The 115343-nt window shown below is 68.1% G+C and carries 97 protein-coding genes and 1 tRNA gene (2 of these 98 cut by a window edge); 60 read left to right on the top strand and 38 right to left on the bottom strand.

Annotated features, from left to right (window positions below):
- A protein-coding gene (locus tag CGUA_RS05170) for a DUF1003 domain-containing protein (protein WP_290198018.1) crosses the window boundary here: on the bottom strand, nt 1-42 show its start. The gene continues 558 nt to the left of window position 1, outside the view; 42 of the gene's 600 nt are visible here — the first part of the coding sequence; the start codon lies at nt 40-42; the stop codon falls past the left edge of the window.
- Complete coding sequence (locus CGUA_RS05175; protein ID WP_290198019.1) at nt 35-1366, bottom strand: magnesium transporter MgtE N-terminal domain-containing protein; 1332 nt, start codon at nt 1364-1366, stop codon at nt 35-37. The genes CGUA_RS05170 and CGUA_RS05175 overlap by 8 nt, the downstream gene beginning before the upstream one ends.
- A 121-nt stretch (nt 1367-1487) precedes the next feature.
- Between CGUA_RS05175 and CGUA_RS05180 the strand changes: the two genes are divergently transcribed.
- Nucleotides 1488-2018 carry a general stress protein gene (locus tag CGUA_RS05180; RefSeq protein WP_290198020.1) on the top strand — a complete coding sequence of 177 codons (531 nt, stop codon included), beginning with the start codon at nt 1488-1490 and terminating at the stop codon, nt 2016-2018.
- An 81-nt stretch (nt 2019-2099) separates the two neighbouring features.
- Complete coding sequence (locus CGUA_RS05185; protein WP_290198021.1) at nt 2100-2846, top strand: type 2 periplasmic-binding domain-containing protein; 747 nt, start codon at nt 2100-2102, stop codon at nt 2844-2846.
- Nucleotides 2847-3020: 174 nt separating this feature from the next.
- Here CGUA_RS05185 and CGUA_RS05190 read toward each other — a convergent pair whose 3' ends face one another.
- From CGUA_RS05190 to CGUA_RS05200, 3 genes are all read right to left on the bottom strand, one after another.
- Nucleotides 3021-6731 carry a multifunctional oxoglutarate decarboxylase/oxoglutarate dehydrogenase thiamine pyrophosphate-binding subunit/dihydrolipoyllysine-residue succinyltransferase subunit gene (locus CGUA_RS05190; RefSeq protein WP_290198022.1) on the bottom strand — a complete coding sequence of 1237 codons (3711 nt, stop codon included), beginning with the start codon at nt 6729-6731 and terminating at the stop codon, nt 3021-3023.
- A gap of 134 nt (nt 6732-6865) precedes the next feature.
- Nucleotides 6866-10549: an ABC transporter ATP-binding protein gene (locus tag CGUA_RS05195; RefSeq protein WP_290198023.1), complete on the bottom strand. Its 3684-nt coding sequence runs from the start codon at nt 10547-10549 to the stop codon at nt 6866-6868.
- Between the two features lie 28 nt (nt 10550-10577).
- The gene (locus CGUA_RS05200; RefSeq protein WP_290198024.1) at nt 10578-11504 is read right to left on the bottom strand and encodes a hypothetical protein; all 927 of its coding nucleotides are present in this window, start codon (nt 11502-11504) and stop codon (nt 10578-10580) included.
- Nucleotides 11505-11649: 145 nt separating this feature from the next.
- On the opposite strand from CGUA_RS05200, the gene CGUA_RS05205 reads away from it, so the two are divergent.
- Nucleotides 11650-13482, top strand: a complete 1833-nt coding sequence (locus CGUA_RS05205; protein WP_290198025.1) for a carboxylesterase/lipase family protein — start codon at nt 11650-11652, stop codon at nt 13480-13482.
- A 155-nt stretch (nt 13483-13637) separates the two neighbouring features.
- The gene (locus CGUA_RS05210; protein ID WP_290198026.1) at nt 13638-14540 is read left to right on the top strand and encodes a hypothetical protein; all 903 of its coding nucleotides are present in this window, start codon (nt 13638-13640) and stop codon (nt 14538-14540) included.
- On the opposite strand, the gene CGUA_RS05215 is transcribed toward CGUA_RS05210, so the two are convergent.
- Nucleotides 14537-15025: a hypothetical protein gene (locus CGUA_RS05215; RefSeq protein ID WP_290198027.1), complete on the bottom strand. Its 489-nt coding sequence runs from the start codon at nt 15023-15025 to the stop codon at nt 14537-14539. The genes CGUA_RS05210 and CGUA_RS05215 overlap by 4 nt on opposite strands.
- A 252-nt stretch (nt 15026-15277) precedes the next feature.
- Between CGUA_RS05215 and CGUA_RS05220 the strand changes: the two genes are divergently transcribed.
- The 7 genes from CGUA_RS05220 (at nt 15278) to CGUA_RS05250 (ending at nt 22401) form a co-directional block, all read left to right on the top strand.
- Nucleotides 15278-16513, top strand: coding sequence for an MFS transporter (locus tag CGUA_RS05220; protein ID WP_374725065.1), 1236 nt, complete (start codon nt 15278-15280; stop codon nt 16511-16513).
- A gap of 53 nt (nt 16514-16566) precedes the next feature.
- The gene (locus CGUA_RS05225) at nt 16567-17982 is read left to right on the top strand and encodes a DHA2 family efflux MFS transporter permease subunit (protein WP_290198028.1); all 1416 of its coding nucleotides are present in this window, start codon (nt 16567-16569) and stop codon (nt 17980-17982) included.
- A 40-nt stretch (nt 17983-18022) separates the two neighbouring features.
- The gene (locus CGUA_RS05230; RefSeq protein ID WP_290198029.1) at nt 18023-18733 is read left to right on the top strand and encodes a DedA family protein; all 711 of its coding nucleotides are present in this window, start codon (nt 18023-18025) and stop codon (nt 18731-18733) included.
- 54 nt (nt 18734-18787) lie between these two features.
- Nucleotides 18788-19768 (top strand): nucleoside hydrolase, encoded by a 981-nt coding sequence (locus tag CGUA_RS05235; RefSeq protein ID WP_290198030.1) that lies wholly within the window; start codon nt 18788-18790, stop codon nt 19766-19768.
- Nucleotides 19769-19836: 68 nt separating this feature from the next.
- Complete coding sequence (locus tag CGUA_RS05240) at nt 19837-20598, top strand: ECF transporter S component (RefSeq protein WP_290198031.1); 762 nt, start codon at nt 19837-19839, stop codon at nt 20596-20598.
- Complete coding sequence (locus CGUA_RS05245; RefSeq protein ID WP_290198032.1) at nt 20588-21265, top strand: energy-coupling factor transporter transmembrane component T family protein; 678 nt, start codon at nt 20588-20590, stop codon at nt 21263-21265. Before CGUA_RS05240 ends, CGUA_RS05245 begins: the two co-directional genes overlap by 11 nt.
- Nucleotides 21256-22401, top strand: coding sequence for an ATP-binding cassette domain-containing protein (locus CGUA_RS05250; protein WP_290198033.1), 1146 nt, complete (start codon nt 21256-21258; stop codon nt 22399-22401). Before CGUA_RS05245 ends, CGUA_RS05250 begins: the two co-directional genes overlap by 10 nt.
- A gap of 172 nt (nt 22402-22573) precedes the next feature.
- Here CGUA_RS05250 and CGUA_RS05255 read toward each other — a convergent pair whose 3' ends face one another.
- Together CGUA_RS05255 and CGUA_RS05260 are read right to left on the bottom strand one after the other, a co-directional pair.
- The gene (locus CGUA_RS05255; protein ID WP_290198034.1) at nt 22574-25516 is read right to left on the bottom strand and encodes a DUF3427 domain-containing protein; all 2943 of its coding nucleotides are present in this window, start codon (nt 25514-25516) and stop codon (nt 22574-22576) included.
- Entirely contained in the window at nt 25513-25917 is a 405-nt protein-coding gene (locus CGUA_RS05260) for a (deoxy)nucleoside triphosphate pyrophosphohydrolase (RefSeq protein WP_290198035.1), read from the bottom strand. The genes CGUA_RS05255 and CGUA_RS05260 overlap by 4 nt, the downstream gene beginning before the upstream one ends.
- Nucleotides 25918-25986: 69 nt before the next feature.
- Between CGUA_RS05260 and CGUA_RS05265 the strand changes: the two genes are divergently transcribed.
- From CGUA_RS05265 to CGUA_RS05275, 3 genes are all read left to right on the top strand, one after another.
- The gene (locus CGUA_RS05265; protein ID WP_290198036.1) at nt 25987-26859 is read left to right on the top strand and encodes a sulfurtransferase; all 873 of its coding nucleotides are present in this window, start codon (nt 25987-25989) and stop codon (nt 26857-26859) included.
- Between the two features lie 11 nt (nt 26860-26870).
- Nucleotides 26871-27395, top strand: coding sequence for a VOC family protein (locus CGUA_RS05270; RefSeq protein ID WP_290198037.1), 525 nt, complete (start codon nt 26871-26873; stop codon nt 27393-27395).
- A gap of 133 nt (nt 27396-27528) precedes the next feature.
- Nucleotides 27529-28047 (top strand): VOC family protein, encoded by a 519-nt coding sequence (locus CGUA_RS05275; RefSeq protein WP_290198038.1) that lies wholly within the window; start codon nt 27529-27531, stop codon nt 28045-28047.
- Nucleotides 28048-28101: 54 nt separating this feature from the next.
- On the opposite strand, the gene CGUA_RS05280 is transcribed toward CGUA_RS05275, so the two are convergent.
- Nucleotides 28102-29517 (bottom strand): amino acid permease, encoded by a 1416-nt coding sequence (locus CGUA_RS05280; RefSeq protein WP_290198319.1) that lies wholly within the window; start codon nt 29515-29517, stop codon nt 28102-28104.
- A gap of 284 nt (nt 29518-29801) precedes the next feature.
- On the opposite strand from CGUA_RS05280, the gene CGUA_RS05285 reads away from it, so the two are divergent.
- Complete coding sequence (locus tag CGUA_RS05285) at nt 29802-32159, top strand: DEAD/DEAH box helicase (protein WP_290198039.1); 2358 nt, start codon at nt 29802-29804, stop codon at nt 32157-32159.
- Nucleotides 32160-32292: 133 nt separating this feature from the next.
- Here the strand turns inward: CGUA_RS05285 and CGUA_RS05290 are convergent, their stop codons facing one another.
- Together CGUA_RS05290 and CGUA_RS05295 are read right to left on the bottom strand one after the other, a co-directional pair.
- Complete coding sequence (locus CGUA_RS05290; RefSeq protein ID WP_290198040.1) at nt 32293-32739, bottom strand: DUF2269 domain-containing protein; 447 nt, start codon at nt 32737-32739, stop codon at nt 32293-32295.
- A gap of 101 nt (nt 32740-32840) precedes the next feature.
- The gene (locus tag CGUA_RS05295; protein WP_290198041.1) at nt 32841-33464 is read right to left on the bottom strand and encodes an HNH endonuclease family protein; all 624 of its coding nucleotides are present in this window, start codon (nt 33462-33464) and stop codon (nt 32841-32843) included.
- A gap of 122 nt (nt 33465-33586) precedes the next feature.
- Here CGUA_RS05295 and CGUA_RS05300 point away from each other — a divergent pair, with 122 nt between their 5' ends.
- A complete protein-coding gene (locus CGUA_RS05300) occupies nt 33587-34375 on the top strand; it encodes a metal-dependent hydrolase (RefSeq protein ID WP_290198042.1) in 789 nt (262 codons plus the stop codon).
- A 72-nt stretch (nt 34376-34447) separates the two neighbouring features.
- Here CGUA_RS05300 and putP read toward each other — a convergent pair whose 3' ends face one another.
- Nucleotides 34448-36052 (bottom strand): sodium/proline symporter PutP, encoded by a 1605-nt coding sequence (gene putP, locus CGUA_RS05305; protein WP_290198320.1) that lies wholly within the window; start codon nt 36050-36052, stop codon nt 34448-34450.
- Nucleotides 36053-36373: 321 nt separating this feature from the next.
- On the opposite strand from putP, the gene CGUA_RS05310 reads away from it, so the two are divergent.
- The 4 genes from CGUA_RS05310 (at nt 36374) to CGUA_RS05325 (ending at nt 44220) form a co-directional block, all read left to right on the top strand.
- On the top strand, nt 36374-39523 hold the full coding sequence (locus CGUA_RS05310; RefSeq protein WP_290198043.1) for a DEAD/DEAH box helicase: 3150 nt from the start codon (nt 36374-36376) through the stop codon (nt 39521-39523).
- Nucleotides 39524-39528: 5 nt separating this feature from the next.
- Nucleotides 39529-40329, top strand: coding sequence for a hypothetical protein (locus CGUA_RS05315; protein WP_290198044.1), 801 nt, complete (start codon nt 39529-39531; stop codon nt 40327-40329).
- Nucleotides 40330-40402: 73 nt separating this feature from the next.
- Complete coding sequence (locus tag CGUA_RS05320) at nt 40403-41554, top strand: metallophosphoesterase family protein (protein ID WP_290198045.1); 1152 nt, start codon at nt 40403-40405, stop codon at nt 41552-41554.
- A 2-nt stretch (nt 41555-41556) separates the two neighbouring features.
- The gene (locus CGUA_RS05325) at nt 41557-44220 is read left to right on the top strand and encodes an AAA family ATPase (protein ID WP_290198046.1); all 2664 of its coding nucleotides are present in this window, start codon (nt 41557-41559) and stop codon (nt 44218-44220) included.
- Nucleotides 44221-44327: 107 nt separating this feature from the next.
- Here CGUA_RS05325 and CGUA_RS05330 read toward each other — a convergent pair whose 3' ends face one another.
- Nucleotides 44328-44864, bottom strand: a complete 537-nt coding sequence (locus CGUA_RS05330; RefSeq protein WP_374725066.1) for a YceI family protein — start codon at nt 44862-44864, stop codon at nt 44328-44330.
- Between the two features lie 301 nt (nt 44865-45165).
- On the opposite strand from CGUA_RS05330, the gene CGUA_RS05335 reads away from it, so the two are divergent.
- Nucleotides 45166-45690: a MarR family winged helix-turn-helix transcriptional regulator gene (locus CGUA_RS05335; RefSeq protein ID WP_290198048.1), complete on the top strand. Its 525-nt coding sequence runs from the start codon at nt 45166-45168 to the stop codon at nt 45688-45690.
- Nucleotides 45691-45995: 305 nt separating this feature from the next.
- Complete coding sequence (locus tag CGUA_RS05340) at nt 45996-46181, top strand: PspC domain-containing protein (RefSeq protein ID WP_290198321.1); 186 nt, start codon at nt 45996-45998, stop codon at nt 46179-46181.
- Between the two features lie 182 nt (nt 46182-46363).
- On the opposite strand, the gene CGUA_RS05345 is transcribed toward CGUA_RS05340, so the two are convergent.
- Together CGUA_RS05345 and CGUA_RS05350 are read right to left on the bottom strand one after the other, a co-directional pair.
- Nucleotides 46364-46437, bottom strand: a tRNA-Arg gene (locus CGUA_RS05345).
- 74 nt (nt 46438-46511) lie between these two features.
- Nucleotides 46512-48113 (bottom strand): alpha/beta hydrolase, encoded by a 1602-nt coding sequence (locus CGUA_RS05350; protein WP_290198049.1) that lies wholly within the window; start codon nt 48111-48113, stop codon nt 46512-46514.
- 151 nt (nt 48114-48264) lie between these two features.
- Here CGUA_RS05350 and argS point away from each other — a divergent pair, with 151 nt between their 5' ends.
- Nucleotides 48265-49920 carry an arginine--tRNA ligase gene (argS, locus tag CGUA_RS05355; RefSeq protein WP_290198050.1) on the top strand — a complete coding sequence of 552 codons (1656 nt, stop codon included), beginning with the start codon at nt 48265-48267 and terminating at the stop codon, nt 49918-49920.
- Nucleotides 49921-49950: 30 nt separating this feature from the next.
- Nucleotides 49951-51285, top strand: coding sequence for a diaminopimelate decarboxylase (lysA, locus tag CGUA_RS05360; protein WP_290198051.1), 1335 nt, complete (start codon nt 49951-49953; stop codon nt 51283-51285).
- Here the strand turns inward: lysA and CGUA_RS05365 are convergent.
- From CGUA_RS05365 to CGUA_RS05375, 3 genes are all read right to left on the bottom strand, one after another.
- A complete protein-coding gene (locus tag CGUA_RS05365; protein WP_290198052.1) occupies nt 51282-51854 on the bottom strand; it encodes a TetR/AcrR family transcriptional regulator in 573 nt (190 codons plus the stop codon). The genes lysA and CGUA_RS05365 overlap by 4 nt on opposite strands.
- Before the next feature lie 103 nt (nt 51855-51957).
- On the bottom strand, nt 51958-52272 hold the full coding sequence (locus CGUA_RS05370) for a CBU_0592 family membrane protein (protein WP_290198053.1): 315 nt from the start codon (nt 52270-52272) through the stop codon (nt 51958-51960).
- A 28-nt stretch (nt 52273-52300) separates the two neighbouring features.
- On the bottom strand, nt 52301-52585 hold the full coding sequence (locus CGUA_RS05375; RefSeq protein WP_290198054.1) for a CBU_0592 family membrane protein: 285 nt from the start codon (nt 52583-52585) through the stop codon (nt 52301-52303).
- A 434-nt stretch (nt 52586-53019) separates the two neighbouring features.
- Here CGUA_RS05375 and CGUA_RS05380 point away from each other — a divergent pair, with 434 nt between their 5' ends.
- From CGUA_RS05380 to thrB, 5 genes are all read left to right on the top strand, one after another.
- Nucleotides 53020-53517: a hypothetical protein gene (locus CGUA_RS05380; protein WP_290198055.1), complete on the top strand. Its 498-nt coding sequence runs from the start codon at nt 53020-53022 to the stop codon at nt 53515-53517.
- Between the two features lie 34 nt (nt 53518-53551).
- On the top strand, nt 53552-55054 hold the full coding sequence (locus tag CGUA_RS05385; RefSeq protein ID WP_290198056.1) for a molybdopterin-dependent oxidoreductase: 1503 nt from the start codon (nt 53552-53554) through the stop codon (nt 55052-55054).
- A 19-nt stretch (nt 55055-55073) separates the two neighbouring features.
- Nucleotides 55074-55766: a hypothetical protein gene (locus CGUA_RS05390; RefSeq protein ID WP_290198057.1), complete on the top strand. Its 693-nt coding sequence runs from the start codon at nt 55074-55076 to the stop codon at nt 55764-55766.
- Between the two features lie 361 nt (nt 55767-56127).
- Nucleotides 56128-57465, top strand: a complete 1338-nt coding sequence (locus CGUA_RS05395) for a homoserine dehydrogenase (RefSeq protein ID WP_290198058.1) — start codon at nt 56128-56130, stop codon at nt 57463-57465.
- 23 nt (nt 57466-57488) lie between these two features.
- A complete protein-coding gene (gene thrB, locus CGUA_RS05400; protein ID WP_290198059.1) occupies nt 57489-58418 on the top strand; it encodes a homoserine kinase in 930 nt (309 codons plus the stop codon).
- A gap of 60 nt (nt 58419-58478) precedes the next feature.
- Here thrB and CGUA_RS05405 read toward each other — a convergent pair whose 3' ends face one another.
- The 8 genes from CGUA_RS05405 to CGUA_RS05440 all read right to left on the bottom strand — a co-directional run bounded on the left by CGUA_RS05405 (nt 58479) and on the right by CGUA_RS05440 (nt 70364).
- Nucleotides 58479-59195, bottom strand: coding sequence for a helix-turn-helix transcriptional regulator (locus CGUA_RS05405; RefSeq protein ID WP_290198060.1), 717 nt, complete (start codon nt 59193-59195; stop codon nt 58479-58481).
- 29 nt (nt 59196-59224) lie between these two features.
- Entirely contained in the window at nt 59225-61153 is a 1929-nt protein-coding gene (locus CGUA_RS05410) for an ATP-binding cassette domain-containing protein (protein WP_290198061.1), read from the bottom strand.
- A gap of 20 nt (nt 61154-61173) precedes the next feature.
- Entirely contained in the window at nt 61174-61959 is a 786-nt protein-coding gene (gene modA / locus CGUA_RS05415) for a molybdate ABC transporter substrate-binding protein (RefSeq protein WP_290198062.1), read from the bottom strand.
- A gap of 107 nt (nt 61960-62066) precedes the next feature.
- On the bottom strand, nt 62067-62849 hold the full coding sequence (gene narI / locus CGUA_RS05420; protein WP_290198063.1) for a respiratory nitrate reductase subunit gamma: 783 nt from the start codon (nt 62847-62849) through the stop codon (nt 62067-62069).
- A gap of 29 nt (nt 62850-62878) precedes the next feature.
- Nucleotides 62879-63592, bottom strand: a complete 714-nt coding sequence (gene narJ / locus CGUA_RS05425) for a nitrate reductase molybdenum cofactor assembly chaperone (protein WP_290198064.1) — start codon at nt 63590-63592, stop codon at nt 62879-62881.
- A gap of 2 nt (nt 63593-63594) precedes the next feature.
- Complete coding sequence (gene narH, locus CGUA_RS05430; RefSeq protein WP_290198065.1) at nt 63595-65208, bottom strand: nitrate reductase subunit beta; 1614 nt, start codon at nt 65206-65208, stop codon at nt 63595-63597.
- Complete coding sequence (locus CGUA_RS05435; RefSeq protein WP_290198322.1) at nt 65208-68984, bottom strand: nitrate reductase subunit alpha; 3777 nt, start codon at nt 68982-68984, stop codon at nt 65208-65210. Before CGUA_RS05435 ends, narH begins: the two co-directional genes overlap by 1 nt.
- A gap of 42 nt (nt 68985-69026) precedes the next feature.
- On the bottom strand, nt 69027-70364 hold the full coding sequence (locus CGUA_RS05440; RefSeq protein ID WP_290198066.1) for a nitrate/nitrite transporter: 1338 nt from the start codon (nt 70362-70364) through the stop codon (nt 69027-69029).
- 302 nt (nt 70365-70666) lie between these two features.
- On the opposite strand from CGUA_RS05440, the gene CGUA_RS05445 reads away from it, so the two are divergent.
- Entirely contained in the window at nt 70667-71137 is a 471-nt protein-coding gene (locus CGUA_RS05445) for a molybdopterin-binding protein (RefSeq protein ID WP_290198067.1), read from the top strand.
- A 288-nt stretch (nt 71138-71425) separates the two neighbouring features.
- On the top strand, nt 71426-72343 hold the full coding sequence (locus CGUA_RS05450) for a potassium channel family protein (RefSeq protein ID WP_290198068.1): 918 nt from the start codon (nt 71426-71428) through the stop codon (nt 72341-72343).
- Here the strand turns inward: CGUA_RS05450 and CGUA_RS05455 are convergent.
- Nucleotides 72327-72587 (bottom strand): DUF2249 domain-containing protein, encoded by a 261-nt coding sequence (locus CGUA_RS05455; RefSeq protein WP_290198069.1) that lies wholly within the window; start codon nt 72585-72587, stop codon nt 72327-72329. The two genes, CGUA_RS05450 and CGUA_RS05455, sit on opposite strands and share 17 nt — an antisense overlap.
- 89 nt (nt 72588-72676) lie before the next feature.
- On the opposite strand from CGUA_RS05455, the gene CGUA_RS05460 reads away from it, so the two are divergent.
- From CGUA_RS05460 to CGUA_RS05470, 3 genes are read left to right on the top strand one after another with little or no spacing between them, the layout of a single operon-like run.
- On the top strand, nt 72677-73837 hold the full coding sequence (locus tag CGUA_RS05460) for a DUF8744 domain-containing protein (RefSeq protein WP_290198323.1): 1161 nt from the start codon (nt 72677-72679) through the stop codon (nt 73835-73837).
- Nucleotides 73834-75072, top strand: a complete 1239-nt coding sequence (locus tag CGUA_RS05465) for a beta-carotene 15,15'-monooxygenase (RefSeq protein ID WP_310169104.1) — start codon at nt 73834-73836, stop codon at nt 75070-75072. The genes CGUA_RS05460 and CGUA_RS05465 overlap by 4 nt, the downstream gene beginning before the upstream one ends.
- Nucleotides 75069-76574 (top strand): multicopper oxidase domain-containing protein, encoded by a 1506-nt coding sequence (locus CGUA_RS05470; protein WP_290198070.1) that lies wholly within the window; start codon nt 75069-75071, stop codon nt 76572-76574. The genes CGUA_RS05465 and CGUA_RS05470 overlap by 4 nt, the downstream gene beginning before the upstream one ends.
- Before the next feature lie 63 nt (nt 76575-76637).
- Here the strand turns inward: CGUA_RS05470 and mobA are convergent, their stop codons facing one another.
- Genes mobA through CGUA_RS05495 form a run of 5 tightly spaced genes read right to left on the bottom strand, consistent with a single transcriptional unit; the run spans nt 76638 to nt 82098 of the window.
- A complete protein-coding gene (gene mobA, locus CGUA_RS05475) occupies nt 76638-77252 on the bottom strand; it encodes a molybdenum cofactor guanylyltransferase (RefSeq protein ID WP_290198071.1) in 615 nt (204 codons plus the stop codon).
- Nucleotides 77253-77254: 2 nt separating this feature from the next.
- The gene (gene moaC, locus CGUA_RS05480) at nt 77255-77758 is read right to left on the bottom strand and encodes a cyclic pyranopterin monophosphate synthase MoaC (protein ID WP_290198072.1); all 504 of its coding nucleotides are present in this window, start codon (nt 77756-77758) and stop codon (nt 77255-77257) included.
- A 36-nt stretch (nt 77759-77794) separates the two neighbouring features.
- Nucleotides 77795-79084: a molybdopterin molybdotransferase MoeA gene (locus CGUA_RS05485; protein WP_290198073.1), complete on the bottom strand. Its 1290-nt coding sequence runs from the start codon at nt 79082-79084 to the stop codon at nt 77795-77797.
- A gap of 47 nt (nt 79085-79131) precedes the next feature.
- The gene (moaA, locus tag CGUA_RS05490; protein WP_290198074.1) at nt 79132-80265 is read right to left on the bottom strand and encodes a GTP 3',8-cyclase MoaA; all 1134 of its coding nucleotides are present in this window, start codon (nt 80263-80265) and stop codon (nt 79132-79134) included.
- 51 nt (nt 80266-80316) lie between these two features.
- Complete coding sequence (locus CGUA_RS05495) at nt 80317-82098, bottom strand: long-chain fatty-acid--CoA ligase (RefSeq protein ID WP_290198075.1); 1782 nt, start codon at nt 82096-82098, stop codon at nt 80317-80319.
- Nucleotides 82099-82638: 540 nt separating this feature from the next.
- Between CGUA_RS05495 and rho the strand changes: the two genes are divergently transcribed.
- From rho to CGUA_RS05590, 19 genes are all read left to right on the top strand, one after another.
- On the top strand, nt 82639-84705 hold the full coding sequence (rho, locus tag CGUA_RS05500) for a transcription termination factor Rho (protein WP_290198076.1): 2067 nt from the start codon (nt 82639-82641) through the stop codon (nt 84703-84705).
- Complete coding sequence (gene prfA / locus CGUA_RS05505) at nt 84705-85778, top strand: peptide chain release factor 1 (RefSeq protein WP_290198077.1); 1074 nt, start codon at nt 84705-84707, stop codon at nt 85776-85778. Before rho ends, prfA begins: the two co-directional genes overlap by 1 nt.
- A gap of 1 nt (nt 85779) precedes the next feature.
- Nucleotides 85780-86604, top strand: a complete 825-nt coding sequence (gene prmC / locus CGUA_RS05510; protein WP_290198078.1) for a peptide chain release factor N(5)-glutamine methyltransferase — start codon at nt 85780-85782, stop codon at nt 86602-86604.
- Nucleotides 86605-86662: 58 nt separating this feature from the next.
- On the top strand, nt 86663-87349 hold the full coding sequence (locus tag CGUA_RS05515) for an L-threonylcarbamoyladenylate synthase (RefSeq protein ID WP_290198079.1): 687 nt from the start codon (nt 86663-86665) through the stop codon (nt 87347-87349).
- On the top strand, nt 87350-88501 hold the full coding sequence (locus tag CGUA_RS05520) for an MraY family glycosyltransferase (protein WP_290198080.1): 1152 nt from the start codon (nt 87350-87352) through the stop codon (nt 88499-88501).
- Nucleotides 88502-88535: 34 nt separating this feature from the next.
- On the top strand, nt 88536-89009 hold the full coding sequence (locus CGUA_RS05525; protein WP_290198081.1) for a Cg1360 family ATP-synthase-associated protein: 474 nt from the start codon (nt 88536-88538) through the stop codon (nt 89007-89009).
- Nucleotides 89010-89507: 498 nt separating this feature from the next.
- Complete coding sequence (atpB, locus tag CGUA_RS05530; protein ID WP_290198082.1) at nt 89508-90314, top strand: F0F1 ATP synthase subunit A; 807 nt, start codon at nt 89508-89510, stop codon at nt 90312-90314.
- A gap of 117 nt (nt 90315-90431) precedes the next feature.
- Nucleotides 90432-90683: an ATP synthase F0 subunit C gene (locus tag CGUA_RS05535; protein ID WP_290198083.1), complete on the top strand. Its 252-nt coding sequence runs from the start codon at nt 90432-90434 to the stop codon at nt 90681-90683.
- Between the two features lie 52 nt (nt 90684-90735).
- Nucleotides 90736-91311 carry a F0F1 ATP synthase subunit B gene (locus CGUA_RS05540; RefSeq protein ID WP_290198084.1) on the top strand — a complete coding sequence of 192 codons (576 nt, stop codon included), beginning with the start codon at nt 90736-90738 and terminating at the stop codon, nt 91309-91311.
- Between the two features lie 5 nt (nt 91312-91316).
- Nucleotides 91317-92135: a F0F1 ATP synthase subunit delta gene (locus tag CGUA_RS05545; protein ID WP_290198085.1), complete on the top strand. Its 819-nt coding sequence runs from the start codon at nt 91317-91319 to the stop codon at nt 92133-92135.
- Nucleotides 92136-92165: 30 nt separating this feature from the next.
- Nucleotides 92166-93836 carry a F0F1 ATP synthase subunit alpha gene (atpA, locus tag CGUA_RS05550; protein WP_290198086.1) on the top strand — a complete coding sequence of 557 codons (1671 nt, stop codon included), beginning with the start codon at nt 92166-92168 and terminating at the stop codon, nt 93834-93836.
- Between the two features lie 67 nt (nt 93837-93903).
- The gene (locus CGUA_RS05555) at nt 93904-94878 is read left to right on the top strand and encodes a F0F1 ATP synthase subunit gamma (RefSeq protein ID WP_290198087.1); all 975 of its coding nucleotides are present in this window, start codon (nt 93904-93906) and stop codon (nt 94876-94878) included.
- Nucleotides 94879-94881: 3 nt separating this feature from the next.
- Nucleotides 94882-96327, top strand: coding sequence for a F0F1 ATP synthase subunit beta (gene atpD, locus CGUA_RS05560; protein ID WP_290198088.1), 1446 nt, complete (start codon nt 94882-94884; stop codon nt 96325-96327).
- Nucleotides 96328-96340: 13 nt separating this feature from the next.
- On the top strand, nt 96341-96718 hold the full coding sequence (locus CGUA_RS05565; protein ID WP_290198089.1) for a F0F1 ATP synthase subunit epsilon: 378 nt from the start codon (nt 96341-96343) through the stop codon (nt 96716-96718).
- A 173-nt stretch (nt 96719-96891) separates the two neighbouring features.
- Complete coding sequence (locus CGUA_RS05570; protein WP_290198090.1) at nt 96892-97353, top strand: DUF2550 domain-containing protein; 462 nt, start codon at nt 96892-96894, stop codon at nt 97351-97353.
- Nucleotides 97354-97377: 24 nt separating this feature from the next.
- On the top strand, nt 97378-98070 hold the full coding sequence (gene nucS / locus CGUA_RS05575) for an endonuclease NucS (protein WP_290198091.1): 693 nt from the start codon (nt 97378-97380) through the stop codon (nt 98068-98070).
- The gene (locus CGUA_RS05580) at nt 98071-98355 is read left to right on the top strand and encodes an Rv1322 family protein (RefSeq protein WP_290198092.1); all 285 of its coding nucleotides are present in this window, start codon (nt 98071-98073) and stop codon (nt 98353-98355) included. It abuts the gene before it with no gap.
- Nucleotides 98356-98371: 16 nt separating this feature from the next.
- On the top strand, nt 98372-98680 hold the full coding sequence (locus CGUA_RS05585; protein WP_290198093.1) for a thiamine-binding protein: 309 nt from the start codon (nt 98372-98374) through the stop codon (nt 98678-98680).
- A 3-nt stretch (nt 98681-98683) separates the two neighbouring features.
- Entirely contained in the window at nt 98684-99595 is a 912-nt protein-coding gene (locus tag CGUA_RS05590; RefSeq protein ID WP_290198094.1) for a tetratricopeptide repeat protein, read from the top strand.
- Here the strand turns inward: CGUA_RS05590 and CGUA_RS05595 are convergent.
- Nucleotides 99592-100788 carry a metallophosphoesterase family protein gene (locus CGUA_RS05595; protein WP_290198095.1) on the bottom strand — a complete coding sequence of 399 codons (1197 nt, stop codon included), beginning with the start codon at nt 100786-100788 and terminating at the stop codon, nt 99592-99594. The two genes, CGUA_RS05590 and CGUA_RS05595, sit on opposite strands and share 4 nt — an antisense overlap.
- 198 nt (nt 100789-100986) lie before the next feature.
- Here CGUA_RS05595 and CGUA_RS05600 point away from each other — a divergent pair, with 198 nt between their 5' ends.
- Entirely contained in the window at nt 100987-102105 is a 1119-nt protein-coding gene (locus CGUA_RS05600; protein ID WP_290198096.1) for an HNH endonuclease signature motif containing protein, read from the top strand.
- Here the strand turns inward: CGUA_RS05600 and glgB are convergent.
- On the bottom strand, nt 102102-104306 hold the full coding sequence (gene glgB / locus CGUA_RS05605; RefSeq protein WP_290198097.1) for a 1,4-alpha-glucan branching protein GlgB: 2205 nt from the start codon (nt 104304-104306) through the stop codon (nt 102102-102104). The genes CGUA_RS05600 and glgB overlap by 4 nt on opposite strands.
- Before the next feature lie 66 nt (nt 104307-104372).
- Nucleotides 104373-106394, bottom strand: coding sequence for an alpha-1,4-glucan--maltose-1-phosphate maltosyltransferase (locus CGUA_RS05610; protein ID WP_290198098.1), 2022 nt, complete (start codon nt 106392-106394; stop codon nt 104373-104375).
- Nucleotides 106395-106516: 122 nt separating this feature from the next.
- On the opposite strand from CGUA_RS05610, the gene CGUA_RS05615 reads away from it, so the two are divergent.
- From CGUA_RS05615 to CGUA_RS05625, 3 genes are read left to right on the top strand one after another with little or no spacing between them, the layout of a single operon-like run.
- Nucleotides 106517-107383 carry an ABC transporter ATP-binding protein gene (locus tag CGUA_RS05615; RefSeq protein WP_290198099.1) on the top strand — a complete coding sequence of 289 codons (867 nt, stop codon included), beginning with the start codon at nt 106517-106519 and terminating at the stop codon, nt 107381-107383.
- 39 nt (nt 107384-107422) lie between these two features.
- Nucleotides 107423-108286 carry an NUDIX hydrolase gene (locus CGUA_RS05620; RefSeq protein ID WP_290198100.1) on the top strand — a complete coding sequence of 288 codons (864 nt, stop codon included), beginning with the start codon at nt 107423-107425 and terminating at the stop codon, nt 108284-108286.
- Nucleotides 108270-109382 (top strand): THUMP-like domain-containing protein, encoded by a 1113-nt coding sequence (locus CGUA_RS05625; RefSeq protein ID WP_290198101.1) that lies wholly within the window; start codon nt 108270-108272, stop codon nt 109380-109382. Before CGUA_RS05620 ends, CGUA_RS05625 begins: the two co-directional genes overlap by 17 nt.
- Here CGUA_RS05625 and pflA read toward each other — a convergent pair.
- From pflA to CGUA_RS05640, 3 genes are read right to left on the bottom strand one after another with little or no spacing between them, the layout of a single operon-like run.
- Nucleotides 109379-110266: a pyruvate formate-lyase-activating protein gene (gene pflA, locus CGUA_RS05630; protein WP_290198102.1), complete on the bottom strand. Its 888-nt coding sequence runs from the start codon at nt 110264-110266 to the stop codon at nt 109379-109381. The two genes, CGUA_RS05625 and pflA, sit on opposite strands and share 4 nt — an antisense overlap.
- Before the next feature lie 4 nt (nt 110267-110270).
- Nucleotides 110271-110522, bottom strand: a complete 252-nt coding sequence (gene grcA2 / locus CGUA_RS05635; RefSeq protein ID WP_290198103.1) for an autonomous glycyl radical cofactor GrcA2 — start codon at nt 110520-110522, stop codon at nt 110271-110273.
- Between the two features lie 14 nt (nt 110523-110536).
- A complete protein-coding gene (locus tag CGUA_RS05640; RefSeq protein WP_290198104.1) occupies nt 110537-112630 on the bottom strand; it encodes a pyruvate formate lyase family protein in 2094 nt (697 codons plus the stop codon).
- A 372-nt stretch (nt 112631-113002) separates the two neighbouring features.
- Between CGUA_RS05640 and CGUA_RS05645 the strand changes: the two genes are divergently transcribed.
- The 3 genes in view from CGUA_RS05645 to CGUA_RS05655 are tightly spaced (at most 33 nt apart) and all read left to right on the top strand, a layout consistent with a single transcriptional unit that may run on beyond the window.
- Nucleotides 113003-113800 (top strand): electron transfer flavoprotein subunit beta/FixA family protein, encoded by a 798-nt coding sequence (locus tag CGUA_RS05645; RefSeq protein ID WP_290198105.1) that lies wholly within the window; start codon nt 113003-113005, stop codon nt 113798-113800.
- A gap of 20 nt (nt 113801-113820) precedes the next feature.
- Nucleotides 113821-114774, top strand: a complete 954-nt coding sequence (locus tag CGUA_RS05650) for an electron transfer flavoprotein subunit alpha/FixB family protein (RefSeq protein WP_290198106.1) — start codon at nt 113821-113823, stop codon at nt 114772-114774.
- Between the two features lie 33 nt (nt 114775-114807).
- Nucleotides 114808-115343, top strand: the start of a protein-coding gene (locus CGUA_RS05655; RefSeq protein WP_290198107.1) for a cysteine desulfurase family protein. The gene runs 589 nt beyond the window's last position; only the first 536 of its 1125 coding nucleotides appear in the window; the start codon lies at nt 114808-114810; the stop codon falls past the right edge of the window.

Below are 115343 nucleotides of genomic sequence, written 5' to 3' on the forward strand. Positions count from 1 at the left end.
GCCGGTGGGCATCGACAGGTCGTCGCGGGCGAACTCAGCCACGGCGCTTCACCTCCCTCCTCCGGCGCGCGGGCGGGAAGGGACGCGGGGTCGGGTCGTCGGGCCGGATCCCGTCCTCGCGCCAGTTCTCCGGAAGCAGGTGATCGAGCAGGTCGTCGACGGCGACCGCACCCAGCAGGTGGTTGTTCTCGTCGAGGACGGGGCCGCAGACCAGGTTGTAGGTGGCGAAGTAGCGCGCGGCGGTGGCGTGATCGTCGTCGACGCGCAGGGCCGGCAGCTCCGGGTCGAGGATGCCGCCGATCAGCATGCTCGGGGGCTCGCGCAGCAGCCGCTGCAGGTGGATGCAGCCGAGGTAGGAGCCGGTCGGGGTGGCGGTGGGGGCGCGGGTGACGAAGATCAGGGAGGACAGCGACACCGGCAGATCCGGGTTGCGTACGTGGGCCAGCGCCTCGGCGACGGTCGTCTGCGGCGAGAGGATGACCGGTTCCGGGGTCATCAACGCGCCGACGGTGTCCTCGGAGAAGCCCATCATGCGGCGCACCGGGGCGGACTCGTCCGGGTCCATGAGCTCGAGGAGGACCTCCGCCTTGGACTCGTCGAGGTCCTGGAGGATGTCGGCGGCGTCGTCCGGGTCCATCTCCTCGAGGATGTCGGCGGCCCGCTCGATGTCGAGGGCCTCAATCATCTCCGCCTGGTCGTCCTCGGGCAGCTCGGCGACGATGTCGGCCAGGCGCTCGTCGTTGAGCTGGTAGGCGAGCTTGTTGCGCTCGGCGTCGGTGAGCTCGTTGATGTAGCTGGCGACGTCGGCCGGGCGCATGTCGTCGAGCGCGGCGATGGTCTCGACCATGGAGGAGTCGGCGGCCTGCGCGGGCGCCGAGAGGCCGTGGACGTGGCGCCAGTCGACGATGTTGAGCTCGGAGGTGCGCCCGAAGGTGCCGCGCTTGCCGATGACGGCCACCCGGGAGATGACCCAGTCGCGGGTGCGGGTGCGCTCCAGCTCGATGTCCGCGATCTCGACGGCGGAGCCGTGCAGCTGCGGCTCGTCCGGGTCGTCGGTGTGCACACGGGTGCCGATGATGTCGCCGATGACGGTCTGCTCGCCGACGCGCGGCCGGAACTGGCGCATCGAGACCTGCCCCGAGACCAGGGTGATGTCACCCGGCTCAATGGCGGCGATGCGCAGCATCGGCAGGAAGATCCGCTGTTTGGTGGTCAGCTCCACGACCAGGCCCACGGCCCGGGAGTCGCGGGGATAGGCGCGCAACGCGATCACGACGTCGCGCACCCGGCCGATCACCTCGAAGTCGGGGCCACGGACCTGCAGGCCGGCCAGGCGGCCGGCGTAGACGCGTGTCAGGGTACTCATGAGGGCCAAGTTTAGACCCCCGCCGCCCGGAACAAATTACCCGGGAAAACCGTTGAATCCGTGCGGGAGAATTTATTCCCCACTTTGACGATTATGAACGTATTCGAAAGGTAAACACGATATGGCAACCAGGAATCCGGTCCCCTCACCCATGGAACGCCCCGCCGGCTGGCCGGTCGGCTCCTTCAACACCTACGCCGAAGCCCAGGCCGCGGTCGACAACCTCTCCGACCGCTCCTTCCCGGTGGAGAACCTCTCCATCGTCGGTGTCGACCTCATCCAGGTCGAGAAAGTCACCGGCCGCCTGACCTGGGGCAAAGTCCTCGGCGGCGGCGCCCTCTCCGGCGCCTGGATGGGCCTGTTCTTCGGCGTCCTCTTCGCCGTGTTCAGCCCCACGGTCTGGGGCCCGATCCTCTTCGGCCTGATCATCGGCGCGATCTTCGGCATGGTCTTCGCCGGCGTCAGCTACGCCCTGACGGGCGGTGACCGCGACTTCACCTCCATGACCCAGATCGTGGCCGGCCGCTACGACGTCATCTCCGCGCCGGAGCACGCCACCCGCGCCCGCGACATGATCGCCGAGATGGGCGTCGGCCCTCGCCGCAGCCCGCAGGAGAACCCCTACGAGGCGCCGCGGGACCCGCAGAACTAGTCCGGTCCACATCCTCGGGCAGCCACCGGATACACTCGCTCGGGAGAAACGCCCGACCGCTTCCGCACCCCCAGGAGAACCATGATCCGCCGCCGTCAGACCAGCCGCCGCCTTGGTGCACTGACCGCGGCGGTCGTGATTTCCCTGGGGGCCCTGACCGCCTGCGCTGAGCACGAGCCCCGCCGCGACCACCAGCTGGACCGCGAGCGGGCCGTGACCATCTCGGTCAACGCCAACTCCCTGGAGCAGCTCGTCCTGGGCGAGGTCTACCAGCGCATCCTGGCCCACGAGGGCCGCCAGACGGTGCTGGTCATGGAGGATGACATCACCGTCTCCGGGCGCATGGACCGCCTGGCGGAGGGCCGGGCCGACTTCATCATCGGCTGCACCGGCGACCTGCTCGGCGTGGTCAACCCCACCACCGCCGAGGAGCTCGTCGAGTCCCTCGAGTCCGCCGACACCCCCGCCGAGGAGGCGTCAGCGGCGGACGAGGTCTACCGGGCCTTCGTCGGCTCCCTGCCGACCTACACCACCACGACCGACCCCTCGCCGGCTCAGGGCTGCACGGCCGGCCAGGAGGCGGATCTGCCGCAGAACATCGTCCCGGTCTTCCGCGCCGCCATGCTCGACGGCTCCGAGGTCGCGGCGGTTCAGGGGGTGACCAAGCTGATGACCACCGCGGACGTCAGCGACATGCTGGAGTACGCGCGGGGCACTGACGACGTCACCAAGGCGGTCGACTGGTGGATCAACGCCAACAACGTCCTGCCCGCCGAGGCTGACGACGAACGCGAGGAGGAGTCACCGAACTACCTCTACCAGCCCTGATTTGGCCCACCTCCGGCCGCCCCCGGCACCGTCGGTGCCGGGGGTCAACTGTGTCAGGCCCCGGCCGAGGCGTCCCCTCTGGTGATTCCGGGCAGTCGGCGAACGCCGCCGTGCGGAAAACCGCGAACGCCCCGTCCGGATGGACGGGGCGTTCGGGCGTCGGCAAGCTCCGGACTACTTGCGGAAGGCGGCCTCCAGGAGGGCCTTCTGCTCGATCTGGTGGACCTTGGCGATACCGGTCGCGGTCGAGGACTGCGCACGGCGGGAGATGCGCTTCATGCGCGGCATCTCGGGGATGAGCTCATGCAGGTGCTCGTTGTAGAACGGCCAGGCACCCTGGTTGGCCGGCTCGTCCTGGACCCAGCGGATGTCGTTGACGTTCGGGTAGAAGGCCAGCGCGTCGCGGATGCGGTTGAACGGGATCGGGTGCAGCATCTCGATGCGGACGATCGCGACGTCCTCGCGGCCCTCCTCCTGACGCTTGGCCTCGAGCTCGTAGTAGATCTTGCCCGTGCAGAACATCAGGTGGGTGATCTTGTCGGTGTCGCCGACCTTGTTGCCCTCGCGGTCGACCAGGCGCGGGTCGTTGATGACCGACTGGAACTTCTTGACGTCGGTGAAGTCGGCGACCTCGGAGGCGGCGGCCTTGTTGCGCAGCATCGACTTCGGGGTGAAGACGACCAGCGGACGGGACATGGTGCCCATCGCGTGGCGGCGCAGCAGGTGGAAGTGGTTGGCCGCGGTGGACGGCTGCGCGACGGTCATGGAACCCTCGGCGGTCATCTGCAGGAAGCGCTCGATGCGCGCGGAGGAGTGGTCCGGGCCCTGGCCCTCGTAGCCGTGCGGCAGGAGGAGGATGAGCTTGGACAGCTGGCCCCACTTGGCCTCGCCGGAGGAGACGTACTCGTCGATGATGGTCTGGGCGCCGTTGGCGAAGTCACCGAACTGGGCCTCCCAGGCGACGACGGCGTCAAGGTTGCCGACGGAGTAGCCGTACTCGAAGCCCATGCCGGCGAACTCGGTCAGCGCCGAGTTGTAGACCAGGAACTTGCCGCCCTTGCCGGAATCCTGCGCGACGGCGTCCATCGGGTTGTACTCGGCGCCGGTCTCCGGGTCGACGGCGACGGCGTGACGCTGGGTGAAGGTGCCGCGGCGGGAGTCCTCTCCGGCGAGACGAACGAGCTTGCCGTCGCCGGCCAGGGAACCGAATGCGAGGAGCTCGCCCCAGCCCCAGTCGATGCCGCCCTTCTCGAAGGAGGCGGCGCGGGCCTTGGCCACGCGCTCGACGCGCTTGTGGTAGTTAAAGCCCTCCGGCGGGTTGCCGTAGGCCTCGGCCAGCTTCTGGAACTGCTCACGGGTGATGGAGGTGTCCAGGTCACGGGACAGCGCCTGGGAGGAGGTGATGCCGTACTGCTCGGCCGGGGTACCCTCCTCGCCCTGCTTGACCTCGTTGAAGACGGACTCCATCTGGTCGTTGAAGTCGCGGGCGGCGGCCTCGATCTCGTCCTCGGTCAGGTCGCCGCGGCCGATGAGCTGGTCGGTGTACTTGGCGCGGACGGTCGGACGGTTGTCGATGAGCTCGTAGAGCTGCGGCTGGGTCATCGACGGGTCATCGGCCTCGTTGTGGCCGCGGCGGCGGTAGCAGATGAGGTCGATGAAGACGTCCTTGCCGAAGCGACGGCGGTACTCCGTGGCCAGGCGGGCGACCCAGACGACGGCCTCCGGGTCATCGCCGTTGACGTGGAAGACCGGGGTGTCGAAGCCCTTGGCCAGGTCGGTGGCGTAGTAGGTGGAGCGGGAGGAGTCCGGGGTGGTGGTGAAGCCGACCTGGTTGTTGACGATGACGTGGACGGTGCCGCCGACGTCGTAGCCGCGCAGCTTGGAGATGTTGATGGTCTCCTGGACCACGCCGAGGCCGGCGAAGGAGGCGTCGCCGTGCAGCATCAGCGGAACGACGGTGTAGCCCTCCTCGGTGTCGCCCTTGTCCAGGATGTCCTGCTTGGCGCGGGCCAGGCCGACGAGGACCGGGTCCACGGCCTCGAGGTGGGAGGGGTTCGCGGTCAGGGAGACGTCGATCTCGCCGTCGCCGAACATCTGCACGTACTCGCCCTCGGAGCCGAGGTGGTACTTCACGTCGCCGGAGCCGCCGTCCTGGCCGCCGGTCATCTTGCCCTCGAACTCGTGGAAGATGTTGGCCAGCGGCTTGCCGACGATGTTGAACAGGACGTTGAGGCGGCCGCGGTGCGGCATGCCGATGACGACCTCGTCGAGGCCCTGGCCGGCGGCGGTGTCGATGACGGCGTCCATCAGCGGGATGAGCGCCTCGGCGCCCTCGAGGGAGAAGCGCTTCTGGCCGACGTACTTGGTCTGCAGGAAGTTCTCGAACGCCTCCGCGGAGTTCAGCTTCTGCAGGATGTACTTCTTCTCCGCGGTGGTCGGGGTCGGCATGCCGGCCTCGAGACGCTCCTGCAGCCACTCGCGCTCGTCGCGGTCGAGGATGTGGGTGTACTCGGTGCCGACCTTGAGGGTGTAGGCCTCACGCAGGGTGGTGAGGACCTCACGCAGGGTCATGCGCTCGCGGCCGACGAAGCCGCCGACGTTGAACTGGCGGTCCAGATCCCAGATGGACAGGCCGTGGGTGCGCATGTCCAGATCGCGGTGATCCGGAATGGCCAGGCCCGGCTGCTGCCAGCTGAGCGGGTTGGAGTCGGCGATGAGGTGGCCGCGGGCGCGGTAGGCCTCGATCAGCTGCTGGACGCGGGTGTTCTTGTCGATGCCGTGGTCCGGGACGTCCTGGGACCAGCGCAGCGGGGCGAAGGGGACGCCCATCGACTCGAAGATGTGGTCCCAGAACTTGTCGTCGATGAGCAGCTGGGAAATGGTGCGCAGGAACTCGCCGGACTCCGCACCCTGGATGACTCGGTGGTCGTAGGTGGAGGTCAGGGTGACGAGCTTGCCGATGCCCAGCTCGGCCAGACGGTCCTCGGAGGAGCCGGCGAACTCGGCCGGGTAGTCCATGGCGCCGACGCCGACGATGGTGCCCTGGCCCTTGGTCAGGCGCGGGATGGAGTGGCGGGTGCCGATGCCGCCCGGGTTGGTCAGGGAGATGGTCACACCCTGGTAGTCGTCGAGCTTGAGACCGCCGGTCTGGGAGCGCTTGACGATGTCGTCATAGCCCTCGACGAACTCCGCGAAGGACATCTTCTCGGTTTCCTTGATGGCGGCGACCACGAGCGCGCGGGAGCCGTCCTTCTGCGGAAGGTCGATGGCCAGGCCCAGGTTGATGTGCTCCGGGTTGACGACGGTGGGCTTGCCGGCCTCGTCGACCTCGTAGCGGACGTTCATGTCCGGGTGGTTCATGGTGGCGCGAACCAGCGCGTAACCGATGACGTGCGTGAAGGAGATCTTGCCGCCGCCGACGCGCTTGAGATGACCGTTGACCAGCGCGCGGTTCTCGAACATGAGCTTGACCGGCATGTCGCGGACCGTGGTGGCGGTCGGCAGCTCGAGGGACTCGTCCATGTTCTTGGCGATGGCCTTGAACATGCCCTTCAGCGCCTTGGCGCCGGCCTCGGGAGCGTCCTTGGCCTTGTCCATCGGCGAAGGCTTCTCCTTCTTGGCGGGCTTGACCGGCTTGGACGCCTCCTGCTTGGCGGCCTTCTCGGACTGCTTGTCGGCGCCGGTGCCCTCCGGAGCCGGAGTGGCCTGGGGACGCTGAGCGGAAGCGGATGCGCCGGCGGAAGACTGCTCTGCGGTCTTCGGGGCACCGTTCTTCTCGAACAGCTCCTTCCATTCGGCGCCGACCGAGTTCGGGTCCTGCTTAAACTGCTGGTACATCTCATCAACCAGCCACTGATTCTGGCCGAAAGTGCTAGCACTGCTCACGGCAGAGGGTCTCCTCTTGGTTTGGTTCGCTTGTGGGGACATAGATGGGCTAAATCCCCACTCTAGATCTCCCCACGACCCTAATGCTTCACCCCCCTGGGCAACCATGATCCACCCACCTGGGACTACCCCCGTTAGGAGTGGATTGCCCACATTCCGGCGTAAATCCCACCTTGGGCAAGCAGCTCGGTGTGAGATCCGTCCTCGGCCACTGCACCCTTGACGATCACCACAATCCGGTCCGCCCGTGCCGCCGTCGCCAGTCGGTGGGCGACAACGACAGAGGTCCGGCCACGTGTCGCGCGCGCCGAGGCGTCGAGGAAGGCGGCCTCGGTCGCCGGATCGAGGGTGGCCGTGGCTTCATCGAGCAACAGCACCTCGGGCCCTAGCAGTTCGGCGCGGGCGAGGGCCACGATCTGGCGCTGCCCGGCCGACAGGCCGCGCCCGCGTTCACCGACGGGGGCGCGGAAGCCCCCCGGGATCGCGGCGACGACGTCCAGCGCCCCGATGGCGCGGACCGCCGCCTCGACGGCCTCGTCCGACGCCCCGGGCAGGCCGTAGCGGATGTTGTCGGCGATGGTGCCGATGAACAGGTGCGCCTCCTGGGGGACCTGGACGATCTGGCGTCGCCAGGCGGCCAGCTCGAACTCCCGGACGTCGACGCCGTCGGCGGTGACCCGGCCGGCGACCGGGTCGTAGAAGCGCGCCAGCAGCTTGACCACCGTCGACTTGCCCGCGCCGGTCGGCCCGACCAGCGCGACCGTGGAGCCGGGCTCGATGCGCAGATCAAGGTCCCGGGCGACGAGGGCGGGGGAGGGCTTGTCGACGCCCGCGTCATCGTCCCGGACGTCGGCCCGGTCATCCTCCTCATCCAGGTTGTCCGCCGGCGTGTAGGCGAAGTCGACGTGCTCCAGGGCGAGCGGGCCACGGGCGGCCCGGGCCGCCTCCGTCGTGCCGCGGGTGCCGGCGTCGGCGACCCCCGGCTCGGTGGCCAGGAGGTCGGTGATGCGCGTGAAGCTCACGGTGGCCTGCTGCCAGGAGTCGAAGATGTTGCCCAGCGACTGGATGGGGCCGAAGAGCTGGGCCAGGTACATGAGGAAGGCGATGAGCACCCCGGCGGTCAGGGTGTCCTCCGCGACGCGCCCGGCGCCCACGCCGAGGACGACCGCCGAGGTGATCTGGGTGACGGCCTGCATGCCGGCGAAGTAGGTGGCCACCACCAGGGTGGCGCGGGTGCGCAGCCGACGGTAGAGGTCGGAGCCCTCGGCGAAGCTGGCGAGGGCGGGCCCGGTCATGGCGTGCATCTGGGCGATGCGCAGCCCGGAGATGTTCTCCTGGAACTGGGCGTTGACGCCGGAGACCTGCTGGCGCGCGGCGGTGTAGAGGCGCTTGGACACGCGCCGGAAGACGACCGTGGCCACGACGACGACCGGTACCGCGGCCAGCGCGATCAGCGAGAGCGACAGGTCGGTGCCCAGCAGCAGCGCGAGCACGCCGACGAGCGTGCCGACGGAGACCACGGCCTCGGCCAGGGCGGTCTGGAGGAAGCGCGAAAGGGTGTCGATGTCGGTGGTCATGCGGGTCAGGACGCGCCCGGCCATGGTGGTCTCATAAAAGTCCATCGACAGTCGCTGCAGGTGGGTGTAGCTGCGCAGCCGCAGCCCGTAGAGCAGACGTTCGCCGGAGCGGGAGGTGATGACCGTGGTCGCGGCGGCGGCGGCCCAGGCGGCCAGGACGATGAGCACGCCGATCGCGGCGACGGCCCACAGCGTCCGCCCGCTCCGGTCGCTCACCCCGCGGTCGACGGCGACGCGCATCAGCGCCGGGAAGGCGAGGTCGGCGAGCACGCCGACGACCATCAGGGCGATGGCGGCGGCGATGAGCCACCGGACCGCGGCGAAGAGTTCGCGGACGCGGAAGGTGCCGCGCTTGTCGCGCAGGGCCGCCGAATCAAGCCCGGGGGTTTCCTCGGCAGGGGGAAGCCGGTCGATGTCGCGGGCCAGGTCCTCGCCGGGCAGTGAGAGCGGGCTGGCGCCCGCCGGGGGATCGGCGGGCCACAGACGGGCGTGCTCCGGTTCGGCGGGCTGGGCGGATCGCTCGGGCAGGATCTCGGCGTCGGGGTTGACCGCGCCCTCCTCGACCACGATGACCCGCTCGGTCAGGGCGAGGGTGGAACGGCGGTGGGCGACTGCGATGACGGTGACGTCCTCGAGTTCGGCGCGCAGCCCGTCGAGGATGGCCTTCTCGGTGGCGGCGTCGATCGCGGAGGTGGCGTCGTCGAGGATGAGGATCCGGGGCCGGGCCAGCAGCGCCCGGGCTAGGGCGATGCGCTGGCGCTGCCCGCCCGACAGCGTCAGGCCGCGTTCGCCGACGACGGTGTCGTAGCCCTCCTCGAGGTCGGTGATGAATTCGTCGGCCTGGGCGAGCTCGGCCGCCCGGCGGACCTGTTCGTCGCTGTAGTCGTGACCCATGGCGATGTTCTCGCGCACGGAGGCGGAGAAGAGGAAGGCCTCGTCGAAGACGACGGTGACGGCGGTGCGGAGGTCGGCGTTGTCGAGGCGGGCGTAGGGGTGACGGTTGCCCTCGGCGTCGATCAGCGAGATGGCGCCGGCGTCGGGGCGGTAGAAGCCCCCGGCCAGCTGCACGGCCATGGACTTTCCCGCGCCCGGCGGGCCGACCACCGACAGCGAGGAGTTCGGTGCGACGGAGAAGGACAGCCCGTCGAGGACGCGGTGGCCGTCGGTGCTGAAGACGACGCCGTCGAACTCGAGGCCGAGGGGACCGTCCGGCAGGCGCCCGGCGTCGCGCGGGTGGTCGTAGTCCGGGTGCTCGGGGGCCATGCCGAGGATGTCGTCGATGCGCTCGAGGGAGGAGGCGGCGAGCTGGTAGTTGACCCACGTGTTGGACAGCATCGACACGTTCTGCGTCAGCGAGGTCAGGTAGGTCGAGAAGATGAAGAAGACGCCGACGGTGATCTCGCCGCGCATGGCCATCATCCCGCCCAGGACGATGGTGGCCACCAGCGCCAGGCGCGGGACCTGGCCCATGACCGGCTGGAAGCGGGCGGTGAGCTTCGCCGAGCGCATCTTCACCGCGTAGAGGGTGCGGCCGAGCCGGTCCAGCGCGTCGATCTCGCGGGACTCCTGCGCGAAGGCCTTGACCACGCGCACGCCCGTGACCGTCTGCTCCACGTGCGTCGCCAGGTCGGCGGTGGCCTGCTGGTTGACCCAGGTGGCGGCGTAGAGCCGGCGCTTGGAGGCGACGGCCGTGGCCGCCAGGATCGGGATCATCACCAGGGCCACCAGCGTCAGGCGCGGGGAGATGCCGAGCATGATGACCAGCGTCATGGTCAGCTGGATCAGGCGACTGAGCGCGATGGGAAACATCGTCACCACGTGCTGGACCTGGCCCAGGTCGCTGATCGCGCGGGAGGCGATCTGCCCGGTGACGATGCGGTCCTGGCCGGGCCCGTCGAGGCGCTGGAGCGTGGCCAGCAGGCGTACGCGCACGTCGTGCTGGGTGTCCAGCGAGAGCCGGCCCTGCGCCCAGCGGCGCACCACGTTGAAGAGGTACTGCGCCAGCGCCACGACGACGAGCGCGACGACGGTGGCGGTGACGGGGCTGAGGGAATCGAGAAGCCTGGTCGCGGGTGTCTCGCTGGCGGCGGCCGGGTTGGTCGCGATGTCGATGGCCGAGCCCGTCAGCAGGGGAGTGACCACCTGCATGATCACGGCGAGAACGGCGAAGACGATCGCCACGGCCGTTATTCCGGGCCGGGCCCGCAGCGCGTCGACGATGAGTCGGAGGCTCCTGCTCATGGTGCTCGTGCCTCCTTCTCAATGGTGTCTAGTCGGAATCCTTCGCGTCGCGATCCCAGAATTTCCAGCGCGGGGCCTCGTCCCGGTCCTCGCCGACCTCGGTGGCTGCGTCTGCGTCAGAGTCAGAGTCGGCGTCCTCGTCGAGGGCGTCGATGGCCTCGGCCTGGTCCTCGGGGACCTCCGGCAGCTCCGCCATCGAGGTGAGGAACTGCGCCGGCGGGGCGCCCAGGGAGACCGCGGTGTTGCTGATGAGATCGCCCGCCAGCTTACGGTTGGCCAGGGTGCCGGCGATCGCGCCGATGCCCAGAGGCATGATCTTACCCAGCCAGCCGCGGGTGAGGCGTCGGCTGATGCGCTTGACGGCGCTGCGCAGGAGGCGGCTGTTGAGGGAGGCCAGCGTCGGCAGGCTGAAGCGGTTGAGCAGCTGCGTGGTCGGCAGCTTGGCCGCCTGGTCCTTGGCGGCGGCCTCGCCGACGAAGGTGTCGACGATGGCGGAGCCCTTCGCGCCCAGCAGCACGACGAGGATGAGCGCGCGACGGCGCTCCGGATCGGAGACGTCCGCGCCGCGCAGGTGTGCCGAGGCCATCGTGTGGAAGGCCGCCGCGTCGAGGAAGACCAGCGACTCCGCTCCCACCGCGGCAGTGGCGGCGATGAACCCGACGCCCGGGACCGCGGCGGTCGCGCCCACGCCTGCGCCGGAGGCCGTCGACAGGCGCATGAAGTGCCTGTCGATGCGTCGCTGCAGCTGGGCCGGCGACTCCTCCGGGTGACGGCGCCGCAGGCGGGCGACGTAGTTGGTGATCAGTGACGTCTGCATGCCCACGGCGCGGTCGAGCGCCTTGATGAGCACGCGGCCGGCGGGGCCGACGTTGTTCTCCAGCGCCTTGGCGTCGGAGTGCAGGGCGTCGGTGACGGCGTCGTCGGCGCGTGCGGTGCGGAGCTTGGACGGGGACAAAAGGACGGCCTCCTCGGGGCTGAACCAATGGGGTTCGTGGGGATCGAAGTTAACTGAGACCAGCCTAAACAACGGGGCAGGCATCCTCGTCAGACTCAGGCAATTGCTAGGTGACTGTTCACTAAAACCCACTAGCCTGGAGAATGTGAGTCCCGACAAGTCCCCGCCCGACCCTGTGCCGCACTCAGCCGGACGACCCGCCTGGGCGGGGGAACCCGGCGACAGGCCGGTCGTGCGCACCAGGGCCGGTCTCCTGCGCGGCCGCATCATGCACGCCGACCAGCCGGAGGGGGTGCTCGCCAAGGTCCGCCCCGTCAACCCGCCGCGCAGCGACGTCATCGCCACCTGGCGCGGCGTCCACTACGGCGCCTCCACCGCCGGCGCGGGACGCTTCCGCACCCCTGCCCCGGTCCAGCCCTGGGAAGGGGTGCGCGACGCGCTCAACTTCCGACCCCCGGCCGCCCAGCCCAACTCCCAGATTTCCTCCATGGCCGCACTGGCGACGCTGGGGGAGAAGATCATCGGCACCGAGGACTGTCTCCACCTCGACATCGTGCGCCCGGCCACCGAGGAGGTCCTGCCGGTCGTCGTCTACTTCCACGGCGGCTCCTTCGTCAGCGGCGCCAGCCACCAGCGCGTGCTGCGCGGGCACCGCCTGGCCCCGGCCATCGACGTCGTCTACGTCGCCATCAATTTCCGCCTCGGGGTGATGGGCTACCTCGACGTCCACGCCCGCGAGAACGACGAGGGCGGGCTCGTCGACTTCGACGTGGACTCCTCCGAGGGCTCCCGCGCCCACGACGCCGACGGGCTCAACCGGCGCGAGACCGCGAACCCGGCCATCGCGGACCAGATCCAGGCGCTGCGCTGGGTGCACGCCAACATCGCCGCGTTCGGGGGCGATCCGGGCAACGTCACCCTCATGGGAGAATCCGCCGGCGCCAACGCCGTCATCACCCTGATGGCCGCGCCCCTGGCGCACCATCTCTTTCACAAGGCGATCGCCCAGTCGCCGCCGATCGCCAGCGTCCACACCGAGGTGCAGGCGCGCATGTGGGGCAAGCAGCTGCGGGAACAGCTGGGGCTGCGGCCCCAGGCCACCGTCGATGAACTGCGCGAGCTGCCCATGGCCGACCTGGTGCGCGCCGGGCAGTCGATGAGCCGGCAGGCCAAGGAGGCCCGCTACCTCAATTCCTGCTACTCGCCCATGGTCGACGGGGATCTGCTGCCCGAGCACCCGCTCGACGCCTTCGCCAACGGCCGCCAGGCCAAGGTGCCGCTGATCATCGGCACCAACAAGGACGAGGCGAGCTTCTCCAAGTTCATCTACCAGCGTGAGAGCAAGCGTTCGGCGGTGGCGGACAAGGTCACCCGGATCTTCGATCCCGCCGCGGCGCCGAAGGTGCTCGCCGCCTACGACGGGGCGGGCAGCCGGGAGGACTTCGCCGCCTTCTTCGGCGACGCCGTGTTCTGGGCGCCGGCGATCCAGGTGGCCGAGAACCACAGCGCGGTCGCCAAGACCTGGATGTACCGCTTCGTCTTCGCCCCGGCGGCGCTGCGCTGGCTGGGCCTGGGCGCGGTCCACTCCCTCGACCTGGCGGTGATGTTCGGCGATCCCGACTCCCACCGCGTCACCGCGGCCGCGAAATTCGGCGGCATGCCGGGATTCAACCGGGTGGTGGAGACCATGCAGCGGGCCTGGAGCAACTTCTGCCATCACGGCGTCCCCGGCGCCGACTGGCCGGTCTACCGTGTCGACGACCGCGTCGACGGCGACGGCCAGGGCGCCCGGGGAACCATGCTCTTCGACAAGGATTCCCGGGTGGTCAACGACCACAAGCGCACCCAGCGGGTGGCCTGGATGGACTACAACCTCACCCGCTGGGGCACGGGCCGTCCGGAACTGCTCAGCGAACTCGGCTTCGAGCTGGCCGGCTTCGAGATCCTCGACGATCCGACCGACGACTCCCAGCGGTAGCCGTCCCACGGACGGGCGCGTGCCGGGCGCGGGGCCGGCCCGGGGTGCGGGGTCCGGGGGACGCAGAAGTCGCGCGGGATGACTACTGTGGTCGGCAGGCGCGTCGGCTTCCTGGCGTCCGCCCCACCCCTACGACCCTGGACAGGTAGGAGACCATGACTTTCTTCGAGGACATCGCTCAAGGACTGGACCGCGACGGAATCGAGTCTCGGGTCAACGACGACACCATGTTCGTCCCGATCACCTCGGACCTGGAGATTCAGTTCGCCGAGATTGACCCGCTGCTGCCGGCCGCCAACGTCTACATCGCCGCGGCGGACGTGGACGAGGACGACGAGAACTTCGAGGCGATGCTCGTCTCCGTCGTCTTCTCCGTCGAGGACGCCGTCGCCACCGTGGGCCGCTACGTCGCCACCGACCAGGTGGTCACCGTGCTGCGGGATCTGCTGGAGGGTACCGACGAGCGGATCGGGGACCTGGAGTTCTTCCAGGACGCGGTGGACCCGAACCTGGTGCGCGCCGAGGTCGGGGACAACTCCGAGCTGCAGGTGCAGGTGGAGGTCCTCGAGGGGGTGCCCACCGCCGTCGTGCAGTTCATCGCGCTGGGTGCGACCTACGACGACCTGGTCGACCAGGCCATTGACGAACTGTGGGAGTCCGACGGGGAGGCGACGCTGAGCCCGGAGGACCGTCACCGTCTCTTCGCCGACCTCCAGAACGAGGCGATCGACAACGACGAGGTCCTGGATCTCGGGGCGTTCTCCGACTTCGACCGTCTCTTCGACGTGCTGAGCCTGGCCGCCGACCACGCCGCCGACTGGGAGGAGCAGCTGGCCCCCTTCGACGACGACCTGGACGAGGAACCGGACGTCTACGACATCTACGGCGAGGATGACGGGGACGACGACGAGCGGGATGAGGACGATCTCGACGACGACTTCGACGAGGACGACGACTTCGAGGACGAGGACGACGATCTGGACGAGGACGATGAGGACTTCGACGACCTCGAGGATGAGGAGTTCGAGGACGAGGAGGTCGATTCCCTCAAGAGCTAGGCGGCGTCGCTGGCCGTGCTGAACAGGGACGCCGGCGAGGGCACGGGGGAGTAGTGCCCGTCGACGAGCCAGGCGAACGTGGGTGCGTGGCCGGCGCCGATCTCGTGGACCGACTGCACGTCCCGCTTGCCGACGATCGCGCGCACCCATGCCTCGGCGACCTCCGTGGGCACGTCGCGGCCGGTGGGGTCGGTGACCCGGACCAGCACGAGGTAGGCCGGCTCGCGGTCGCCGGTGTAGCCGAGGATGCGGGCGCGCGCCCGCGTCCCGACCCGGTGCCGGGTGACGGTGAGGGAGAGCATGTGGCGGGTGCCGGTGCCGTCGACCAACGGCACCTTCTTGCTGGGCGGGCGCCAGGAGGCCATCGGCCGGGCGAGTGAGCGCGGGTGGTGGATGATCGAGTGGATGTCAGCGAGCGTGACCGGTTCGCGCTCGCGGATGAGGCCGGCGAGGTCCCATGCGGTGATTCCGGGTGTCGATGTCATGAGGCCTACGTTAGAACACATGTCCGACAGATTCGCACATTTGGTCGAACGTGTTTGCGAAAATCGGGAAAGGTGTCGGCCCCCGCTCGCACTGATAGCCTTAAGCGAGACATGACAACATCATCGAACGGTCCCGTGCATAATCCGGTTGACCCAGCCCAGGAGCCCGTCGCCGCCACAGGACGTGACCCCGACGGCGCCTCCGCGACGGCCCGCCGGCGCAGGACCCGCCGGGCGAGCACTCGGGTGCCGATGCCCCGGGAGATCTGGATCCTGGTCGCCGCGGCCTTCCTCATCGCCGTCGGCTACGGACTCATCGCCCCGATCCTGCCGCAGTTCGTCGTCACCTTCGACGTTTCCGTCACCGCGGCGGCCGCGGTGGTCTCGGTGTTCTCCTTCTCCCGCCTGATCACGGCGCCGGCGGCGGGCACCATCGGCGACCGGATCGGCAGCCGCAAGGTCTACCTCGCGGGACTGATCATCGTCGCGGTGACCACGGGTCTGGTGGCCGTGGCGCAGGCCTACTGGCACATCCTGGCGCTGCGGGCGCTGGCCGGTTTCGGCTCCTCCATGTTCTCGATCTCGGCGATGGGGCTGATCGTCAAGCTGGCCCCGCCGGGCGCTCGTGGCCGGGCCTCGGCGCTCTACGGCACGGCTTTTCTGCTGGGCAACGTCATCGGCCCGCTGGCGGGCGCGGCGATGAGCTTCCTGGGCATGCGCTGGCCCTTCGTCATCTACGGCACGGGCGTGCTGCTGGCGGCGCTGGTCGTCTGGTGGCTGATGCCGAACAAGAAGATCGACCGCCTCGAGGGCAAGGACGAGGGTCCAGCCGAGGGCCAGGACGAGGGGGCGGCGGGGGACAAGCCCGACACCAGCCCCCTGACCCTGGCGGAGGCGTGGCGCAGCTCCGCGTTCCGGGCCCTGCTGGTGTCCAACTTCGCTCACGGCTGGATCAACATGGGCGTACGGGTGGCGACGATTCCGCTGTTCGCCGCCGCGGTCTTCGACCAGGGCGTGGCGATGGCCGGTTTCGCCATGGCCGCCTACGCCGCCGGCAACGCCGTCATCCTCCAGTTCTCCGGGCGCATGGCCGACCGCATCGGGCGCCGGCCGCTCATCCTGGCCGGCCTGGTCGGCTCGGGCGTCTTAGCCGGCTTCATGGGCTTCGCTGATCAGCCCTGGTCGCTCCTTCTCTTCTCCATCCTCGCGGGCGCGGCCGCCGGCCTGCTCAACCCGGCGCAGCAGGCGGTGCTCGCCGACGTCATCGGCAACGAACGCTCCGGCGGCAGGGTGCTCTCGACGTACCAGATGTTCATGGACGCGGGCCAGATTCTCGGCCCGATCATGGTGGGCCTGCTTGTCGACGGCTTCGGCTACCGCCTCGGTTTCGCCATCTGCGGGCTGGTCGCCGCGGTCGCCGCCGGCGCGTGGATCTTCGGCAAGGAGACCCTGCACCTGACGCACGCGGGCGCGCAGACCGCGCGCTGAAACAGTAGGCTGCGCTCGGTGGAGCGCCGAGACTCAAAGGGAGTGTGATGCGGGTGGCTCAGCAGGCACCGGCCCACGCCGCCGACGCCGCGGGGCGGCCGATCACGAAGCGCCGCGCGTGGCGGGCGCTGTTCGCGCTGTGCGTGGGGCTCTTCCTCACGCTGATGGACCAGTCGCTGGTGGCGGTGTCGCTGCCGCGCATCGCCGAGGATCTGGGCGGCGACCTCAACCAGACGATCTGGGTCTCGGCCGTCTACCTGCTCACCTTCGCGGTGCCGCTGCTGGTCACCGGCCGCCTCGGGGACCACTTCGGGCAGCGCACCGTCTACCTGGTCGGCATGATCGTCTTCGTGCTCGCCGCCCTGGCCTGCGCGCTGGCGCCGTCCATGGAATGGCTCATCGTCTTCCGCGCCCTCCAGGGTTTCGGCGGCGCGCTCATCAACCCCCAGCCGCTGGCGATCATCAACCGCGTCTTCCCCTACCACCGCCGCGGCGCGGCGATGGGGGTGTGGTCAGCCGTCGCCGGTTCCGCCGGTCTCTTCGGCCCGGTCCTGGGCGGTCTCCTCGTCGGCTACGCCGAGTGGCGCTGGGTTTTCGCCGTCTACGTCCCGCTCGGCGTGGTTTCCCTGATCACCGTCGCGTTGTGGGTGCCGCGCCTGCCCGCCGCCCGGGACAGCCGCATCGACCTCGGCTCCGCGCTCTACTCGCTGCTGGCCGTGCTCGGCGTCGTCTTCGCGCTGCAGCAGGGCCCGGAGCTGGGCTGGAACGTGTGGATCTGGGGCTCCCTCGTCGCCGGTCTCGCCGTCCTGGCCCTGTTCCTGCGCCGCCAGCGCGCGCTCGGCGACCGCGCGCTCATGCCGCTGCGCCTCTACCGCAACCGCAACTTCGGCAACGGCGTCCTCGCGGTGTTCACCCTCGGATTCGCCGTCTACCCGGTCCAGCTGCCGATCATGCTCTACCTTCAGGTGCAGCTCGACCTGCCCGCCGAGCAGGCGGCGCTGGCGCTCATCCCGATGGGGCTGGTGTCGATCATCTTCGCCCCGCTGGCCGGCCGCCTCACCGACCGGATGAAGCCCGGCGTGCTCTCGCGGGCGGGCTTCGGCGCCCTGATCACCGCGATGGCGCTGTTCGCCTTCATGTTCTCCCGCGGCCTGTCGCTGTGGTGGGTGCTGCTCCCGGTCGTGCTGCTGGGTCTGGCCAACGCGCTGGTCTGGTCGCCGAATTCGACGATCACGCTGCGGGCGGTGCCCACGGAGCTGGCGGGCGCGGGCTCGGGCGTCTACAACACCTCCCGCCAGGTCGGCGCCGTGCTGGGCGCGGCCGCCAGCGGCGCCGTCATGCAGATGTTCCAGCCCCTGGGCATCGGGGTGGCCACCGGCGTGGCCATGCTCGTGCCCGTGGCCGGACTGGTGATCGGCCTGCTGGCGGTCGGCAACTTCACGTCCGACCACGACCACGAGAAACCATGATTTTGCCGATGCGTTTGCGGCCACGAGAATAGGGCGGGTAATGAATCTGGACATCCACGCCCTCATCGACGCCGTCTCGGGGCAACCACTTCTCCTGGTTCTCTTCCTGGCGGTGGCGTCGCTTCTAGAGGCCGGCCTCGGGCTCGGCGCCGTCGTGCCCGGCGAGACCGTCGTCGTCCTCGGCTCCGCGGTCCTCTCCAGCGCAGGCTGGGGCTGGGTGCTCACCGGCATCGTCCTCGTCGCCGTCGGCGCCTCGCTCGGCGACCACCTCGGCTTCTTCATCGGGTACAAGGCCGGCCCGCCGCTGCGCAACACCTCACTGGTGAAGTCCATGGGCCGCGACAACTGGGACAAGGCGATGGGCTTTGTCGAGCGCCAGGGCATCCTGCCGCTGGTCATCGGCCGTCAGCTGCCCGGCGTGCGCACGCTCGTCTCCGCCTCCTGCGGCGCCGCGCGCATCAGCTACCCGCGCTTCCTGGCCGCCAGCGTCATCGGCTCCACCATCTGGTCGGTCGTCTGGGCCGGTGGTGGCGCGCTGTTCGGCAATCTCGTCATCACCTACCTCAGCCCCGTTCTGCCATGGCTGATCGCCGGCTGGCTGCTCATCCTCGCCGGCGTGTTCACCTACCGCCGCATCCGCAGCCGACGCCGCAGCGCCGGTCACCCGGGCTCGACCGTGGTCCGGCACGTCAGCCCGGCCGAGGCTGAGGCCGAGGAGCGGCGCCGCGCCAGCGGGCTTGACGACGCTTGATCGTCGTCGCATTTTTCAGCACAAGCACAGCCCGATAGGTCTACACTTTCGCGCATGACCTCGGATTCCACCGCCGCGTCAGCACTCCGGCCGCGCCGTGTCCTCATCGACTGTGACCCGGGCATCGACGACGCTCTGGCACTGATCTATCTCGCGGGGCTCCACGCCCAGGGCGACATCGAGCTGCTCGGCGTCACAACCACCGCCGGCAACACCTCCACTGCCCAGACCGCGCTCAACGCGACCTGGGTGCTCGAGCAGTGCGGCTTCAGCGACGAGCACATCCCGGTCGCTGCCGGGGTGGAGGTACCGCTCGAGGTGGAGCTGGTCACCACCCCGGAGACCCACGGCGCCACCGGACTCGGCTACGCCACCGCCTCCGGCGTTTCGCCGGGCGGGGAGTGGCGGGAGCTGTGGGAGCGGGCGCTGGCCGGGGGAGAGGTCGACCTCATCATCACCGGGCCGTGCACCAACCTGGCGACCTGGCTGCGCGAGGGTCACGAGTTCGCCGACTTCGCCTCCGTCACCGTCATGGGCGGCGCCGTGCTCTACCCGGGCAACACCACCCCCACCGCGGAGTGGAACTTCTGGGTCGATCCCCACGCCGCCGACGAGGTGTTCCGCGCCGCGACCCCGGGGCACCGCATCACCCTGTGCCCGCTCAACGTCACCGAGCAGATGCTCATTGGACCGGGGGAGGCGGAGCAGCTCATTGACGCCCTCGGGGACGTGCCCATCGCCGCCACGCTGCCGGAGATCCTGCGCTTCTACTGGGAGTTCCACCGCTCCGTCGGCGTCGGCTACACCGCCCAGATCCACGACCTGCTCACCTGCATGATCGCCCTGGACCAGGTGAAGTACTCCGCTTATCCGGCGTCGCTGCGCGTGGAGGCGGACTCGGAGCTGACCCGGGGCACTACGCTGGCCTTCCGCGGCGAGCAGCTGGGAGGAGAGCCGACCGTCCGCGTGCTGGAACGGGCCGACGTCACCTCCGCGAAGAAGCGCTTTTACGAAACCGCGGCGTTCCTGGACTAGAGTGACCCCCGACCCGCGCGCTCCGAGGTGACATAGGAGCGCCCTCCCGCCATGCCAAGGACGTCCCCATGTCACAACCCGTCACCCAGTTGACCCCCGCCCGGCGCGGTCTCGCCGTCACCGGCGGCCTGATCATCCTCGCTACCTGGATTTACCTGGTGCTCGTGCGCCCGACCTCCTGGGAGTCGGTGGGCGGCTCCACCGAGGCGATCATCACCCTGCTCGGCTACGTCGGCGGCACGATTATGCTGCTCGTCGCCGTGCTGCCGGTCCTGCCGGCCCGCACCATCGGCCTCATCCCGGTGGCCCTGGTGCTCAACATCGTCATCGGGCAGGTCGTCGGCTCGGTCGGCCTGCCGCTCTACCTCGACACCGTCGGCACCGTGCTCGTCGCCGCGCTGGCCGGCCCGCTCGCCGGTCTGACCACCGGCGCGCTGAGCTCCGTCGTCTGGGGACTGTTCAACCCGGCGGCCCTGCCTTTCGCCGCCGGCTCCGCGCTGGCCGGCCTGCTCGCCGGCTGGGCCATCCGCCACGGCGCGTTCAGGAACATCCTCCGCGCCATCCTCGCGGGCCTGCTGCTGGGCCTGGTCACCGGCGCGATCGCCGCCCCGGTCGCGGCCTTCGTCTACGGCGGCACCGCCGGCGTCGGCACGGGCGCGGTCGTCAGCCTGCTGCGCGAGATGGGCAACTCGCTCATCGGCTCGGTGACCTTGCAGTCCTTCATCTCCGACCCGCTGGACAAGGCGATTGTGATGGTGATCGTCTTCCTCACGGTCCGGGCCCTGCCGAAGCGGACCCTCGCCAGCCTGCAGCCGACACATGCGTCTTAACCCGCTGACCTGGCTGGTCCTCGCCCTGTCGACGATGGCCGCCGTCCTCCTCGTCGATGACCCTCGCTTCTCGACGCTCGTCGCCGCCCTCGCCCTCACCCTCGCGACCGCAGGCACCCGCTCCCTGACCACCCTCCTCGGCGCGTTCACCCTGACCGTCCCGACCGGCCTGTCGATGCTGCTCATCCACGCGCCCCACGGGTCGGCGCCGCTCGCGGGTCCGGTCACCGGTGACGGACTATCGCTGGCCGCCGACCTCACCCTGCGCTTCCTCGCATTGATGTCGACCCTGCTGGCGGCGATGGCGCTCATCCGCGTCCCCGACCTGGTCAAGGCCGTGCAGGCCAGCCCGCTGGGGCATCGCACCGCCTATATCCTCGGCGCGAGCATCCAGCTGCTGCCCCAGGGCCGGGCCGTGGTGGCCGCCGTCCGCGACGCCCAGCGGCTGCGCGGGCGCAGAATCGGTGCGCGTGTCATCACCCGCCTGGCGGTCCCGACGATCACCCAGCTGCTGAGCACCGGCACCCGCCGCGGTCTGGCGCTGGAGACCGCCGGCCTGGATCTGCCCGGCCGGCGCACCGTGCTGCGCCCCGTCCCGCACACCGCGACCGACAAGGTAATTACCCTTCTCGCCCCGCTGACCGTGGCGGTGATCGCATGGATCTGAGCCTGCTGGAGCTCACCCCGGGCAGCGTCATCCAGATCGTCGGCGCCTCCGGATCCGGCTTGTCGACGCTCGCCGCCACCCTCCACGAGCGGCACGGCGCCGCCGTGGTCCTGCAGGACGCCACCGCCCACCTCAGCTACCTCCGCGACACGGTCATCGAGGAGGTCGCCTTCGGCCTCGAGCAGCGGGGCATGCCGGTCCCGGAGATGGAGTCCCGCGTCCGGGCAGTCCTGCGTGACCTCGACCTGGGGCACCTCGCCGAGCGCGACCCGACCGAGCTCTCCGGCGGGCAGACCCGGCGCCTGGCGATCGCCACCGTCCTGGTCCTGCAGCCGGACCTGCTGGTCCTCGACGACTCCTTCGCCGGGCTCGACGCCGATTCCGCCGACGCGCTGGCGCGGGTGTGCAACGGGTACCCGGGGGCGGTCGTCGTCCTGGGTCACCAGAGCCGCCCCGAGGTGGAGGGCCGGGTGCTCGGGCTTGCCGACGGCGCGTTGACCCGTACCTACCAGGAACCGATGCCGCCACCGGTGCTCCCGGCGGTTCCCTCAGTTGGCGGTCCTCCCGTTGACCTGGGCAAAGTGACCGCCTTCCGCGGGGGCTCGAAACGACGCTGGTGGCGGCTGGGTGGGGAAGTGGCCCCGACCTTCACGATCGGTCCTGTGCACGTCGTGGCCTACCCGGGCGAGATCGTATGGCTGCGCGGGGCGAACGGCTCCGGCAAGACGACGCTGCTGCGGGCGCTGGCCGGCCTCGACGGGGCGCCCGCTCCGAAGGTTCCGACGTCACTGATGCTGCAGCGTGTGGAAGACCAGGTGGCGGAGACGACGGTGGGGGAGCTCATCGGCGATAGAGACCGGGTCGATGGACTGGGCCTGGATCCGGAGGAGCACCCGCTCGATCTGCCCACTGCCCAGCTGCGACTGGCGCAGGCGGCGTCCGTGCTGGCCCAGGACCGAGATGTGGTCCTGATGGATGAGCCCGATGTCGGGTTGGATGACTTCGCGGTGCAGAAATTTTGGCTGATGGTGCGGGAAGCGCTGGCCGAGGGCAAAGCAGTCATCATGACATGTCACGATGGGGAGTTCCTTGAGGTTGCTTCCGAATGGGTGCGGATGCGGGAGATGTGGGTTTAGGGAAAGCACAGAGAATCTGCGCCGGCGACATGGTGAGCGACGTTTGTTGAGAGATACCAGGCCACCCAAATTTTTGAGAAGCTGAGGAGCCTGGTTCTTCAAGGGCAAGCCTCGTGAGGATTTCGAAAGGTCAACCACGCTTCTACATCGCTAGGCGGCTAGCCGCGGTCAATTACCGTGAGCGTTCCTTGGAGGTTTCGTCGGGCATGTCCAAGTGAAGATAATCATACAGCTCAAGGTCAACTGGATGCTCGAGTACAAGGTCCATGCTGACGACGGGCAGGTGTTGATTTTGGTCGTTGAATAGGTACTCCTGGTTGGGATTCTTCGCTTGCACTTCCCCCAGATAGTAAAAATCCTGCCCTTCGGAATCGCTCTTCTTCACGAACAACATAACGGTGAGTTCGTTGCGAAGGATCGGAGCCAGTTCGCGGCTCGCCAACGTCCGACCGTGACGCGAATACCAGCGCAACTCACCTCGGCTATTAAACCGATCGGCATAGTTCAATTGAGATTCCACATCTCCGCGCTTGTTGTACACCACGAAAACAGGGGCCGTTCCGCTCTCACGATCTACCTTGTAGCCGTACATGGTTGCCTCCTGGTTGGTCGGCCAGTTGAGCAATCGGCTGACATCTTTCCTGGTATACCGGTTCTCAATTACAAATTCTCCGGACCGATTGTGGAAACGTTTATTGAGAGCGAGCCCCGTCGAAAGGAGGTCGTTAACGTGCTGCCGGAACGACTGTCCGGAGAATGTCTCTTCTGCATCGTCGTAAGCATCAAAGAGCCCAGCGAATTCCTCATGTAAGTGGATCTCGTCTGCGGTGAGCGTGATGACAGGTAGTTTTCCCCACGCCTTCAAGGGCCTTGTATAAAAGTCTCCGGTGAGTACCCGCAACGAGGAATCGACGGTTGCGGTGTCGTTCTTAGCGCCATACTCACCCAAGAGCGCCTTGAAACCTTCTAGTGTGATTGGCCCGTGTTGAGTGAGATGCCGAAGCAGTAGTAGTTCATGAGGGCGCATCCCATTCAAAATCTCGCTGGAAATGAACGTCAAGTACGCAGCTTCTTGATTGAGAGGTTTTCTGCTTACGAACTTCAGGTCAAAGAGCAAGCTCCAGTAGTTGCCATACTTGCTGGCAAGGAGAACAGGATCAATACTTTCGAAGCGAAGAACGTCGTGAAGCGATGGCACATGGTTGAGCCGGTCTACGAGAACTTGAATCGCATTTCGAAACTCTCGCTTACCCGCGAGACGGACCTTTTCCAGTGAATCGAGGATTCTCCGCTGGGAGATGCGGTCGAAGCTCACCGTGGAGGTCGGGGGGAGGGCAGGGCGCTCCTTCTTATCTAGCAAGTCACGCCTGATTGAATCCTTATTCGCAGAAAAATTTCCATAGAGGGCGATCGGAATGAGGTAGTTGTTTTCGTAGTTGCCGATGAAGTCGATCACTCGAATGTGGTCTTTACCCTTGAATTTGCGCAGTCCTCGGCCAAGCTGCTGCGTGAAAATGATGCTGGACTGAGTTTGTCGCAGCATGACAATTTGGTTTATTGCAGGGACATCAATGCCTTCGTTGAAGATATCGACTGTCAAGATGTAGTCGATCGTCCCTTGAGTTAGCTGTTCTACAGCATGGTTGCGCGTATCTTGGGAGTCATCTCCGGTGAGCGCAATCGTTCGGAGAAGTTCTCCATTCAGTTCTCGCACGTTCAGTGCTGCAGAAAGTTGATGAGCTTCGATCTTCGAACTGCAGAAGATTAAACCTCTGGCCCCTGTCGCATGCCCGTATTCGGAGAGTTTATCCACGATGTAGTCGACCCGGTTCTCCGATACTTTGACGTCCAGAGATGAGTCTTCGCCGATGGCGATTCCGCCGTCAACTGTGTAGTCGGAAATCCCGTAGTAGTGAAATGGGACCAACATCTTGTCCGCGAGCGCCTGCTGTAGGCGAATTTCGTAGGGGACGTTCCAATCGAAAAGTTCGAAAACATTAAACCCGTCAGTTCTTTCTGGCGTAGCGGTAACGCCTAAAAGGAAACCGGGAGAAAAGGCGTCTATGAGTCGTTGGTAGGACTTGGCGCCGGTATGGTGCACCTCATCGATGATGATGTAGTCGAACGCGTCGCGGGGAAAATCTTGAAGACCGACTGACGTTGAGATTGATTGAATCGTCGCAAATATAAACGGTGCGGTGGTATTTCGAGCATTGCCGGTATAGAAGCCAACTTGGTCCTCGGTAAATTGAAAGACCTTTTTGAACTCTTCCGCCGCTTTTCGCAAGATCTGTTCGCGGTGAACAACGAATAACACTCGCTTTGCGCCATAAGCGCGAGCAGCGAGAGCCGCCAAAATGGTCTTTCCTGTGCCAGTCGCTGAGATAATAACGCCGCGCCTTGCGCCCTGCTCGTATAGCAGATCGAGTTCAGCAAGTGCATCTGATTGCATACGGTTGGGCGTGATCTTGATGCTGCAGTCTACTTTTTCAATCGGCTGGTCATCCTCGACCAGGATCATGCGCTTCTTGCGAGTGGCTTCGTACGAAGCGATCCACTTCTCAGTCAACGGGAGCGAACGGCTAAGCTGCCGGTCAATTGCTGCCTTGATCTGAGCGGTAACGTCGCCTTCTTCAGTCGCGGAAAAGCGAAGGTTCCATTCTTCGTTGACGTTCAAGGCATTGACCGTCAAGTTTGAGCTGCCAACGAAGGCCGTGAACTGCTTTCCCTTTCGAAACAAGTAGCCCTTTGCGTGGAAGCCGAGGTTATCGTTGTCGTGAACCAAGATCTTGAAGTTATGCCTTTTGCTCATTACGAACAATTCTCGGAACATGTCCGGTTCATTGAAGTCCAGGTATCGGGAGGTAACTATCGTCCCTTTGCCGCTATAGGACACAAAGGCTTCCTTGAGCGCAGCCAATCCAGAAGTAGTAATAAAGGCAACCGAGAAGACGAATTCTTCACTGAATTGGAGCTCAGTGATCATAGCGTCCAGCATCTTGGAGGTGCTGGAGTTGGTGAGCAGTCCAGGATTGAACTGTTGAGTGGCATGGATAGACGAATCGATGTGGCCGAACTCTAGATCGGTAGCCAGTTGATCACGAAAGATACTCATCGATTAAGCCGTTCCGCCACGATGTCAACGGCCGGTAGGTCAGCGGGAGCCCATTCAACTGAATGCAAGCCTGCTGAGCTGAGCCAGCGTGATTCTTGGTGCTCAGTAAGGACTGGCCACTCGTCAATCAGCTTCGCCCAGAATGATGTCAGACGAATAGTCCCAAAATCGTACAGGTACTCAGTAGTAGTGACTTTGTCACCGACGTCGATTCGGCACTGCAGTTCTTCCTGGATCTCGCGACGCAAAGCAATTTCGCCTTGTTCGCCGTCTTCGACCTTGCCGCCTGGGAACTCCCACTTCCCGGGTAGGAGCATGCCGGGCCCCCGCTGAGTCGCGAAAACCTTGCCCTCTTTAACTATGACAGCAGCGACGACATCGATGACTTTGGATTTGCTCACGTCATCAACCGTATCTGCACTAAACGTTTTCGGAGACATTCGAATCAAGTTCTCCCTACCCTGGATCCCATGACCACCACCACTTTCGAACAGCCCCTCCTCGTCGACCCGACCTGGCTCCACGCCAACCTCCACAACGACAACCTCGTTCTCATCGACGCCTCCAATGAGGTAGGCGCCACCGACGACAACGACGCCCCGGTGAACAAGGGCATCGGCTACTACGAACACGAGCACATCCCGGGCGCGGTCCACGCCGACCTGCTGCGTGGGCTCGCCGAGCGCAAGGCCCTGTATCGCCACAACATTTTGACCTCCGAGAAGTTCGAGCAGGCGATCGGAAGGCTCGGGGTATCCAACGACTCCCACGTCGTCATTTACGACCAGGGCCCGAACCACTGGGCGACCAGACTGTGGTGGAACCTGCGGCTCGAGGGCTTCGACCGGATCTCCATCCTCAACGGCGGCCTGCCGGCCTGGAAGGACGCCGGATACGAGACGGCCTCCGGGATCGAGCGCAACGAGCCGGCGACATTCACGGCGAAGCGCCGCCCGGAGTTGCTCGCCACCAAGGAGCAGGTGCTCGGTTACCTCGACGACGACTCGGTCGTCCTCATCAACGCCCTCGACGAGGACACCTTCGCGGGCAGGAACGCGGACTACGGTCGCCCGGGCCACATCCCGGGTTCGGTCAACCTGCCGGCGCCGGAGCTTTACGACGAGTCCGGGAAGTTCGCCGACGCCCCTTCGGCGCAGCGCTACGAGAACATCGGCGCAATGGACCCCGACAAGAACCCGGTCACCTACTGCGGGGCCGGCGTGTTCGCGGCGATGACCGCCTTTGACATGGCCCGCAATGGCAGGACCGACGTCGCTGTCTACGACGGTTCGCTCAGCGAGTGGGCCGCGGACGATTCCCTCCCGCTCGAGACAGGGGAGTAACCCACCAACCGATGACTGACTTCAACACACGCGGCGTCGACCACATCGGCTTCGCCGTGCCTGACCTGGACCAGGCCCACGAGTTCCTCACGGAGGTGCTCGGCTGCGTCCTCGGCTACTCGCTGCCGGGCGGCCCGGGCGATGACGAGTGGAACCGCCGGCAGATGCACCTGCCGCCGGGAATCTCCATGACGGGGGTGAAAATCTACCGCTGTGGGAACGGCGCCAACCTCGAGGTGCTCGGCTTCGAGGGTGAGGACATCCGGACGGAAGGGCCGCGCAACAGTGACGCCGGCGGTCACCACGTCGCCCTCTACGTCGACGACCTCGATGAGGCGGTCATGAAACTGCGAGAGCGCGGGGTCGAGATCCTGGGCGAGTCCATGACCAACAGCGGCCCGGCGGAGGGGCAGCGGTGGATCTACTTCCGCGCGCCCTGGGGCACCTACTTCGAGCTCGTGTCCTACCCGCAGGGAAAGGCCTACGAGGCGGAGACGGACATGCGCCTGTGGGATCCGCGGGACCCGGCGAAGTAGCGTCGGCAAGCGGCTCAAACCCGCACAGCTGTGCGGGTCATGGCGGCTTTTGACTCATCTCGCACACGACTCCAAGGGCAATGGGCACAATGGAGTTATTGATCTGCACCACCCACCACCGAGGAGAAACGCCATGCAGCCGTCGCCGCTGAACATCCTGCGCGGAGTGGACCACTTCGCCGTCACCGTCCCCGACATTGAGGAGGCGCATGAGTTCCTCGTCGGTCTGCTGGGGGCGCAGCTGGAGTACACCATGACCGGCGGGGAGGGCGAGGAGAACTGGGACGCCCGCCAACGGAGCCTGCCGCCGGGCGTGGACATCAAGGAGGTGCGGATGTACCTGCTGGGGCAGGGGCCGAAGATCCAGGTCTTCGAGTTCAAGGGCGGCGAGCGCCGGCAGGAGATGCCGAAGAACTGCGACGTCGGGGGGATTCACATCGCGCTCTACGTCAACGACATCGAGGGGGCGGTGGAGCACCTCAAGCACAACGGCGTGGAGGTGATCGGCGAGCCGCTGTCGGGCACGGGGCCGATCGAGGGTCAGCGCTGGGTGTACTTCATGAGCCCGTGGGGCCAGATGTTCGAGCTGGTGAGCTTCCCGGACGGCCGGGCCTTCGAGTACGGCAAGGCCTACACCCACGGCCGACGCTAAAAAGAGCGACGCCACCCGCACAGCTGTGCGGGTGGCGTCGACAAGCGGGGCAGGCTAGGCGCGGGTGGCGGCGTGCTCCTCCGGCGCGATCGCCTGCGGGCGGCCGGTGGCGTAGTAGAGGACCGTCATGATCGCCAGGAACGCGACGCCCACGGCCAGGGCGGTCCAGTACTGCGGCAGCCAGACCATGATGCCGAAGACGGCGAGGATGGCGACGATGGCGAAGTACTGGCCGTAGGGGAAGAAGGGCACCGGGAACTTCAGGGAGGCGGCCTCGGCGGCGGGCATGATGCGCCGCGAGGCGACCTGCGCGAGCAGAATCATCAGCCAGACGTAGACGGTGGCGAAGGTGGCCAGGGCGGCGATGACCGTGAAGATGCCCTCCGGCAGGACGGCGTTGAGCACGACGCCGACGATGAGGACGATGAGCATGATGATCGTCGTCATGACCGGGACGCCGGACTTGGACACCTTGCCCATGATCTTCGGGGCGAGGTTCTCCTTGGCCAGGCCGGTGAGCACGCGCCCGGCGCCGAAGAGGTCGGCGTTGATGGCCGAGAGGGCGGCGGTGATGACCACGAGGTTGAGCAGGGCGGCGGCCCAGGAGATGCCGAGGGTCTCGAAGATCTGGACGAAGGGGGAGACCTCGCCGGTGACCATCGTCCACGGGTTGAGCACCAGGATGATGAGGATGGCCAGGACGTAGAAGAGCAGGATGCGCACCGGGACGGTGTTGACGGCCTTGGGCACCGCGCGCTGCGGGTCCTCCGCCTCCGAGCCGGCGACGCCGATGATCTCCGTGCCGCCGAAGGCGAAGAGCACGAGGATGAACGCGGCGAGCATGCCCTGGATGCCGTTGGGGAAGAAGCCCTCATGCGCCCAGAGGTTGGCGACGCCGACCTGGGAACCCTCGGGGGAGAGGCCGAAGGCGAGGATGGCCGCGCCGCCGAGAATCATGGCGATGACCGCGCCGACCTTGACGATGGTGAAGACGAACTCCATCTCGCCGAACCAGCGCACGCTGGCCAGGTTGACCGCGCCGACGATGAGCAGCGTCACCGCGACCCAGATCCACTGCGGGGTGTCGGGGAACCAGAACCCCATGTAGATGGCGATGGCGGTGAGATCCGCCAGGCACACGATGAGCATCTCGAAGGCGAACATCCAGCCGGTGATGTAGCCGGCCCAGCCGCCCAGGTACTTGCGGGTGTAGACCGCGAAGGAGCCAGGCACCGGGTGGTGCACGCTCATCTCGCCGAGGGCGCGGAGCATGAAGTAGACGACCGCGCCGCCGAGCAGGTAGACCAGCAGCACGCTCGGTCCCGCGGCCTGGATCGCGCCGGCGGAACCGTAGAACAGGCCGGTGCCGATGGCCGAGCCCAGGGCGATGAAGTGGATGTGGCGGGCCTTGAGCCCCTTGCGACGCGAGGTGACGCTCGTCTCGGTGATCTCATCGCGGGGGTAGGTCATCGAGCCCGGGGTGGTGGGCGAACCTGGCGTTTCAGCCATCGGTGTGGGAGTCCTTTGCACTGTGCAGATGGGGCAGGAGGCCCGGGTGTCGGAGGCCTGCCGATTTTGACGGGTTCACCGTACTACCTATGGCACTGCATAACCGAAATGGTCCGCACCTTATGTATCCCAGGTGCGGCACGTGTGGCGAAGGTCTCCGCTCGGGCGGACCGAGCGACCATTTTCCCGGATTTGGGGCGGGGGAATAGATAATCTCAGCCCCATAGCGTACGGTGGATCAAGCAATGAGCATTACCGATGAAAACGCCACCGGCGGCGTAAACGAGCCGGATAACAACATCACGTCGGAATCTCAGAACAACCCGCAGGGTGACGCAGCTCAGGCTGCATCTGCCACGGACGGACCCATCACCATCGACGACGTCATGTCGACCGATGAGGGCTCCACCGCGGCAGGCCAGGTCACCGGGGATGCGGACTCTTCTGAGGCAGCCGGCTCCGAATCCAAGGATTCGGACAACGCAGACAACCAGGGCGATATCGCCGCCGAGACCTCGGAAGTGGAAAACACGGACGCCATCAGCAACGCTGACGCGACCGTCGCTCCCACCCCGGAGCAGGAGGCCGCCGCCAACGACACCACCTCCGATCAGGCCACGAAGCCCGAGAAGACCGAGCCCGAAGGTCCCTCCTTCGACAACCTCGGCCTGCCCGACAACGTCGTCGCAGCCGTCAAGAAGGTCGGATTCGAGACCCCGTCCGCCATCCAGGCTGAGACCATCCCGGTCCTCATGCAGGGTCGCGACGTCGTGGGCCTCGCCCAGACCGGCACCGGCAAGACGGCCGCGTTCGCGCTGCCGATCCTCGCGCGCATCGACGCCTCCCAGCGCAGCCCACAGGCGCTCGTGCTGGCCCCCACCCGCGAGCTCGCGCTCCAGGTCGCCGATTCCTTCCAGTCCTTCGCCGACCACCTCGGCGAGAAGATCTCCGTCCTGCCGATCTACGGTGGCCAGGCCTACGGCATCCAGCTGTCGGGTCTCCGTCGCGGCGCCCAGATCGTCGTCGGTACCCCGGGTCGTGTCATCGACCACCTGGAGAAGGGCACCCTCGACATCTCCAACCTGCGTTTCATGGTCCTCGACGAGGCCGATGAGATGCTGAACATGGGCTTCCAGGAGGACGTCGAGCGCGTCCTGCGCGACACCCCGGACGACAAGCAGGTCGCCCTGTTCTCCGCGACCATGCCCAACGGCATCCGCCGCATCTCCAAGCAGTACCTCAACGACCCGGTTGAGGTGACGGTGAAGGCGCAGCAGCGCACCAACACCAACATCACCCAGCGCTACCTCTACACCGCGCACCGCAACAAGCTGGACGCCTTCACCCGCATCCTCGAGGTCACCGAGTTCGACGCGATGATCGTCTTCGTGCGCACCCGCCACGAGACCGAGGAAGTCGCCGAGAAGCTGCGCGCCCGCGGGTTCAACGCCGCCGCCATCAACGGCGACATCGCGCAGAACCAGCGTGAGCGCACCATCGACCAGCTCAAGGACGGCCGCCTGGACATCCTGGTGGCCACCGACGTCGCCGCCCGTGGTCTCGACGTTGACCGCATCTCGCATGTGTTCAACTACGACATCCCGAACGACACCGAGGCCTACGTGCACCGCATCGGCCGCACCGGTCGTGCCGGCCGCTCTGGTGAGGCGATCCTCTTCGTCACCCCGCGCGAGCGCCGCATGCTGCGTTCCATCGAGCGTGCCACCAACGCACGTCTCGAGGAGATGGAGCTGCCGACCGTCGACGAGGTCAACGAGTCCCGCAAGGAGAAGTTCCAGGACTCCATCACCGAGGCGCTCGAGTCTAAGCACCTGGAGACCTTCCGTGGCATGGTCCGTTCCTACTCGGAGTCCAAAGACACCCCGATGGAGGACATCGCCGCCGCTCTCGCAGCCCAGCTGCAGGGTTCCGACGACTTCTTCATGAAGGAGCCGCCGAAGGACAAGCGCGACCGTCGGGACCGTGAGAACTGGGACCGCGACGAGCGTCGGGATCGCGACCGTGGCGGTCGTGACGACCGTCGTGACCGCGACCGTGGCGGCGCCCGCGAGCGTCACCAGAGCGACGAGAACATGGAGACCTACCGTCTCGCCGTCGGTAAGCGTCAGCACGTTCGCCCGGGCGCCATCGTCGGCGCGCTGGCCAACGAGGGCGGCCTGAACTCCAAGGACTTCGGCCGCATCACCATCGCCGTCGACCACACCCTGGTCGACCTGCCGAAGAACCTCGGCAAGGACGTCCTGGACCGTCTCTCCGACACCCGGATCTCCGGCCAGCTCATCAACATTGAGAAGGACACCGGCGGTCAGGGCCACGGCGAGCGCGGCGGATTCCGCGGCGGCCGTGACCGTGACGACCGCGGTGGCTACCGTGGTGGGCGCGACCGTGACGACCGTGGTGGACGCGGCGGCTACCGCGGCAACCGTGACCGTGACGACCGCGGTGGACGCGGCGGCCGTGACCGGGATGATCGCGGCGGATTCCGCGGCGGCCGTGACCGTGACGACCGCGGTGGCTACCGTGGTGGGCGCGACCGTGACGACCGCGGTGGACGCGGCGGCCGTGGCGGCTGGCGCGACTAGTTGCCCACGCTGAAGCCCTGACCTTCCGGTCAGGGCTTCTCGCCTTTTCCGCCCCTGCCTGGTTTCCGCCTGCCGACGCGACGACGCCCGCCACCTGCAGGTGGCGGGCGTCATCAGGCGCAGGCGGCAGGTGCTAGAAGAACATCAGGATGAAGGTGATGATCCACAGCAGGTTGAAGATGCCGCCGAACATCGCGGACTGGCTCTTGGCCTTGGCGAAGTCGTAGGTGCCGTCGTCGGCGGCCAGGGCGGCGACGGTCTTCTTCTGCTTCGGGATGATCAGACCCAGCAGGACGATCCAGGCGATGACGCCCAGGGTCAGGGCGGTGTGGAAGTTGTAGCTGCCGCTGAGGCTGTCCCACTCGACAATCAGCAGGATGATGCCGAAGACCGGGACCAGCGCGGAGAGCCAGCCGTAGACCCGGGTGATGCCGTACAGGTTGGCGGCGACGCCCTCGGCGCGGGCGTCGCCCGTGCTGGCTGCCAGGGCCTGCTTGCCGAAGGCGGAGGTGGACACCATGACCGGACCGATGAAGAGGACGGCGGAGGCGATGTGGAGGATGAGGAGAATATTTTCCATGGGTGAATCTCTGACCTTTCTTGGTTGTCGGTGGTCATCCTAACGAACCCCACCTATGAATGCTGGGTCCCCTTCTCGGTTTTCCGGATTAAAAGGCTTGTTCAGCGCCACAAGCACATCCGCCGCAGCGCCCGGCGGTCCTCTTCGCTGAGGGAGAGCTGATAACTCGCCGCCACACCGGCCAGCCGCCGCGCGTACCAGCACCGCGCCGAACGGTCGCTCGGCGACCACTGCGAGGGCATGAGGTCCGACTTTTCCTGGTTGACGCCGCCGTCGACGGCGACCAGGTTGGCTGGATCGTTGGCGAAGGAATGGCGCCGGGCGTCGCTCCAGGCGTGCGCCCCGGCGTCCCAGGCCGCCGAGAGCGGGAAGATGTGGTCGACTTCCGTGCCGCCCACCGTGAAGGTGCCGCCCGTGTAGGGGTCGGTGCCGACGGCGTGGCGGGGGAGGTCGCAGGCGGGCGCCGGCTGCTCCAGCTGGGCCGCGATGACGTGCTCGCGGGTCGTGCACCCCTCGCGCGGGGACCAGCCGCCGAAGCGTTCGCGTTCGTAGCCCAGGACTCGCACGCGCTGGGCGGCGGCGGGGGTGTGGGCGAGTGAGCTGGCCACGGGAGGCAGTCCGGGCTCGTGCAGTGGGTGCAGCAGCGGCCTGGCCCAGTCCAGCCCCGCGGCCAGGGTCAGGGCGGTGAGCACGGCGAGGTAGAGGCGAAACAGAGGAAGGCGCACACCCACTTGGACTGTCCGGCGGCGGCGGAGGTGCCCGAGGGGCCATGATTAACTGTCGATACTGTGTTCGCATTAGTGTCGATGTTTTGACAGGCATGTAATTACGCCGGAGGGAGATTGCCATGGTCATGGGACCGACCCACGCGATGAGCGGTGCCGCCGTCGGGCTGGCCGTCGCCCAGATCATTCCCGCGGAATGGGGAGGGGTGTCGAGCCCCTCGGAGGTATTCGTCTACGCGGGCATCGCCGCCGGCGCAGCGCTGCTGCCGGACCTGGACTCGCCGCAGGCGACGGTATCGCGATCCTTCGGGCCGCTGTCCTGGGGACTGTCCCACGCCGTGGAGAACGCCTCGCAGTTCTTCGTCAACGTCACCCGCGGCCGACGTGACAAGTACTGCGCCAACGGGCACCGCACCGCCACGCACACGCTGTGGTTCGCGCTGGCGATGGGGTTGGCCAGCTCCGCGCTGCTCGTGGCCTTCGGCAAGGCGGCCGCGATCGGCCTGCTGTTCTTCTTCCTGGGCCTGGCCATTCGGGGCCTGCTGCCGGACTGGGTGGACAAGCGTGGCTGGCTCGTCGTGTCGGCGGCGTCGATGCTGCTGGCGATCCTGGCCTGGGAGTGGGTGCCCGCTTCGGGCACGGGGCCGGTCATGGCCTCGGCCGTCACCGCCGGTGTGCTCACCCACCTGGCCGGCGACCTCATCACCAAGCGCGGGATCCCCTTCTTCGCCCCGCTGCTGCCGTGGCGCGGCCAGCGCTGGTGGAACCTCCGGATGCCGGAGCCGCTGCGGATCAGGGCCTCCGGCGCGATGGACAAGATGCTGCTCGGCGCGTTCACGCTCATCGTCGGCGTGCTCAGCGCCCGCACGCTCGGCGTCGACGCGGCGGTGCTCGGCGTGCTGGAGGCCTGAGGGCCGACCGGAAAATGAGGAGACCCACATCCGCGGTGCCGCGGATGTGGGTCTGTGATTTTTCTGCCCCGGTCAGGCCCGGCTGGACCCGCCCTCGGCGGGGCCGGGCTCGGAGACGGTCTCCAGGCCGGCGGCCTCGCGGGCCTCCTCGGCGGCCGCGCCGGAGAATTCGCCGGTCTCGGCCAGGTAGACCGCGGCGTCGAACTCCGCGGTGATCTCCTCGCTGGGCTCGCGGGTCAGCAGGGAGACCACGGCCAGGGCGACGGCCCCGGCCAGGAAGCCCGGCACCAGCTCGTACATGAGCGAGGACAGGCCCAGCACGCTCCAGCCGACGGAGACGACGGCGCCGGTGATCATGCCCGCGATCGCCCCGGCGGAGGTCAGGCGCCGCCAGTAGAGCATGGCCACCACCAGCGGACCGAAGGCCGAACCGAAGCCCGCCCAGGCGAAACCGACCAGGCCGAGGATGGAGTCCTTGGGGACGATCGCCAGCATGGCCGCGATGATCGCGACGGCCACCACGGCGGTGCGGGAGAGGTTGACCAGGACCTTGTCCGGAATCTCGCGCCGGAAGATGATCTTGGTCAGGTCCTCGATCAGGGAGGAGGAGACGACCAGCAGCTGGGAGGACATGGTCGACATGATCGCCGCCAGCACCGCGGTGAGCACCAGGCCCGCGATCAGCGGGTGGAAGAGGATGCGGGTGAGGTCGAGGAAGACCGTCTCGTAGTTGGTCTGGTCGGTGACCGAGGACTGCTTCTGGCCGAAGTACACGGTCGAGACCATCGCGACGATGAGACCCCCGAGCAGCGTCAGGACCATCCAGGAAATGTTCCAGCGCCGGCCCTGCACGGCCTGCCGGGGACTGCGCAGCGCCATGAAGCGGACGAGGATGTGCGGCTGGCCCAGGTAGCCCAGGCCCCAGGCGAGGTTGCCGATGATGACCGCGGCCGAGACGCCGGTGAACATGTTGAAGTACTCCGGATTGCCCTCCGGCCACGGGCCGTAGGCGTTCTCGGTCTGCCAGCCGAAGATGTCCGTCGGGTTGTCGAGCGCGACCAGGGCCATCACGGGCACGATGATCAGGGCCGCGAGCATCATCATGGCCTGCACCGTGTCGGTGTAGGAGACGGCCAGGAAGCCGCCGATGAAGGTGTAGGCCACGGTGATGCCGGCGACGATGAGCAGACCCGTCAGGTAGTCGCCGTCGAAGGTCGACTCGAAGTAGCGGCCGCCCGAGACCATGCCGGAGGAGATGTAGAAGGTGAAGAAGAAGATGATGATGATGGATGAGATGATGCGGAGCAGGCGCGAGCGGTCACGGAGCCGGTTCTCGAAGAAGCTCGGCATCGTGATGGAGTTGCGCGCAATCTCGGTGTAGGCGCGCAGGCGGGGCGCGACCCACTTCCAGTTGGCCCAGGCGCCGATGGACAGGCCGACGGCGATCCACAGTTCGCTGAAGCCGGAGACGAACAGGGCGCCGGGGAGTCCCATCAGCAGCCAGCCGGACATGTCCGAGGCACCCGCGGACATGGCCGCGACGAAGGGCGGCAGATCGCGTCCGCCCAGCATGTAGTCCGAGTAGTCGTCGTTTTTGCGGTAGGCCCAGAAGCCGATCGCCAGCATCGCGAAGAGATAGATGATGATGGCGATGACGAACCAGGTTGATTCGGTCAGTTGCACAGTGTCGTCCTCCAGATTGTCGGTGACGGGGATTCCGCCCGGTGCCGGACGCCGTGGCGACAGGTGCTGACAGGCCGCCGAGCGATCACGTTTTTCTCAGGGTACAGAGACCAGGCTGGGGTGCAGGTCACATCCCCCGTGCTCGGGTGCCCTTCCCAACTAATGTCTCGGGAATCTCCGACCAATGCCCGCCCAGCCTCCTCCCAAAGTCGGATCCCCGCCCCGGGGCGGACACTCTGGTCCCGGGGCGGGGCCAATCAACCCCGCTCGACCTGGCGGGCGACCCTGGCGGGCGCGGGTGGTAGAACTGTCTGTATGCCTGATTTCCTCCTCCACGGCCTCTGGCTGCGCGGATCGGGCCTTCATCTGTGGGTTGAGCAGGTGAAAGGCCACAAGATCGTGCTTCCCTCGGCAGTGACGGAGGGCAGCTTCCCGCCCGTGATTGCGGCGCGGGTGGACGACTCGATGTTCCGCCACCGCGAGAACCTCACCCTGCAGACGCCGAAGGGCCGCCGCGTGCGCCTGCCGGTGCCGACCGCCTCGCTCTCGCCGCAGCGCACCATCGACCTGTTGACCGAGCTCGAGCCCTTCGGCGCGGCCAACGATCCGGGGACGAGGGTGGCGCCGGCGTCGACGAGCGAGGAAAGGGCGTCGATTGCGCCGGACCTCCACTGGCTGATCCACATGTACCGCGGGCTGCGTCGCTTCGTCCGCGCCGGGCGCGTGACCATCGGCATGACCTACGCCGACAACGAGTGGTACCCGCAGTGGCAACTGGCCTCCGGGCTCGGCGAGCGCGGCTGGCTGGCCGAGATGGTCGCCGCCGCCCCCGGGATGCTCAGCATCAACGAGCCCGACCTGGCCGAGGAGATGGCCGGCACCCTCGTGCACTGGATCGCCTCCGCCGAGCTCGCCCACCTGCAGGACGCGCACCGCGCCATCCCGTGGCACGACTTCCCGGACTCGCTGCTGCGCTCCCAGCCGGTGCGCCGGGGCGGGGTCGGCCTGGTCCGCGCGCTGACCGACTGGCGCAACTCCATCACCGCGATCGACCTGCAGCTGGTGTTCATCGTCGAGGCCCCGCCCTCGGACGCGGAGATCACCCGCGCGGGCTGGGACCCGGATGCGGAGGACGACGCCGGCGCCGACCCCGCCGACGTGGTCTGGCCCGTGCGCGTCCAGGTCCGATCCGGCAACGACGCCCCCAAACCGGTGCGTGCCGACGTCCTCGACTCCGGGTCCATGGAACTGTTGCGTGGTTCACTGCGCCAGGCCGTGGCGACCACCGACCTGGTCGACCACACCCTCCACCCGAAGCAGGGCAGCGGCTACCGCAGCGTCGACCCGGACGCCGAGGGGGACTGGGACACCTACCTGAGCACCGACGAGATCGTCCGCTTCGTCGGCGGTGAGGCGGCCAAGCTGCGCCGCGTGGGCTTCACCGTCATGCTGCCCAAGGCCTGGTCCACCGCGGAGACCAGCGCCCGCCTGGAGACCTCCGGCGCCGACGCCATCGGCGACGCCGCCACCCGGAAGCACATCGGCATGGACCAGCTCGTCGACTACAACTGGCGCATGTCCGTCGGCGACACCGAGCTCACCGACGAGGAAATGCGCGAGCTCGTGCAGTCGAAATCCGGCCTCATCCGCCTGCGCGGCGAATGGGTCCTGGCCGACAAGTCCTCCCTGGCCAAGATCAACGCCTACATGGAGGAGCTGGCCGAAACCTCCCGCAAGCGTCAACGCGCCAGACTGGACAGGCTGGCGATGGAGGCGGAACTGGCCCGCGCCAACGATGAGCCGGGCTGGGCGCTGAAGTTCGAGGAGCTGGAGACGCTCCGCGACAGATACAACAACCAGTACGCCGGCTTCGGCGAGGTCACCCTGGCCGACCTGCGTGAGCTGGCGCTGGAGGCCGCCGCCGACGAACCCATCGAGTTCACCGGCTCCACCTGGCACGCCGCCATCCTCGGCGGCGACCTCAGCATCGCCCCCGAGCGCCTGCCCATCCCCCCGACGGTGCACGCCGAACTGCGCGAGTACCAGCGCCGCGGCGTCGACTGGCTCCACTGGATGTCGCGCAACAACCTCGGCGCCGTCCTGGCCGACGACATGGGCCTGGGCAAGACCCTGCAGCTGTTGACCATGCTCGCCATCGAGATCGAGCGCGGGGAGGCCGCCGGGCCCACGCTCGTGGTGGCCCCGACCTCGGTGGTGGGTAACTGGGCCAAGGAGGCCGCGCGCTTCGTGCCCTCGCTGCGCTTCATCGTCCAGCACGGCTCCGACCGCCTCCACGGGGAGGATCTGCGCGCGGCCGCGGCGGAGAACGACCTCATCATCACCTCCTACGGCGTGGTCGGGCGCGACCACAAGGAGATGTCCGAGATCAACTGGGACCGCGTCGTGCTCGACGAGGCCCAGGCCATCAAGAACTCGACCACCCGCTCCTCCAAGGCGGTTCGCGCCCTGCCCGCCCGCCACCGCGTCGCCCTGACCGGCACCCCGGTGGAGAACCGGCTCTCGGAGATGCGCTCCATCCTCGACTTCGTCAACCCCGGCATCCTCGGCAGCGCCAGCTTCTTCCGCACCCACTTCGCCAAGCCCATCGAGCGCGACAACGACGACTCGATGACCGAGCGCCTGCGCATGCTCACCAGCCCCTTCATCCTGCGCCGACTCAAGACCGACCCGACCATCATCGACGACCTGCCGGACAAGAGCGAGCAGATCCTCACCGTCGACATGACCCCCGAGCAGGCCGCGCTCTACACGGCGCTGACCGAATCGGTGCAGCGCCAGCTGGAGGAGCGCGAGGGCATGGCCCGGCGCGGCCTGGTGCTGGCGACGATCACCCGCATCAAGCAGATCTGCAACCACCCGGCCCAGTACCTCGGCGACGGCTCCCCGGTGACCACCCGCGGCCGGCACCGCTCCGGCAAGGTGGAGGAACTCATGCGCCTGGTCGACATGGCCATCGACTCCGACCAGCGCATGCTCATCTTCACGCAGTACCGCGCCTTCGGCGACATCCTCCAGCCCTACCTCTCGGAACGGCTCGGTGAGCACATCCCCTTCCTTCACGGCGGCACCACCAAGCCCCAGCGCGACAGGATGGTCGACGACTTCCAGGCCGCGGACGGCCCCCGGGCCATGCTGCTCTCGCTCAAGGCGGGCGGCACCGGCCTCAACCTCACGGCCGCCTCCATCGTCGTGCACATGGACCGCTGGTGGAACCCGGCGGTGGAGAATCAGGCCACCGACCGCGCCTTCCGTATCGGCCAGGACCGCAACGTCCAGGTGTTCAAGATGATCACCGCCGGTACCCTGGAGGAATCCATCCAGGACATCCTCGACGGCAAGACCGAACTCGCCGGCGCCGTCATCGGCGAGGGCGAAGGCTGGATCACCGAACTGGATCCGGACCAGCTCGGCCAGCTGATGAGCTACCGCGGAAGGGAAAGGTGAGGACCGTGGCCGTCTCCGACGACGAGAACAACGTCATCTACGCCAACTTCGGCGCCCGCACCCGGGTCACCCGGGCCGAGGAGGTCACCCGCGTCGACGCGCTGAGCTTCGGGCCCACCGCCAACCGGGTCTGGCAGGCCGTCACCGCCCAGTCCGACCAGGGCCGCATCAAGCGCGGACGCCAGTACGCCGAGGCCGGCAACGTCGTCGAGCTGCAGATCCGCTCCGGCTCCGCCTCGGCCTCGGTGGCCGGGTCGCAGAACGAGCCCTTCCACGTGCAGATCGTCCTGCCGTACCGCTCGCCGGAGGAGCTCACCATCATCTCCACGACCCTGGCGCGCACCAGCAACGGCATGACCCGGGCGCGCCGCGGCCTGGTGGACGGGGCGCTGCTCGACCTGCTCATCGCCGGCGACACCGACGACCTGCGCTTCGCCTGCGACTGCCCCGACCACGTCCGCGCCTGCAAGCACGCGGTCGCCGCCTCGCTCAAGCTCGCCGAGAAGATGGACGCCGACCCGGGCGCCGTCTTCCAGCTGCGGGGCATGAACCTCGACGACCTGGAGAAGATGGTCCTCACCGACTCCATCGCCGTCGCCGCCGAAGCCACCGAGGAGGGCTCGAGCCTCTTTTTCACCGGCCGGCCCCTGCCCGCGCTGCCCGAACCCAAGACCGCCCCCGCCATCGACGACTCCGACCTGGACCTGCTGCACAAGGCGATGCGTTCGGTCAGCTTCACCAACGTCGATCAGCTGCGCGCGGTCTCCGACATCGAGGACCTCTACGACACCCTCACCGACCACTAGATGAGCCCCGCTTGCCGACGCCCGCCGCCCGCCCCGGGCCGCCGTGTCGGGGGCGGCTGTTAGAACTGGACGCATGAACCACACGACCGCCACCTTCATCCACACCTCGGATCTCCAGCTCGGCATGGAACGCGATTTCCTCGGCGCCGACCAGGAGCTCTTCCACGACTCCCGCCTCCGGGCCATCGACAAGCTCGGTGAGCTCGCCCGCTCCGAGGGGGCGGAGTTCATCGTCGTCGCCGGCGACGTCTTCGAGGCCAACTCCCTCTCCGACCGGGTTACCGGGCGCATCCTGGAGAAGTTCCGCGACCTGCCCGTCCCCGTCTACCTGCTGCCCGGCAACCACGACCCGCTGGTGGCCGACTCCATCTTCCGCCGCACCGACGGCATCGAGGGCGTCCACGTCGTCGACTCCACCGTCCCCGTGGAGGTCGCCCCCGGCGTCGAGATCGTCGGCGCGCCCTGGCGCTCCAAGTTCCCCGTCGGCGACCTCGTCTTCGAGGCCCTCGCGCCGCTGGCGCCGACCCCGGCCATCCGCATCGGGCTGGCCCACGGGCAGGTCAGCAGCTTCGGCGACGAGAACGCGCCGGGCCTGATCGACCTGGCCTACGCGGAGCAGCGCATCGCCGACGGCACCATCGACTACCTCGCCCTCGGTGACTCCCACTCCACGGCCCCGCTCGGGGACTCCGGCCGTGTCTGGTTCTCCGGCGCCCCGGAAACCACCGACTACCACGAGCGCACCGGCGACGACACCGGCGGCGAGCACAACTCCGGCAACGCCCTGGTCGTGCGGGTGACCAAGTCCACGCCCGCCGACGCGGCCGTCACCGTCGAGGAGCACCGGATCGGGGAGTGGACCTTCGACGCCCTCCACGCCGAGCTCTACTCCCGCGAGGACGTGGACGATTTCCTCGCCCGGCTCGACGCGTACCCGAACAAGTCCCGCACCTGCGTCAAGTACGCCCTGTCCGGCACCCTCGACCTGACCAGCACCCGGGCCCTGGAGGTCGGGATCGCCGAACGCGCCCCGGTATTCAGCGCGCTCTACAACCGCGAACGCCTCGACCAGCTCTACCTCGAGCCCGACGAGGAGGAACTCGCCAGCCTCTCCCTGGGCGGGGTCGGTGACGCCGCCCTGGCCGAGCTGCTCGGCGACGTCGACGACGTCGTCTCCCGCGACGCCGCCACACTCGTGTTTCGCCTGAGCAAGGAGGCCAACTGACCATGATGATCCTGCACTCGCTGACCGTCAGCAACGTCCGCGCCATCGACCACCTGCACCTCGAGGAGCTGCCCGAGACCGGCGTCATCGTCATCCACGGCAACAACGAGGAGGGCAAGTCCACCATCCTCGACGCCCTCGACGCGGTGCTCAACATCAAGTACAACTCCGCGGCCAAGCCCATCAAGTCCCTCAAGCCGGTCGACCGCGACGTCTCACCCGAGGTCAGCGCGACGATGACCGTGGGGCCGGTGACCTTCCGCATCGCCAAGCGCTGGCTGAAGAAGAAGGAGGCGGAGCTGACCGTCACCGCCCCCACGCGCGAGAACCACACCGGCGGCGACGCCGAGGAGCGGCTGGCCGAGATCCTCCGCGAGCACCTCGACGCCGACCTGCTCAGGACCCTGTTCCTGCGGCAGGAGGATCTCGGCGAGGCAATCCAGGCCGCCGGCATCCCCACCCTGTCCGCCGCCCTGGCCAGCGCCCACGCCGACGGCGACGGCGGGCCCGTGGACGCTTCCGACGACGACGGGCTCATGCGCGCCGTCGATCAGGAGTACCTGCGCTACTTCACCCGCCGCGGCGACCAGAACAACAGCGTCAAGAAGTCCGTCCAGGACTGGAACAGGTCCGTCGAGGAGCTCGACGAGGCCACCGCCGAGCTCGAGCGCCTCCAGAACTACGTCGACCAGGTCGCCGTCAACGAGGCCGAACGCGACCGCGGCGACGCGGAGCTGCCCGGGGCGCTCGCCGCCCTCGAAAGCGCTGAAGAAGGCTTGTCGACAGCCCGCGCCACCCAGGAGAAGGCCACCGCCGCCCGCGCCGAGCGCGACCGCGCCGCCCGGGACCTGGAGGCCGCCCGCCAGTCGGTCGCCGATCGGGAGCGGCGCCGTTCCGAGCTCGGGGAGCTGCACGCCCAGGCCGCCGCCATGGACGCTGAGGTCGAGGCGGCCCGCGAGGCCGCCGACGTCGAAAAGGAGCGACTGCGCCAGCTGCGCGAGGAACTGGGGACGGCCCGCTCCTCACGCACCGAGGCGCGCGAGCGCCTCACCCGGGCCAGCGCCACCCAGCGCCGGGCCACCGACCAGGCCCGCCACGCGGAACTGCGGAGCCTGCTGGGCACACTCGAGGAGCTGGACACGCGCATCGCGGACCTGCGGGCCCGGACCTCCGGGCGGCAGATCACCGGCGCCGACGTCCGCGCCGTCGAGGAGGCGGCCAACGAGGTGGCCGTCGCCGAGGCGCTGCGCCAGCGTGCGGTGCCGAGACTCGAACTCAGCGCCGCCTCTGACACGACCGTCACCGTCGATGGCGTGGAGACCGCGCTGGGGGCGGCCCCCCGGTCCGTGGATCTGGCCGAGGGCACCGAGATCACCGTCGGGGAGGTCACCGCCACCTACCGCGCCGGTGAGGGCGGGGGCGCCGACGCCGTTCGGCGCGCCGAGCAGGCCGCCGAGGCCCTCGATTCACTGCTGACCGGGCTGGACTGCGAGTCGGTCGATCAGGCCCGGGCCGCCCGCGACCGGGCCACGAAACTCGCCGAGGAACTGGCCTCCGCCCAGCGCGAACGCACGGCCCTGCTGGCCGGGCGCGACGCGGAGGCGCTGCGGGCGGAGGCGGACCGGCTGGACCGCGAGCTCGGGGAGACCGACGCAGAGAACCCCGTCGACGCCGGGGACGTCGCCGCGGCCGTGGCGCAGGCGCAGGAGGACGGTGAGCGTCTCGAGGCCGAGATCTCGCGTCTGGAGCAGGCGATGGCGCCGTGGCAGGAGGGGACCGCAGCCAAGAAGCACGTGGAGACCACCACGCGTCTCGACCAGCTCGCCACCCAGATCGGGGCCGCCGAAGCCACCCTCGACCAGCTCGAGGAGGCCCAGTCCCAGGAGTCCCTGGCGGCCGCGGTCACCGCGGCGGAGGAGGAGCTCAAGGCCCGGGAACAGGCGCTGGCCCAGGCCGAGCAGGCGGTCGCCGCCGCCGATCCGGATCACCACGAGGCGCTCGTGGAGGCCGCGTCCTCCCGCGTGAGCTCCATCCAGACCCGGGTGAAGAGCGCGACGCTGACCCTGGCGACCCTGTCCGGGCGCATCGACCAGGCCGCCGGCGCCGCGGAACGGGTGCAGAAGGCCAGCGCCCGGGAGGGGCGTCTGCGCCGCCACGTGGAGCAGCTGGAGTCCCGCGCCGCCGCCGCCCGGCGACTCCGGGAGGTGCTGGTGCGCCACCGCGCCGCCGCCCGGGCCCGCTACGCCCAGCCCTTCGCCGATGAGCTGACCACCCTCGCCTCGGCGGTCTTTGGTCCGCAGGTCCAGTTCACGCTCTCGGAGGACCTGGAGGTCACCCAGCGCACGGTTGGGGACGTGACGGTTCCGCTCGAGGCGCTGTCCGGCGGCGCCAAGGAGCAGCTGGCGATCCTCACCCGCTTCGCCATCGCCGGGCTGGTCGGCAGGGGCGGCGACGGGGCAGGGGAGCAGGGGTCCGTCGCCGCCCCCGTGATCGTCGACGACGCCCTCGGGGCCACCGACCCGCAGCGGCTGCAGCTGATGAACACCCTGTTCACCCGCCTGGGCAGGCAGACCCAGGTGCTGGTCCTGACTTGCTTCCCCAGCCGCTACGACTGGGTGGCCGGCAAGACCGAGTACTCCATGACGCAGCTGAAGACCGCCCGGTAGGCGCGGGGCGGGCGTCGGCAGGCGTCGGAAAGCGCTCAACCCTCACCGCGGACGGTGAGGGTTGAGTGCGGGAGGGGCAGGTCCGCCGCCGGCGGCCTGCGGGCGCCTTAACGCTGGATGGCGGAGCCCTCGATCTCGATCTTGATCTTCTCGGAGACCAGGACGCCACCGGAGTTCAGCGGGGAGTTCCACTCCAGGCCCCAGTCCTTGCGGTTGATCTCGGTCTTGGCGTCGAAGCCGACGCGGGTCTGGCCCCACGGGTCAACCTCGGAGCCGAAGATCTCGACGTCCAGGACGACCGGCTTGGTGACGTCCTTGATGGTCAGGTCGCCGGTGATCTTGGCGGCGTTCTCGCCCTCGAACTCGACGTTGGTGGACTTGAAGGTCATGTCCGGGTACTGCTCGACGTTGAAGAAGTCCTCGTTGCGGACGTGGCCGTCGCGGTCGGCGTTGTTGGTGTCGATGGAGGCGGTCTTCACGGTGACGTTGACGACGGAGTTGGCCGGGTTGGCCTCGTCGATGTTGACCTCGGAGGACCAGTCGGAGAAGGAACCGCGGACCTTGGTGACCATTGCGTGACGAGCGACGAAGCCGATGGTGGTGTGGGTCGGGTCCAGCTCGAAGGTGCCGTTGTAAGCCATGATGTACTCCTAAAAAATTGTGGGTCGGGTGCAGACCGCGTCTGCCCTTGATATCTTGCCAGCGAGTTAAGTTTCGTGCTCTGCCTCGCTGCTGCGGACCACACTACCAATTTGTGGTGACATGTCAACAAGAAATTTAAAGTAATTCGGGGAACGTCCGATTTTCGCAGCGTGAGGCGGCTGAATATAATTCGTGGCGAGCGCGTTCCGGTGTCGGCCGGTGGCCGCCCCTTTTTCTGCCCGGCAGGAGACTCTGGTTGGGGACGTTTCACCTTTCCCCCCGGGTGCACTAAAGTTAGTTGACATGAACACAGATGCACGTTGGCTCAACGAGGACGAGCAGGCACTCTGGCGGCTGATGCTGGCCGCCAGCCGCAAGATCACCCGCGCCATGGACGAAACGCTCCAGGCGGGAAGCGAGCTCTCCTCCTCCGAATACTCCGTCCTGGTCTCCCTCTCCGAGGCCGAGGGCAACTCCCTCCGGCTGCGCGACCTGTGCACCGGACTCGACTGGGACCGGTCCCGCACCTCCCATCAGATCACCCGCATGGAACGCCGCGGGCTGGTCACCAAATGCAAGAGCGAGAGCGACGCCCGGGGCGTCGTCGTGACCATCACCGACGAGGGGAAGAGGCGCCTCGACCTGGCCGCGCCCGAACACGTCGAATCCATCCGGCGCGTGATCTTCGACCACATGGACCCCGCCGACCGCCCGGCGCTGACCCGATTCCTGGAGGGCGTGGTGGCCGTGGACAACGTGCCCGGCGCCCCGGGCTTCACCGGCATGATCGTCGACCCCGCCCCGGGCTCAGTCCGCGTCCGGAGGTAACGGCCCACCCACTGCGCCAGCGTTCATCCGTCCACGCCGGCCCGCCCCACATCCGGGGCGGGCCGGCGAGACCGTTTCCGGGGAGCGGGCCACCCCGACGTGCGAATCAGGGAGGAAACCAGGGGGAATCCCTATGTCCTTTGCGCCCGGTCAGGCGTTGAATGGGAGATAGGGAACGAGAGTCCACACCCCCCGAAGGAATGAGAACCATGACCTACCGCAGCGCCTACGACAACATCGACAGCAACTCCATCAACGACGACTTCACCGTCAAGCCCCAGAGCGCCGGCGCCCGTCTCCAGAACATGCTCGGCCGACGCCTGACCCGCTCCACCACCGACAACTGGGTCGGCGGCGTCCTCTCCGGCATCGGTGAGACCTACGGCATCAACACCACCCTGCTGCGCGTGCTGTTCATCGCCTCCCTGATGCTGCCCGGCCCGCAGGTGCTGCTCTACCTCGTCGCCTGGCTGATCATGCCGACAAACTAGCGTCATCAGGCCGCCCCCGGCCCCGCGTCCTTCCCGGGCCGGGGTCTTGTCCTTGCCGGGGTCCGGCGTCCCACAGAACTCCGAACCGGGGTGGTGGCGGGGTGCCCCTTTCGGGCAACGGGTCCGGAAAAGGCGGAAGTCTCACGATATCGTACGGAACGATGTTGTGAGACTTCACACTGTGCCCTCGACAGGATTCGAACCTGCGACCCCTGGTACCGGAAACCAGTGCTCTAATCCTCTGAGCTACGAAGGCGCCGTAGGCGCTGAATCAGGCCTACAAGGTGGATAGCTTAGCACCGGGTTCCGGACGGCACCTAACCACCCCGGTTAAAGCAGTCCCGGGGCGTCGGTGGCGGTGGTGCGGCCGGTGCGCAGGTACTCGACGACGATGTCGTCGACGGCCGTGTTGCCGAGGCCGACGTGGCCGTGGCCCGGGCCGTGGACGGTGACGACATGCGCGCCCATCGGGTCGGCGAGACCGCGGTGGTAGGCGTAGGGGGTCTGCGGGTCGCCGGTGCCGGAGATCTGCAGGGGGCGGGTGGCGAGCTGGGAGCCGTCGTAGCGCTCCGGCCCGCGGACCGGGGTGATGCCGGCGCAGGCCGCGCCGGTGGCGTAACCGGCGGTGTAGGGGGCGCGGGCGTCATAGCTGACGAAGGTGCCCCACAGGTAGAAGGGCAGCCAGCGGTAATCCGGCGCGACGGTGTTCTCGTTGCAGGTGACCATGGTCAGGGTGCCCAGCGCGGCGGCCTGCTGGAAGTTGAGCTGCTCGCGTTCCTCGTCGGAGAGCGCCTCGTAGGCGGAGATCTCTTCCTCGATGAGCGTGCTCGGCTGGGTTCCGTTGACGTGCCGGGCGAGGTCGTCCCACATTTCCGGGCGCGGCAGCGAGACCAGCGTCAGGGCCATGGTGGGGGAGGCGGACTGGTTGGCGCCCGGGTTGAGGGCGCGGGAGACGACGCCGTCGGCCTCGACACGCACCTGGCCGGTGGCGGTCATGACCTCGGCGACGGTCGGGCCGGCCCATTCGAGCCCGGGCGGGACGTCACCGAGCTGGGCCGCCGGCGGGACGGTGGTGGGGTTGGTGCCGGTCTCACGGAGGATGACGTTCGACCAGGAGTTGTAGACCTGCAGGGGAGTGGTGCCGAGGCCGTAGACGTCGTTGCGCTCGGCGGCGAAGCCCATGAAGTCGTAGAGGGCGTTCTCCTGCGCGCGCTGCTGAGACGCGACCAGGCCGTTCCACAGGCCGTTCGGGTCGGCGGCGGAATCCAGCACGAGCTTGTCGACGCGCTGCGGGTACCGCGTCGCATAGACGCTGCCCAGAATGGTGCCGTAGGACAGGCCCATGATCGAGATCTGCTCCAGGTCGAGGGCCCGGCGCACCATCTCCCAGTCCTCGGCGGTGTTGGAGGTCGTCAGGGACTGGGCCAGGCCCGGGTTCCGGTGGTCGCACATCGACTTGATGAAGCCGCCCTGGTCGAGCACCGGCAGGTTGGTGTAGCCGGGATCCGGTTCCAGGCAGTTCATCGGGGTGGAGCCGGGCAGGCCCCGCGGCTGCACCGCGACCCGGTCCCACTCGTCGGTGACGCCGGCCGGCCAGGTGAACACCTCGTCGTTGCCGAAGTAGGTGTAGGCGTCGCCGCCGGGACCGCCCGGGTTGCCGAACAGGGTTCCGCGTCGCGCCGCCGGGTTCTCGGCCGCGAGGCGCACGAACCCGACGGAGATGGTCGGGCCGGCCGGATCGGCGTACTCGCGGGGCACCTCGATGCGCCCGCACTCGGCGGCGGGCTCGGTCACGCGCTCCGGGCAGGCCTCCCAGGTGATCGGCGGAGCGAGAGGGTCGGCGCCGGCCACCGGGGCCGAGGGGATGACGGCCGCACCCGCCGCCACCACGGCGGAGGCGACGGCGGCGGCCAGCTTCTTCAACGTTGTCACGAACAGTCCTCTCAGGGGTCACAGGTGCCCTTTACCCTACGACCTTTTGCCGACCCCGTCAGCCCGATCCCGGAAACCTCCGCGCCTCGCCGGCTTCCGGTGGCCACCTCAGTGCTGCCCGCCCCGACTGTGGGCGCTAAGATTTCGCTTCATGACTCCTGCAGACCTAGCTACCCTCATCCGGGACACCGCCGTCGCCGTCTTGACCGACCGTGACCTGGACGCCTCCGTCGTCCCGGACACCGTCACCGTCGAGCGACCGCGCAACCCGGAGCACGGTGACTACGCCACCAACCTGGCGATGCAGATCGGAAAGAAGGCCGGGGCCGGCAACCCGCGCGAGTTCGCCGTCTGGCTTGCGGACGCCCTCGCGACCGACGCCGCCATCGACGAGGCGTCCGTCGCCGGACCGGGCTTCATCAACGTCCGCCTGGCCGCCGCCGCCCAGGGCGACATCGTGGGCAAGATCCTCGGGCTCGGCGAGGCGTTCGGCACCTCCGAGCTCTACGCCGGCCAGAAGATCAACCTCGAATTCGTCTCGGCCAACCCCACCGGCCCCATCCACCTCGGCGGCACCCGCTGGGCCGCCGTCGGCGACTCCCTGGGCCGCGTGCTCGAGGCCGCCGGCGCCGAGGTGACCCGCGAGTACTACTTCAACGACCACGGCGGTCAGATCGACCGCTTCGCCCGCTCCCTGGTCGCCGCGGCCAAGGGCGAGCCGACCCCCGAGGACGGCTACGGCGGCGACTACATCGAGCAGATCGCCGCGCGCGTCGTCGAGCAGCAGCCGGGCGCCCTCGAGGGCACCGAGGCGCAGGTCCAGGAGACCTTCCGTGCCGAGGGCGTGGAGATGATGTTCGAGCACATCAAGCAGTCCCTCCACGAGTTCGGCGTCGACTTCGACGTCTACTTCCACGAGAACTCGCTGTTCGAATCCGGGGCGGTGGACAAGGCCGTCCAGACGCTCAAGGACAACGGCAACCTCTACGAGGCCGACGGCGCCTGGTGGCTGCGCTCCACCGACTACGGCGACGACAAGGACCGGGTCGTCATCAAGTCCGACGGCGAGGCCGCCTACATCGCCGGCGACATCGCCTACGTTGCGGACAAGTTCGACCGCGGCCACTCCCTGGCCATCTACATGCTCGGCGCCGACCACCACGGTTACGTCGCCCGCCTCAAGGCCGCCGCCGCGGCCCTGGGCTACGACGCCGACCAGGTCGAGGTCCTCATCGGCCAGATGGTCAACCTGCTGCGCGACGGCACGGCCGTGCGCATGTCCAAGCGTGCCGGCACCGTCATCACCCTCGACGACCTGGTCGAAGCCATCGGCATCGACGGCGCCCGCTACTCCCTGGTCCGCTCCTCGGTCGACTCCTCGCTGGACATCGATCTCCAGCTGTGGGCGTCGCAAAGCTCGGACAACCCGGTCTACTACGTGCAGTACGGGCACGCCCGCCTGTGCTCCATCCAGCGTCGCGCGGACGAGGCCGGGGTCAGCGCCGCGGACGCCGACTACGCGCTGCTCACCCATGAGCGCGAGGGCGACCTCATCCGCACCCTGGGCGAGTTCCCGGGCATCGTGACCACCGCGGCGCAGCTGCGCGAGCCGCACCGCGTGGCCCGCTACGCCGAGGAGCTGGCCGGGGTGTTCCACCGCTTCTACGACGCCTGCCAGATCCTGCCGAAGACGGGGGAGGCCCCGGAGCCCATCCACCCCGCCCGCCTCGCCCTCGCCCAGGCCACCCGACAGACCCTCGCCAACGCCCTGCGCCTGGTCGGCGTCAGCGCGCCGGAGCGCATGTAACCACCACCGGTGAAGGAACCCAACACGCCAATGAGCGATTTCAACGATCTGCCCGCACACGTCTGGCCGCGCAACGCCGCCCGTCAGGAGGACGGCGTCGTCACCGTCGCCGGAGTCCCGCTGGCCGAGATTGCCGACGAGTACGGCACTCCGGTCATGGTCATCGACGAGGACGACTTCCGTTCCCGCTGCCGAGACATGGCGGCCGCCTACGGCGGCGGCCACAACGTGCACTACGCCTCCAAGTCGATGCTGACCCGCACCATCGCCCGCTGGGTCGATGAGGAGGGCCTGTCCATCGACGTGGCCAGCGAGTTCGAGCTGGGCATCGCCCTGCGCGCGGATTTCCCGGCGGATCGCGTCACCGCCCACGGCAACAACAAGTCCGACCGCTTCCTCCAGGACTGCGTGGAGTACGGCGTCGGCCACGTCGTCGTCGACCACCCGGCCGAGATCGAGACGCTGGACATGATCGCGCGCTCCCGCGAGAAGATCCAGCGCGTCATGGTGCGGGTCAAGCCGGGCGTCGAGGCGCACACCAACGAGATGATCGCCACCGCCCACGAGGACCAGAAGTTCGGCTTCTCCCTGGCCGCCGGTTCGGCGTGGGAGGCCGCCCGCGCCTGCATCCGCGCGGAGAACCTCGAGCTGGTCGGCCTGCACTGCCACATCGGCTCCCAGATCTTCGACGCCGAAGGCTTCTCCCTGGCCGCCGAGCGCGTCCTCGAGCTCTACGCCCGCATCCACAACGAGCTGGGCGTGACCCTGCCGGAACTGGACCTGGGCGGCGGCTACGGCATCGCCTACACCGCCGACGAGCAGCCGCTGGACGTGGCCACCGTGGCCCACGACCTGCTCACCGCCGTGGACAAGACCGCCGCCGAGCTCGGCATCGAGTCCCCGGCCGTGCTCGTCGAACCGGGCCGTGCGATCTCCGGCCCGGCTGGCGTCACCGTCTACTCGGTCGGCGCGATCAAGGACACCGTCATCGGCGACGGACCGGGGGACACCCGCCGCTACGTCTCCGTCGACGGCGGCATGAGCGACAACGTCCGCCCGGCGCTCTACGGGGCGGCCTACGACGGTCGCGTCGTCGGCCGCTTCCTCGACGGCGAGGCCACCCGCACCCGCATCGTCGGCTCCCACTGCGAGTCCGGCGACATCCTCATCAACGAGATCGGGTTGCCCGACGACGTCGTGGCCGGCGACCTCTTCGCCATGGCCGGCACCGGCGCCTACAGCTATTCGATGAGCTCCAACTACAACGCCTTCCCCAAGATCCCGGTGGTCGTGGTGCGCGCCGGCAAGGTCACGCCGATGCTGCGTCGCCAGACCGTCGAGGACTTCCTCGCGCTGGAGGCCTAGGACCCGCCGCCGATGTAGCTCTTCGGCGGCGTGATGTTCTCGACGGCGAGGGCGATGCGCTCGTCCGTGTATTCACCGAGGCGCATCGTCCGGTGCAGCAGAATCCCCTCGTAGAGGGCGTCGAGAATGAAGGTCGTGTCATCGTCGAAGTGACGGCGCATGACCTCCCGGCAGCGGGACGTCCACTGCGCCGTCACCATCCGGAATCTCGGCCGGCGAAGCGACATCGAGTAAAGCTCCGTGCCCAGGATGATGGAGCGCCGCGATCCCGCCGACGTGCTCAGCATGCGGGCCGTTGCCGTCCGGGCGGAGGCCAGGTCCACCGCGTCGTCGTAGAAGGAGTCGAACTCCTTGACGGAACGGTCGGTGTAGTCGAGGAAGGCGGCCAGGAAAAGATCGTCTTTATCCGCGAAGTAGTACGTTATCGAGCCGAGCGAGACTTGGGCGGCCTCGGCGACCATCCGCATCGTGGTGCCGGCGACGCCGCTGCTGACGATCGAGTCGAGTGTCGCCTCGATGATGCGTTCGCGTCTGCCGTGCTCATGCGCGGTGACGGGTGAATCAAACATGGGTGTCCCTCCGGGATTCGGGTCGAATCAACTGTAGTGGCGGAAAGTGCGAGCACCGCCGAACACTCCGGGGGAGGTTCGGCGGCAGGTGTCTCACTGTTGTCTAGGCGACGGTGGCCGATCGGCGGTTGCGCTTGGTCGTGCCGACCCAGATGTTGCGGCCGGTGCGGGCGGTCGAGGACGCGGTGGCGAGAATTTTCCACGCGCCAAGCAGCGCCACGATGGCCCAGACGACCTCGGTGACGAACAGACCCGGGTTAAGGGGGGTGATGGCGGTGTAGACGAAGCCCACCGCACCGAGGAAGTTGAGCGACTGGTAGATCACGGAGTTGGAGCCGAGATAATCGAAATTGAGCAGTGCGTAGGCGATGACGAAGAAGACACCGGCGATGAGCCCGATCTCGTAGGAGAATTCCATTGTTCTGACCTCTCTGGGACGTGGGGAGTTAGACGGTGGCCGGGGCCCGGTCGGGGACCGTGACGGGGGCCTGACGACGCGCGCGCCAGATCTTGACGACGCCGTAGAGACCTAGTGCGGACCAGATGATCTCGGTGAAGAAGACGCCGGCGTTGAAAGGATTCGCGGCGGAGGCGGCGAGGAAGCCCGCCCCGAGGAAGTTGAGGATCTGGTATGGATAGTCGTCTGTCGTCCACTTGCCGAGGTTGAGCATGGCGAAGGCGAGGAGCAGTACGGCGGAAGCGATGAGACCGAAAATAACCATGGCAGACATGGCGGATCGTCCTTTACATGACGGGATAGGGGGATGCACCCGTGTCACTTCTCCGGTAGCTTGCCTGGACTGGCCGTGACGCCAGTCCGGGTCGGTTGCACATTAATGATCTTATTCTTGCCCGACCAAAGAACAATTAGACCGCAAATCCCGTACAAAACAGATGTGCATACTGTGTGGTCAAGCGGATGCCCTCGCATTTGTACGCTTGTTCGGTCGTGGGGCTTCCATCTTTAGAACTACTCTGAGGACCATGAAACCGGGCCTTGTCCAGACAGATTCGGACACATTCAGGTTTCTCGCCTAGCGCGTCGCCTTCGTTTTCTCCGGCTGGAGGAGGACGCAATCGTCCCATCGCGTACCCGGGCCCGTGAACCCGGGGGCCGATGCTGAGCCCGCGCCACCGGCGACGGGCGTCAACCAAGGAGGTAGACATGTCCGCCGCCCCGGGCACCGTCGACATCAACACCCAGGATGTGAAGCTCCACATCCCGCCGGGCCGCAAGCGAGCCCCGTTCTTTCGCTACGTCCGCTTCAACCTTCCCCGACTGACCAAGGCCGCCATCCTCGCGATCGCTTCCCTTCTGGGAGTATGTGCGGGATACGTGGCACTGGGCGACCACGAGATTTTCCCAGGCGGCGACCAGCTCCTCTGGGGCCTGGTCGCACTGGCCGCGCTCTTCGTTCTCATCGGCGCGGTCACCAAGTTCCGCATCTGGGATTTCGGGCTCCTGCCCGCATTTGCCGCCCTGCTGATCTGGGGGGTCGGCGTCTTCCAGAACGCCCCGTTCGTGTGGAACGGCGCCGGTCTCTATGAAGCCGCCGCATGGAACACGATGATGGTCTGCGCCATCGCCTATCTCGTCATCCACTGGGCCCTCAACTACGGCGTCCTCGTCGCCTACCCGGACGACCAGGGCTTCACGGACTAGCGGCCGGCCCCTTCCCCAGTCAGAAAGAACGAACATGGATTCCGCACTGCTCATGGAGTACCCCTGGTGGCTCCGCGTCGAGCACTTCGTCAACATCATCTTCATCTCGTTGTTCATCCGCTCAGGCATTGAAATCCTGGGCACCTACCCCAAGCTGCACCGCTCGATCCACACTCCGCTGGGCGGGGCCTGGGCACAGTTCACCGTCCAGGAGAAACGCAAGCGCAAGTACTTCCCGGTCTCCGGAGAGTACGACGACTACCACCCGGCCATCTCATTGCCCGGTCACGGTGACCTGGGCCAGGGCCGCTACTGGCACTTCATCTCGGTGGTCCTGTGGGTCACCCTGATGTTCGGGTACTGGGTGCTGCTGCTGGTGACCGGACAGTGGCGCCGCTACTGGCCGGAGGATCTCTCCGTCTTCGGCCAGGCGTGGAACGACCTGGTCAGCTACATGGCCTTCGTCGTCCCGCCGGCCATGGAGGGCTACCCCTTCAACGCCATCCAGCAGCTCTCCTACGGATTTGTCGTCCTCATCCTCCCGCTGTGGATGATGGTCACCGGCGCCTTCCAGTCGCCGGCGATCAACAACCACTTCCCGCGCATCTCCAAGGCGATGGGCGGGCGCCAGGTCATTCGTACCCTGCACTTCTGGGGCCTCATGGCCTACTTGATCTTCGTGGTCATCCACGTCGCCATGGTGGTTCTCCACGGCTGGGGAGCGGAGACCGCGAAGATGGTCTTCGGCGATGAGGGCAACCCCGTCGTCGCGGGCATCATCTACATCGTCGGCCTGCTGTTCATCGTCTGGATCAACGTCTGGGCCACCAAGACCTCGACCAACAACCCGAAACTGATCGAGCGCGTCCAGAACGCGCTCGTGCGTCCGTTGACCCGCACGCTGCGTAAGCTGCCGTCGCGGCAGTTCGACTCCAGGCAGGAGGTCACCCCGTGGGGTGAGCACCGTTCCTCCGGCATGCCGCCGTCGAGCGAGGAGTACGCCGCACTGGTCTGCAACGACTACGAGGAGGACTTCGTGTTGGAGATCGGCGGGTTCGTCGAACGCCCCATGCGCCTGACGCTGGCGGACCTGGCGGAGATCTCCCAGGGCCACGCCCAGACCACGGTGCACCACTGCGTGCAGGGATTCAGCTCCGTCGGCCGCTGGAACGGCGTCAAGCTCTCCGACCTCATTGAGCTGGCCAAGCCGCTGGACGGCTGGTCCGACGTCAACGTCCTTTCCTTCCAGAACATGACGCGCGACGACGACCTCTACTCCGGCTCCTACTACTACGAGACGATGCCCAGGGAGGAAGCGCTGCAACCACAGACGCTCATCGCCATCGGTTACGACGGCCGCGAGCTGCCCATGAAGTCCGGTGCCCCGTGCCGCCTGAGGCTGGAAACCTCCACCGGATTCCGCTCGGCCAAGTGGATCGAGCGCATTGAGATTACCAACCGTTTCGACATCATAGGCAACGGCATGGGCGGGTTCTTCGAGGACACCGACTCCTATGACCGCCTGCAGATGATCTAAGGGAGGAAGAGACACCGCTATGCGTTCCCTGTACCAAGACATCGAGCTGGATGAGGCCCAGGTTGGCATCGTCCGCGAATACCTGCGCACCGTCAACTTCCACTTCGCCGGGGGAACCCCGGAGGAATTCAAAATCAACCGCACCGCCCGCTACCTCGGCTACATGTTCCAGAAGGAAGATCTCGAGGCCTTCGGCGTCGGCCTGAAGTCGACGACTCCCGGACTCGAGGGCTACAACACCTTCGTCCGCATGTCGCGGGAGCAGCTGCTGGGACGGGACAACCCCAAGGTGCTCCCCGTCAACGAACCGGTGCTGGCGTCGTCGGCCATGACGATGCAGCGCTTCTGGGAGTCCCCGGCCGGTCCGGCCACCCACGGCGTCGACGCCTACGCGACCGACGAGGGGCTGCCCGGCGGTGACGTGGACCTGGACATGCTTGAGGCCACCCTGCGTGACTGCCTCGACTTCCGCGGCGGCCGACCGGTCCACCTCGCCCAGGAGATCCTCGACCTCAAGGTCAACTGGGGCACGCTGCTGGCCGGGCGTTACCCGCGCCTCAAACACTTCGAGCGCCAAGGCAGGCTCTCTGCCTCCCAGGCCGCGCGACTGGTGGCCTTCGAGGAAGACGTCCGTGTCCACTCCGCGGTGCTGGAGTCGCTGGAGCTGCCGACGCTAGCCGCGCTCGACACTGCGCCGGTGGTCAACGGCTGAGGCGTTTCACGCGTCGACATGCACAGGGCCCGCCTTTCCCGCAGCCAGGGGAGAGGCGGGTCCTTGTTTCCGGCGGCCAGGGCCAGGGGAGCCGGTCCGGGGTCCGTGGGCGCCCAACTCTCGGGAATCCAGGCGGGCCAGCGTCAGCGCCTCCGAATCTTCACGATAAGACGCGTTTCCAGTCACGTAGCGCGACCACCGGTTGTCCCGTATCGTGGACAAACAGTCTCACCCCCAAGTCCCCAAGACAGAGCTGTCTGGTTTAGACTGGCGGGGACGCAGGACCCGTCGCCGAGCCGACGGAACCTGCCTTTGACATGTACGCCGCTCGGACCACCGCAACAGAAACACCAGGAGAACCATGACCGCCACCGCGCAGACCTCGTTCAACCCGGGAAAGGGAGTCGGCCAGCCGGTCGGCGTCGCCGTTCTCGGCATGGGTACCGTCGGTACTGAGGTCATTCGACTCATGCAGGAGTACAGCGACGAATTCGCGGCCCGCATTGGCGGCCCCCTGGAGCTGAAGGGCGTGTCCGTCTCCGACCTGGAGAAGCCGCGCCCGGGCGTGGACCGCGAGCTGCTGACCGATGACGCCATGAGCCTCGTGCAGCGCGACGACGTCGACATCGTCGTCGAGGTCATCGGCGGCATCGACTTCCCGCGCCGCGTCGTCCTGGCCGCGCTGAAGGCCGGCAAATCCGTCGTCACCGCCAACAAGGCCCTCGTCGCCGCCCACGCCGACGAGCTGGCCGCCGCCGCCGACGAGGCGGGCGTCGACCTCTACTTCGAGGCCGCGGTCGCCGCCGCCATCCCGGTCGTCGGCATGCTCCGCCGTTCCCTGGCAGGTGACCAGATCCAGCGCATCTCCGGCATCGTCAACGGCACCACCAACTTCATCCTCGACGCCATGGAGTCCACCGGCGCCACCTACGAGGACGCCCTGGCCGAGGCCACCCGCCTGGGTTACGCCGAGGCTGACCCGACCGCCGACGTCGAGGGCCACGACGCCGCCTCCAAGGCCGCCATCCTCGCGTCCCTGGGCTTCCACACGCGCGTGACCTTCGGTGACGTCTACTGCGAGGGCATCACCAAGATCACCGCCGCCGACATCGAGGCCGCCCGCAAGGCCGGCTACACCATCAAGCTGCTGGCCATCTGCGAGAAGATCGAGGTGGACGGCGAGACCAAGGTCAATGCCCGGGTCCACCCGACCCTCATCCCGTCCGAGCACCCGCTCGCCTCGGTGAAGGAGTCCTACAACGCCATCTACGTCGACGCGGAGGCGGCGGGTTCCCTGATGTTCTACGGCAACGGCGCCGGCGGCGCCCCCACCGCTTCCGCGGTTCTCGGCGACCTCGTCGGCGCGGCCCGCAACAAGGTCCACGGCGGTCGCGCCCCGGGCGAGAACACCTACGCCAACCTGCCGATCGCCGATTTCGGCGAGGCCATCACCCGCTACCACATTGACATGACCGTCGTGGACCGGGCGGGCGTGCTGGCCGAGCTGGCCCAGAAGTTCGCCGACGCCGGCATCTCCCTGCGCACCCTGCGCCAGGAGGAGGGCGAGCGCCACAACTACGCCCGCCTCGTCGTCGTCACCCACTCCGCCCGTGAGGCCGACCTGCAGAAGATGGTCGAGGAGCTGGAGGCGCTCGACGACGTCCAGCGCATCGACAGCGTCATCCGCCTCGACAGCTAACACGAGGGCAAGGACACCAGCAGATGAGCATTGAACTGATCCCCGGCACCGTCGCCAAGGTGCGCGTGCCCGCCTCCTCGGCAAACCTCGGGCCGGGTTTCGACACCCTGGGCCTGGCCGTGGCCCTCTATGACACCGTCGAGGTCGAGGTCACCTCCTCCGGCCTGGAGGTCGTGGTCTTCGGCGAAGGCGAGGAGGACCTGCCGCGCGACTCCTCCCACCTGGTGGTCAAGGCCATCAACTCGGGCCTGCGTGCCGCCGACGTCACCGCCCCGGGCCTGCGCGTGACCTGCCACAACACCATCCCGCAGTCCCGCGGCCTGGGCTCCTCCGCCGCGGCCGCCGTCGCCGGCGTCGCCGCCGCGAACGCGCTGGCCGGTGACGTGCTCTCCACCGAGGAGATCGTCCAGCTGTCCTCGGCCTTCGAAGGCCACCCCGACAACGCCGCCGCCAGCGTCCTCGGCGACGCCGTCGTGTCCTGGACCGAGATTCCGGTCGACGGCAAGTCCCAGCCGACCTACCGGGCCGTCGGCCTCAAGGTCCACGAGGACATCCGCGCCACCGCCCTGGTGCCGAAGTTCCACGCCTCCACCCAGGCCGTGCGCAAGGTCCTGCCGGAGCAGGTCACGCACATGGACGCGCGCTTCAACGTCTCGCGCGCGGCCGTCATGGTCGTCGCGCTGCAGAACCACCCGGAGCTGCTGCGCGAGGGCACCCGTGACCGCCTGCACCAGCCCTACCGCGCCGACGTCCTGCCGGTGACCGCGGAGTGGGTCAACAAGCTGCGGAACCGCGGTTACGCGGCCTACCTCTCCGGCGCCGGCCCGACCGTGATGATCCTGTCGACCGAGAAGGTCGACGCGAAGATTCTCGACGAGGCCCGGGCGGACGGCCTCGGCGTCTACGAGCTCGAGATCGCCGGGCCCCTCAAGGTCACGACCGAACAGGTCTAGCCCCGGACACGACGAGAGGGCCTCCCGGGCGGGGGAGACCCTCTCTTCTGCTTTCCTGGGCTAGCGGGCCGTCGCCTGACCGTCGTCCAGGTGGACGCCGCACTGGTGATGGGCGTCGAAAGGCGTGAGCTTGATGGTGCGCCGGCGACCGGCGGTCTCGGTGATGAAGCCCTCGTGCATCGCGCACACGAAGGGGGAGGGCAGCTCGCCGTCCTCGGTGATGAAGGGGCAGGAGTTCAGGCCGATGACCGTGTCGGTGTCATGGGCGTCGGCCTCCCGGATGACCGGGTCGAAGCCCATGGCGCGCAGCTTGGAGTTGAGCACCTCCAGGGACTGGTCGTTGTGCAGGTCGCTGTCGGGGTTCTCCGCCTCGCGCATCTCGGCGGCCCACTTGCGCCCGATCTCCCGCGCCATTTCCAGGGAGGCGGGGCTGAGGGAGTCCTGATTCGAGACGATCTCGGTCAGCACCTCGATGAGCGAGACGTACTCGTTGGCGATCTCCCGGTTGTCCGGCACGCGGACGTGGAAGATGAGGGAGGGGCGGCCCCGGCCCTTGGCGGCGGCGGTCTCGACGCGCACGGCGCCCTTGGACTCGAGCTCGTCGAGGTGGCCTCGGGCGGTGTTGACGTGCATGTTGAGCGCGTTGGCGATGTCCACGGCGCGGGCGCCGCCGTCGAAGCCCTGCAGGACGTTGAGTACCTCCCGCTGCTTCGGGCTCAGGTTGAGGGACTCGGGAAATAGTTCCGTCGCCGGACGGGGCGGAGTGTGCTGTGGCACAGCGTTGTCCTTCCTTCGTGTCATCGGTGTCATCCGCGCGGATGAACCACCACCGACAACGCCTTGGTTACGCACTCGACGGCAATCCCGGGCCCGAGCTCCAGATCCAGCGCCGAGGCCCGGGTGACCGGTACCGTGAGGCGGCCGCCGCCGGTCAGGTCGACCACGACCTGCGTCGCGACCGCGCTGGCCGCGGTGACCGTCACCACGGTTGCCGGCCAGACGTTGCGGGCCGACTCGCGGATGCCCGCGTCGTGCCCCGGCAACCGCAGCGTGATCGCCTCGGGAGCGACCGTCACGATGGCCTGGTCCCCGACAGTCACGCTGCCGGGGTCCACACCCTCGCTCAGGACTCCCTGAATATCGAGACCGTGAGAGTTAACCCTCATATTATCTGATGATTTTTCCGAAACAAAGCCAGTCAGGCGATTGAGACCCGCGATCTCGGCGAGGAAATCATTCGGCGGCACGTTCAGGAGCTCGTCGGTCGGGCCCGCGGCCACGACCCGGCCACCGTCCACGACCACCAGCCGGTCGGACAATCCGGCCACGTCCAGCGGGTCGTGAGTGACCAGGATGGTGGTGCGGTCGGCGGCGGTGGCGCGCAGCAGTCGGCGCCAGCGCGCCGCGGAGGCGACGTCCACGGCCGCCAGGGGTTCATCGAGGATGAGGACCCGCGGCCGCGTCGCCAGCGCACGCACCAGAGCGACCTGCGCGGCCTGCCCGCCGGAGAGCGCGGCGACGGTGACCTCGCCCAGGTCGGTGAGGCCGGCGGCGTCGAGAAGCTCGCGGGAGCGCCGCCGGTCACGGGTGACCATGTCCAGCGCGCCGAGGACCGTGGTGAACCGCGGCAGTCCGGGGCGCTGGGTCAGCAGGACGACGCCCCGCTCGTGGGCCGGGACGAAGCGGTCGCCGCCGTCGACGCCGCGTTGGCCGATCCGGACCTCCGCGCCCCGCAGTCGCCCCGCGATCAGGCCCATCAGCGTGGACTTGCCGGATCCGTTCGGGCCCACGACGGCGCTGATCCGATCGGCCGGGAACACGGTCCCGTCGACGGTGACCTCCTCGCCGCCGGCCCCGGGCCGGGTCAGGTCGCGCAGCCGGTGGGTGTCGAGCGGCCCGATGGCGCGGGCGAGGGGTTCGGCGTCCCGCCGCAGCAACGCCGGCACTGAGGCCAGCGCGAGCACGCCGACCGCGAGGATGATGAGGATCGCCGACAGCGCGTAGGCGGTGTCGCGGTCGACCTCACGCTCCAGGTAGATCGCCAGGCTCATCGTGCGGGTGACCCCCGGCATGGAGCCGGCGAAGGTGATGGTGGTGCCGAACTCGCCCAGCGAGCGGGCGAAAGCCAGGCCCGTGCCGGTGGCGATGGCCGGGGCGATCGTCGGCAGGATGATGCGGCGCAGCACCTCCCGGGGACGCATACCGACGCCCGCGGCCGAGGCCGGGATCTCCCGGTCTATCTGGCGCAGCGCGGAATCCACGGTGACGATGACGAAGGGCAGCGAGACGAAGGTGTGGGCGACCACCACGCCGGGGAACTGGAAGGCGAACTGCAGCCCGAGCGCGTCCAGCAGGGGCTGGAGCACCCCGCGGTTGCCGACGGCCGCGCTCAGCGCGAGGCCGGAGACCACCGGGGGCATGGCCAAGGGAAGCAGGACCAGCAGCCGCGCGATCTGCCCGCCCCGGCGGAAGGACTGGATCCACACCGCGAGACTGACGCCGAGCACCAGGGCCAGGGCGGAGGAGAGGACCGCCGCGGTGAGAGTCAGCCGGAGCAGCTCCCGGGTGCCGGGCTCGAGGAGGATGCGGCCCAGCTGCGTCCAGGGAACCCGCAGCCCGAGCGCGAGGATCGGCGTCAGAAGGTAGGCGGCGGCGATCAGCGCCAGCACGGCGAAGAGCGTGGGGACCTGTGGCCGGGCCGGGCGCGGGGCGGAGGAGGCGGGGCGGGCGTTCACGGGGTGGTCAGTCTCCAGTCTCAGGCCGCCGGGATGAAGCCGGCGTCGGCGAGGGCCGCCGTGATCTCCTCGGAGAGGAGGAGATCGACGATGCGACGGGCTTCGGCCGGGTGCGGGGAGGCGGTGGCCACGGCGACGAACAGGGTGTTGGGGAAGTCGGCGGCCTGCGGGATCTCGATGATCTCCACGTCCCCGCCGGCGGCCCGGGCGTCGCTGCGGTAGACCCAGCCCGCGTCGGCCTCACCGTTCTGCACCTTGCCCAGCACGTCGCCGACCGCCCCCTCGAGGGACACCGGGTGGACGCGCAGCCCGTTGGCGTCGATGAGCCGCTCGGAGACCTCGCCGCACGGCACCCGAGGATCACACAACACGAGATCCACGCCCTCGTCGGCGAAGTCGGCGACGGAGCCGACGTCGGCGGGGTTGCCGGCGGGAACGACCATCACCATCGAGTTGTGTGCCAGTTCCTGCGGCGACCCGACGGTGCCGTCCGCGAGGGCGCGGTCCATCGACCGTCGGTCGGCGGTGATGAGAACGTCGGCCGGGGCGCCCTCGAGCAGCTGGGTGACCAACGTGCCCGAGCCGTCGTTGTTGATCTTGACGTCGAGCGGGGGATCGAGGCGCCGGGCGGCCGCCGCCAGCTCGTCGTTGATGACCCTGGTCGAGGAGGCCCCGAAGATCCGCACCTCCACCGTGCCCGTGGCCGAACTCGGGCCGGCGCTCGAGCAGGAGGCGAGGAGGAGGCCGGCGGCCGCCAGCATGAGGGCGGTGGCGTGGTGACGCAATCCACTCGGGGTCGTGGGCATGGTTTCTCCTGGGGTCGGTCTCGTCTTCACGTTATCTACCCCGCGTTGAGTCGGGAAAACCAGTCCGCTCCGGCGGGGCCGGAGCGGACGCGGGGGAGGTGGGGCGGTCACGCGCCGCGGGAGGGCGCCTCCGAGGGCTCGAGCCGCTCGGTCTGCGAGCGGATCGGCTCCCAGGCCTGGTGGCTGCGGCGCGGGGTGGTGCGCACGTCGCGGGAACGGTAGACCACGTAGGGGCGGCTGACGTAGCCGACCGGGGCGGAGAGAACGTGCACCAGACGGGTGAAGGGAGCGACCGCGAAGAGGGTGAAGCCGGCGATGATGTGCAGCTTGAAAGCGACGGGCACGTCGGCCATGAGCTCCGGGTGCGGGTTGAAGACCAGCAGCTGACGGATCCACGGGCTGATGGTCTCGCGGTAGTCGTAGCCGTGGCCGGAGGTGAAGACCTGGGTCTGAAGCGTCGCCCAGAAGCCGGTGAAGATGGCCAGCGCCAGGAAGACGTACATGACCTTGTCGGAGCCGGAGGTCGACAGGAACACCGTGCGGTGCTTGATGCGCCGGTAGAGCAGGCCCAGGATGCCCAGGGTGGTCATGACGCCGGCGATGGTGCCCGGGATCACCGCGATCCAGTGGTAGACCTCGTCGGAGATGCCCAGGCCGCGGGTCCAGGTGTTGGGGATGGCCAGGCCCATGATGTGGCCCAGCACGACCAGGATGATGCCGTAGTGGAAGAGCGGGGAGGCCAGACGCAGGATCCTGGACTCGTAGATCTGGGAGGAGTGGGTCGTCCAGCCGAACTGGTCGGTCCGCCAGCGCCAGATGAAACCGATGACGCACAGGCCGATGGTGAGCCAGGGGTAGGCGACCCAAAGGAAGATTTCAAAAGTACTCATGGTCTTGGAGCTCCAGAACTGGGTAGGGGTCAGAGGAGGTCCGGCTGAGCGGACGGGAACGGAAGGGTGGCGTTGATGCCGACCATCTCCGCCGGCGGACCGGAGCGGATGAGGTCGATGTAGCTGTTGGCGGTGTCTTCGTCAATCTCCGGCATGGCCATGGCCACCGCCACCACGACGTGGGAGTAAGGAGAGCCGAGGTTCTGCAGCGCGCTGCGCAGTACCTCGATGCCGTCCCGGTGCGCCGCCAGCAGCTCGACGGTCTCCTCGTGGACGCGGCCCTCCGAGCGGGCGATGGCCTCGAGGATGACGGTGAGATGATCGGGGAGCTCATCGGTCAGCTCCTCAAAACCGAGCTGTTCCAGCGCCTGGCGGAAGGCCAGGATCGCGGTGCCGCGCTGCCGGGTGTCGCCGGCGGTGTAGTACGACAGGAACAGCGAGCAGCGACGCTTCTGGTCGAAGGTCTCCACGTAGTGCTCGGTCAGGCCGCGGGCGCCGAGGTCACGGGCGTGCCTCGTGAAGCTGGCCAGCTGATCGGCGATGGCGCCGGGCAGCAGCGGCAGCTGCGCGTCGACGGTGTCGAGCAGGCCGAGCACCTCCGCCTCGTCCGGGTAGTCCAGCAGCAGGGAAGTGGCCATGGCGACCAGACGGCGCTGCTCGTCGGTGACGGCCACCGCCGCCGTGACGTCGTGCGGGACTCGGCCGCCCGGGGTGCGTCGACCCGCTGTGGGGGGCAGGGCCATGGCTAACCGTCCTTCCTGGGCGGGAACATGCCCTCGGGGCGCTCGCCCGACCAGGACAGCAGCGAGACGGTGCCGCCACCGGCGGCCTCACCGTGGTCGCCGCACCCGTCGGAGCAGGCCTCCGGCGCGCCCATGCCCAGGTCCGGGAACTTGTCCATGGCCTTGGCCGGGTCTGTGTCGCCGAAGGGGTCGAGGCTGGCGATGCCGCGCGGGGTCTCCGGGGAGGCGGTCGGGATCACGTAGCGATCGTCGTACTTGGCCACGGCCAGCAGGCGGTACATCGCCTCAACCTGCCGGCCGGTCATGCCGACCGCGGCGGCGATCTCCTCCTGCGGCGGGGCGCCGAGGTTGATGTCACGCATGTAGGAGCGCATCGCGACCAGGCGGCGCAGCGACTTCTCCACCGGGGCGGTGTCGCCCGCGGTGAACAGGCCGGCCAGATAGTCCAGCGGGATACGCATGTTGGACAGCGCGGAGAAGAGCACCTTGTGGTCCTCACCGTCGCTGCCGGTCGCGGTGACCTGGTCGACGATGGGGGACAGCGGCGGGATGTACCAGACCATCGGCAGGGTGCGGTACTCCGGGTGCAGCGGCAGGGCGACCTCGTAGGTGAAGATCAGGTCCCAGATCGGGGACTGCTGGGCGGCGTCGACCCAGGAGTGCGGGATGCCGGCGCGCTCGGCCTCGCGGACGACGGCCGGGTCGTGCGGGTCGAGGAGGATGTCCTTCTGCGCCTCGAAGAGGTCCTGCGGATCTTCGGTGGCGGCGGCCTCGGCGACGCGGTCGGCGTCGTAAAGCAGCACGCCCAGGTAGCGCAGGCGACCCACGCAGGTCTCGGAGCAGACGGTCGGCTGGCCGACCTCCAGGCGCGGGTAGCACAGCGTGCACTTCTCGGCCTTGCCGGACTTGTGGTTGAAGTAGACCTTCTTGTACGGGCAGCCGGAGACGCACATGCGCCAGCCGCGGCAGCGGTCCTGGTCGACCAGGACGATGCCGTCCTCGGCGCGCTTGTACATGGCCCCGGACGGGCAGGAGGACACGCACGTCGGGTTGAGGCAGTGCTCGCAGATGCGCGGCAGGTAGAACATGAAGGAGTCCTCGATCTCCTTCTGGACCTTCAGGTTCATGTCCTGCAGGACCGGGTCCTGCGCCTGCAGCTCCTGGGAGCCGCCCATGTTGTCGTCCCAGTTGGAGGACCAGGAGATGGTGTCGATCGGGCGACCGTCGAGCTGGGAGACCGGGCGCGCCGTCGGCTGGGTGTGCAGGCCCTTCGGCGCGGTGAGCAGCTTGTCGTACTCGTAGGTCCACGGCTCGTAGTAGTCCTCGATGGAGGGCAGCTTCGGGTTGGAGAAGATGGTCATCAGCTTCTTCAACCGTCCGCCGGCGCGCGGCTTGAGCTTGCCGCTGGAGGTGCGGACCCAGCCGCCCTCCCACTTGTCCTGATCCTCCCAGCCGCGCGGGTAGCCCACGCCCGGACGCGTCTCGACGTTGTTGAACCAGATGTACTCGGTGCCCTGGCGGTTCGTCCACGCCTGCTTGCACGTGACCGAGCACGTGTGGCAGCCGATGCACTTGTCCAGGTTCATGATCATTGCGATCTGAGCCATGACCTTCATTAGAACTTAACCTCCTGGGAGCGGCGACGGATACGGGTGACCTCATCGCGGTTGTTGCCGGTGGGGCCGATGTAGTTGAAGCCGTAGGTCAGCTGGCCGTAGCCGCCGGCGACGTGGATCGGCTTGATCATGATGCGGGTCAGCGAGTTGTGGGTGCCGCCGCGGCGACCGGTGTGCTCGTTGAGCGGGGTGCCGACGGTGCGTTCCTGGGCGTGGTTCATGATGACCGTGCCCTCCGGGATGCGGTGCGAGACGATCGCACGCGCGGAGACGACGCCGTTGCGGTTGTAGGCCTCGATCCACTCGTTGTCCTTGACGCCCACCTTCGCCGCGTCCTTGTCGGACATCCAGATGACCTGGCCGCCGCGGGAGATGGACAGCACGTGCAGGTTGTCGAAGTATTGGGAGTGGATGGACCACTTGTTGTGCGTGGTCAGGTAGCGGACGGTGACCTCCGGGTCCCCGTTCTCCCCGGGCAGCAGCTGGCCCGGGTTGTCCTCGCCGTTGAGGTGCATCTTGTCCAGCGGCGGCTTGAAGATCGGCAGCTGCTCGCCGTAGTCGATGTACCAGTCGTGGTCGAGGTAGTAGTGCATGCGCCCGGACAGGGTGTGCCAGGGCTTGTCCCACTCCAGGTTGATGGAGAAGGCGGTGTAGCGGCGGTTGTCGCGGGTGTCCGCGGACCACTCCGGGGAGGTGAAGACCTGCTTCGGACGCTCCTTGACGTCGTCCCAGGTGATCTTGTCGTTGACGCTTCCCGACGCCAGCGGGGACATGTCCACCCCCACGCGCGCGCCCTGGTTCCGGAAGCCCTCGGCGGCGACCTCGCCGTTGGAGACGCCCGACAGGTGCAGGATCATGTTGATGACCTTGGTCGCCGAGTCCAGCGACGGGCGCTCGCCCGCCACCGAGGTCGGGGAGGTGCCGTTGATCAGCGCCAGCTCCGCGGCCTGCTTCTCGACGTTGTACGGGGTGCCGTGGACGTTGGTGCCCAGCTTGGCCGTCAGCGGGCCGAAGTGCGTCCACTTCTCGAAGACCTTCGAGTAGTCGCGCTCGACGACGGCCAGCTTGCCCATCGTTTTGCCCGGGATGAGCCCGACCTCCGCCACGTCCGGGACGACGCCGTTGGGCATGCCCAGCTCGTCGGGGGAGTCGTGGCCCAGCGGGGAGAGGACGACGTCGGTCTGGACGCCGAGCCACCTGGTCGCCATCTGGCTGAAGGCGTCGGCCAGGTCGCGGAAGACCTCGAAGTCGGAGCGGGTCTCCCACGGCGGGTTGATGGCCGCGTTGAAGGAGTGGATGAACGGGTGCATGTCCGTGGTGGACAGGTCGTGCTTCTCGTACCAGGTCGCCGCCGGCAGGACGATGTCCGAGACCAGGGTCGTCGACGTGTTGCGGAAGTCCGTCGTCATCATCAGGTCGAGCTTGCCCTGCGGTGCCTCGTCGCGCCAGGTGATCGACTGCGGGCGCTCGTGCGGCTCGAGCTCCGTGGCGGTGGCGTCGGAGTCGACGCCCAGCATGTGACGCAGGAAGAACTCCGTGCCCTTGGCGGAGGAGCCCATGAGGTTGGTGCGCCAGTTGAGCAGGATGCGCGGCCAGTTCTCCGGGGCGTCCGGATCCTCGCCGGCGAACTTCATGTTGCCGCTCTCCAGCTCGGAGACGACGTAGTCCTTGACGTCCATTCCCGCGGCCTCGGCCTGCTGTGCCAGCAACAGGCTGTTGCGGTTGAACTGGGGGTAGGACGGCATCCAGCCACGCTTCATGGCCTCGACCAGGGTGTCCGACAGTGACTTGTCGCCGACGGTGCCGCGGTTGGCCAGCGGCGAGGCCAGCCGTGCCGCCTTGGAGTTGTCGTAGCGCCACTGGCCGGTGGTCAGGTAGTAGAAGCCGGTGGTGATCATCTGGCGCGGCGGGCGCGACCAGTCGGTGGCGAAGGCGTACTGGCCCCAGCCGTTCTGCGGGCGCAGCTTCTCCTGACCGACGTAGTGGGCCCAGCCGCCGCCGTTGCGGCCCTGGGTCCCGCACATGTTCGTCAGCGACAGGAAGGTCCGGTAGATGTTGTCCGCGTGGAAGTAGTGGTTGACGCCGGCGCCCATGATGATCATGGAGCGGCCCTCGGAGTCGGCCGCGTTCTGGGCGAACTCGCGCGCGACGCGGACACAGCCGGCGACCGGGGTGCCGGTAAGGCCCTCCTGCCAGGCCGGGGTGCCCGGGACGGTGGCGTCCTCGTAGCCGGTCGGCCACACGCCCGGCAGGTTCAGCTCCGGACGGTTGACCGCGTAGTGGGCGAGCAGGACGTCGTAGACGGTGGTGACCAGCCTGCCCCCGACGCGGCGCGCCGGGACGCCGCGGTGGACGGTGCCGGCGCCGATCGGGCCGTGCTGCTCGCCGGGGACGTAGGCGCCCGCGTCCAGGTCGAAGCGCGGGAAGACGACCTCGGTCGGCTCGTAGTGGTCGGTCTCCGCGATGGACAGGACCGGGTCGACGCCCTCGAGCTTAAGGTTCCACTTGCCCACGCCCTCCTCACCGTGGCGGTCGGCGACGGTGCCGCCCGGGTCGACGACGCGGCCGTCGGCCTCCATGGTGAGCAGGCGGTGGGTGGCGTTGGCGGAGTCGGCGAGTTCATCGTCGACGTCGCCCATCCGGGAGGCGGTGAGGAACTTGCCGGCGGTGTAGGTGCCGTCGCCGTGCTCCTCGAGCTCCACCAGGAACGGGGAGTCGGTGTACTTCTGCATGTAGCTGAGGAAGTACCGCTCCTGCCTGCCGACGTGGAACTCGTTGAGGATGACGTGGCCCATGGCGAAGGCCAGCGCGGCGTCGGTGCCCGGCGAGACGCGCAGCCACTCGTCGGCGTGGACGGTGTTGTCGGCGAAGTCGGGCGAGACCACGACGACCTTGGTGCCGCGGTAGCGCACCTCGGTCATGAAGTGGGCGTCCGGGGTACGGGTCACCGGAATGTTGGAGCCCCACATCATCAGGTACGAGGAGTTGAACCAGTCACCGGACTCGGGGACGTCGGTCTGGTCGCCGAAGGTCTGAGGGGAGGCCGGCGGCAGGTCGGCGTACCAGTCGTAGAAGGACAGCGCCATGCCGCCGATCAGCGAGAGGAAGCGGGTGCCGGCGCCGTAGGAGACCTGGCTCATGGCCGGGATGACGGTGAAGCCCGCGATGCGGTCCGGTCCCCACTGCTTGACGGTGTAGACGTGCGCCGCGGCGGCGATCTCGATGGCCTCGGTGTAGGAGGTGCGGATCATGCCACCCTTGCCGCGCTGGGAGATGTAGGCCTGGCGTTTGGCCGGGTCCTCCACGATGGAGCGCCACGCGAGCACCGGATCTCCGTACTGCTCCTTCGCCTCGCGGTACATGTCCACGAGCACGCCCCGCACGTAGGGGTAGCGGATACGGGTCGGGGAGTAGGTGTACCAGGAGAAGGAGGCGCCGCGCGGGCAGCCGCGGGGCTCGTAGTCCGGCATCTCGGAGCCGGTGGTGGGGTAGTCCACGGCCTGGGACTCCCACGTGATGACACCGTCCTTGACGTAGACCTTCCAGGAGCAGGAGCCGGTGCAGTTGACGCCGTGGGTGGAGCGGACGACCTTGTCGAAGGACCAGCGGTTGCGGTAGAAGACGTCGGCCTCGCGCCCGCCCTTGAGGAAGATCTGCTGACCCTGCGGGCCGACGTTGCCCCGGCGAACCCGGCCGCCGAGCTTGAACAGCGGGTTGACGTTCTCGCCGTCGGAGTGGGTCTGGGACGAGGTGGTGGAAGCGGTGGTCACCGTCAGTTCCCTTTCGGTAGTGGTGGAAGGATTGCGGGGCTGGTGGGGTTAGCCCGGAAAGGGCGCGCCGGGCCGGGCGTAGTAGATCCACGCCAGCACTGCGGCGATGAGGAAGAACACGACCGCGCCCCAGAAGAAGGTGGCCGGGGCCAGCATCGAGAGCAGGACGCCGACGATGAAGGGGCCGAAGGCGCCCATGGCGCCGGTCCAGCCGATCACGCCGCCCGCCTGACGCTTCGGCAGAATCATCGGCATCTGCTTGAAGGAACCGGCGTTGACCAGTCCGGCGAAGAACGCCATGACCAGCATCAGCGTGAAGAACCAGACGAAGTCGTCGGGGGAGCTCGGGTTGAGGAAGAACGCGGCCGCGGCGGTGAAAACGGCCATGCCGACCAGACCGATGAAGGTCCAGATGGCGCCGCCGAACTTGTCGCACAGCGGGCCCCACAGCGCCCGGACGCCGGCGCCGATCAGCGGGAAGAGGAACGCCCAGGCGGCGCCACGGGGGAGATCCTCGAGCGCGTAAGTCTCGGCCAGCGGTGAACTGATGCCGAAGACGTTATTGATCAGCAACGCAAGCTGGGCGGAGAAGCCCGCGAAGGCGCCGAAGCCGGCGACGTAGATCACCGTCATGATCCAGGTGTTCTTGTTGCCGAAGATGTCGATCTGCTGCCTGAAGTTGGCGGTGACCGGGACATCCTTGAGCTGGGTCCAGGCGATGAGCGCCATGAGGATGGTCCACGGGACCATGACGATCGCCGGGTTGTAGACGTAGAGGTTTTCACCGGTCTCGATGGTTCGGGTCGGGGCGACGAAACCGATACCCAGCAGGGTGAATCCCATCAGCCACGGGCCGACCAGCTGGATGAAGGACATGCCCATGTTCGACAGCCCGGCCTGCAGGCCCAGCGCCGTTCCGGACTTGGACCTGGGGAAGAAATAGCCGGTCGAGGGCATGTAGCCGGAGAAGACGCCGCCGCCGATGCCGGCGAGGAAGGCCAGGGTCATCAGCCACCAGTAGGGGGTGGAGGTGTCCTGGACGGCGAAGAACCAGCCGAACATCGGGATGAGGAACAGCAGGGAGGAGAGCGTGACGAGCTTGCGGGTGCCCAGGACAGGGGGCAGGAACATGTACATCAGCCGGAAGATGCCGCCGGCCAGGCCCGGGATGGCGGTGAGCCAGTAGAGCTGGCCCGGGGTGAGGTCGAAGCCGATCTGGTTGAGCATCGGCGCCATGGCGGAGACCAGGTACCAGGTACAGAATCCGATGAACAAGGAAATGGTGCTGATCCACAGGGTCTTCCAGGCGATCTTGGAATCCCACTTCTCAGGATCCTCAGGATCCCACCCGTAAAGCACTCGGGGGGAGGTGTCCAACTGGGTCATTGCGCTGCCTCTCAATCGTCCGCAGGGCCCCGGAATCTGCCAATATTTAATCCATGTAATTCCGGGCAATTAGGTCCCACCTTAAGGGTGCTCCGGTTGGCTGTCCACCGGCGTTGGCGCAGGTTAACCCCGTAATTTAGCGAACACTTATGTTGTCAAATTCCTGACCACCGGTTATTGATGTGCTCAAACATTCAATTAAAACTGTTAATGTCGGGTTTTTCTGCGGCGGGTCACCGGGGGTGGCCGAGCGGGGGATCCGGGATGTGAAAAATCTGTGAGAAAAGGCAAGAGTGGCCCCCATGAAAGCCGCAGTCATCGTCGTCTCCGATCGGATCATCGCCGGCGAGCGCCTGGACAAATCCTCACCCTTGGCCGTTTCCCTGCTCGAGAGCTACGGGGCAAAGGTCATCTCCGTGGCGCGGGTGCCGGAAGGGGCGGAGGGGGTGGCCCAGAAGTTGGATGAGGCACTCGCGCAGGGCGCCCGCGTCCTCGTCACCATCGGCGGCACCGGGGTGGGGGCGCGCAACCTCACCCCCGAGGTCACCAGGCAACGCATCACCTGCGAATTGACCGGGGTGGAGCAGCAGGTGCTCATCGAGGGGCTCAAGCACTCGGAGAAGGCGGGGCTGTCCCGGGGCGTCATCGGTTTGACCTCGCGTGATCAGGATGCGGCCCTGATCGTCAACGCCCCCAGCTCCCCCAGCGGGGTCAGGGACTGCCTGGGCGTGGTGCTGCCGCTGCTGGAGGCCGTGTTCGAGAGATTCCGCTGAGGCAACGGACCCGGTCGGCGAGGTGGCCCGTCCTCGGCGACGGAGGGGCCCTGGGTCCGTGCCGGGGGCCACGGCCGGGGTGACGCCGGTGGGCCGGCGCGGTGCTCTGGCCGTGCTGAGGGGCCCGGCCCGCCGCGATTTCCGGCTTCTGCCGCGGGAGGGGGAAGCGTAGTCTGACGGAATAGGAATCGTCTCGGGCTCCGGGAGGTCGCGTCCTGCCGCGAGCATGTGGCGGCAGGCGTCCGCAGGCCTCCGGGGCCGGAGTGGCCGACGAGAAAGGGGCCACGCTTGGACATCGTCTCTGTCGACATCGTCTTTACCCTCGCCGGCGCGGCGGTCATCGCCACCGGGCTCCGGGAGATCTTCCACACGCTGTTCCACCCCTGGGCCCGGGGCAGTCTGAGCAAGGCGGCCTTTCACGTCGCGTGGCGGGCGTCCAAGGCAGTCGACCACCGGTTCGGTTCCGGGGTGGGGCCGGCGGTGATGGTCACCGTCATCTTCGCGTGGGTGGCTCTGCAGGTGCTGGGCTGGGCCCTGATCTACTACCCGCACATCCCGGAGGGTTTCACCTATGGGGAGGGGGTGGACGCCGCCTCCTCCCCGGCCGTGGTGGAGGCGCTCTACGTTTCGCTGATGGCGCTGGGCACCCTCGGCTACGGTGACGTCGTGGCCACCGGCGGCTGGCTCCGGCTGGTCGCGCCGCTGGAGGCCCTCACCGGGTTCGCCGTGCTGACCGCGGCGCTGGCCTGGTTCACCCAGGTCTACCCGCCCCTGCTGCGGCGCCGTGCGCTGGCGCTGGAACTGAAGGAGCTGGCCGATGTCCGGTATGCGGAGTCCCTCGGGGAGCTCGACGACGTCTCGGTCTCCCGGACGCTGGACCAGGTCACCGTCGGACTCGGGCAGGTGCACAGTGATTTCGCGCATCACGCCGAGGGATTCTACTTCCGGGAGCCGGACCCGGAGATCTCCCTGTCGCACCAGCTCTCGCACGCGTTCAGGCTGCGTGACGCGGCCCTGGGCAGTGATCGTCCCGCGGTGCGCATGAGCGGCCGACGCCTGGCCACCGGGCTGGCGGCGCTGGCCGGCAGGCTCGACGACGACTTCCTCCACACCGGGGGGACGGTGGAGGAGATCGTCGCGGCCTTCGCCGCGGAGCACGGCCACGGACTCGCCGGTACCGACGACGGAACTACGCGATCCGGGTGAACTTGATGTGCCAGTCGGCCGGGCCCTCCTGGAGGTACTCCAGCTCGAAGGTCTCCGCGCGGCCCTCGACCTCCTTGAGCAGAGGCAGCGGGTTGTGCGGGGCGATGAGGATCATCGCCTCGCCGACGTTGCGGGAGCCGAGCGCGCCGTGGATGGCGCCGTGGCGCACCGCGTGCGGGATCTCGGAGGCGTTGAGGGTGGGGACCTGGCCGGACTGGCCGGCGGCGGAAATCGGAAGCTGCATCGTGCGCGTCCTGTCTGTGGGGGTGATGGGGGAGTCCGGCCCCGCCCTTGGGGAACGAACGAGTTAATAGTACGATAAAACCCGTGAAAATGGAGCATTCCCGCCCGAGCCCGACGTGGAGCCCGCCACTGTCGCTGCGCCTCGGGTTTCTGGCGTTCGCCGGGGTCTCGGTGGTGGCCGGCCTGCTCGCGGGCACGATCCGTCTCGGCTATCTGCTCGACAGCCCCGCCGCCTCGCTGGCGAAGGACCACGGCGCGCTCATGGTCTTCGGTTTCGTCGGTGGGGCGATCGGCCTCGAACGGGCCGTCGCCGTGCGCACCCGGTGGGCGTGGCTGGGGCCCCTGTCCCACGCCCTCGGCGTCCTCACCACCCTGGCCGGTCTGCCCCGGCCCGTTCCCGGCCTCTTCTTCGCGTTGAGCTTCCTTGCCCTGGGCGCCGTCTACGGTGAGGTGCACCGCCGCCAGGCCACTTTCGCGGTGCTGACCCAGGCCGCCGGCGTCATCGGCGGCGTCGCCGCGGCCGTCCTCTGGGGATTTGGCCTGCCGTTCGCCTACGCCCTGCCCTTCGCCGTGGTCTTCGCCGTGGCCACCGTCATCGGCGAGCGCCTGGAACTGGCCAGGGTCTCCCTCGGCGGGGCCGCCGCCGACGCCCCCGTCACCGGGCTCGTGCTCGCGCTGACCGCCTCCGCACTGCTCTTCGGCTTTTCCCCGCAGCTGGGCTTCGCGCTCATGGGCGTGGTGCTCGTGTTCGTCGCGCTGGCCACCGTCCGCGTCGACGTCGCCCGTCACCTGGTCAAGTCCCGGGGCCTGCCCCGGTACTCCGCGGTCTGCATGCTGCTGGGCTACGTGTGGCTCGTCGTCGGCGGCGTCATCTGGGTCGCCTTCGGCTTCGTCGAGACCGGTTTCGCCTTCGACGCCGGCGTCCACGCGATCTTCCTGGGTTTCGTGCTCTCGATGATCTTCGCGCACGCCCCGATCATCCTCACCTCGGTGATCAGGTACACGCTGCCCTATCATCCGGTCATGTACGTCGCGGTCGCGCTGCTGCACGCAGGCCTGCTCATCCGCCTGCTTGCCGACGCCCGCAGCCACACTGCGGTCTGGCAGGCCGGCGGTCTCATCAACGTCATCGCCGTGAGCGTCTTCCTGGTGTTGTCCTTCGCGCTGACCGTGCGGCAGGCCCGTCGGCAGGCCCGTCGGCAGGCCCGTCGGCAAGCGGAGCGTCAGCCGGCCGCGAGGAGCGCCCCATGAACACCCTGACCGTCTCGGACCTATCGCTGCGCTCGCGCGGACGCTGGCACACCACCGCCGGCGCCGTCATCGCGTTCTGGCTCCTGGTCGGCGTCGCCCTGACCGTGGGCTATCAGTTCGGCGTCGGCGTGACCTGGTGGGACGTCATCCACCCCTTCACCATCGGCGCACTGACCACCGCCATTCTGGTGTACTCGACGCATTTTGCCGAGGCCCTGACGCGCACCGCCACCGCCGACTACCGGGGCGTGGCGCTGCGCGTGGCGATCGTCAACGTCGCGCTGCTCGGACTCCTCGTCGACCGGGCCGGCTACGACTGGGGCCCGCTCGCCGACGTCTCCGCCACCGTCGTCATCCTCGTCATGGTGTGGCAGATCGTCGTGGTCGCGCGGCGACTGAAGGGTTCCCTGGCCGGGCAGTTCGCCGTGACGGTGCCCTTCTACCTGGCGGCCGCGGGCTTTCTCATCCTGGCGATTCTCTTTGCCCTCCTCGCCACCCGCGTCGGCAACTACTCCGACCTCATCGCGGCCCACTCGCGTGCGACGGTGTGGGGCTTCGCCTGGCTGACGGTCGTCGGCACGGTGGTGACCCTGCTTCCGACGCTGGCCGGCTCGAGGATCTCGGCGACCGCCCGGCAAAGCTGCACCCGGGCCCTGTGGGTCCATGTCGGGGCGCTGACGGTTGCCACGCTGCTGCAGGCGGCAGGCGTCTCGACGTGGGCGGGCCTGGCGCAGCTGGTCATGGTGCTGGCCTCGCTGATGGTGGTGCAGCCGGTCATGGGCGCCCTCTTCGTCACCGGCTCGACTTGGACCACCGCCGCCGTCTCCGTCGTCGCCGGCCTGCTGTGGCTGCCGGCGGTCGCCGCCGCCGACGCCGTCGTCCTGATCGGGGGCGGCGACCCCCGGGCCAGCACCCTGCTCCTGCTCCCGGCCTTCCTCGGCGCCGGCCTGCTGCAGCTGGTCACCGGGGTGCTGCACCACCTGCTCCCGACGCTCATCGGCGGCGGCCCCCGGAAGGTGACACGGGCCCGGGCCGCAGCGGACCGCGCCGGCGGAGCGCGCCTGACGCTCGTCAACCTCGGCGCGCTGCTCACGCTGCTCGGGGTCCTGGGCCCCGCCCGCTGGGCCGGGCTGATCCTCATCGGGATCGGCCTGGTCTGGCACGTCGTCGCGATCAGCCGGGCGGTCGTCGCCCAATACCGAAGCCCTGCACCGAATGGAGAACCTGAATCATGAGTATCCCGATCGGACCGACCGGCGGCGCCGGAATGAGTCCCGCACCGAATAAGCCGACCGGCGGACCCGGGGCAGACGGCAGGGGCATTGAATGGGCCTCCTGGGTGCTCATCGGCCTGGCCATCGCCGCCGTCGTCATGCTCGCCGTCCTGGGCGCCGCCGGCCCCGGTCCCCGGGACACGGCGGGTACCTCGGCGTCGGCTAGCGGGGCGACCGGGCCCGCCGTCGGCGAAGGCGAGACCCTCACCCGGCAGGTCTCCATCGAGGGCATGCTCTTCGTGCCCAACTCGGTCGAGATCCCGGCCGGCTCGACCCTGGTCCTGGAGATCACCAACAACGACTCCCAGAACCACGACCTGCAGATCAACGGCGTCAACACCGGCCTCATCGCCCCGGGCGAGACCGTCACCCAGGATTTTGGCGCGGTCACCGAATCGGTGACGGGCTGGTGCACCGTCGCCGGGCACAAGGCGATGGGGATGACCTTCGACGTCACCGTCACCGACGGCGGCGCCACCGGTGCGGCTGACGGACCCGGCGCGCACATGGCCGGGAGCGCCCCCGCCGGGAGCGCCCCCGCCGAGGGCGCCAACCCCTTCGTCACGGTGCCCAGCGCCGCCCAGCGCGGCGCCGAGCATGAGGGTTTCACCCCGGCCAACCCGGTCCTGGCCCCGGCACCGACCGGCACCGTCCACGAATTCGACTGGGACATCACCGAGGAGGTGCGCCAGGTCGCGCCGGGCCACAGTCAGGTCGTCTGGCTCTTCGACGGCCAGGCGCCCGGACCGACCCTGCGCGGCCAGGTCGGGGACACCTTCCGCATCACGCTGCACAACAAGGGAACGATGGACCACTCCATCGACTTCCACGCCGGTGAGGTCAACCCCGACAAGCACATGGCTCAGATTCCGGTCGGGGAGTCCCTGACCTACGAGTTCGTCGCCAACCGCTACGGCATCTGGATGTACCACTGCGCGACGGCGCCGATGAGCCTGCACATCGCCAACGGCATGTTCGGCGGGGTCGTCATCGATCCGCCGGCCGGCTCCGCCGACGCCCTGAGCGAGGTGGACGAGGAGTACCTTTTCGTCGCCAGCGAGATGTTCCTCGGCCCGGGCGACGTCGGCGCGGACGCCCAGCGGGTCAGCGACCGCCGCTACGACCTGACGGCCTTCAACTTCTACCCGAACCAGTACGACCTCGCCCCGATCGAGCACAAGGTCGGCGACACGGTCCGGCTCTGGCTGCTCAACGCCGGCCCGGATCAGTCGCTGAGCTTCCACGTCGTCGGCGACGTCTTCGACACGGTCTTCACCGAGGGCCGCTACATCATCCGCGACGCCCACGAGCGCGACACCGGCGCCCAGGCCGTCGACGTCTCCGTGGCCCAGGGCGGCTTCGTCGAGCTGACCTTCAACGAACCGGGCAACTACGCCTTCGTCAACCACCAGATGACCGACGCGGAGAAGGGCCAGCACGGTTTTTTCACCGTCACCGACTAGGACGCCGCAAAACGCCGGGACGCGCCGGCGGCCCAGGCGGTCACCGGCGCGTCCCGCCGTCCGCTAGTCCTCCACGTCGCCGAACTCGGCGAGCTCCTCGAGCGTGTCGTAGTCGCGTTCCTCCCCGGTGCCCTCGACGGAGACGAAGGAGACTGTCTCCAGCAGTGCCTTGGCCGGTCGGTCGCTGACGTCCCCGAAATCCCGGAGCGCGTGGTGCAGGGCGGCGGTGTCCCACAGCGCGCACAGCGGCTGCAGGTGGCCGCCGGCCTCCTCGATGACGGCGGCCGCGCTGTCCGGGGCCCCGGACAGCGCGTCGCGGAGCTCCGGAATCAGCTGGGCCGAGTCCGGCGCGTCCACGGCGAGAATGGCGGTGCGCTCGGAGGGCTCGCAGGACAGGGAGTCCAGTCCGGCGGCGATCGCCGAGAGCGGCCCCGAGAACGGCGGCTCCTCCCGGGCGATCTTCACGCCCGGACGGACCTCGAGGTCGCGAGTCGAGACGACCACCACCTGCATGAGGTCGTTGATGAGGGAGACCTCGTCGAGCAGGAGGTCGACGAGCCGTTCGCCGTCGACGACGACGGCGGCCTTGTCACGACCGCCCATGCGCGTTCCGCGGCCACCCGCGAGGATGATGACGTCCAGACCGGGGGTCAGGGTGCGTCCGTCCAACTCAGCCATGACTACTCCTCATCTCCTGCGCCGGTGCCGGCGCCCGGCAGTTCACGGGACCAGTCGCCGGAGCGGCCGCCGGACTTGGCCACGACGCCGCAGCGACGGATATAGGCGGACCGGTCCACCCCCTTGACCATATCGATGATCGCCAGCGCGGCGACCGAGACGCTGGTCAGCGCCTCCATCTCCACCCCGGTGCGGTCGGCGGTGCGCACGGTGGCCTCGATGAACACGTGGTCCTCGTGCAGCTCCAGGTCAAGGGAGGCGCCGTGCACCCCGATGGTGTGCGCCAGCGGCAGCAGCTCCGGAACCTTCTTGGCCGCCGAGATGCCCGCGATCCGCGCGACGGCGAGGACGTCGCCCTTGGGGACGGTGCCGTCCCGCAGCGCGGCCATCACCTCGGGGGAGCAGGCCACCTCGCCCTGGGCGGTGGCCTGTCGCACGGTCGGTCGCTTCTCGGTCACGTCGACCATGTGGGCGGAACCGGCGTCAGTGAGATGGGTGAACTTCATGCCAGCAGAATACCCCTCCGCCGACGCCGGGGAGCGCTAGGAACGGGTGAGGAGCACTTCGACCTCGGCGCCCGCGGCGGTGTCCGAGCCCGGGGGAAGCAGGACCACCCCGTCGGTGTCAGCCAGGGAGGCGACGAAGTGGGAACCGACGGCCGTGCCGTTGAAGGGGGCGGCCACCGGCAGCCCTTCGGCGCCGTAACCCAGCCGCACCGGGATCACCAGGGTGCGGTCGCGGGGCGCCGGCAGCTTCTCCGCGGCCACCGCGCGCAGGCGGGGGCGGTCCAGCAGGTGCCCCGGTGCGGGGCGCCCCGCCAGGACGCCCAGCACCGGGGCGACGTAAAGGTGGAAGGACACGAAGGCCGCGACCGGGTTGCCCGGCAGGCACAGGATGGGCGTGCCCGCCCAGGTGCCGCAGCCCTGCGGGGCGCCGGGCTTCTGGGCGATCTCACCGAACCACATCTCGCCGCGCGGTGAGGCCCCGGTGGTCGCCCGGACCACGTCGAAAGCACCGACGGAGACCCCGCCGCTGGTGACGATGAGGTCGGCGTGCGCGGCCACCCGGTCGAGCACGTCAGCGAAGTCGCCCGGGTAATCGCCGGCGTGGGCGGAGACGACCTGACCGGCGCCGTTGGCCCGGGCCAACGCCACGAGCATCGGCCGGTTCGAGTCGGGAATCTGGCCGACCCCCGGAACCACGCCCGGTTCCACCAGCTCATCGCCGGAGGCGACGACCGCGACGACCGGGGCCCGGTGGACGGTGACCTCGGTGACGCCGGCGGAGATCAGGGCCGCGGTGGCGCCGGCGTCGATGCGCCGACCCGCCTCGACGACGACGTCGCCGGGGGCGACGTTGTCACCGGCGGAACGGATGTGGCGCCGGTTTGCGGCGACCTCCCCGATGACTACCTCCGTCGGCAGGTCGACCGGGCCCGGCCGGATGCTGGTCAGCTCCACCGGCACGACCCGCAACTCCCCGGCGAGAGACTCCTCGACGGGGGCGCCGGTCATGATGCGCACGGCCTCGCCCGGGCCCGGGGTCAGGGGTGCCGAGCCCGCCGGCACGTCACCGACGACACGCAGCGTCCACGGGCCTTCGCCCCCGGCGAGGTCCCCGACGCGGACCAGGTACCCGTCCATCGCGGAGTTGGAGAAGGGCGGAACCGCCAGGCGGGCGGTGGCCGCCTCGGCGAGGACGAGACCGGCGGCGTCGGCGAGCGCAAGCGTCAGCCTCTCGCGCGGGGCGGCCCCGGCGAGGGCGGTGACCGCGGCCAGGTAGTCGTCGAGCGGGCGAGCGGAATCGCCGGAGGAATGGGGCACGGGGGACATGGTCCGCCTCACCTTTCTGGGACGTGTGAGTGATCGGTGGGGCGGGGCTAACCGCCGATGGCGGACATCGGCCGGTCGGGCTGGAGGAAGCCTTCGTCGTCGATGCCGTGACCCGGCTTCTTCAGCCACATGGTGCCCGCCCATGCCTCGGCGAGCTCATCGTCGGTGGCGCCGGCACGCATGAGGTCGCGCAGCGAAGTCTCGGAGTCCGCGGAAGAGAACAAGCAGTTGCGCACCGCGCCGTCCGTGGTGAGGCGGGAGCGGTCACAGTTGCCGCAGAAGGGGTGGCTGACCGACGCAATGACGCCGATCTGGCCGCGCAGCCCGGTGCCGGTGGCGTCGACGACGTCCCAGAGCGCGGCCGGCGCGGAACCGCGCGGCGCCGCGGCCGGGGTCATGTCGAACTCGGTGGCCAGCTCGTCGAGGATGTCCTGGGCGGTGATCATCCGCGAACGGTCCCACTTGTCCCGCGGCCCCAGCGGCATCTGCTCGATGAAGCGCAGCTGGGCGCCGCGTCCGATGGTGAAGCGCGCCAGATCGGTGATGGCGTGCTCGTTGATCCCCGGCATGACTACGGCGTTGACCTTGACCGGGGTCAGGCCGGCCTCGATGGCGGCGTCGATCGCGGCGATCGCGTCCTGCAGGCGGTCGCGGCGGGTCAGCCGCGCGTAGAGCTCCGCGTCAATGGTGTCCAGCGAGATGTTGACGCGGTCGAGGCCGGCGTCGGCAAGCTTCCGTGCGCGCCGCGCCAGCCCCATCCCGTTCGTCGTCATCGCGGTCGTGACCCGGCCGCCCTCGTCGGTGGTCAGCTCCTTGGTCGCGGAGATGATCTTCTCCAGGGACTTGCGCAGCAGCGGCTCGCCACCGGTGAAGCGGATCTGGCGGATGCCGAGCTTCTCGACGGCGACGGTGATCAGCCGGATCATCTCGTCGTCGTCGAGGGTGGCCTCGGTGGGCAGCCACTCCAGGCCCTCCGCCGGCATGCAGTAGGTGCACCGGAGGTTGCAGCGATCCGTCAGACTCACGCGCAGGTCGCGCGCGACGCGGCCGTACCTGTCGCTGAGCAGACGGCGCCCGTCCGGGCGGGCGGCGGGCAGATCGGCTGGGGCGTCGTACGTGGTCTTCGGCCCGACCGTCCGACCGACGGGGGTCAGGGTCAGCGGCGTAGTCTCTCGAGTCATTGTCTCCTCATAGTACGAATGAGCACCCTATTTTCCAAGGGTAGAGCCGGACTATGTCGACCGTCCGTCCTGCATGTCGGCGTTGTTCCCGGTGTCGTCCCCGGCGTTGTCCCGCGCCGGGCGTTCGCCCGGACCCTGCAGCTTGATGATGTTCAGCCGGCCGTTCGCCAGATGATCGCGCAGATCCTTCTTGTCGAACTTGTCGACGGAGGTCTTGTCGATGTAGTCGACGAAGGCCCAGTACTCGGGCAGCATCCAGCTCGGCAGCGAGGCGCGCATGCTGTCCCGGAGGTACTCCGCCGTGGCCCGGCTGTGCGGAATGTCGTCGTGCAGCACGGTCACCGCCAGCGGGCGCTCACCCCACTTCTCGTCCGGGTAGCCGATGACCGCCGCCTCCACGACCTCTGGGGCCTCCATGACGTAGTTCTCCAGCATGACCGAGTAAATCCACTCGCCGCCGGAGCGGATGACGTCGCGGGCGCGGTCGGAGACGTTGAGGAAGCCGTCCTCGCTGACGGAGCCGACGTCGCCGGTGCGCAGCCAGCCGTCGTCCGTGAACAGCGCCTGCGCGTCCTCGACCTCCCGGCCGCGGAAGACGTGGGCGGTGCCGCCCTCGTCCTCGGTGGGTGAGTGGTAGTACCGGCTGGTCACCAGGTTGCCGCGAACCTGGATTTCGCCGTGGGCACGGTCGGTCGTCGACATGATCTGGCCGTCGTCGACGACCCGGAACTCCAGGGAAGCCGGGAACCTGCCCTGGGAGACGCGGTACGCGTGGCGGGCCTCGCCTGACGCGCCCGACGGCGGACGAGCGACCGTGCCGACGGTGGAGGTCTCGGTCATGCCCCAGACGTGGATGACGTCCACGCCGTAACGCTCCTCCCACACCTTGATCAGCGCCGGCGGGGCCGGGGAGCCACCGACGTAGATCTCGGTGAGACTCATGCGCTCGGGCGGGTTGTGCAGGTAGTGCACCATCAGCTGGGTCCACAGCGTCGGCACCCCGTGCGCCACGCGCGGGTGAGTCGTGGCGATGATCCTGGCCAGGGTCGGCGCCGACACGTCCGAATCCGGCAGCACCAGGGGAGTGCCGGTCATGAACGCGGCGAAGGGCACACCCCAGCTGAGGACGTGGTAGATCGGTACGCAGCACAGGAAGGACTCGCCGTGGGTGATCGCCAGGGAATCCGACGCCCGCAGCATCATCGCCTGCAGGTAGATCGACCGGTGGGAGTAGGCCACGCCCTTCGGCGCGCCGGTCGTGCCGGTGGAGTAGCAGATCGCTGCCGCGGTGTGCTCGTCCTGCACCGGCCAGTCGTAGACGGTGGAACGCCCGTCGAGCAGCGCCTCGTAGGAATGCACCTCGACGCCCTCGGGCAGGCCGGCCTCCTCGGCGTCGACCGGCTCCAGGCCCGTCACCAGCACCGCGCGAACCGTCGGGGTCTTCTCCAGCACCACCGCCAGCTGTTTGAGAAGACGGGCGTCGGCGACGATGATCTCGACCTCGGCGTGGTTGACGATGTGGCAGATCTGGTCGTTCATCAGCTGCTTGTTCAGGGGCGTGAACACCGCCCCCATGCACATGGCGCCGAACATGACCTCCAGGTGTTCGGCGTTGTTGTAGAGCATCGAGCCGACGCGCTGGTCCCCGGTGATGGCGAAATCATCGCGCAGGACGTGGGCGAAGGCCGCCGCCCGCGCCCCGATCTCGGCGAAGCTGCTCTCCTCGGCCTCGCCCCGCACCCACGTCGTCACCTTCGTGGAACCGTGGACGCTCGAGCCGTAGGACAGAATCCGGGCAATAGAGAGGGGCACATCCTGCATGGTCGAACGCATGCCCCTCACTCTAGCCCGCGGTCACCCGCGTCGAGGCGTGAACGGCGGTGTGAGCGACACCCGCGACCGGGCCAGGACCACCAGGACCACGGAGGGCCGATACACGTACCCAACCGTTTATGCGATACACTGACGCGAGATCGTTGGAGCACAGTGCGCGTACTATCGCGCGACTCCGTCGCCGTAGCCCCGATCATGAGGACGTTCCTCAGTGACGTTGGGCACGACAACGAGGACGGTCATCCATGTAGCACAACATCGGTTTCACACGTTGTTTTCCGGTGTCGGCCCATTCCGGCACTGAACGGCAGTGCTCCCGGCGCCCTGCACACCGCACGGCTCGGGGCGCGTGGGAACCGACGGAGTTTGATAAATGCACACGCTGCAGGTGGGGCCGGTCCGCTCCGCCGCTGCTCCAGGCCATCCACGCCGACCGCGTAGGCGGTCAGCGGCGCCCGGGGCGACAGGTCCCGCACCGTTGACGCCCACGCCGCCCTCGGGGGTGAACCGCGAAACCTGGACCCAGATGAAAGGACATCCGTGACCGATACGGACACCACGGCAGACAACGCCGCCGGCCAGCAGAACCTGGCCTCCCTCAAGCTGCCCGAGCTGCGTCAGATCGCGGCCGGCAAGGGGCTCAAGGGAATCTCCGCCCTGCGCAAGGGCGAACTCATCACCGCCATTCAGACCGGCCGCGTGCCCACGCGGGCCCCCAAGGCGGCCGGCGCCGAGTCGCCGGCCGCCGCCCCGGAAGCGGACCCGACGCAGTCCGGGAGCGCCCCCCAGGCTGAGGCCGCTGCGTCGGCCGACGCCGCGAAGGGTGCCGCGAAGGGTGAAGGCCAGGAGCCCGGTGACTCCGACAGTTCCGACGGCTCCGGCCGTGACGGTGAGACCCGCTACGAGTCCCGTTCCGCCGCCCGTCGCGCCCGTCGCCACCGCGCCCGTCAGGGCCACCGTGAGAACCCCGGTGAGAACCAGGGCGAGCAGCCGGGGGAGGAGACCCGGGAGGGTTCGCAGCACACGGACCGTGGTGAGGACTCCCGCCAGAACCAGAACCAGGACCAGAACCAGGACCAGAACGAGGCTCCGGAGCCGTCCCGCACCCGCGAGGACCGCGACAGCCGGAACAACCGCGACAACCGCGGCCAGGAGGCCGAGGGACGCGGGGGAGACGACGCCGGCGGGCAGGGCCAGAACCGCGGCCAGCACCAGGGCCAGCACCAGGGCCAGCACGGCGACAACCGCCACGATGACGACGGCCAGGGCGGGGGCCGACGTGGGCGCCGCAACCGTCGCAACCGTCGCAACCGCAATGACCGCAACGACCGCAACGACCGCGGTGATCGCGGTGAGCGCGGTGATCGCGACAGCCAGGGCAGCCACGATAACCACGGCCAGCAGAACCAGGGTCAGCAGAACCAGGAGCAGGACGTGCTCCAGGACGTCGCCGGCATCCTCGACGTCGTCGACAACAACGCTGCCTTCGTCCGCACCACGGGCTACAAGGCCAACCCGGCGGACGTCTTCGTCAACAACAACCTCGTCCGGCGTTTTGACCTGCGCTCCGGCGACGCGATCACCGGCCAGGTGAAGATGAACGGCGGTGGCCAGACCCACGGCCGCGGCAAGAACAGCCGCAAGTTCAACCAGCTCGTCCGGGTCGACTCCGTCAACGGTCAGCACCCGGAGGAGATGAAGAAGCGTCCGGAGTTCCACAAGCTCACCCCGCTGTACCCGAACCAGCGTCTGCGCCTGGAGACCGAGCCAAACGTCCTGACCACCCGCGTCATCGACCTGGTCATGCCGATCGGCAAGGGGCAGCGTGCGCTGATCGTCTCGCCCCCCAAGGCCGGCAAGACGACGATCATGCAGAACATCGCCAACGCCATCGCGACGAACAACCCGGAGTGCTACCTCATGGTCGTCCTCGTCGACGAGCGTCCGGAGGAGGTCACCGACATGCAGCGCTCGGTCAAGGGTGAGGTCATCGCCTCCACCTTCGACCGTCCGCCGTCAGAGCACACCGCGGTCGCCGAGCTCGCCATTGAGCGTGCCAAGCGCCTGGTGGAGATGGGTCAGGACGTCGTCGTCCTGCTCGATTCGATCACCCGACTGGGGCGCGCGTACAACAACTCCTCGCCCGCGTCGGGGCGCATCCTCTCCGGTGGCGTCGACTCCAACGCGCTGTATCCGCCGAAGCGCTTCCTCGGTGCGGCCCGCAACATCGAGAACGGCGGTTCGCTGACGATCATCGCGACCGCCATGGTCGAGACCGGTTCCGCCGGTGACACGGTCATCTTTGAGGAGTTCAAGGGCACCGGCAACGCCGAGCTCAAGCTGGACCGCAAGATCTCCGAGCGGCGCGTCTTCCCGGCCGTTGACGTCAACCCGTCGGGCACCCGCAAGGACGAGCTGATCATGACTCCGGAGGAATTCCGCGTCGTGCACAAGCTTCGCCGTATCCTGGCGGCACTGGATTCGCAGCAGGCCATCGACCTGCTGATCAAGCAGCTGAAGAAGACCAAGTCCAACGGTGAGTTCCTCATGCAGGTCGCCTCGAGCGCACCGATGGCCGCTGACAAGGAAGTTGAGGACTACCTCTAATGGCATCAGAAGTCTCGCTTGTCGACGACATCGTCTCGGAATTCCAGGGCATCGAGGCCCAGATGTCGGATCCGGAGGTGGCCGGCGACGCCGACCGTTTCCGCCAGCTGTCCAAGCGCTACGCGGAGCTCAACCCGATCATCAAGGTCAACAACGAGCTCAACGACCTGCGCGAGAACCTCGAGATGGCCCGTGAGCTGGCCTATGAGGATCACGACTACCAGTCCGAGGTCGAGCGGCTGGAGCCGCTGGTCGTCGAGCTGGAGGAGAAGCTCGCCGACCTGCTCGCCCCGCGTGACGAACAGGACGGCGAGGACGTGATCATGGAGATCAAGGCCGGCGCCGGTGGCGAGGAGGCCGCCCTCTTCGCCGGCGACCTGGCCCGCATGTACCAGCGCTACGTCGAGAAGCACGGGTTCACCTGGACCGTGCTGGACGTCTCCGAGTCTGATCTCGGCGGCGTCAAGGACATGACGGTTTCGATCAAGTCCAAGACCCCCTCGCGCGACGGGGCCTGGTCCGTCTTCAAGTTCGAGGGCGGCGTGCACCGCGTCCAGCGCGTGCCGGTCACCGAGTCGCAGGGCCGCATCCAGACCTCCGCCGCCGGCGTGCTGGTCTACGCGGAGCCGGACGAGGTGGAGGCCGTCAACATCGACGAGAAGGATCTCCGCGTCGACGTCTACCGTTCCTCCGGCAAGGGCGGCCAGGGCGTCAACACCACCGACTCGGCCGTGCGCATCACGCACCTGCCGACCGGAATCGTCGTGACGTGTCAGAACGAGCGTTCCCAGATCCAGAACCGGGCGCGTGCCATGCAGGTCCTGCAGGCCCGCCTGGATCAGCTCGAGCGCGACAAGGCCGACGCGGAGGCCGCCGAGGGCCGCGCCGCGCAGGTGCGCACCATGGATCGCTCGGAGCGCATCCGCACCTACAACTGGCCGGAGAACCGCATCACCGACCACCGGATCGGCTACAAGGCCAACAACCTCGACTCCGTGCTCAACGGTGACATGGACGATCTCATCACGGCTCTGCAGGCCGCCGAGCGGGCAGAGCGTCTCGAGGCCGAATAGCGTGAAGCTCGCCGAGATCATCGCGCTGCTTGCCGACGCCGGCGTGGCCTCCCCGGACTGGGACGCGCGCATGCTCGCCGCCCACGTCCTGGGCGTCGGCCACATGTCCGTGCGTCCCGGCACCGAGGTGCCCGGCGAGGTCCTCGCCCTAGCCCGGCGACGCGCCGCACGTGAACCGCTGCAGCACATCCTCGGCACCGCGCCCTTCGGGCCCCTCGATCTGGCCGTCGGCCCGGGGGTGTTCATCCCGCGCCCGGAAACCGAAGTCCTCGCGGACTGGGGGGCGCGGCAGGTGGCGTCGACAAGCTCACCGGTCGTCGTCGATCTCTGCGCCGGCAGCGGGGCCCTCGGGCTCTACGTCGCCACCCAGCGCCGAGACGCCGACGTCACCCTCGTCGAGAAATCCGCCGAGGCCCTGACCTGGCTGCGCCGCAACGTCGAGACCTTCGCGCCGCGGGCCTCCATCGTCCAGGCCGACGTCACCGACCCGGCGATCCTGCCGGAGCTGCACGGCCGGGTCGATCTGCTGCTGACCAACCCACCGTACGTCCCCGAGACCGGTGGCCTCGAGCCCGAGGTCTACGCTGATCCCCACGACGCCGTCTTCGCCGGCGCCGACGGCATGTCCGTCATCGACCGCATGACGTCCACCCTGGCGGCACTGCTCGCCGACGGCGGACTCCTCGGCGTCGAGCACGACGAGACCACCGCCGAGGCGGTGGCCGCCGTACTCGCCGGACACGGCGGCTTCGCCGAGATTGCGACGATGCCGGACCTGACGGGCCGGCCCCGCTTCACGACGGCCGTCCGCCGCGCCAGCGTCTAGAATCAAACAGCAATCAACAACGACCGGCCCCAGGACCGGGAAAGAGAGTGAGCGAGAAGTGAGCAAGATCTACGACTGCTCCACGGACACCGGACGGGCCCAGGGAATCCGAGCCGCCGCCGACGCCGCCAAGAGCGGCCGGCTGGTCGTCCTGCCGACCGACACCGTCTACGGCATCGGCTGCGACGCCTTCGACAACGACGCGGTCGCGCGCCTGCTGGCCACCAAGCGTCGCGGCCCCGACATGCCGGTTCCGGTCCTCATCGGCTCCTGGGACACCATCCAGGGCCTCGTGCTCGACTACACCGAGCAGGCCCGTACCCTCGTCGAGGCCTTCTGGCCGGGTGGGCTGTCCATCGTCGTCCCGCAGGCGCCCAGCCTGCCCTGGAACCTCGGCGACACCCGCGGCACCGTCATGCTGCGCATGCCGATGCACCCCATCGCCATCGAGCTGCTGCGCGAGGTCGGCCCGATGGCCGTCTCCTCCGCCAACATCTCCGGCAAGCCGGCGCCGGTCACCGCCGTGGAGGCGAAGCAGCAGCTCGGTGCCGCGGTCAACGTCTACCTCGACGGCGGGCAGGCCACCATCGGCACCCCGTCCACCATCGTCGACATCTCCGGCCACACCCCGCGCATCCTGCGCGAGGGCGCCGTCGCCACCGAACGCCTGGCCGAGGTGCTCGACATCGCCCCGGACATCCTGCTCAACCGGCCACCGGCAGAAGGCGGCGGGGGACAGGCCTAGGTGGACGGCGCGGGCGTACCGCTGCGCGAGCTGGGGCTGGTCCTGCTCGTCGCCGCCGCGCTGACCTACATCCTGACCGGCACCGTCCGCTCGATCGCAGTCCGGACCGGCAGAGTCGCCGAGATCCGCGCCCGCGACGTGCACACCCAGCCCACCCCGAACCTGGGCGGGCTCGCCATGTTCACCGGCTTCGTCGGCGCGGTCTTCCTCGCCTCCCAGCTGCCCGCGCTGACCCGCGGATTCATGCCGATCACCCCCGAGATGACCGCCGTGCTCTGGGGCGCCGCCGCGATCGTCGTCGTCGGCGTCATCGACGACATAGTCGAGCTTGACGCCTTGACCAAGCTTGCGGGGCAGCTCCTCGCCGCGGTCCTGATGAGCCTGCTCGGCCTGTCCTGGACGGTTTTCTACTGGCCGTTCGGCGACGGCACGACCATCGTGCTGGATCAGGTCCAGGGCGTGATCATCACGACCTTCTTCACTGTCCTGCTGATCAACGCCATCAACTTCGTCGACGGCATCGACGGACTCGCGGCGGGCCTCGGAATGATCGCCGGGGGAGCGATCCTCGTCTTCTCCCTGACCGTCCTCCACGACCAGGGCGGGGCGGTCTCGGCATACCCGCCGGCGATCATCGCCGCCGCCCTGGTCGGGATCTGCGCCGGCTTTCTTCCCCACAACTTCGAACCGGCCCGCATCTTCATGGGTGACTCCGGCTCGATGCTCATCGGCCTGCTGCTGGCCGCGGCCTCGACCTCCGCCTCCGGCAAGATCAATATGAGCCTCTACGGCACCGCCGACATCATCGCGCTGCTCAGCCCGATCATCGTCGTCATGGCCGCCGTCTTCGTCCCCGTCCTTGACCTCGTCCTCGCCGTGGTGCGACGCACCTCCCAGGGCCGGTCACCCTTCGCCGCCGACAAGCAGCACATCCACCACCGGCTGCTCGCTCTCGGGCATACGCACCGTCGTACAGTCCTCGTCCTTTACCTCTGGGTGTCGGTCGTCGCCTTCGGGGCGGTCAGCTACTCGATCGTCCCGGCCCGCATCGCCACCGTCGCCTGGATCCTGGCGGTGCTGATCGCGGGAGCGATCACGGCGGTCCCGGTGATGCGTCGGCGTCGGCTGGCCGTGCCCGCGCCCCACGGTTAAGCGCCGTCGACGGGCTTGGGTAGGCTGACACACCGTGACTACCCCTTCTGATTCCTCTTCACCAGCACCGGCGCCGTCGGGGCCGACGCCCTCGAAATACGACGACCACCGCCGCCCGCTCTTCACGGCGCTGCGCAACGGCGCCTATGCCCTGGGCGTCGTCGCGGTCGTGTCCGTGATCGCCTGGTCCTTCGCGGAAGGGTCGCCAGGATTCTGGGGGGCGCTCATCGGCGGCGGCTACGTGCTCCTCACCGCGGTCAGCGTCCTGGCCACCAGCGGACAGTCCATCGGCACGATCGGCGCGGTCGTGCTCGGCGGCTGGCTGGTCAAGGTCGTCCTCGTTCTCCTGATTCTCATGCTGCTGGACCCGCTGACCTTCTACCACCGGGGCGCCATGGTCATCACCCTGATCGTCGCGCTGGTGGTGTGCATCATCGCGGAAATGGTCGGCGTGCTGCGCACCCGGACCACCTACGTGACGCCGGTGTCCGGAAACACCGGGGAATAACCCCCGCCTTCAGCAAACGCACAGAAATTGCCCCGCCTGACCTGCAGATTAAGGGTCGGGGGAGCGCCGCTCTCAGTAAGCCACCCGTTCGGCACACCCCCGAACGGGTGGCTTCTTTTGGTGGGATTCAAGCGCCGGGAATCGGCCTGCCTGTGGTTGCGGTCACCCTGGTGGCGGCCGTTTCCCACGACGGTGCAGGTTAACCCGCCTTCGGGGCTGATGCCCGGGCCGGGAAACCCTCTCCAGGGGTGGTCCGGATCGCCACCGTGTAATCGCCCTGTTATCCTGTCCTTCGGGTCTGAAACGCTTGCGTATCCGCTGTGCCGGAAACGTGGTCGTTCTGGTCCGCAAGCTGTCACGATGACGTGCGACGGAGTCCGTGGCGGCTGAAGCTGAGTTTTATACGACGTCCATCGCACCATGCGGGTGCGGCCGGCCCCAGTGGCCGGAGGCAACCGCCTGGCTTGAACACGGGAGAGAACGCTGAACGTTTCTACTTTGGCATTCAAGGGCGAATTCCACGCCCCAGACCTGTACACAGAGTTTTTCCCCGGCCAGCTCGACCCGCAGCACCTCTGGTTCGCTGATTTCGCGGGTGGGGCGTTCGCGCTAGACCGTCTCATGCTCGTCCGTCTGCTGATGTGTGCCATCCTCGTGGTCTTCTTCCTCGTGGCGTTCCGCCGCAAGGATCTGGTCCCGACCGGCATCCAGAATTTCGGTGAGTCCCTCGTCGACTTTGTTCGTATCCACATTGCTGAGGACACCCTCGGTAAGAAGGAGGGGCGCCGCTTCCTCCCGATTATCGCGACGATCTTCTTCGCTGTGTTCATCACGAACATCTCCACCATCCTCCCGGGCCTGAACATTTCGGGCAACGCACGCATCGGCTTCCCGATGGTGCTCGCCCTCGTGGCCTGGGTCGTCATGATCTACGCCGGCTCGCGCCGCTACGGTTTCTTCAAGTACGTGAAGAGCTCCGTGGTGATCCCGGGCCTGCCGTCCTTCCTGCACATCCTGGTGGTGCCGATCGAGTTCTTCTCGACCTTCATTCTCCGTCCGTTCACGCTGACTCTTCGTCTCATGGCGAACATGCTGGCCGGACACATCATCCTTGTCCTGATGTTCACTGCAACGAACTTCTTCTTCTGGCAGCTCAACGGCTGGTCGCTGATCTCGATCTTCTCGATCTTCGGCGCCATCGCCTTCACCTTCTTCGAGCTGCTGGTTTCTGTTCTGCAGGCGTACATCTTTGCACTGCTGACGGCCGTTTACATTGAGATGAGTCTCAACGCGGCTGAACACTAATCGATCCCCGGTTCGCCGGGGGTGGAAAAACACCAAGAACTACACACAACTGTGTAAGTCCGGGACGACAACACGAACAACGCCCCGGACCACAATCCGAAAGGGAACGGAAACACAATGAACGACGTCATCCTCCTCGCTCAGGACACCGCTGCTGCCGCCGACATCAACGGCGGCCTGAAGGCAATCGGCTACGGCCTCGCAACCCTGGGCCCGGGCCTGGGCATCGGCATCCTCGTGGGCAAGGCCCTCGAGGGCATGGCTCGTCAGCCGGAGATGGCTGGCAAGATCCAGACCGCCATGTTCATCGGTATCGCCTTCGTCGAGGCCCTGGCCCTCATCGGCTTCGTGGCTGGCTTCGTCTACTAAGCATTTCGCTCGTAGACAACCACCCACCTAACCGAGAGAAAGCCAGGCACGTATGACTAACGCATACACCCTTCTCGCTGCGGCTGAGACGCTCCCGCTGGAAAACCAGCCGAGCGTTCTCTTCCCGCCGCTGTACGACATCGTCTGGTCGCTCATCCCCATCCTCATCGTCCTGTGGCTGTTCGGAAAGTACGTCATTCCGCGCTACATGGAGACGCTGAACGAGCGTGAGGACAAGATCAGTGGCGAGCTCGAGCGTGCCGCCGCTGAGCGCGACCAGGCTAACGCCCTGCGCGAAGAGTACAACCAGAAGCTGACCGAAGCTCGCACCGAGGCAGCCGAGATCCGCGAAGAGGCCCGCAACAAGGGCAAGCAGATCGAGGCCGAGGCCCGCGCTGCCGCCGAGGAAGAGTCCCGTCGCATCGTCGCCGCAGGCGAGAAGCAGCTGGAAGCCTCCCGCGAGAGCGTCATCACCGAGCTGCGTACCGAGATCGGACAGAACTCGATCACCCTCGCCGAGAAGCTTCTCGGCACGGAGCTGTCGGAGAACACCAAGCGTGCCTCCACGATCGACTCGTTCCTGACTGACCTCGACAACCTTGGCGCCTCCGCCAAGGCCGGAAAGTAGGCGAGATGCACGCAGCAAGCCGCAACGCACTGACCACGGGTACGGAGTTCGTCGACAAGCTCCTCTGGGAGTCCGTCGACAAGGTCTCCACCGCAGCACAGGTCGGAACCGAACTGTTCCTCGTCGTCGACCGACTGGATGAGGAGCGCGCTCTGCGCGTCAACCTCGCCGACGCGTCGCTGACGTCGGAGCAGCGCTCCGGAATCGCGCAGTCCGTCTTCGGCGGGAAGATCGCCCAGCCGAGCCTCGACGTGCTCACCCACGCCGCCGCTCAGAAGTGGTCCACCACCCGCGAGTTCCGTGACGGTCTGGTTCAGCTCGGCCGCCGTGCTCTCCTGCGCGGCGCCGAGCACCAGGGCCAGCTCGAGCAGGTCGAGGACGACCTGTACCGCCTGTCCCGCACCCTGATCCGTGAGCTCAAGCTGACGCAGCTCCTTGGCGACCAGACCGCTGAGGTCTCTGCACGACGTGGCCTGCTGGCAAACGTGCTGTACGGGAAGGCCAACATGTTCACCGAGGCGCTCGCGCTCCAGGTGATCGGCCGCCCGGAGAACAACCCGGTTGACGATGTCGCCGCACTCTCTTTCCAGGCAGCTGAGCTGCGCGGGAAGTCCGTGGCACGCGTCGAGACGGCGGTTGAGCTCACCGAGGGCCAGCAGGCGGCACTCGCCGAGAAGCTGGAACAGATTTACGGTCGTGAGATGTCCATTCACTCTGAGGTTGACCCCAGCCTCCTCGGTGGCATGACCATCCGCGTCGACGACGAGCGCATTGACGGCTCCACCCGAGGCAAGCTTGCCCGGATGCGTGCCGGTCTCAAGTAGGCGTGCGAGCGACCTTTGACAAATAATAATTTGCTGGAAGAAACAACCGAGAGCAGGAAGAACATGGCGGAGCTGACGATCTCCTCCGATGAGATCCGTAGCGCGATCGCGAACTACACCTCGAGCTACTCCGCGGAGGCCTCCCGTGAGGAGGTCGGCGTGGTCATTTCGGCAGCGGACGGTATCGCCCAGGTTTCGGGCCTCCCGTCTGCTATGGCCAATGAGCTGCTGGAATTCCCCGAGGGCGTCATCGGCGTCGCGCAGAACCTGGAGACCGACACCATCGGTGTCGTCATCCTGGGCAACTTTGAAAAGGTCACCGAAGGCCAGGAAGTCAAGCGAACGGGCGAGGTCCTCTCTGTCCCGGTCGGCGAGGACTTCCTCGGTCGTGTGATCAACCCCCTGGGCGAGCCGATCGACGGTCTCGGCCCCATTGCATCCACCGAAGAGCGCGCCCTCGAGCTGCAGGCCGCCGGCGTCCTCGACCGTCAGCCGGTCGAGGAGCCGATGGCCACCGGCATCAAGGCCATCGACGCGATGACCCCGATCGGCCGCGGCCAGCGTCAGCTGATCATCGGCGACCGTAAGACCGGTAAGACCTCGGTCGCCATCGACACCATCATCAACCAGCGCGCCAACTGGGAGTCGGGTGACGTCACCAAGCAGCTGCGCTGCATCTACGTCGCCATCGGCCAGAAGGGCTCCACCATCGCAGGCGTGCGTCGCACCCTCGAAGAGGCGGGCGCCCTGGAGTACACCACCATCGTGGCGGCTCCGGCCTCCGACTCCGCGGGCTTCAAGTGGCTGGCACCGTTCACCGGCGCCGCCCTGGGCCAGCACTGGATGTACCAGGGCAAGCACGTCCTGGTCATCTACGATGACCTGTCCAAGCAGGCCGAGGCCTACCGTGCCATCTCCCTGCTGCTGCGTCGTCCGCCGGGCCGCGAGGCTTACCCGGGTGACGTGTTCTACCTGCATTCCCGTCTGCTGGAGCGCGCCGCCAAGCTCAACGACGAGCTCGGCGCCGGCTCCCTGACCGCGCTGCCGATCATCGAGACCAAGGCGAACGACGTCGGAGCCTTCATTCCGACCAACGTCATCTCGATCACCGACGGTCAGGTCTTCCTGCAGTCCGACCTGTTCAACCAGGGCGTCCGCCCGGCCATCGACGTAGGCATCTCCGTCTCCCGTGTCGGTGGCGCCGCGCAGACCAAGGGCATGAAGAAGGTCGCCGGCTCGCTCCGTCTGGAGCTGGCCACCTACCGCGACCTCGAGGGCTTCGCAGCCTTCGCGTCCGACCTGGACCCCGTCTCCAAGGGCCAGCTCGAGCGCGGCCAGCGTCTCGTTCAGCTGCTCATCCAGGACGAGCACCAGCCGCAGTCCGTCGAGTACCAGATCGTCTCGATCTACCTCGCCGGCGCCGGCGCCTTCGACCCCGTTCCCGTCGAGGACGTTCGTCGCTACGAGGTCGAGCTGCACGAGCACCTGCAGGCAGCAGTCCCGCAGGTCTTCCAGCAGATCGACGGCGGCGCGGCTCTGTCCGACGAGTCCAAGGACGCCCTGCGCACGGCCAACGACCAGTTCGCTCGTACGTTCCGTACCGCTGACGGCTCCCCGCTGCAGCTCGACGGCGACGCCATCGACGACGCCCAGGTCAAGAAGACCGAGCTGACCGTCTCCCGTAAGACCGCGAAGAAGTAGAACGCAGCGACACTGCCGAACACTTTGAGCATCGTCACGAGAAACTAGAAGGGAGGACGAGTCAACAATGGCACAACTTCGTGAACTCAAGGACCGCATCAGGTCCGTGAATTCAACCAAGAAGATCACCAAGGCGCAGGAGCTCATCGCTACCTCACGCATCACCAAGGCACAGCAGCGTGTCGACGCGGCAACGCCGTACGCTGAGGAGCTGAAGCGGGTCATGGCGCGACTGGCTGGGGCAACCAGCCTGAACCACGTCATGCTCAACGAGCGTGAAAACGCCAGGGTCGCAGCCATCCTCGTGGTTACTTCCGACCGCGGCATGGCTGGTGGCTACAACAACAACGTTCTCAAGGCCGCAGCTGAGCTCGAAGCGAAGCTGGTTGAAGAGGGCAAGCAAGTCGTCCGCTACGTCACCGGTAAGAAGGGAATTGGCTACTACCAGTTCCGTGAAATGGACATCGACGGTGCCTGGACCGGGTTCTCCGAGAACCCGGGCTGGGAGGACACCCACGACGTCCGTCGCCAGATGGTGACCGGTTACGAGGCAGGTTCCGAGGGAACCGTCAAGTGGCGCCGGGGACTGAACGCGCCGGAGGGCCAGGAGGTCCACGGTTTCGATTCCGTCCACGTCGTCTACACGGCCTTCGAGTCCATGCTCGTCCAGAAGCCGACCGTCCAGCAGCTGCTGCCGGTCGAGACCGTCTACGAGGACCACGAGTTCGAGGTGGAGTCGCTCACGCAGATCGAGGGCGAGCCCACCGCAGACGTGGACTTCGAGCCGGACGCGGAAACGCTGATGGACCAGCTCATGCCGAAGTACGTCTCGCGTACGCTGTACTCGATTTACCTCGAGGCGGCCGCGTCCGAGCACGCGGCGCGACGCAACGCCATGAAGTCTGCGACGGACAACGCCACGGATCTGGTCCGCGACCTGACCCGTGTCGCCAACACCGCCCGCCAGGCACAGATTACCCAGGAAATCACCGAGATCATCGGCGGCGCTGGCGCGCTGTCCGATAGCGGAGAAAGTGACTAAACCATGACTACAGCTCTCAATGAGCAGAACGCGCAGGACACGGCAACCGCCGGTCGCGTCGTTCGCGTCATCGGTGCCGTCGTCGACGTGGAGTTCCCGCGCGGCGAACTTCCGGCACTGTACAACGCACTGAAGGTGGAGGTAACCCTCGAGGCGGTTGCCAAGACCATCACCCTCGAGGTGGCCCAGTTCCTGGGTGACAACCTCGTTCGTACCATCGCCATGGCCCCGACCGACGGTCTGGTTCGTGGCGCCGAGGTCATCGACTCCGGCGCCCCGATTTCCGTCCCGGTCGGCGACGTGGTCAAGGGCCACGTCTTCAACGCTCTGGGCGACTGCCTGGACGAGCCGGGCCTGGGCCGCGACGGCGAGCAGTGGGGCATCCACCGCGACCCGCCGCCGTTCTCCGAGCTGGAGGGCAAGACCGAGATCCTGCAGACCGGCATCAAGGTCATCGACCTGCTGACCCCGTACGTCAAGGGCGGCAAGATCGGCCTGTTCGGTGGCGCTGGCGTGGGCAAGACGGTTCTCATCCAGGAGATGATCACCCGTATCGCCAAGGAGTTCTCCGGTACCTCCGTCTTCGCAGGCGTCGGCGAGCGCACCCGTGAGGGCACCGACCTCTTCCTCGAGATGGAGGAGATGGGTGTTCTTCCGGACACCGCCCTCGTCTTCGGCCAGATGGATGAGCCGCCGGGAGTCCGTATGCGCGTGGCCCTGTCCGGCCTGACCATGGCGGAGTACTTCCGCGATGTCCAGGACCAGGACGTGCTGCTGTTCATCGACAACATCTTCCGTTTCACCCAGGCCGGTTCCGAGGTCTCCACGCTGCTGGGCCGTATGCCCTCCGCCGTGGGTTACCAGCCGACCCTGGCCGATGAGATGGGTGTTCTCCAGGAGCGCATCACCTCCACCAAGGGCCGCTCGATCACGTCCCTGCAGGCCGTGTACGTGCCGGCGGACGACTACACCGACCCGGCCCCGGCGACCACCTTCGCCCACCTGGACGCCACCACCGAGCTGGACCGCGCGATCGCGTCGAAGGGTATCTACCCGGCCGTGAACCCGCTGACCTCCACCTCCCGCATCCTGGAGCCGGGCATCGTCGGCGAGCGTCACTACGCCGTCGCCCAGCGCGTCATCAACGTTCTGCAGAAGAACAAGGAGCTGCAGGACATCATCGCCATCCTCGGTATGGATGAGCTCGGTGAAGAGGACAAGCTGGTCGTCATGCGCGCCCGTAAGATCCAGCAGTTCCTGGGCCAGAACTTCTTCGTCGCGAAGAAGTTCACGGGCCAGGAGGGTTCCTACGTTCCGCTCGAGGAGACCATCGAGGCCTTCGAGATGCTCGTCGAGGGCAAGTTCGACGAGTACCCGGAGGCAGCCTTCTCCGGCATCGGTGGCCTGGACGACGTCGAGGCCAACTACAAGCGCCTGACCGGCAAGTAGGGAGGACACGCACATGGCTGAATTCACCGTGGATCTGGTCTCCGTTGACCGTCTGCTGTGGTCCGGCGCGGCCACCATGGTCACCGCCGAGACCGTGGAGGGTGAGATCGGCGTGCTGCCCGGACACGAGCCGCTGCTCGGCCAGCTGGCCGACTACGGCGTCGTGACCATCACCCCGGCCGACGGCGAGAAGAAGATCGCCGCCGTCCAGGGCGGGTTCCTGTCCGTCGCCGTCGACAAGGTGACGGTCCTGGCCGACATCGCAGTCTGGGCCGATGAAGTGGATCGGGTTGAGGCGGAAGCCAACATCAACTCGGACTACTACCCGGACCGCGCGACTGCACGGGCCGGCCTCAAGGCCATCGCCCGCGCCGAGAAGACGTCGCTCTAGGTTCGCCCCGGCGACACGCTCCTTCAGCCGGGGCCTGCACCACGACAGAGGTGCGGGCCCCGGCTTTTGGCTTGTCGACGCACAAAAATCGGCATTGGAGTCCCCGGCATGTTAAAGGGTAGGATGACCCGATAACCTGATCAGCCTGGTTGCCCGACCTGATGGGAGAGCGCGTGGAGTTTTTGATGTGGGTCCTCATCGGGCTCGCGGCGGTCGCGGTGTGTCTGGCGGCGTGGCGCTTCCTCCGGATGCGGCCCGGGGGAACCCCCGTCGTCCTGCGTCAATTGCCCGCCCAGGGCGTCCACGGCTGGCGCCACGGGACCCTGCGCTACAACGGCGACGACCTCATGTACTACAAGCTGCGTTCCCTGGCGCCCTCGGCGGATTTCGTCTTCGAGCGCTCCTTCCTCGACTTCGGCGGCGCGCGCCGCGCCGACGCGGACGAGCAGGAGCTCTTCGCCGGGGAACTCATCATCGTCACGGCCACCTCCCGCCAGCGCTCCTTCGAGTTCGCCCTCGACCGCCACGGCGCCATGGCGCTGATCGCCTGGATTGAGTCGGCCCCGGATCGCCGTCAGGTCAAGGGCGACAACCTGGCCATCTGGGAGCGCGGCACCCGCTGGCGCAACCGCTGACGGCGACGGGTTAGGCTAGTGCGCATGCGTCTCGTCATTGCCCGTTGCTCGGTCGACTACGTCGGCCGCCTGGCCGCCCATCTGCCCATGGCCGATCGTCTGCTGCTGATCAAGGCCGACGGTTCCGTCTCGGTTCACGCGGACGACCGCGCCTACAAGCCCCTGAACTGGATGACGCCCCCGTGCACGCTCACCGAGACCCCGATCACCGACATCGACGGTGACGACACCGGCGAGGCCCTGTGGGTCGTCGAGAACAAGAAGGGCGAGCAGCTGCGCATCACCATCGCGCAGGTGCACCACGAGAAGTCCGTGGACCTCGGGGTGGATCCGGGCCTGGTGAAGGACGGCGTCGAGGCCCACCTGCAGGAGCTGCTCGCCGAGCACATCACCACCCTGGGGGAAGGCTACCGCCTGGTGCGCCGGGAGTACCCGACCGCCATCGGCCCGGTCGACCTCATGGCCCGCGACCCCGAGGGCCGGGCCGTCGCCGTGGAGGTCAAGCGCCGCGGCAACATCGACGGCGTCGAGCAGCTCACCCGTTACCTGGATCTGCTCAACCGTGACGAGCTCCTGGCGCCGGTGGCCGGCGTCTTCGCGGCGCAGGAGATCAAGCCGCAGGCGCGCACCCTGGCCGAGGACCGCGGCATCCGCTGCGTCGTCCTCGACTACGACGAGCTGCGCGGCGTCGAGTCCGACGAACTGCGGTTGTTCTAGATGGCGCGCCGCAACCGTCGCGCGCGCCCCGAGCCGCGCCCGCTGCCGGCGGACGGCTCCGGCTACTACGGCACCCGGGAGGTCGAGGGGCCGTCCTGGCATTTCGGCGAGCCCTACCTCATGCGCCATATCGGGGCGTCGGCGGCGAGGAAATTCTACGTGTGCCCGGGCTGCAACCAGAACATCCCGCCGGGGGTCGCCCACATCGTCGCCTGGCCCAAGGAGACGGGCGCCCGGGCCGACGACCGGCGCCACTGGCACCACCCGTGCTGGGAGCGTCGTTAACGACTAGCCTGGGGGCATGATCGTAGCTTTTTCCGTCGCCCCCACGGTGACCGAGACCCCGGACGCGGCGATGTCCGGGGCGGTCGCCGAGGCCGTCCGCGTCGTCCGCCAGTCCGGCCTTCCCCATGAGACCAACGCCATGTTCACCCTCGTGGAGGGGGAGTGGGACGAGGTCTTCGACGTCATCAAGCGGGCGACCGCCGCCGTCGAGGCCGTCTCGCCGCGGGTGTCGCTGGTGATCAAGGCGGACATCCGGCCCGGCCACACGGACATGATGACCGAGAAGGTCGCCAGCGTCGACAAGCGGCTGGCGGAGAAGGAGTAGGACATGACCAACCCCCGTTACGTCGCCGGCGCTTTCGACCTCGGCGCCCTTAAGGAGCAGGCCCAGGAGAAGTCCGAGGGCCTGCCCGCGTTCTTCACGGTGACGCAGGCGAATCTCGAGTCCGAGGTGCTGCGCCGCTCCCTGCAGGTCCCGGTCATCGTCGTGGTCGGCTCCGCGCAGGCCGAGGGCAACGCCGACATGAAGAAAGACTTCGCCGAGCTTGCCGACGCCGGCGCGTTGTCCTTCCTCGTCGGCTACGTCGACGCCGACGCCACCCCCGAGATCGCCCAGGCCCTCGGCATACGCGGTGTTCCCACGGTCCTGGCCGTCGCCGCCGGCCAGCCCGTCACCAGCTTCGAGGGCGTCCAGCCCCGCGCCGCCCTGGAGCAGTGGATCGGCCAGATCGTCCAGGCCGTCGGGCCGCAGCTCCCGGGCCTGCCGGAGGGCACCGTCCAGGCCGGCGCGACGGCCGATGAGGAGGAGCCCACCCCGGCCGAGGACCCCCGGCTGGAGCAGGCCACCGCCGCCCTCAACGCCGGCGACTTCGCCGCCGCCACCGCCGTCTACGACGAGATCATCGCGGAGAACCCACCCAACGTCGCCGAGATCCGGCAGGCGCGCGGCACCGTCGAACTCGTCCAGCGCCTCGACCCCGCCAACCGCACCACCGACGCGGTGGCGGAGGCGGAGGCCGACCCGGCCAGCGTCGACAAGCAGCTCGACGCCGCCGACGCCGAGATCGTCGCCGGGACCCCGGAGCGCGCCTTCCAGCGCCTCATCGACACCATGACGGCCCAGGCCGGGGAGGACAGGACCCGGGTCAGGAAGCGGCTGCTCGAGCTCTTCGCCCTCTTCGACAACGCCGACCCGCGGGTGCGCGAGGCGCGCACGAGGCTGGCCAGCGCGCTCTACTAGGCCGGCAACGTCACGTAGGCCGGGACCGGCTCCGGGGCGTCGATCGGCTGCGCCGCCGGGTTCATGTCGACGCCGTAATCCCGGGCGAAAACCAGCCGGGTGCCGGTGTAGATCTGCTCCGCGCCCTCGTCGAGGTCGAAGACGCGCGCGCCACGCAGCGTGTGCTGATCCCAGGTACCGTCGTTGAGCCCGTAGGTGCCGAAACCGGTGCCCGGGCCGTAACCCAGCTCGATACCGTAGTAATTGCCCATGAAGGTGTTGATGTGGTCGTGGCCGCAGTACATGCCCAGCACGTCACCGCGCTCGAAGGCCGCCGCGTAGATGCCGGAGTTGAATAGGCCCGTGTAGATGCCCTCGTTCTTCTCCCCGACGATGCCGTGACGCGCCACCGCCTCCGCATGGGTCGCCTCGTCGGAGGCGAACTGGCGGCCGAACCACATGTGGTGGTGCTCGAAGGTCGGGATGTGGAAGAACATCAGGCCCGGCACCTTGCGGCCATGGCGTCGCTCCTGCTCCACCGAGGTGTCGAGGTACCAGCGAACCTGGTCCGGACGAATCCAGTCGTAACCCATGTTGCCGTCGGTGGACTGGCCGGCCAGCTCGGCGGCCGGGGCGTAACGACCCGAATCCAACAGCCAGATGGCGAATCGGGCGTCGTCACCCGTGGAGGCGCGCACCGGCAGGTGCGTGTTGGCCGAACCCGTCAGTTCCCCGTCCGCGGCATTGCGGTTGAAACGGTACTGGCGGATGAACTCCACCAGCTTCTCCTCCGTGACGCCGGTGCCGTTGTCCAGGGAGTCCTCGTCGTGGTTGCCGAAGGTCAGCGCCCAGGGAATCGAGCGCGACTCCATCGGCAGGACGACGTTGTTGATCGCCTGGTACACCTGCTGCGCCGTCTGCGGCGAACCGTTGATGACGTCGCCGTTGATGAGCGCGAAATCCGGTTGCTCCTCGTCGAGGGTGCGGCCGATGAACTCGATCGTGCGGCGATCGGTGAGGTGGCCGTCCTGGGTGTCGTTGAACTGGACGATGCGAAACTTCCCGTCCCGGCCGAAGCTCAGCGGGGCACCGGAGTTCTTCTGCTGCGGGGCGCGGCCCGGCTGGGCGGCGGCGGTGCCGAGGCTGGCGCCGAGGGTGGTGGTGGCGGCGAGGGCGCCCCCGGTCGTCAGCAGGCGGCGGCGGGACAGGGTCATGGTCAACTCCTTGGTGGTACGAATACAACCCGCGCAGACTAACACCGTCCCCGGGTTCGCGCAGGGCGAGAGCACACCCGCCGACGCCGTGCAGGGCGAACCCGCCGGGAGCGAAAAATCTGTGGACGGGGCCGGGTTGTCCACAGTCGGCGCCCGGCCCGGGCACGCCCTGGCCCGGCGTCACCTACCGTGCGGGACATGAACGTTCTGGACGAGATCGCGGCCCTGCGCCGCCGGGGCCTGGACATCCTCCGCGCCGCCCACGGGCACGCCCCGCGCGACCTCGTCGACCGCGCCCGCCTCTCCCTCGCCGAGGCCCGCGCCCTCGTGCGCGCCGCCGAGGCCTATCTTGGGCCCACCCGCCACCCCCGGAAACAGCGCACCGTGGTCGCCGCAGCCGAACGCAACGCCCACTCCCTGCAAACGCTGACCATGATCAACGACCACGCCCGGCGCCTTCGCGACCCGGCTCAGGCATGGGCCCTGCGCGGCGAGCTCACGGCGATGTGCGCGCCCCACGACACCATCCGCGCCCACGCCGCGGCCCGGGTCCGCGAACTCACCGCGACCGAGCCCGCGGCGGGGGAGCCGGAACCACGACTGACCCGCCGCATCGACCACCAGGCCCGCACAATGTCCTTCTCCCTGCTGGTCGGCATGCGCACGGGCGCCACCCTGCAGGCCTCCCTGGAGGCCATGGCCGCGACGCTGCGGAAGGAGGCGTCGACGCGCCCTTTCAGCGCGGAGGAACTCGGCGCCGCCCACCTCGGCCTGCTCGCGGGCGAGGGCGGGCTGGCCGATCCCGTCTACACCCCGCTCATCGCCGTCGGCCTGCCCACGGGGGTCGAGGTCGTCGGCGAGAACGGCGACGACATCCTCCTCGGCGCCAGCGACGGATCCACCTTCACCGGCGAGGAGTTCATCAACGCCACGCTCAGCGAACACGGCTACGTCGGCCTCTATCACCCGGTCACCGGGGGAGTGAACCTCTACGAGGACCGCTTCGCCAACGCCAAACAACGCACCCTCGCCGAGGCCGAGAACCTCATCTGCCCCTGGCCCGGCTGCGGCCGACCCGCCGTCCAGTGCCAGGTCCACCACATCAGCGCCCACAAGAACGGCGGCCAGACCGCGATGGTCAACCTGACCATGGCCTGCCGGTACCACAACGGGGTCAACGACGACGACCCCGACGACGCCCGCCGCGGCAGGCTCGTCAGGGTCGACGGTCACGTCAGATGGCAGCCCCCGGGCGGCGGGCCCCCGCGGACCAACGACCACCCGGTGAACAGACTCGGTGCGCTACACCTGATCTAGCGCGCCGGGCGGTACCACTGCGCGCTCAGCGCCGGCAGCGTCAGCGTCAGGTTCGCCGGCTGGCCGTCCCATTCGCCGGCGACGGCAACCGGGGCGGCGGCGAGGTCGTTTCCGGCGCCCGCGTAGTCCTCGTCATCGGAGTTGAGCACCAGCTCCCATTCGCCGACGACGGGGACACCGAGGGTGTAATCCTCGTGGGTGGCGCCCGACAGGTTGATCACGGCGAGCACCGGCTCACCCGCCGCCGACCAGCGCAGGTAGGCGAGGACGCTGCGCTCGTGGTCGCCCCCCTTGACCCACTGGAAACCCTCCGGACCGTTGTCCTGCGAGTACAGCGCCGGCGTCTGCCGGTAGAGGCGGTTGGCGTCCTGGACCAGGCGCTGAATGCCCTGGTGGAACTCGGCGCCCCATCCCTCGAGGTTGGCCCAGTTGACGGAGTGCGCCTCGTCCCACTCGGTGGTCTGACCGAACTCCTGACCCATGAACAGCAGTTTCTTGCCGGGGTGGGAGAACATGTAGCTGTAGAGCGTGCGCAGGCCCGCGGCCTTGTTCCAGTCGTCGCCCGGCATGCGGCCCCACAGGGAGTTCTTGCCGTGGACGACCTCGTCGTGGCTGAAGGGCAGCACGAACTTCTCCGAGAAGGCGTAGATCATGGAGAAGGTGATCTCGTTGTGGTGGTAGGAGCGGTGCACCGGATCGAGCCTGAAGTACTCGAGGGTGTCGTTCATCCAGCCCATGTTCCACTTCAGGGAGAAACCGAGGCCGTTCTCCCGGGTCGGGGTGGTCACGCCCTGCCAGGAGGTGGACTCCTCGGCGATGGTCAGCACGCCCGGGTGGTTGTGGTGGACCGTCGCGTTGGTCTCCTGCAGGAACTGGACCGCCTCGAGGTGCTCGCGGCCGCCGAACTGGTTCGGGGCCCATTCGCCGTCCTTGCGGGAGTAGTCGAGGTAGAGCATCGAGGCCACCGCGTCGACGCGCAGGCCGTCGACGTGGAACTCCTCAATCCAGTACAGGGCGTTGGCGACGAGGAAGTTGCGGACCTCGTTGCGGCCGAAGTTGAAGACGTAGGTGCCCCAGTCCATCTGCTCGCCACGACGCCAGTCGGGGTGCTCGTAGAGCGCGGTGCCGTCGAAGCGCGCCAGCGCCCAGTCGTCCTTGGGGAAGTGGGCCGGCACCCAGTCGACGATCACGCCGATTCCCCTGGCGTGGAAGGCGTCGACAAGCGCGCGGAAGTCGTCCGGGTTGCCCCAGCGGGCGGTCGGGGCGTAGTAGCCCGACACCTGATAACCCCAGGAGCCGCCGAAGGGGTGCTCGGCCACCGGCATGAATTCGACGTGGGTGAAGCCCTGCTCCGCGACGTAGTCGACCAGTTCCTCGCGCAGCTCGCGATAACCCATGCCGAGCTTCCAGGACCCGGCGTGGACCTCGTAGACGCTCATCGGCTGGTCGGCGGCCTGGCGCTCGGCGCGCCGGGCGATCCACTCCTCGTCCTTCCACTGGTAGCGGGAGCAGTTGACCACCGAGACCGTCTCCGGCGGCGCCAGCGTCTGCTTGGCCAGCGGATCGGCGTGGTCCTTGCGGTGGCCGTGGGCGTCCATGACCGCGAACTTGTACTCGGTGCCCTCGCCGAAGCCGGGGATGAACAGCTCCCACACACCGGACGCGCCGAGCGAGCGCATCGGGTACTGGTTCGGGTTCCACGCGCAGAACTCGCCGATGACGGCGACGCCCTTGGCGTTAGGCGCCCAGACGGCGAAGGCCACGCCCTCCACCTCGCCCAGCGAGGTCTCGTAGGAGCGGATGTTCGCGCCGAGAGCCTCCCACAGACGCTCGTGGCGTCCCTCACCGATGAGGTGGAGGTCGAATTCGCTCAGCGTCGGCAGGAAGTGGTACGGGTCCGCGATGATCTTCGGGGGCATGCCCGGGTAGGTGACCTGGAGGCGGTAGTCCGGGGCGTGGTCGCCGCCCGGCACCGTGGCCACCCACACGTCGTCGCCCACGGCGGTCATCGGCGCGGACTCGTTGTGGATGAGCAACTCGACGTGCTCGGCCCCCAGCTGGCGGGTGCGGATGACCCCGTTCTCGCCGTCCGGCAGCGGGTGCCAGCCGTAGACGTCATGCGGAGCATGGTGCTGGCAGATGCGCAGACGATTCAGATCTTCATCGTCGATACGCAGAGCCGAGTTGATCGGTTGATTCATGTGGATGTCATCCTCCTGGCGAATGGGGCAAATCTCTTTCACAAACGTACCGGAGTTTCAGCACATTTACGGGCGATAGTCCTTGAGCTCACGGTAGGCGAGCGCTTCCCGACGCTCCTCCGGCACCGTCGGCAGCACGAAGATGTGGGCCACGTCCAGCTGGGGGTTGAGCCGCACGAAGTTCTTCTCGGACCACTGGTAGGAGGCGCCGGTGACCTGATCGGTGACGGTGTAGGACTCCGCCTCGGGCAGGCCCAGCACGTCGTAGTCGACGTGGACGGTGGCCTCCTGGACGTTGCGGGGGTCCAGGTTGACGACGACGAAGACCGCGTTGCCGGTGATCGGGTCGGTCTTGGAGTAGGCGATGACATGCTCGTTGTCGACCTCGTGGAAGCGTAGGGTGCGCAGCTGCTGCAGCGCCGGCTGCTCGCCGCGGATCCAGTTCAGTTTCGCCAGGTAGGGCTCCAGCGAGTCGCCGGCGGCCAGCGCGGCCTCGAAATCGCGCGGGCGCAGCTCGTACTTCTCGGAGTCCAGGTACTCCTCGCTGCCCGGCTTGACCGGCACGTGCTCGTAGAGCTCGTAGCCGGAGTAGACGCCCCACAGCGGGGACAGGGTCGCGGCCAGGGCGGCGCGGATGGCGAACATCGCCCGGCCGCCGGTCTGCAGGGACTCGTGCAGGATGTCCGGGGTGTTGACGAAGAGATTCGGGCGCATGATGTCGGCGTTGTCGACGCAGTCGGTCATGAACTCGGTGAGCTCCTCCTTCGTCGTCTTCCAGGTGAAGTAGGAGTAGGACTGGCTGAAGCCGAGCTTGGCCAGCCCGTACTGGCGCGCCGGGCGGGTGAAGGCCTCGGCCAGGAAGATGACCTCCGGGTGGTCGCGGTGGACCTCGGCGATGAGCCACTCCCAGAAGTTGGCCGGCTTGGTGTGCGGGTTGTCCACGCGGAAGGTGCTCACCCCGTTCTCGACCCAGAACGTCACCACGCGCAGGACCTCCGCGTAGATCTCCTCCGGGGCGTTGTCGAAGTTGATGGGGTAGATGTCCTGGTACTTCTTCGGGGGGTTCTCGGCGTAGGCGATGGTGCCGTCGGCGAGCACGGTGAAGAAGGGCCGTCCCTCGGTCGCCCACGGGTGATCCGGTGCGGCCTGCAGGGCCAGGTCGAGGGCGACCTCGATGCCCAGCTCCTCGGCGCGGGCGACCATCGCCCGGAAGTCGTCCATGGTGCCCAGCGCCGGGTGGACGGCGTCGTGGCCGCCCTCCTTCGAGCCGATCGCCCAGGGGGAACCGACGTCGTGGGGTTCCGGGGTCAGCGTGTTGTTGCGGCCCTTGCGGTTGATCTCCCCGATCGGGTGGATCGGCGGGAAGTAGACGGTGTCGAAGCCCATGCGCTTGACGCGGTCCAGGGCGGCGGCGGTGGTGGCGAAGGTGCCGTGGACCGGGTTGCCCTCGGCGTCCCGGCCGCCGGTGGAGCGCGGGAAGAACTCGTACCAGTTGGAGAACAGCGCCTTGGTGCGCTCGACCTTGACCTCGCAGATCGGGCCGTGGGTGAGCAGCTCGCGCAGCGGGTAGGCCGCGAGCACGGCGGTGGCGTCGTCGCCGAGGCCGGTGGCGACGCGCCCGGTGAGGGGCAGCGACCGGTCGCGCAGGTCGGCGGCGGCGCGGCGCAGGATCCCGGCCTCGGCCTCGGGGGTCTGCGCGGCGGCGCGGTCGAAGAGTTCCGCGCCGTGGGCGAGGTCGTTGGCCAGTTCGGCCTCGGACTGGCCGGCGGCGAGCTTCTTGGTCACGGCGTTGCGCCAGGTGGCGAAGACGTCGGACCAGGCGTCGACGCGGAAGGCCCAGGTGCCGACGCGGTCGGGGACGAACACGGCGTGGACGGCGTCCTGGTTGAATTTCTCCGGCGTCATGGTGGTCGCGGTCGGCGTCGTCGAGTCCGGGGCGGTGACGTTGAGGGTCGCGGCCACGGCGTCATGGCCCTCCCGCCACACGAGGGCGGAGACGGGGACGACTTCACCGACCACGGCCTTGGCCGGGTGCTGGCGTCCGGAGATCTGGGGGCGGACATCGTCGATACCGAGGCGACCGGTCATGGGTTTATCCCTCACTTCTTCGCAGATTCTTCTCCCCACCAGCGCCATCGCCGCGGGGGATTACCCCTTCGACAGTAGCCAAGTTGTGTCACTTCCACCGGGGGAGGAGAAGATGGGCCACAATGGGGGACGTGACTGACAACGCAGCTGATTACACCACCGATCTTGACGTCGTCGCGGACCCGGATCTCCTCCTGGATCTGCGCAACGTGTCCCTCCTCCGGGACGGCAGGGCGCTTCTCGACGACATCACCTGGCAGGTCGCCCTCGGCGAGCGCTGGGTGATTCTCGGCCCCAACGGTGCGGGCAAGACCACCCTGATCCGCATCGCGGGCGCGGAGGAGCACCCGACCTCGGGCAGGGCCTACGTGCTGGGCGAGCGCATCGGGCGGACCGCGCTGCGCGACCTGCGCACGATGATCGGCGTGTCCTCGGCTGCCCTGGGCGGGCGCATCCCCCCGACCGAGAAGGTGGGGGACCTGGTGATCTCCGCCGGCTACGCCGTGCTGGGCCGCTGGATCGAGGAGTACGACGAGATCGACCGTGAGCAGGCCGTGATGACGCTGGAGCAGGTCGGCGCGATGCACCTGGTCGACCGTACCTGGGGCACCCTCTCGGAAGGCGAGCGCAAGCGCGTCCTGCTGGCCCGCGCGATCATGGTCAACCCGGAGCTGCTCATCCTCGACGAGCCGACCGCGGGCATGGACCTGGGCGGGCGCGAGGATCTGGTGACCTACCTGTCGGCCCTGGCCCTGGATGAGGACGCCCCGGCGACGGTGATGATCACCCACCACGTCGAGGAGATCCCGGAGGGCTTCACCCACGCCATGCTGCTCGATGAGGGCGTCGCCGTCGCCCAGGGCCCGATCGACGAGGTGCTGACCTCAGAGAACCTGTCGAGGACCTTCCACCAGCCGATTGAGCTGGATCGGATCGGCGGCCGCTACTTCGCCCGCCGGGTGCGCGTCGGAGGTACCCATCGCGCTTAGCTGACGGGCCACGCAGGGCACGGAGGGAGGTGAGGTCTCGTGTCACGGGTTCATGGCGCCATTTCCAACGATGACGCCGACCGCATCGATCCCACTGAGACGACCGGGTACAACGGTGGCCGGATGGCCGCCTCGGTCATTTTGCTGCGCGACGGGGTCCACGGGCTGGAGGTGTGGGTGCAGGAGCGCGTCCATACGATGCGCAACTACGCGGGGATGACGGTGTTTCCGGGCGGGGGCGTCGACAAGCGGGATTTCCCGCCCCGCTCCTGGGACTCGGGGAACCTCTGGGAGGGCCCCTCGGTGGTCTCGGTCGCCCGCAAGCTGGGGGTGACGAAGTACAAGGCGCACGCGCTGGTCTTCGCCGCGGTGCGCGAGCTCTTCGAGGAGACCGGCACGCTGCTGGCGGTGCACGCGGACGGGACGGAGATCTCGGACGCGGGCCCCTATCACGAGGCGCGCAAGGCGCTGGTCTCCCATGAGCTGTCGTTGACGGAGGTCCTGCTGGAGCACGACCTCAAGGTGCGCTCGGATCTGGTGATGCCCTGGGCGCGCTGGGTGGGGCAGTCGGAGTCGGGGACCTGGTTCGACAACTACTCCTTCCTGGCGGTCGCGCCGGAGGGGCAGCAGCCCGACGGCGACACCACCGAGGCCGACGACGCCAACTGGTTCAGCCCGCGCCTGCTCATCGAGGGCTGGCGCAACGGTCTGGTGCGGATGGTCATTCCGAACTGGGCGCAGCTCAAGGAACTCAAGCAGTTCGACACCGTGGCCGCGGCGGTGGCGGCGGCCCGCTACGCGGTGATCAAGCCGGTCGTCGGCGATCCCACCGAGGACCCCCGCTACCATGAGTTCTTCACCTCGACCCCGGAAGACAGGATCGGCCATGGCCCTCGACGTTGACGAGGTCACGTACTTCAGCGTCCACGACATCGACGTCGACTTCGGGCTCACCAGGAAGAGCATGCTTGACGACGCCCGCCGCGCCCGCGCCGCCTACGGCGACTACGGCCGCGCCGCCCTGGAGATCGCCACCGCCCGGGCCTCGGGCAAATTCCCGGTGCACTGGCTCGCCGACACCGACTCCGCCCAGCAGGCCACCCCGCACGCCGTCGCCGTCGAACGCGCGCGCCGACTCGCCGACGCCGGCGTGGACCTGGTCCACGACGTCACCTGCTCCATCGGCACCGAGGGTGAAGCGTTCCGCTTCACGGACATCGGGTACCTGGGATCCGACCTGGACCCGGCCCGCCTGCTCATGGCGCGGCACAACCTGGGCCCGGGGGCATGGTTGGCGCGGGCGGACGCGTTGGCGTCGATAAGCAGGCGCGGGGTGATCCTCGCCGACCCCGCCCGCCGGGCCGGCGGGCGCCGCATCACCGACCCCGCCAAACTCATCCCGCCGTTGCCGGACCTCCTTGATGCATACCCGGGCCGCGAGATGGCCGTGAAATGCGCGCCCGGCCTCGACTTCTCCGGGTGGGAGGGGCTGGTCAGCGTTACCTCGGTCGACGGCGCCGTCAAGGAGGCGTGCCTGTACACCCCGGGGCTGGGCACCGGCCGCGAGGCGGTCGTCATCGGCGCGGGCGTGGACCGCATCACCTCCGCGATGCCCGACGACGTCGGGGCGGGGGAGCCGGGCACCTTCCTCATCGACCCGGACGGGGCCATCGTGCGCGCCGGGCTGGTGCGCCACTGGGCGTACCGGGAGCATCTGTGGATGCTTGACGAGCACATCGCCTACCTCACCGGCGACCGCATCCCGGCCGGCTGCTCCGGTTTCGAGATCCTCGAGCAGGTTCCGCTGAAGAAGCTCCGGGCCGCGCTGACGCCCTACGACGCCGGTTCCCTGGAGATCCTCGTGCGCGGCGTCGACGTCGACCCCGACGCCCTGCGCAAGAAGCTCAAGCTGAAGGGAACCCGCCCGATGGCGGTGGTGTGCACACGCATCGGACGGGCGGGCGTCGCGCTGATCTGCGGGCCACGCCAGTGGGCCTAACCGTGGAAGGTCCGCAGGCCCCGGGCCTCGAAGGCCGCCACGGTCCGCTCCACAGACTCGCGGCTCGGTGGGCGGGTGTCGCGTAGCCGGTAGTCCAGCCCCAGGGCGTCCCACTTGTCGACCGCCATGTTGTGGAAGGGCAGCACCTCCACCCGCTCGACGTTGTCCTTCCACCGGGCGGCGATGTCGGCGACGGCGGCGACGTTCTCCTCCCCGTCCGTGAGTCCCGGCACCAGCACGAAGCGCACCCACACCTTCGTGCCCAGCGCCGCCAGGCGGTCGCCGAAATCGACGGTCGGCCGCAGGCTCTGCCCGGTGACCCGGCGGTAGGTCTCCTCGTCGCCGGCCTTGACGTCGAGCAGCACCAGGTCGATGTCGGCGAGGTCGGCGTCGGACAGCCGCGCTCCGAGAAAGCCCGAGGTGTCCAGGCAGGTGTGCACGCCCATGGCGTGCGCCTCGCGGAACAGGCGGGTGGCGAAGGCCGGCTGGAACAGCGCTTCCCCGCCCGAGAGCGTGAGCCCGCCTCCCGAGGCCCGGAAGACCGGGCGCATCCGGCGGATGCGGGCCACCAGGTCGTCGGCGCGTTCCAGGGTGCCCTCCTTCATCTCGAAGGTGTCCGGGTTATGGCAGTACAGGCAGCGCAACGGGCAGCCCGCCAGGAAGAAGGTCAGGCGGGTGCCCGGGCCGTCGACGGCGGTGACCGTCTCCCAGGAATGCACCAGCCCCACCTCGCCGGTGCGCCGGGCCTCGAGCAGCTGGCCGCGGGTGAGCTCGTCGAGGCAGGCGACCTCCTCCTCCCCGAAACCGAGCCCCGCGGCGGTGCCCCGCACGCGCCCCCCGTCGGCGGGACTGAGCGCTACTGAACCGGTGACGCCGTCGGACATGGCCCTACGCCCTGTGGTGGAAGGTGCGGTCGAGGACGTCGAGCTGCTGCTCCTCGGTGAGCTTCACGAAGTTCACCGCGTAGCCCGACACCCGCACCGTCAGGTTCGGGTACTTCTCCGGGTGCTTCATCGCGTCGCGCAGGGTCGATTCCTCCAGCACGTTGATGTTGGCGTGGAAGAGACCGGCCTCCTGGTTGTTGGTGGCGCGGTTGGCCTTCATGGAGGCGAGACGCTCGGCAAAGGTCGGGGTGGTCATGGTGGATGCTCCTTCTAGTTCTCGTCGTTCATGATGAAGCCGGCGTCGAGCACGCCGACCAGGTTGGTTACCTGCTCGTCCTTGGTGCGGCCCAGGCCGGAGGGGGTGATGGTGTTGGTCAGGGAAATGCCGTCGAGGGCGTCGTTGTAGTCGAGTTTGCCGACCGAGAGCATCGAGGCGACCATGCCATGGGTGTCCGCGCCGTTCTCCGGGTTCGCGCCCGGGGAGAAGGGCGTGCCCGCCTGGTGGCCGGAGGGGAAGGACCCGGTGGCCTTGCCGTAGACGACGTTGGACGTGATCGTCAGGACAGACTGGGTCGGGATCGCGTCGCGGTACATCGGCACCTGCCTGATTTTTTCCATCACGGTGTGGACGACGGTGGCGGCGATATCGTCGGCGCGGTCGTCGTCGTTGCCGTAGCGCGGGAACTCGCCCTCGGTGACGTAGTCGACGACCAGCCCGGTCTCGTCGCGCACCGGGGTGACCTTGGCGTACTTGATGGCGGACAGGGAGTCCGCGACGATGGACAGCCCGGCGATGCCGCAGCCCATGGTGCGCACGATCTCGGAGTCGTGCAGCGCCATCTCCAGCGACTCGTAGGCGTACTTGTCGTGGCAGTAGTGGATGATGTTCAGCGCCTCGACGTAGGTGCCGATGACCCAGTCGAGCATGAGTTCGTACTTGCCCCACACCTCGTCGAAGTCCAGCGGCCCGCCGCCCTCGACGGGGGTGTGGTCCCCGGAGCGGGTGATCTGCGCGCCGGAAACCTCGTCGCGGCCGCCGTTGATGGCGTAGAGCAGCGACTTGGCGGCGTTGACCCGGGCGCCGAAGAACTGCATCTGCTTGCCGACCTTCATCGGCGAGACGCAGCAGGCGATGGCGGCGTCGTCGCCCCACCGGCCGCGGATCTGCTTGTCGGACTCGTACTGCACCGAGGAGGTCTCGATGGAGATGGCGGAGCAGAACTCCTTGTAGCCGGCCGGCAGTTCCGGGTCCCAGAAGATGGTGATGTTCGGCTCCGGGGCCGGGCCCAGGTTGCGCAGGGTCTGCAGCAGGCGGAAGGAGGTCTTGGTGACCTGCGGGCGCCCGTCCTCGGAGAAGCCGGCGTCGGACCAGGTGGCCCAGTAGGGGTCGCCGGAGAAGATCTGGTCGTAGTCCTCGGTGCGCAGGAAGCGGACGATGCGCAGCTTGATCACCAGCGCGTCCATGATCTCCTGGGCGTCGACCTCGTCGATGAGGCCGGCGGCCAGGTCACGCTCGAAGTAGGCGTCGAGGAAGGGGGAGAGGCGGCCGATGGACATGGCGGCCCCGTCCTGGGACTTGATGGAGCCGAGGTAGCCGAAGTAGGTCCACTGGACCGCTTCCTGGGCGGTGGTGGCCGGCCCGGAGATGTCGAAGCCGTACTGCGCGGCCATCGTCTTGAGCTTCTTGAGCGCCTTGATCTGCTCGGCGTGCTCCTCGCGGGCGCGGGCCCAGTGCTCGGAGAAGCCCTGGTCGCCGATGGCGTGCTTGGCGGCCTCCTTGTCCGCGATGAGCCTGTCGACGCCGTAGAGGGCGACGCGGCGATAGTCGCCGATGATGCGGCCGCGGCCGTAGGAGTCGGGCAGGCCCGTGATGATGTGGGAGGAGCGAGCGGCGCGGATGCGCGGGGTGTAGATGTCGAAGACGGCGTCGTTGTGCGTCTTGCGGTGGCGGGTGAAGATCTTCTCGACGTCGGGGTTGACCTCCTTGCCCGCTTCCGTGAGGGCCTGGCGGACCATGCGCCAGCCGCCGTTGGGCATCATGGCGCGCTTGAGGGGGACGTCGGTCTGCAGGCCGACGATGACGTCATCGTCGGCGGAGATGTAGCCGGCGGGGAAGGCGTCGATGTCGGAGGGGGTGTCGGTGTCGACGTCGTAGATGCGCCGGGCGCGTTCGACGGAGAGGTAGTTCTTCTCCAGGTGGTCCCAGAGGCGGAGGGACTTCTCGGTGGGGCCGGCGAGGAAGGAGGCGTCGCCCTCGTAGGGGGTGTAGTTGCGCTGGATGAAGTCGCGGACGTCGATGGCGTCCTGCCAGGGGCCGGGGGTGAAGCCTGTCCAGGCGATGGACTGCTGGGTCACGGTGGTCACGGGGTGCTGAACCTTTCCGAATGCAGGGGTGTGCGTGATTAGCGGGAGGCCTGGGCACCTGCGGGTGGCGGTCCACGTGTAACAGAATCCGATGGTCAGGTGCTTCTGCCTATGACTGTGAGTGTACCCAAATCCCCCGGAAAGGTCGTACTAATTATTCCGTGTGATCGGACACGTCTGGCGGAGGCTTCCGGATTCAACGTAAGGTGATGAATGTATTTCGTCGACCCGGGTCGGCATAAAAATCGAAGTGAACCAAGCGGTCTGCGTTATAGTGACAACCCTGTCTAGTTGTGACTATTGTCGCGCCTGAGACCCCAGCGCGCCGGAACCCCGACCTCCGGCGCCAGCCAACAGCGAAAGGTAGTGAGGATGCCCAGCATCGTCGTGCTCGTCAAGCACGTTCCCGACACCTGGTCCGTCAAGAACCTGGAGGCCGACCACACGCTTGACCGCGTCAACGTCGACTCCGTCATCGACGAGGTCAATGAATACGCCGTCGAGCAGGCTCTCCGCATCAGGGAGGCCAACGGGGAGGGCTGGCAGGTCATCGCGGCGACGATGGGCGCCGATAGTGCCGACGAGTCCCTGCGCAAGGCGCTGTCCATGGGCGTCGACGACGCCGTGCGGCTGACCGACGACGCGCTCGCCGGTTCGGACGCCATCGCCACCGCCTGGGCGCTGACCAACCTGCTCGATACCGTCGAGGATCTGCAGCTGATCGTCACCGGCCGCTCCTCCTCCGACGGCGACACCGGCCTGCTGCCGGGCCTGCTCGCCGAGTACCGCCAGATCCCGGCCCTGACCGGCCTGAACGCCGTCGCCGTCTCGGGGACCACCGTCACCGGCACCCGCGTCGACGCGCGCGGCGAATGGAGCCTGGAGGCGCAGCTGCCGGCTCTGGTCTCCGTCACCGACAAGGCCGACAACCCGCGCTACCCCAACTTCAAGAAGATCAAGGCCGCCAAGGCCCACGAGATCACCGTCCACGACCTGGCCGCCATCGGCGTCGACGCCGCCCAGGTCGGCCTCGACGCCTCGGCCACCCGGGTCCAGTCCGCAGCGAAGCTGCCCGAGCGCACCTCCGGCGAAATCATCCAGGGCGGCGCCGATCCGAAGGCCGCCGCCGTCCAGATCGCCGATTTCCTCGCCGCCCGCGGCCTCATCTAACTCGAAGTCAAGGAGAAAACATGTCCCACGTTTACGTCCTGGTCGAGCACTCCCGCGGCCAGCTCGCTCCCGTCACCGCCGAACTGATCACCGCCGCCCGCCCGCTGGGCGTCGTCTCCGCCGTCGTCGTCGGCGCGCCGGGCACCGCCGGGCCGCTGGCCACCGAGCTGGGCCAGCTGGGCGCTGAGCAGGTCATCGACGCCTCCGCCGCCGACTACGCCCAGCGCCTGATCACCCCCGAGGTCGACGCCCTGCACGCCCTCGGCGCGGCCAACCCGGCGCCGATCGTCATCGCCGCCTCCGACACCGGCAACGAGATCGCCGGCCGGCTCGGCGCGCGCCTGGCCTCCGGTGTGCTGGCCAACGTCGTCGAGATCACCGCCGAGCGCACCGCCCGCCACCAGATCTTCGGCGGCACCTACGAGACCCTCGCCGCCGCGGGCGGCGCCGCCCCGATCTTCACCCTCCGCCCGGGCAGCGTCACGCCGCAGCCGCAGGCCGCCGCGGGCGCCCTGGCGCCGATGGAGCTGCCCGCCGCCACCGCCAAGGACGTCACGGTCACCTCCTTCACCCCGGCCGTGGCTGGTGACCGTCCCGAGCTCACCCAGGCCAAGGCCGTCGTGGCCGGTGGCCGCGGCGTCGGCTCTGCGGAGGGCTTCACCGAGGTCGTCGAGCCGCTGGCCGACGCCCTGGGCGCCGCCGTCGGCGCCACCCGCGACGCCACCGACGAGGGCTGGTACGACCACGCCTTCCAGATCGGGCAGACCGGCGAGAACGTCTCCCCGGACCTCTACATCGGCGTCGGCGTCTCCGGCGCCATCCAGCACACCTCCGGCATGCAGACCGCCGGCACCATTGTCGTCATCAACCAGGACGGCGACGAGCCGTTCTTCAAGATCGCCGACCTCGGCGTCGTCGGTGACCTCCACGAGATCGTCCCGGCCCTGACCGAGGAGCTGCGCTCCCGCTCCTAGGTCCCCGCGGCGGGCGTCACTACTATCTGGGGCATGCATTATTTCGATCACGCCGCCACCACCCCGATGCGCCAGGCCGCCATCGACGCCTGGGTGAGGCACTCCCAGGCCGTCAACCCGGGCGGCCAGTACGGTTCCGGCCGCCGGGCCCGCAGCGTGCTTGACGACGCCCGCGAGCAGATCGCGGGGATCATGGGCGCCGAGCCCATCGAGGTCATCTTCACCGCCTCGGGCACGGAGGCGGACAACATCGCCATCCACGGCCTCTACCGGGCCTCGGAACTGAGCCGGATCGTCTCGACCCCGATCGAGCACCCGGCGGTCAAGGAGGTCGTGGAGCACCTCGTCGCTGAGGAGGGCGCCGAGGCCGTGCTCCTGCCGGTCGACCGGCACTCCCACGTCAGCGACCTCTCCGCCCTCGACGTCCCGGCGGCGGTGGCGACGTGCATGTACGCCAACAACGAGACCGGCGCCATCCAGCCGATCCCGGAGATCATCGCGCGCGCCGCGGCCGTCGGCACGCCGGTGCACGTCGACGCCGTCCAGGCGGTGGGCCGCGTCCCAATCCA

The organism is Corynebacterium guangdongense, from assembly GCF_030408915.1.
GTDB lineage: Bacteria > Actinomycetota > Actinomycetes > Mycobacteriales > Mycobacteriaceae > Corynebacterium > Corynebacterium guangdongense.

Bases quoted from the DNA above. Each gene is read 5' to 3' on its own strand.
- CGUA_RS05340 (WP_290198321.1), top strand. From the start codon at position 45,996: ATGCTCGGCCGACGCCTGACCCGCTCCACCACCGACAACTGGGTCGGC.
- CGUA_RS05455 (WP_290198069.1), bottom strand. From the start codon at position 72,587: ATGCAGCTTCCGATTTCCGCCGCCGGCCAGTCCGGCCAGGTCCCCACC.
- CGUA_RS05545 (WP_290198085.1), top strand. From the start codon at position 91,317: ATGCACGCAGCAAGCCGCAACGCACTGACCACGGGTACGGAGTTCGTC.
- CGUA_RS05290 (WP_290198040.1), bottom strand. From the start codon at position 32,739: ATGGAAAATATTCTCCTCATCCTCCACATCGCCTCCGCCGTCCTCTTC.
- CGUA_RS05220 (WP_374725065.1), top strand. From the start codon at position 15,278: ATGCCCCGGGAGATCTGGATCCTGGTCGCCGCGGCCTTCCTCATCGCC.
- lysA (WP_290198051.1), top strand. From the start codon at position 49,951: ATGAGCGATTTCAACGATCTGCCCGCACACGTCTGGCCGCGCAACGCC.
- CGUA_RS05335 (WP_290198048.1), top strand. From the start codon at position 45,166: ATGAACACAGATGCACGTTGGCTCAACGAGGACGAGCAGGCACTCTGG.
- glgB (WP_290198097.1), bottom strand. From the start codon at position 104,306: ATGAATCAACCGATCAACTCGGCTCTGCGTATCGACGATGAAGATCTG.
- narJ (WP_290198064.1), bottom strand. From the start codon at position 63,592: ATGGCCCTGCCCCCCACAGCGGGTCGACGCACCCCGGGCGGCCGAGTC.
- CGUA_RS05370 (WP_290198053.1), bottom strand. From the start codon at position 52,272: ATGGAATTCTCCTACGAGATCGGGCTCATCGCCGGTGTCTTCTTCGTC.
- CGUA_RS05280 (WP_290198319.1), bottom strand. From the start codon at position 29,517: ATGACCTACCCCCGCGATGAGATCACCGAGACGAGCGTCACCTCGCGT.
- CGUA_RS05555 (WP_290198087.1), top strand. From the start codon at position 93,904: ATGGCACAACTTCGTGAACTCAAGGACCGCATCAGGTCCGTGAATTCA.
- narH (WP_290198065.1), bottom strand. From the start codon at position 65,208: ATGAAGGTCATGGCTCAGATCGCAATGATCATGAACCTGGACAAGTGC.
- CGUA_RS05195 (WP_290198023.1), bottom strand. From the start codon at position 10,549: ATGAGCAGGAGCCTCCGACTCATCGTCGACGCGCTGCGGGCCCGGCCC.
- CGUA_RS05565 (WP_290198089.1), top strand. From the start codon at position 96,341: ATGGCTGAATTCACCGTGGATCTGGTCTCCGTTGACCGTCTGCTGTGG.
- CGUA_RS05375 (WP_290198054.1), bottom strand. From the start codon at position 52,585: ATGTCTGCCATGGTTATTTTCGGTCTCATCGCTTCCGCCGTACTGCTC.
- prfA (WP_290198077.1), top strand. From the start codon at position 84,705: ATGGCATCAGAAGTCTCGCTTGTCGACGACATCGTCTCGGAATTCCAG.
- CGUA_RS05185 (WP_290198021.1), top strand. From the start codon at position 2,100: ATGATCCGCCGCCGTCAGACCAGCCGCCGCCTTGGTGCACTGACCGCG.
- CGUA_RS05390 (WP_290198057.1), top strand. From the start codon at position 55,074: ATGCGTTCCCTGTACCAAGACATCGAGCTGGATGAGGCCCAGGTTGGC.
- CGUA_RS05615 (WP_290198099.1), top strand. From the start codon at position 106,517: ATGGGGGACGTGACTGACAACGCAGCTGATTACACCACCGATCTTGAC.
- argS (WP_290198050.1), top strand. From the start codon at position 48,265: ATGACTCCTGCAGACCTAGCTACCCTCATCCGGGACACCGCCGTCGCC.
- CGUA_RS05395 (WP_290198058.1), top strand. From the start codon at position 56,128: ATGACCGCCACCGCGCAGACCTCGTTCAACCCGGGAAAGGGAGTCGGC.
- CGUA_RS05255 (WP_290198034.1), bottom strand. From the start codon at position 25,516: ATGAGTATCTTTCGTGATCAACTGGCTACCGATCTAGAGTTCGGCCAC.
- grcA2 (WP_290198103.1), bottom strand. From the start codon at position 110,522: ATGACCACCCCGACCTTTGCCGAGCGTCTCGCCTCCATGAAGGCCAAC.
- CGUA_RS05240 (WP_290198031.1), top strand. From the start codon at position 19,837: ATGTCACAACCCGTCACCCAGTTGACCCCCGCCCGGCGCGGTCTCGCC.
- CGUA_RS05590 (WP_290198094.1), top strand. From the start codon at position 98,684: ATGACCAACCCCCGTTACGTCGCCGGCGCTTTCGACCTCGGCGCCCTT.
- CGUA_RS05440 (WP_290198066.1), bottom strand. From the start codon at position 70,364: ATGACCCAGTTGGACACCTCCCCCCGAGTGCTTTACGGGTGGGATCCT.
- CGUA_RS05275 (WP_290198038.1), top strand. From the start codon at position 27,529: ATGCAGCCGTCGCCGCTGAACATCCTGCGCGGAGTGGACCACTTCGCC.
- CGUA_RS05650 (WP_290198106.1), top strand. From the start codon at position 113,821: ATGTCCCACGTTTACGTCCTGGTCGAGCACTCCCGCGGCCAGCTCGCT.
- CGUA_RS05385 (WP_290198056.1), top strand. From the start codon at position 53,552: ATGGATTCCGCACTGCTCATGGAGTACCCCTGGTGGCTCCGCGTCGAG.
- mobA (WP_290198071.1), bottom strand. From the start codon at position 77,252: ATGGCTGAGTTGGACGGACGCACCCTGACCCCCGGTCTGGACGTCATC.
- CGUA_RS05595 (WP_290198095.1), bottom strand. From the start codon at position 100,788: ATGACCCTGTCCCGCCGCCGCCTGCTGACGACCGGGGGCGCCCTCGCC.
- CGUA_RS05585 (WP_290198093.1), top strand. From the start codon at position 98,372: ATGATCGTAGCTTTTTCCGTCGCCCCCACGGTGACCGAGACCCCGGAC.
- CGUA_RS05495 (WP_290198075.1), bottom strand. From the start codon at position 82,098: ATGCGTTCGACCATGCAGGATGTGCCCCTCTCTATTGCCCGGATTCTG.
- CGUA_RS05445 (WP_290198067.1), top strand. From the start codon at position 70,667: ATGAAAGCCGCAGTCATCGTCGTCTCCGATCGGATCATCGCCGGCGAG.
- CGUA_RS05175 (WP_290198019.1), bottom strand. From the start codon at position 1,366: ATGAGTACCCTGACACGCGTCTACGCCGGCCGCCTGGCCGGCCTGCAG.
- CGUA_RS05265 (WP_290198036.1), top strand. From the start codon at position 25,987: ATGACCACCACCACTTTCGAACAGCCCCTCCTCGTCGACCCGACCTGG.
- CGUA_RS05325 (WP_290198046.1), top strand. From the start codon at position 41,557: ATGATGATCCTGCACTCGCTGACCGTCAGCAACGTCCGCGCCATCGAC.
- CGUA_RS05285 (WP_290198039.1), top strand. From the start codon at position 29,802: ATGAGCATTACCGATGAAAACGCCACCGGCGGCGTAAACGAGCCGGAT.
- CGUA_RS05245 (WP_290198032.1), top strand. From the start codon at position 20,588: ATGCGTCTTAACCCGCTGACCTGGCTGGTCCTCGCCCTGTCGACGATG.
- CGUA_RS05380 (WP_290198055.1), top strand. From the start codon at position 53,020: ATGTCCGCCGCCCCGGGCACCGTCGACATCAACACCCAGGATGTGAAG.
- CGUA_RS05460 (WP_290198323.1), top strand. From the start codon at position 72,677: ATGGAGCATTCCCGCCCGAGCCCGACGTGGAGCCCGCCACTGTCGCTG.
- CGUA_RS05465 (WP_310169104.1), top strand. From the start codon at position 73,834: ATGAACACCCTGACCGTCTCGGACCTATCGCTGCGCTCGCGCGGACGC.
- CGUA_RS05365 (WP_290198052.1), bottom strand. From the start codon at position 51,854: ATGTTTGATTCACCCGTCACCGCGCATGAGCACGGCAGACGCGAACGC.
- moaA (WP_290198074.1), bottom strand. From the start codon at position 80,265: ATGACTCGAGAGACTACGCCGCTGACCCTGACCCCCGTCGGTCGGACG.
- CGUA_RS05645 (WP_290198105.1), top strand. From the start codon at position 113,003: ATGCCCAGCATCGTCGTGCTCGTCAAGCACGTTCCCGACACCTGGTCC.
- CGUA_RS05610 (WP_290198098.1), bottom strand. From the start codon at position 106,394: ATGACCGGTCGCCTCGGTATCGACGATGTCCGCCCCCAGATCTCCGGA.
- nucS (WP_290198091.1), top strand. From the start codon at position 97,378: ATGCGTCTCGTCATTGCCCGTTGCTCGGTCGACTACGTCGGCCGCCTG.
- narI (WP_290198063.1), bottom strand. From the start codon at position 62,849: ATGAGTACTTTTGAAATCTTCCTTTGGGTCGCCTACCCCTGGCTCACC.
- thrB (WP_290198059.1), top strand. From the start codon at position 57,489: ATGAGCATTGAACTGATCCCCGGCACCGTCGCCAAGGTGCGCGTGCCC.
- CGUA_RS05600 (WP_290198096.1), top strand. From the start codon at position 100,987: ATGAACGTTCTGGACGAGATCGCGGCCCTGCGCCGCCGGGGCCTGGAC.
- CGUA_RS05535 (WP_290198083.1), top strand. From the start codon at position 90,432: ATGAACGACGTCATCCTCCTCGCTCAGGACACCGCTGCTGCCGCCGAC.
- CGUA_RS05485 (WP_290198073.1), bottom strand. From the start codon at position 79,084: ATGTCCCCCGTGCCCCATTCCTCCGGCGATTCCGCTCGCCCGCTCGAC.
- pflA (WP_290198102.1), bottom strand. From the start codon at position 110,266: ATGTCCGACGGCGTCACCGGTTCAGTAGCGCTCAGTCCCGCCGACGGG.
- CGUA_RS05625 (WP_290198101.1), top strand. From the start codon at position 108,270: ATGGCCCTCGACGTTGACGAGGTCACGTACTTCAGCGTCCACGACATC.
- CGUA_RS05215 (WP_290198027.1), bottom strand. From the start codon at position 15,025: ATGACATCGACACCCGGAATCACCGCATGGGACCTCGCCGGCCTCATC.
- CGUA_RS05250 (WP_290198033.1), top strand. From the start codon at position 21,256: ATGGATCTGAGCCTGCTGGAGCTCACCCCGGGCAGCGTCATCCAGATC.
- moaC (WP_290198072.1), bottom strand. From the start codon at position 77,758: ATGAAGTTCACCCATCTCACTGACGCCGGTTCCGCCCACATGGTCGAC.
- modA (WP_290198062.1), bottom strand. From the start codon at position 61,959: ATGCCCACGACCCCGAGTGGATTGCGTCACCACGCCACCGCCCTCATG.
- atpD (WP_290198088.1), top strand. From the start codon at position 94,882: ATGACTACAGCTCTCAATGAGCAGAACGCGCAGGACACGGCAACCGCC.
- CGUA_RS05210 (WP_290198026.1), top strand. From the start codon at position 13,638: ATGACTTTCTTCGAGGACATCGCTCAAGGACTGGACCGCGACGGAATC.
- CGUA_RS05180 (WP_290198020.1), top strand. From the start codon at position 1,488: ATGGCAACCAGGAATCCGGTCCCCTCACCCATGGAACGCCCCGCCGGC.
- CGUA_RS05310 (WP_290198043.1), top strand. From the start codon at position 36,374: ATGCCTGATTTCCTCCTCCACGGCCTCTGGCTGCGCGGATCGGGCCTT.
- CGUA_RS05540 (WP_290198084.1), top strand. From the start codon at position 90,736: ATGACTAACGCATACACCCTTCTCGCTGCGGCTGAGACGCTCCCGCTG.
- CGUA_RS05300 (WP_290198042.1), top strand. From the start codon at position 33,587: ATGGTCATGGGACCGACCCACGCGATGAGCGGTGCCGCCGTCGGGCTG.
- CGUA_RS05470 (WP_290198070.1), top strand. From the start codon at position 75,069: ATGAGTATCCCGATCGGACCGACCGGCGGCGCCGGAATGAGTCCCGCA.
- CGUA_RS05270 (WP_290198037.1), top strand. From the start codon at position 26,871: ATGACTGACTTCAACACACGCGGCGTCGACCACATCGGCTTCGCCGTG.
- CGUA_RS05235 (WP_290198030.1), top strand. From the start codon at position 18,788: ATGACCTCGGATTCCACCGCCGCGTCAGCACTCCGGCCGCGCCGTGTC.
- CGUA_RS05320 (WP_290198045.1), top strand. From the start codon at position 40,403: ATGAACCACACGACCGCCACCTTCATCCACACCTCGGATCTCCAGCTC.
- CGUA_RS05230 (WP_290198029.1), top strand. From the start codon at position 18,023: ATGAATCTGGACATCCACGCCCTCATCGACGCCGTCTCGGGGCAACCA.
- CGUA_RS05580 (WP_290198092.1), top strand. From the start codon at position 98,071: ATGGCGCGCCGCAACCGTCGCGCGCGCCCCGAGCCGCGCCCGCTGCCG.